Origin of the sequence: uncultured Oscillibacter sp., assembly GCF_947654275.1 — a bacterium.
GTDB lineage: Bacteria > Bacillota > Clostridia > Oscillospirales > Oscillospiraceae > Oscillibacter.
Genome location: NZ_CANTJS010000004.1, coordinates 1 through 104809 on the forward strand (window position 1 = coordinate 1; position 104809 = coordinate 104809).

93 protein-coding genes are annotated in these 104809 nt (G+C 61.1%); 21 read left to right on the forward strand and 72 right to left on the reverse strand.

Annotated features, from left to right (window positions below; all coding sequences use genetic code 11):
• The first annotated feature begins 194 nt into the window (after window positions 1-194).
• A complete protein-coding gene (locus Q0063_RS01785) occupies window positions 195-1121 on the forward strand; it encodes a nucleoside recognition domain-containing protein (protein WP_297870256.1) in 927 nt (308 codons plus the stop codon).
• 275 nt (window positions 1122-1396) lie between these two features.
• Here the strand turns inward: Q0063_RS01785 and Q0063_RS01790 are convergent, their stop codons facing one another.
• From Q0063_RS01790 to deoC, 7 genes are all read right to left on the reverse strand, one after another.
• Window positions 1397-2005, reverse strand: coding sequence for a DUF6273 domain-containing protein (locus Q0063_RS01790; RefSeq protein ID WP_297870257.1), 609 nt, complete (start codon window positions 2003-2005; stop codon window positions 1397-1399).
• Between the two features lie 144 nt (window positions 2006-2149).
• Window positions 2150-3091, reverse strand: a complete 942-nt coding sequence (locus tag Q0063_RS01795) for an ABC transporter permease (RefSeq protein ID WP_297870258.1) — start codon at window positions 3089-3091, stop codon at window positions 2150-2152.
• On the reverse strand, window positions 3088-4203 hold the full coding sequence (locus Q0063_RS01800; protein ID WP_297870259.1) for an ABC transporter permease: 1116 nt from the start codon (window positions 4201-4203) through the stop codon (window positions 3088-3090). Before Q0063_RS01800 ends, Q0063_RS01795 begins: the two co-directional genes overlap by 4 nt.
• On the reverse strand, window positions 4200-5714 hold the full coding sequence (locus Q0063_RS01805) for an ABC transporter ATP-binding protein (RefSeq protein ID WP_297870343.1): 1515 nt from the start codon (window positions 5712-5714) through the stop codon (window positions 4200-4202). The genes Q0063_RS01800 and Q0063_RS01805 overlap by 4 nt, the downstream gene beginning before the upstream one ends.
• A gap of 245 nt (window positions 5715-5959) precedes the next feature.
• Window positions 5960-7144 (reverse strand): BMP family ABC transporter substrate-binding protein, encoded by a 1185-nt coding sequence (locus Q0063_RS01810; RefSeq protein ID WP_297870260.1) that lies wholly within the window; start codon window positions 7142-7144, stop codon window positions 5960-5962.
• 275 nt (window positions 7145-7419) lie between these two features.
• Entirely contained in the window at window positions 7420-8139 is a 720-nt protein-coding gene (gene deoD / locus Q0063_RS01815) for a purine-nucleoside phosphorylase (RefSeq protein ID WP_297870261.1), read from the reverse strand.
• Between the two features lie 3 nt (window positions 8140-8142).
• A complete protein-coding gene (gene deoC, locus Q0063_RS01820) occupies window positions 8143-8799 on the reverse strand; it encodes a deoxyribose-phosphate aldolase (protein WP_297870262.1) in 657 nt (218 codons plus the stop codon).
• Window positions 8800-8978: 179 nt separating this feature from the next.
• On the opposite strand from deoC, the gene Q0063_RS01825 reads away from it, so the two are divergent.
• The 3 genes from Q0063_RS01825 to lexA all read left to right on the forward strand — a co-directional run bounded on the left by Q0063_RS01825 (window position 8979) and on the right by lexA (window position 11685).
• The gene (locus Q0063_RS01825) at window positions 8979-10184 is read left to right on the forward strand and encodes a S1C family serine protease (RefSeq protein ID WP_297870263.1); all 1206 of its coding nucleotides are present in this window, start codon (window positions 8979-8981) and stop codon (window positions 10182-10184) included.
• Window positions 10185-10321: 137 nt separating this feature from the next.
• Window positions 10322-10552 carry a preprotein translocase subunit SecG gene (gene secG, locus Q0063_RS01830; protein WP_367180312.1) on the forward strand — a complete coding sequence of 77 codons (231 nt, stop codon included), beginning with the start codon at window positions 10322-10324 and terminating at the stop codon, window positions 10550-10552.
• Between the two features lie 542 nt (window positions 10553-11094).
• A complete protein-coding gene (gene lexA, locus Q0063_RS01835) occupies window positions 11095-11685 on the forward strand; it encodes a transcriptional repressor LexA (protein ID WP_297870265.1) in 591 nt (196 codons plus the stop codon).
• A 156-nt stretch (window positions 11686-11841) separates the two neighbouring features.
• Here lexA and Q0063_RS01840 read toward each other — a convergent pair whose 3' ends face one another.
• The 12 genes from Q0063_RS01840 to Q0063_RS01895 form a co-directional block, all read right to left on the reverse strand.
• On the reverse strand, window positions 11842-12012 hold the full coding sequence (locus Q0063_RS01840) for a YjfB family protein (RefSeq protein WP_297870344.1): 171 nt from the start codon (window positions 12010-12012) through the stop codon (window positions 11842-11844).
• A gap of 28 nt (window positions 12013-12040) precedes the next feature.
• Entirely contained in the window at window positions 12041-12295 is a 255-nt protein-coding gene (locus Q0063_RS01845; RefSeq protein ID WP_297870266.1) for a carbon storage regulator, read from the reverse strand.
• Window positions 12289-12738 (reverse strand): flagellar assembly protein FliW, encoded by a 450-nt coding sequence (gene fliW, locus Q0063_RS01850; protein ID WP_297870267.1) that lies wholly within the window; start codon window positions 12736-12738, stop codon window positions 12289-12291. Before fliW ends, Q0063_RS01845 begins: the two co-directional genes overlap by 7 nt.
• A 13-nt stretch (window positions 12739-12751) precedes the next feature.
• Entirely contained in the window at window positions 12752-13360 is a 609-nt protein-coding gene (locus Q0063_RS01855) for a DUF6470 family protein (protein ID WP_297870268.1), read from the reverse strand.
• A gap of 72 nt (window positions 13361-13432) precedes the next feature.
• On the reverse strand, window positions 13433-14926 hold the full coding sequence (locus Q0063_RS01860; RefSeq protein WP_297870269.1) for a hypothetical protein: 1494 nt from the start codon (window positions 14924-14926) through the stop codon (window positions 13433-13435).
• 18 nt (window positions 14927-14944) lie between these two features.
• Entirely contained in the window at window positions 14945-17659 is a 2715-nt protein-coding gene (locus tag Q0063_RS01865; protein ID WP_297870270.1) for a FlgK family flagellar hook-associated protein, read from the reverse strand.
• Between the two features lie 39 nt (window positions 17660-17698).
• Complete coding sequence (gene flgN, locus Q0063_RS01870; protein WP_297870271.1) at window positions 17699-18175, reverse strand: flagellar export chaperone FlgN; 477 nt, start codon at window positions 18173-18175, stop codon at window positions 17699-17701.
• Between the two features lie 3 nt (window positions 18176-18178).
• Complete coding sequence (locus tag Q0063_RS01875; protein ID WP_297870272.1) at window positions 18179-18487, reverse strand: hypothetical protein; 309 nt, start codon at window positions 18485-18487, stop codon at window positions 18179-18181.
• 219 nt (window positions 18488-18706) lie between these two features.
• On the reverse strand, window positions 18707-19756 hold the full coding sequence (gene cheB, locus Q0063_RS01880; protein ID WP_297870273.1) for a chemotaxis-specific protein-glutamate methyltransferase CheB: 1050 nt from the start codon (window positions 19754-19756) through the stop codon (window positions 18707-18709).
• A 27-nt stretch (window positions 19757-19783) separates the two neighbouring features.
• Window positions 19784-20620, reverse strand: coding sequence for a protein-glutamate O-methyltransferase CheR (locus Q0063_RS01885; RefSeq protein WP_297870274.1), 837 nt, complete (start codon window positions 20618-20620; stop codon window positions 19784-19786).
• Between the two features lie 25 nt (window positions 20621-20645).
• Window positions 20646-21140: a chemotaxis protein CheW gene (locus Q0063_RS01890; protein WP_297870275.1), complete on the reverse strand. Its 495-nt coding sequence runs from the start codon at window positions 21138-21140 to the stop codon at window positions 20646-20648.
• A gap of 23 nt (window positions 21141-21163) precedes the next feature.
• Complete coding sequence (locus Q0063_RS01895) at window positions 21164-23218, reverse strand: chemotaxis protein CheA (RefSeq protein ID WP_297870345.1); 2055 nt, start codon at window positions 23216-23218, stop codon at window positions 21164-21166.
• Between the two features lie 118 nt (window positions 23219-23336).
• Between Q0063_RS01895 and Q0063_RS01900 the strand changes: the two genes are divergently transcribed.
• The 7 genes from Q0063_RS01900 (at window position 23337) to Q0063_RS01930 (ending at window position 37840) form a co-directional block, all read left to right on the forward strand.
• A complete protein-coding gene (locus tag Q0063_RS01900; protein WP_297870276.1) occupies window positions 23337-24764 on the forward strand; it encodes a hypothetical protein in 1428 nt (475 codons plus the stop codon).
• On the forward strand, window positions 24751-25074 hold the full coding sequence (locus tag Q0063_RS01905) for an EscU/YscU/HrcU family type III secretion system export apparatus switch protein (protein WP_297870277.1): 324 nt from the start codon (window positions 24751-24753) through the stop codon (window positions 25072-25074). Before Q0063_RS01900 ends, Q0063_RS01905 begins: the two co-directional genes overlap by 14 nt.
• A 27-nt stretch (window positions 25075-25101) precedes the next feature.
• Window positions 25102-25734 carry a PilZ domain-containing protein gene (locus Q0063_RS01910; RefSeq protein WP_297870278.1) on the forward strand — a complete coding sequence of 211 codons (633 nt, stop codon included), beginning with the start codon at window positions 25102-25104 and terminating at the stop codon, window positions 25732-25734.
• Window positions 25731-30776: an S-layer homology domain-containing protein gene (locus Q0063_RS01915; RefSeq protein WP_297870279.1), complete on the forward strand. Its 5046-nt coding sequence runs from the start codon at window positions 25731-25733 to the stop codon at window positions 30774-30776. The genes Q0063_RS01910 and Q0063_RS01915 overlap by 4 nt, the downstream gene beginning before the upstream one ends.
• Before the next feature lie 250 nt (window positions 30777-31026).
• Window positions 31027-35334 carry an Ig-like domain-containing protein gene (locus tag Q0063_RS01920; RefSeq protein ID WP_297870280.1) on the forward strand — a complete coding sequence of 1436 codons (4308 nt, stop codon included), beginning with the start codon at window positions 31027-31029 and terminating at the stop codon, window positions 35332-35334.
• A 37-nt stretch (window positions 35335-35371) separates the two neighbouring features.
• Complete coding sequence (locus Q0063_RS01925; protein ID WP_297870281.1) at window positions 35372-36130, forward strand: PilZ domain-containing protein; 759 nt, start codon at window positions 35372-35374, stop codon at window positions 36128-36130.
• Between the two features lie 237 nt (window positions 36131-36367).
• Complete coding sequence (locus Q0063_RS01930) at window positions 36368-37840, forward strand: AAA family ATPase (protein WP_297870282.1); 1473 nt, start codon at window positions 36368-36370, stop codon at window positions 37838-37840.
• Here Q0063_RS01930 and Q0063_RS01935 read toward each other — a convergent pair.
• The 7 genes from Q0063_RS01935 to fliD all read right to left on the reverse strand — a co-directional run bounded on the left by Q0063_RS01935 (window position 37786) and on the right by fliD (window position 47637).
• Entirely contained in the window at window positions 37786-39090 is a 1305-nt protein-coding gene (locus Q0063_RS01935; protein ID WP_297870283.1) for a hypothetical protein, read from the reverse strand. The two genes, Q0063_RS01930 and Q0063_RS01935, sit on opposite strands and share 55 nt — an antisense overlap.
• Before the next feature lie 33 nt (window positions 39091-39123).
• A complete protein-coding gene (locus Q0063_RS01940; protein ID WP_297870284.1) occupies window positions 39124-41025 on the reverse strand; it encodes a cell division protein FtsA in 1902 nt (633 codons plus the stop codon).
• A gap of 354 nt (window positions 41026-41379) precedes the next feature.
• Window positions 41380-43173, reverse strand: coding sequence for a methyl-accepting chemotaxis protein (locus Q0063_RS01945; RefSeq protein ID WP_297870285.1), 1794 nt, complete (start codon window positions 43171-43173; stop codon window positions 41380-41382).
• A gap of 63 nt (window positions 43174-43236) precedes the next feature.
• Window positions 43237-43974: a cell division ATP-binding protein FtsE gene (locus Q0063_RS01950; protein ID WP_297870286.1), complete on the reverse strand. Its 738-nt coding sequence runs from the start codon at window positions 43972-43974 to the stop codon at window positions 43237-43239.
• 49 nt (window positions 43975-44023) lie between these two features.
• A complete protein-coding gene (locus tag Q0063_RS01955) occupies window positions 44024-44392 on the reverse strand; it encodes a hypothetical protein (RefSeq protein ID WP_297870287.1) in 369 nt (122 codons plus the stop codon).
• Window positions 44393-44418: 26 nt separating this feature from the next.
• On the reverse strand, window positions 44419-44796 hold the full coding sequence (gene fliS / locus Q0063_RS01960; RefSeq protein WP_297870288.1) for a flagellar export chaperone FliS: 378 nt from the start codon (window positions 44794-44796) through the stop codon (window positions 44419-44421).
• A 33-nt stretch (window positions 44797-44829) separates the two neighbouring features.
• The gene (gene fliD / locus Q0063_RS01965) at window positions 44830-47637 is read right to left on the reverse strand and encodes a flagellar filament capping protein FliD (protein WP_297870289.1); all 2808 of its coding nucleotides are present in this window, start codon (window positions 47635-47637) and stop codon (window positions 44830-44832) included.
• A gap of 161 nt (window positions 47638-47798) precedes the next feature.
• Between fliD and Q0063_RS01970 the strand changes: the two genes are divergently transcribed.
• Both Q0063_RS01970 and Q0063_RS01975 read left to right on the forward strand, forming a co-directional pair.
• Window positions 47799-48578, forward strand: coding sequence for a ParA family protein (locus Q0063_RS01970; protein ID WP_297870290.1), 780 nt, complete (start codon window positions 47799-47801; stop codon window positions 48576-48578).
• Between the two features lie 33 nt (window positions 48579-48611).
• Window positions 48612-49304 (forward strand): late competence development ComFB family protein, encoded by a 693-nt coding sequence (locus Q0063_RS01975; protein WP_297870291.1) that lies wholly within the window; start codon window positions 48612-48614, stop codon window positions 49302-49304.
• A gap of 384 nt (window positions 49305-49688) precedes the next feature.
• On the opposite strand, the gene Q0063_RS01980 is transcribed toward Q0063_RS01975, so the two are convergent.
• The 31 genes from Q0063_RS01980 to flgB form a co-directional block, all read right to left on the reverse strand.
• A complete protein-coding gene (locus Q0063_RS01980; RefSeq protein ID WP_297870292.1) occupies window positions 49689-50969 on the reverse strand; it encodes an EAL and HDOD domain-containing protein in 1281 nt (426 codons plus the stop codon).
• A 16-nt stretch (window positions 50970-50985) separates the two neighbouring features.
• The gene (locus Q0063_RS01985) at window positions 50986-51912 is read right to left on the reverse strand and encodes a chemotaxis protein (protein WP_297870293.1); all 927 of its coding nucleotides are present in this window, start codon (window positions 51910-51912) and stop codon (window positions 50986-50988) included.
• Between the two features lie 30 nt (window positions 51913-51942).
• The gene (locus Q0063_RS01990; RefSeq protein WP_297870346.1) at window positions 51943-52422 is read right to left on the reverse strand and encodes a chemotaxis protein CheD; all 480 of its coding nucleotides are present in this window, start codon (window positions 52420-52422) and stop codon (window positions 51943-51945) included.
• Window positions 52412-53035, reverse strand: a complete 624-nt coding sequence (locus tag Q0063_RS01995) for a chemotaxis protein CheC (protein ID WP_297870294.1) — start codon at window positions 53033-53035, stop codon at window positions 52412-52414. Before Q0063_RS01995 ends, Q0063_RS01990 begins: the two co-directional genes overlap by 11 nt.
• 20 nt (window positions 53036-53055) lie before the next feature.
• A complete protein-coding gene (locus tag Q0063_RS02000) occupies window positions 53056-53808 on the reverse strand; it encodes a flagellar hook-basal body protein (RefSeq protein WP_297870295.1) in 753 nt (250 codons plus the stop codon).
• Between the two features lie 15 nt (window positions 53809-53823).
• The gene (locus tag Q0063_RS02005; protein WP_297870296.1) at window positions 53824-54576 is read right to left on the reverse strand and encodes a flagellar hook-basal body protein; all 753 of its coding nucleotides are present in this window, start codon (window positions 54574-54576) and stop codon (window positions 53824-53826) included.
• A 4-nt stretch (window positions 54577-54580) separates the two neighbouring features.
• Window positions 54581-55402 carry a sigma-70 family RNA polymerase sigma factor gene (locus Q0063_RS02010; protein WP_297870297.1) on the reverse strand — a complete coding sequence of 274 codons (822 nt, stop codon included), beginning with the start codon at window positions 55400-55402 and terminating at the stop codon, window positions 54581-54583.
• Complete coding sequence (gene flhA, locus Q0063_RS02015; protein ID WP_297870298.1) at window positions 55399-57504, reverse strand: flagellar biosynthesis protein FlhA; 2106 nt, start codon at window positions 57502-57504, stop codon at window positions 55399-55401. The genes Q0063_RS02010 and flhA overlap by 4 nt, the downstream gene beginning before the upstream one ends.
• A 63-nt stretch (window positions 57505-57567) precedes the next feature.
• On the reverse strand, window positions 57568-58650 hold the full coding sequence (gene flhB / locus Q0063_RS02020; protein WP_297870299.1) for a flagellar biosynthesis protein FlhB: 1083 nt from the start codon (window positions 58648-58650) through the stop codon (window positions 57568-57570).
• A 23-nt stretch (window positions 58651-58673) separates the two neighbouring features.
• Entirely contained in the window at window positions 58674-59438 is a 765-nt protein-coding gene (locus Q0063_RS02025; protein ID WP_297870300.1) for a flagellar biosynthetic protein FliR, read from the reverse strand.
• Window positions 59439-59451: 13 nt separating this feature from the next.
• Window positions 59452-59712, reverse strand: coding sequence for a flagellar biosynthetic protein FliQ (locus Q0063_RS02030; RefSeq protein ID WP_297870301.1), 261 nt, complete (start codon window positions 59710-59712; stop codon window positions 59452-59454).
• 11 nt (window positions 59713-59723) lie between these two features.
• The gene (gene fliP, locus Q0063_RS02035; protein ID WP_297870302.1) at window positions 59724-60398 is read right to left on the reverse strand and encodes a flagellar type III secretion system pore protein FliP; all 675 of its coding nucleotides are present in this window, start codon (window positions 60396-60398) and stop codon (window positions 59724-59726) included.
• Window positions 60399-60405: 7 nt separating this feature from the next.
• Entirely contained in the window at window positions 60406-60774 is a 369-nt protein-coding gene (gene fliO / locus Q0063_RS02040) for a flagellar biosynthetic protein FliO (RefSeq protein ID WP_297870303.1), read from the reverse strand.
• Window positions 60775-60778: 4 nt separating this feature from the next.
• Window positions 60779-61147, reverse strand: a complete 369-nt coding sequence (locus Q0063_RS02045; protein ID WP_297870304.1) for a response regulator — start codon at window positions 61145-61147, stop codon at window positions 60779-60781.
• 104 nt (window positions 61148-61251) lie between these two features.
• Entirely contained in the window at window positions 61252-62709 is a 1458-nt protein-coding gene (gene fliN, locus Q0063_RS02050; RefSeq protein WP_297870305.1) for a flagellar motor switch protein FliN, read from the reverse strand.
• A 5-nt stretch (window positions 62710-62714) separates the two neighbouring features.
• Window positions 62715-63713: a flagellar motor switch protein FliM gene (locus Q0063_RS02055; RefSeq protein ID WP_297870306.1), complete on the reverse strand. Its 999-nt coding sequence runs from the start codon at window positions 63711-63713 to the stop codon at window positions 62715-62717.
• Between the two features lie 87 nt (window positions 63714-63800).
• Window positions 63801-64571, reverse strand: coding sequence for a flagellar motor protein MotB (locus Q0063_RS02060; RefSeq protein WP_297870307.1), 771 nt, complete (start codon window positions 64569-64571; stop codon window positions 63801-63803).
• Window positions 64572-64614: 43 nt separating this feature from the next.
• Window positions 64615-65451: a motility protein A gene (locus Q0063_RS02065; protein WP_297870308.1), complete on the reverse strand. Its 837-nt coding sequence runs from the start codon at window positions 65449-65451 to the stop codon at window positions 64615-64617.
• Between the two features lie 63 nt (window positions 65452-65514).
• Complete coding sequence (locus Q0063_RS02070) at window positions 65515-65730, reverse strand: flagellar FlbD family protein (protein WP_297870309.1); 216 nt, start codon at window positions 65728-65730, stop codon at window positions 65515-65517.
• 223 nt (window positions 65731-65953) lie between these two features.
• On the reverse strand, window positions 65954-67258 hold the full coding sequence (locus Q0063_RS02075; RefSeq protein ID WP_297870310.1) for a flagellar hook-basal body complex protein: 1305 nt from the start codon (window positions 67256-67258) through the stop codon (window positions 65954-65956).
• A 97-nt stretch (window positions 67259-67355) separates the two neighbouring features.
• The gene (locus Q0063_RS02080; RefSeq protein ID WP_297870311.1) at window positions 67356-67718 is read right to left on the reverse strand and encodes a TIGR02530 family flagellar biosynthesis protein; all 363 of its coding nucleotides are present in this window, start codon (window positions 67716-67718) and stop codon (window positions 67356-67358) included.
• An 18-nt stretch (window positions 67719-67736) separates the two neighbouring features.
• The gene (locus Q0063_RS02085) at window positions 67737-68414 is read right to left on the reverse strand and encodes a flagellar hook capping FlgD N-terminal domain-containing protein (protein WP_297870312.1); all 678 of its coding nucleotides are present in this window, start codon (window positions 68412-68414) and stop codon (window positions 67737-67739) included.
• A gap of 50 nt (window positions 68415-68464) precedes the next feature.
• Entirely contained in the window at window positions 68465-69559 is a 1095-nt protein-coding gene (locus Q0063_RS02090) for a flagellar hook-length control protein FliK (RefSeq protein WP_297870313.1), read from the reverse strand.
• A gap of 141 nt (window positions 69560-69700) precedes the next feature.
• Window positions 69701-70153, reverse strand: a complete 453-nt coding sequence (gene fliJ, locus Q0063_RS02095; protein WP_297870314.1) for a flagellar export protein FliJ — start codon at window positions 70151-70153, stop codon at window positions 69701-69703.
• Window positions 70154-70165: 12 nt separating this feature from the next.
• Complete coding sequence (gene fliI, locus Q0063_RS02100) at window positions 70166-71467, reverse strand: flagellar protein export ATPase FliI (protein ID WP_297870347.1); 1302 nt, start codon at window positions 71465-71467, stop codon at window positions 70166-70168.
• 34 nt (window positions 71468-71501) lie between these two features.
• On the reverse strand, window positions 71502-72404 hold the full coding sequence (locus Q0063_RS02105; protein ID WP_297870315.1) for a FliH/SctL family protein: 903 nt from the start codon (window positions 72402-72404) through the stop codon (window positions 71502-71504).
• Entirely contained in the window at window positions 72397-73494 is a 1098-nt protein-coding gene (gene fliG, locus Q0063_RS02110; protein ID WP_297870316.1) for a flagellar motor switch protein FliG, read from the reverse strand. The genes Q0063_RS02105 and fliG overlap by 8 nt, the downstream gene beginning before the upstream one ends.
• Window positions 73487-75169, reverse strand: coding sequence for a flagellar basal-body MS-ring/collar protein FliF (fliF, locus tag Q0063_RS02115; protein ID WP_297870317.1), 1683 nt, complete (start codon window positions 75167-75169; stop codon window positions 73487-73489). Before fliF ends, fliG begins: the two co-directional genes overlap by 8 nt.
• Before the next feature lie 184 nt (window positions 75170-75353).
• Complete coding sequence (locus tag Q0063_RS02120; protein ID WP_297870318.1) at window positions 75354-75662, reverse strand: flagellar hook-basal body complex protein FliE; 309 nt, start codon at window positions 75660-75662, stop codon at window positions 75354-75356.
• Between the two features lie 19 nt (window positions 75663-75681).
• Window positions 75682-76146 carry a flagellar basal body rod protein FlgC gene (gene flgC / locus Q0063_RS02125; protein WP_297870319.1) on the reverse strand — a complete coding sequence of 155 codons (465 nt, stop codon included), beginning with the start codon at window positions 76144-76146 and terminating at the stop codon, window positions 75682-75684.
• Between the two features lie 204 nt (window positions 76147-76350).
• A complete protein-coding gene (flgB, locus tag Q0063_RS02130; protein WP_297870320.1) occupies window positions 76351-76737 on the reverse strand; it encodes a flagellar basal body rod protein FlgB in 387 nt (128 codons plus the stop codon).
• A gap of 560 nt (window positions 76738-77297) precedes the next feature.
• Here flgB and Q0063_RS02135 point away from each other — a divergent pair.
• From Q0063_RS02135 to Q0063_RS02165, 7 genes are all read left to right on the forward strand, one after another.
• Window positions 77298-79448 carry a diguanylate cyclase gene (locus tag Q0063_RS02135; RefSeq protein WP_297870321.1) on the forward strand — a complete coding sequence of 717 codons (2151 nt, stop codon included), beginning with the start codon at window positions 77298-77300 and terminating at the stop codon, window positions 79446-79448.
• Window positions 79445-79804 (forward strand): Hpt domain-containing protein, encoded by a 360-nt coding sequence (locus tag Q0063_RS02140; RefSeq protein WP_297870322.1) that lies wholly within the window; start codon window positions 79445-79447, stop codon window positions 79802-79804. Before Q0063_RS02135 ends, Q0063_RS02140 begins: the two co-directional genes overlap by 4 nt.
• Window positions 79801-82359 (forward strand): response regulator, encoded by a 2559-nt coding sequence (locus tag Q0063_RS02145; protein WP_297870323.1) that lies wholly within the window; start codon window positions 79801-79803, stop codon window positions 82357-82359. The genes Q0063_RS02140 and Q0063_RS02145 overlap by 4 nt, the downstream gene beginning before the upstream one ends.
• A 12-nt stretch (window positions 82360-82371) precedes the next feature.
• Window positions 82372-82920, forward strand: a complete 549-nt coding sequence (locus tag Q0063_RS02150; RefSeq protein WP_297870324.1) for a hypothetical protein — start codon at window positions 82372-82374, stop codon at window positions 82918-82920.
• Between the two features lie 499 nt (window positions 82921-83419).
• Window positions 83420-83788, forward strand: a complete 369-nt coding sequence (locus Q0063_RS02155) for a DUF4180 domain-containing protein (protein WP_297870325.1) — start codon at window positions 83420-83422, stop codon at window positions 83786-83788.
• A gap of 253 nt (window positions 83789-84041) precedes the next feature.
• Entirely contained in the window at window positions 84042-85712 is a 1671-nt protein-coding gene (locus tag Q0063_RS02160; protein ID WP_297870326.1) for a formate--tetrahydrofolate ligase, read from the forward strand.
• 339 nt (window positions 85713-86051) lie between these two features.
• Window positions 86052-86933, forward strand: coding sequence for a hypothetical protein (locus tag Q0063_RS02165; protein WP_297870327.1), 882 nt, complete (start codon window positions 86052-86054; stop codon window positions 86931-86933).
• Window positions 86934-87042: 109 nt separating this feature from the next.
• Here the strand turns inward: Q0063_RS02165 and Q0063_RS02170 are convergent, their stop codons facing one another.
• Window positions 87043-87858: a mechanosensitive ion channel family protein gene (locus Q0063_RS02170; protein WP_297870328.1), complete on the reverse strand. Its 816-nt coding sequence runs from the start codon at window positions 87856-87858 to the stop codon at window positions 87043-87045.
• A gap of 57 nt (window positions 87859-87915) precedes the next feature.
• Complete coding sequence (locus tag Q0063_RS02175; protein ID WP_297870329.1) at window positions 87916-89082, reverse strand: phosphoglycerate dehydrogenase; 1167 nt, start codon at window positions 89080-89082, stop codon at window positions 87916-87918.
• Between the two features lie 627 nt (window positions 89083-89709).
• Here Q0063_RS02175 and Q0063_RS02180 point away from each other — a divergent pair.
• Window positions 89710-90090 (forward strand): hypothetical protein, encoded by a 381-nt coding sequence (locus tag Q0063_RS02180; protein WP_297870330.1) that lies wholly within the window; start codon window positions 89710-89712, stop codon window positions 90088-90090.
• A gap of 470 nt (window positions 90091-90560) precedes the next feature.
• On the opposite strand, the gene Q0063_RS02185 is transcribed toward Q0063_RS02180, so the two are convergent.
• From Q0063_RS02185 to Q0063_RS02245, 13 genes are all read right to left on the reverse strand, one after another.
• Window positions 90561-91271: an ABC transporter ATP-binding protein gene (locus tag Q0063_RS02185; protein ID WP_297870331.1), complete on the reverse strand. Its 711-nt coding sequence runs from the start codon at window positions 91269-91271 to the stop codon at window positions 90561-90563.
• The gene (locus tag Q0063_RS02190) at window positions 91264-92106 is read right to left on the reverse strand and encodes an ABC transporter ATP-binding protein (protein ID WP_297870332.1); all 843 of its coding nucleotides are present in this window, start codon (window positions 92104-92106) and stop codon (window positions 91264-91266) included. Before Q0063_RS02190 ends, Q0063_RS02185 begins: the two co-directional genes overlap by 8 nt.
• On the reverse strand, window positions 92103-93248 hold the full coding sequence (locus Q0063_RS02195) for a branched-chain amino acid ABC transporter permease (RefSeq protein WP_297870333.1): 1146 nt from the start codon (window positions 93246-93248) through the stop codon (window positions 92103-92105). The genes Q0063_RS02190 and Q0063_RS02195 overlap by 4 nt, the downstream gene beginning before the upstream one ends.
• A 12-nt stretch (window positions 93249-93260) precedes the next feature.
• Window positions 93261-94160: a branched-chain amino acid ABC transporter permease gene (locus Q0063_RS02200; protein WP_297870334.1), complete on the reverse strand. Its 900-nt coding sequence runs from the start codon at window positions 94158-94160 to the stop codon at window positions 93261-93263.
• A 223-nt stretch (window positions 94161-94383) separates the two neighbouring features.
• Complete coding sequence (locus Q0063_RS02205; RefSeq protein WP_297870335.1) at window positions 94384-95580, reverse strand: ABC transporter substrate-binding protein; 1197 nt, start codon at window positions 95578-95580, stop codon at window positions 94384-94386.
• 436 nt (window positions 95581-96016) lie between these two features.
• A complete protein-coding gene (ftsH, locus tag Q0063_RS02210) occupies window positions 96017-97879 on the reverse strand; it encodes an ATP-dependent zinc metalloprotease FtsH (RefSeq protein WP_297870348.1) in 1863 nt (620 codons plus the stop codon).
• Between the two features lie 220 nt (window positions 97880-98099).
• Window positions 98100-98651: a hypoxanthine phosphoribosyltransferase gene (gene hpt, locus Q0063_RS02215; protein WP_297870336.1), complete on the reverse strand. Its 552-nt coding sequence runs from the start codon at window positions 98649-98651 to the stop codon at window positions 98100-98102.
• Window positions 98641-100050 carry a tRNA lysidine(34) synthetase TilS gene (gene tilS, locus Q0063_RS02220; RefSeq protein ID WP_297870337.1) on the reverse strand — a complete coding sequence of 470 codons (1410 nt, stop codon included), beginning with the start codon at window positions 100048-100050 and terminating at the stop codon, window positions 98641-98643. The genes hpt and tilS overlap by 11 nt, the downstream gene beginning before the upstream one ends.
• On the reverse strand, window positions 100034-101386 hold the full coding sequence (gene dnaB / locus Q0063_RS02225) for a replicative DNA helicase (protein WP_297870338.1): 1353 nt from the start codon (window positions 101384-101386) through the stop codon (window positions 100034-100036). The genes tilS and dnaB overlap by 17 nt, the downstream gene beginning before the upstream one ends.
• Window positions 101387-101490: 104 nt before the next feature.
• Complete coding sequence (rplI, locus tag Q0063_RS02230) at window positions 101491-101940, reverse strand: 50S ribosomal protein L9 (protein WP_297870339.1); 450 nt, start codon at window positions 101938-101940, stop codon at window positions 101491-101493.
• Complete coding sequence (locus tag Q0063_RS02235) at window positions 101937-102221, reverse strand: hypothetical protein (protein ID WP_297870340.1); 285 nt, start codon at window positions 102219-102221, stop codon at window positions 101937-101939. The genes rplI and Q0063_RS02235 overlap by 4 nt, the downstream gene beginning before the upstream one ends.
• A 20-nt stretch (window positions 102222-102241) precedes the next feature.
• Entirely contained in the window at window positions 102242-102460 is a 219-nt protein-coding gene (locus tag Q0063_RS02240) for a hypothetical protein (protein ID WP_297870341.1), read from the reverse strand.
• Between the two features lie 11 nt (window positions 102461-102471).
• Window positions 102472-104466: a DHH family phosphoesterase gene (locus Q0063_RS02245; RefSeq protein WP_297870342.1), complete on the reverse strand. Its 1995-nt coding sequence runs from the start codon at window positions 104464-104466 to the stop codon at window positions 102472-102474.
• Window positions 104467-104809: the final 343 nt, after the last annotated feature.

The following is a 104809-nucleotide window of genomic DNA, read 5'->3' on the forward strand; positions in this document are numbered from 1 at the left end:
TCGCCTGCCGTTCTTCGCCTGCCGTTCTTCGCCTGCCGTTCTTCGCCTGCCGTTCCCTCGCCTGCCGTTCTTCGCCTGCCGTTCCCTCGCCTGCCGTTCTTCCTGCTCCGGGTTTTGCGCGGCGTCCCGGCAAAGGCCGCCGGTGCACGCATGGTTTGTCTCTCCGGCGCATAGAGTCTGTCAGGTGATGTGTTGTGAAGGCTGCAAAAAAACGCCGGCGAACCGACGCCTGTCTGGTTCTCTGCGGTGTACTGATCTGGTTTCTGGCGGACGCGGACCGGGTCCGTAGGGCGGCGGCAGAGGCCCTGATTCTCTGCGGCTCCTCGGTGATACCGGCTCTGTTCCCCTTTCTGGCGGTGTCCGCCCTGCTGATTTCCCTGGGCTTCGGGGACTGGGTCTCTCCCCATCTGGCGGGGCTGATGGCCCTGTTCCGTCTGCCGGGCAGCGCCGGGTCCGCCCTGCTGCTGGGTCTGGTAGGGGGCTATCCCATTGGGGCGAGGACGGCGGCGGACCTCTATGAAAAGGGCCTGCTGACCTCCGGAGAGGCGGAACGGCTGCTGTCCTTCTGCAACAACTCCAACCCGGTGTTCCTGGTCAGCGTCCTGGGGGCCGGGGTCTTCGGCAGCGTCCGCGCCGGGATTTACCTGTGGCTCATTCACATTCTTTCCGCTCTTCTGGCGGGTCTGTTTTTCCGGGGAAAGCGGAAACAGACTGCCCCCCAGCGGGTGACAAGGAGAACCCCCTGCCAGGAGCTCCCTTCCCTCCCGACCGCCCTTGTGAGGGCGGTTCAAGGCAGCGCCCTGTCCATGCTGTCGGTCTGTGCCTTTGTGGTGCTGTTCTATGTGCTGGCCCAGCCTCTCGGCGGGCTGGGCGGAGGTCTGGGCCCGGCCCTGGTGGGTCTGACGGAGCTGTTCTCCCTGACGCCGATGCTGACGCCCTCGTATTCCGGCTTCATTCTGGCCTCCGGCTGTGCCGGCTGGGGCGGACTGTCGGTGCTCTGTCAGACGGCGGCGGTGCTGGACGGCAGCGGTCTCAGACTCCGGAACTGCGTCCTGGGCAAGGCCTTGCAGGGGGCGCTTGCCGCCCTGCTGGCGGCGCTGGTTCAGAGGTTTTTGCTGTGATGGATAGAACAATCTGTTGTTTTTTGGCGAATTGATACGAATTGTATTCGGTTTCTGTTTCAGGCCCAGTCCCGGAACGCGGGGCGGCACAGAGGCCGCCCCCTGCACGTCGCCGCCGGAAAACCGCCCTGTAGGGGCCGGGCTCTGTCCCGGCCCGTTTTTCATTGACAACCTGGCCCCTTTCTCATCGGCGACCCGTTTCCCATTCCCGGTCCAGTCCCGGAACGCGGGGCGGCACAGAGGCCGCCCCCTGCACGTCGCCGCCGGAAAGCCCCTCAGTCTGTTCTGAGCCAGAACGCGGGACGAACACAGCTGTCTGTCTCTTCCACGCCCTGCGCCGCCCGTTCAATGTATCCGTCAAAATTGACACAGCTGATGAAATCGTACGCCCCCTCTTCCCTGTCACGAAAATCCCCATAGTACCGCAGCCACCAGCAGCCCCTGTTCTGCTCCTCGCAGTCCTCGTCCATAAACCACGCCCCCTGGGACCGCGCATAAGCGGTCGTCAGCGCTCCACGCTCTTCATAATCCACATAGTCCTCCGCTTCATCGTCAAATAACGCTTCCACTTCCTCTGTGCTTAACAGAAACATATAATCCTGCGTATTTCCGGCCGGGTTTTCCACCGTGGAAAGGAGAATTTTCTCCCGCTCCTCTGCCGAAAAAGCCTGCATGAGAAAATCATGGTTCAGCCAGCTTCTCAGTGCGCAGTCCCGCCATGTGACCCGTTCGGAACGCGTATGATATGGCTTGCAGTCCAGCAGGTACCTGCTCACGCAGAGGCAGCGGCCCTCTTCCTCCTTCAGAACAATCCACTCCACCGGCTCCTTTTTCATCCCGCTGTTCTGCGGGTATGCGCCTGCCACCACGGTTTTTTGATACATAGCTTCTCCCTTTCTCACCGCAAGCGCCGGCCCTCCCGGTACGGCGGGCGTCACGCGGCGCTTTTTCATCAAAAGAAAGACCCCCGGCACTGGCCGGAGGCCTCTCCATTTTGTATGGTTTTGAATTTTTTCTACAAGATGTATTTACCGCTGTCCCTTGTCGTAGGGAATGCCCTCTGCCTTGGGCGCCCGGGACTTCTGAGAGGTGAAGGCCAGGACCACCAGGGAGATGATATAAGGCAGCATATTGTAGACAGCGGCCGGCAGCTCCAGGCTTTTCAGGAAGTCAAAGCCGGTATACACGTTGCCCAGGGCCCGGCAGAAGCCGAAGAGCAGCGCCGCCAGGGCGATGCGGGTGGGCTTCCACTGGCCGAAAATCATAACCGCCAGGGCCAGGAAGCCGAAGCCCGCCACACCGTTCTCGAATTTCCACTCGCTGACGCCGGCGGTGATGTACACAATGCCGCCCAGGCCCCCCAGCATGCCGGAAATCAGCACGCCGGCATAGCGCATTTTATAGACGTTGATGCCCACGCTGTCCGCCGCCTGGGGATGCTCGCCGCAGGCCATGAGCCGCAGGCCGAAGCGGGTCTTGTACAAGGAGACATAGGAGCCGATGAGGGCCAGCAGGGCCAGCAGCATGAACCAGTTGAACTCGAAGCCCCCCAGGTTCACAATGAAGGCCTTTTTGGCGTTGATATACTGGATGGTAGAGGATACATTGTCCACATTCTCGGCGGTGTTCATGGCCTTGACAAACACTGTGGCCGCCGCGGTGCCCAGCAGGTTCATGGCGGTGCCCACCAGGGTCTGATCCGCCTTGAAGTTCACGGCGGCCACCGCCAGCAGCAGGGAGTACAGCATCCCCAGCAGAACCGCCGCCAGCACCACCAGAACAATCATGACAAAGGCGGAGGTGCTGTCCGGCAGGAACTTCATCATCAGCGCGCCGCCCAGCGCACCCATGACCATGATGCCCTCCAGGCCGATGTTGATGACGCCGGAGTGCTCGGAGAAGCAGCCGCCCAGCGCCACCAGCAGAAGGACGGAGGCGAAAATCAGCATATATTGCAGCAGCAAAATCATTTCCCGCCGCCTCCTTTCTTCTCATCCCGGCGGTTCAGCCACCGGTTCAGAGCCACCTTGAAGAACAGCACGAAGCCGCAGAGATAGATAATCAGGGCGGAGATAAAGTCGGAAATCTGGGCGGAATACATGGTTTTGTCCACATAAGCGCCGCCGTTGGTGATGTGCTGGATAAAGTAGGAGGAGAAGATGGAGCCAATGGGGCTCAGCCCGCCCAGGAAGGCGGCGGCGATGCCGTTGAAGCCCATGGCGGGGACGGCGGACTGGGTGCACTGCCACTGCTCGAACCCGGTGAGGAAGAGCATGGCCGCACCCATGCCGGCCAGCGCCCCGGCGATGGCCATGGTGAGAATCAGGTTTTTCTTCTCCCGCATGCCGCAGTATTTGGCGGCAAACTTGTTGCAGCCGGTGGCCTTCAGCTCATAGCCCAGCTTCGTCTTCTCCAGCAGCACCCAGACCAGAACCGCCGCAATGACGGACAAGGGCACCGCAATGGTCACATACTGGTTTTTGCTGAACAGACCCCCCAGACCCAGAGAGGGCAGGATCGCCTCGGGGCTGGTGCTGGACAGGGTGTAGGTATAGGGGCTGGTCTCCTCCTTGACCTTTGTCAGGAGGGTGTTCACGGAATAGAGGCTGATCCAGTTCAGCATGATGCAGGAGATGACCTCGTTGACGTTGCAGCAGGCCTTCAGCACGCCGGAGACAGCCCCCAGCAGCGCCCCGGCCAGGACGGCCGCCATGAGGCAGAGATACCAGGGCAGATGCAGCCCCAGGGCACAGTAGAGACAGGCTCCGGCCCCCACCACGTACTGCCCCGCCGCGCCGATGTTGAACAGGCCCACCTTATAGGCGAAGAGAATCGACAGGCTGCACATCAGCAGCGGCGCGGTCTTCACCAGGGTGCTGCCCAGATATTTCAGCTGAGCGGTGGTCCGGGAATAGGTCATGAAGTTCTTGACAATGGTCAGAATGGCCTCGCCGGCTCCGGCGGGATTGATAAGCAGCAGGGCAATGTAGCCAAGCAGCAGTCCGATCAGGATGCACAGCAGGGAGGCCAGCAGGGACTGCACCGCGCCGTTGCGCAGCAGAGGCGATTTCTCCTTTTTCATGACGCCGCCCCCTCTCTCTTCGCGCCGGCCATGTACAGGCCCAGCTCCTCCACGGTGACCTTCTTCGGGTCAAACTCACCGACAATCTCCCCCTCGTACATCACGAGGATACGGTCGGACACGTTCATGACCTCGTCCAGCTCCAGGCTCACCAGCAGCACGCCCTTCCCGGCGTCCCGCTGGGCCACAATCTGTTTATGGATGTACTCAATGGCTCCCACGTCCAGACCCCGGGTGGGCTGGACCGCAATCAGCAGCTCCGGGTCCTTGTCAATCTCCCGGGCAATGATGGCCTTCTGCTGGTTGCCGCCGGACATGCTCCGGGCGGGGGTGACGGGGCCCTGGCCGGAACGGACGTCGTACTGCTCAATGAGGCCCACGGCGTACTCCCGAATGGCCCGCCTCTTCAGGAAGCCGGCGGGCGTGACAAAATGATGCTCGAAATAGCGTTGGAGCACCATATTGTCCTCCAGCGTGTAGTCCAGCACCAGACCGTGTTTATGCCGGTCCTCGGGAATGTGGCTCATGCCGGAAACAGCGCGCTTGCGGATGGGGGCATGGGTGATATCCTGGCCGTTCAGGGTCAGGGTCCCCGCCTTCAGGGGCTCCAGGCCGGTGAGGCCGTAGACCAGCTCGGTCTGTCCGTTGCCGTCGATGCCGGCGATGCAGACAATCTCGCCCCGGCGGACCTGGAAGGAGACGCCTTTCACCGCGTTGTTGTTGTGCCGCTTTGAGGCGACGGTCATGCCCTTTACGTCCAGAACGACCTCGCCGGGTCTGGCGGGGGCCTTCTCGACGGCAAAGCTCACGTCCCGGCCCACCATCATGCGGCTCAGCTCCTCCTGGCTGGTCTCCGCAATGCTGACGGTGCCGATGTACTTCCCTTTCCGCAGCACGGAACAGCGGTTGGCCACGGCCATGATCTCGCCCAGCTTGTGGGAGATGAAGAGAATGCTCTTCCCCTCGGCGGAGAGGTTCCGCATAATCTGCATCAGCTCGTCAATCTCCTGGGGAGTCAGCACGGCGGTGGGCTCGTCGAAAATCAGGATCTCGTTCTCCCGGTACAGCATTTTCAGAATCTCCGTGCGCTGCTGCATGCCCACGGTGATGTCCTCCACCAGGGCGTCCGGGTCCACCCTGAGCCCGTACTTCTCCGACAGGGCCAGCACCTTTTCCCGGGCCTCGGCCTTCTGGAGGAAGCCGTGCTTACAGGGCTCCACGCCCATGATGATGTTGTCCAGAACGGTGAAGCACTCCACGAGCTTGAAATGCTGGTGCACCATGCCGATGCCCAGGGCGTTGGCATCGTTGGGGTCCCTGATGGAAACCGGCTGCCCGTTCTTTCTGATGGAGCCCTCCTCCGGCTGGTACAGGCCGAAGAGCACGCTCATCAGCGTGGATTTTCCGGCGCCGTTTTCGCCTAAAAGGGCGTGAATTTCGCCTTTTTTAAGCTGCAATGTGATATTGTCGTTGGCCACGATGCCCGGAAAGCGCTTGGTGATGTTCAGCATCTCGATGGCATAGTTCTCTTCCAATGTCACGACCTCCCCCTTCTTCACAGACACTTCAAACCGTCGTCACAGTTCGTTCATATTGTATTGTACTATATTCCGCCGCATATTTCAAAGGATATTTGCAATTTTCCACAAAATTTCCTGCCGTGCCTTTGCCGGGGCGGAACATTTTGCGGAACCGGGACCGCATAAAGCGCAAAAGAGGACGGGCAAGGCCCGTCCTCTCCGGTGTGCAGGGAAATTTACTTGATATTTCCGTACTCGTTCACAGTGGTGTTGGCCAGGGTGGGCATGGCGGTAATGTCGTCGGAGACGGTGATCTTTCCGTCGAACATATCCTTCACCAGGGCCTTATAGTCGTCCTGAGTGAAGCCGTCGGCCCACTGGGTGGTCTCCATGGGGAGCAGGACATAGTTGGCGTCGGGGTCGTCGCCGGACACCAGGCCCAGGGTCTCGGCCTTGCCGCCGTAGTTGGCGAAGTTGCCGGCGGCCACCTCGTCCAGCATGTGGGTAACGGTGGCCGCCAGGCCCTTCATGGCGGAGGTAACCGTCAGGCCCTCGCCGTAACCGCCGTCGATCTGGGCGGACTGGTCCACGTCCACGCCGATGACCTTGGCGCCGTCAACCTTGGCAGCCGCCTCAGCGGCAGAGGCGTAGATGCCGCCGCCGCAGGCAAAGACGCACTCCACTTTCAGGGTCTGATACCAGTTGTCCATATAAGCGGTAATATCGGGGTCTCCACTGAACTGGTTGCCATAGACATATTCCACAACAGGCTTCACGCCCAGCTCACCGGCGGCGGCGTCCACGCCTTGGAGGAAGCCATAGCCAAAGCGCTGCACGGCGGGAACAGCCATGCCGCCCAGATAGCCCAGGTGGGTATAGCCCAGCTTCACAGCGGCCACGCCGGCCATGTAGCCGGACAGCTCTTCCTGGTACACGGCGCAGTAGGTGTTGGCGGGCACGGTGCCCACGTCGCCCTCGGCCACGTCCAGAGCGATGAAGTTCACATCGGGATAGGTGTCGGCCACCTCGGTGATGGTCTCGGCAAAGGCGAAGCCGGGCATGACGATGGTGTTGTAGCCCTCATCAATAGCGGCCTCCACCATGGCCACGCGCTCGGCGGTGGAGTCACCGACGGGCTTGAAGTAGGTGAAGGGCACACCCTTGGACTCACACCAGGCCTTGCTTGCCTCATAGGTGGTCTGGTTAAAGGACTGGTCGGTGATGTCGCCATAGTCGGTAATCATGGCAACCATCATGTCGCTTTCGCCGCCGCCGGCAGGCTCCTGCTGGGCGTCGCCGGCGGGCTCCTGCTGGGCATCGCCGGCAGGCTCCTGCTGGGTGTCTCCGCCGGAATTGCCGCCGCAGGCGGCCAGGGACAGGCAAAGGACCAATGCCAGCATCATCGCAAGAAACTTCTTCATTGGAATCAACCTTCCTTCTGATTTGACTCTCGCAGGGGCGCGGGGCGCTCCTGCAAGGACGGGCCTATTATATCAACTCTTTCAGGCAATTTCAACCAGATTCACGGATTGTTTTCCCTTTGGCCTCAATTTTGTAAACTTTGCCCAGCCGCCAGACAGGGGGCTTTTCCGCTTCCTCGGCCCCCGGACCGGCTGCGCGCCAGGGGATTCAGGGCGGTCCGGGTGCTTTCCCGGCATCGCGGAGGCAAACCGGAAGCGAAGCGGAAACAAAAAACTCAGCTCCGGCGGGCCATTTCCACGGCGGTCTCCAGGGCAATCTCCATCATCTGGGTGAAGCTGGTCTGCCGGTCCGCCGGGGGCAGGGCCTCGCCGGTGACCAGACTGTCGGAGATGGTGCAGATAGCCAGGGCCCGTTTTCCGGCCTCGGCGGCGTTTAAGTACAGGGCGGCGGACTCCATCTCAATGGCCAGAACGCCCATGTCCCCCCATTTCAGGGTATCCCCGGCCTTGTTGTAGAACACGTCGGAGCTGAGCAGGTTCCCCACCACCGGAGCCGCGCCCAGGCGGCGGGCCGCCTCCACGGCGGTTTCCAGCAGCTCGAAATCCGCGATGGGGGCAAACTGGCCGGAGAGGCCGAACTGATGGGCATAGCGGGAATCGGTGCAGGAGCCCTGACCCATCACCACGTCCCGCAGCTTCAGCCTGGGGGAGATGGCCCCGGCGCTGCCCACCCGGATGATGTTGTCCACATCATAGAAGTGGAACAGCTCGTGTGAGTAGATGCCGATGCTGGGCATTCCCATGCCGGAGGCCATGACGGACACCGGCGTGCCGCGGTAGGTCCCGGTATAGCCCTGGACGCCCCGGACGTTGTTCACCAGCCTGGCGTCTTCCAGAAAGGTCTCCGCGATGAATTTCGCCCGGAGGGGATCGCCGGGCATCAGTACGGTTTTGGCGAAATCGCCCTTGACAGCTTCGTTATGCGGCGTTCCCATGCTTCATCCCTCCATGGCCTTCACGGCCTTGACCACCCGGCTGGTCCCCAATCTGGAGGCCCCCAGGCTGATAAAATCCTCAGCGTCCTTCAAATCGGAAATGCCTCCGGCGGCTTTGATCTTCACGCCGGGGCCCACGTGTTTGGCGAAGAGAGCCACGTCCTCCTGGGTGGCTCCGCCGCCGCCGAAGCCGGTGGAGGTTTTAATGTAGTCCGCCCCGGACTCCGTGACAATTTCACACAGCTTGATTTTTTCCTCATCGGTGAGGAAGCAGGTCTCAATAATCACCTTCAGCAGCTTCCCCTTGCAGGCGGCCTTGACGGCCCTGATCTCCGCCAGGACCTCGTCCCATTTCCGGTCCTTCACCCAGCCCACGTTAATCACCATGTCCACCTCGTCCGCGCCGTTGTCCACGGCGTCGGAAGCCATGAAGCACTTGGCGGCGGCGGTGTCGTAGCCGTTGGGGAAGCCGATGACGGTGCACACGGGCAGACGGCCCCCCAGGTACTCCGCCGCCTGCTTCACAAAGCTGGCGGGGATGCAGACGCTGGCGCAGCCGTATTTGACCCCGTCGTCACAGACGGCCCGGATTTCCTCCCAGGTGGCCGTCTGAGCCAGGAGAGTGTGGTCGCATTTGCCAAGAATTTCCTTCAGTTCCATTTCAGTCTTCTCCTTCATCATCATAGAATCCAATCCTCTGCCGGCGGCATATGCTTCTTTTGTGCATTATAGCAAAGTTTCCCCCGTCTGTCCAGTGGCCCGTCCCCCAAACCTTGCAAAAAAGCCCCGGCGGTGCTAAAATTTTTGAATATCAAAGATTAAATTATGGAGGCTGCCCTATGAAAAGACGTTTCCTCTCTCTCCTCTGCGCCCTGGCCCTGCTGCTGGCGGCGGTCCCCTCCGCCGCCGCGCTGGAGGGCGAGGCCCGGCGGGCTCTGGAGGTTCTGACCGTGCTGAACATCGCCGGGAATCCCCCGGCGGACTCCGCCCTGAAAACCGCCATTCCCCGGGGCGAGGCAGCGGTGCTGCTGCTGCGCTTCTCCGGCTCCGGCGTCTCCCAGCCGGACACCGCCCTCAGCCGCGCCAAGGCCGCGGGCTGGCTGACCCGCACGGTGCCCCAGGAGGGGCCCATCACCGCCGGGGAGTTCTGCGCCGCATTGCTGCGGCTGCTGGGCTATGAGGGCGCATCCGACACCGACGGGACCGTATACGCCCGGCGCATCGGCCTCACCGCCCGGGACTATGAGGGGAACCTGACCTGGGGGGACGCTTTCCAGATTCTCCGGGACGCTCTGACCTTCCCCTATCGGGACGGGCCCGCCGTCATTCAGCAGCTGACCGGCGCCGGCTTCTGCGCCCGCTCCGATGCCGAGGCCCTGGGGCTTTTCGATGAGGAGCTCACCGCCCGGCAGACGGCGGACCGGCACATGTCCGCCGTCTTCTGCATCCGGACCTATGAGACAGATCTGGAATACCGGATGGGCGTTCCCAGCGGCGAGGCCAGCGGCTTTTTCATCACCTCCGACGGTCTGGCGGCCACCAACTACCACACCATTGAGGGGGCCCTCTACGCCACCGCCACCCTGGTCACCGGCGAGGTCTACCCGGTGGAGCGCGTCGTCTACCACGACAAGGGCATGGACATCGCCCTGCTGAAAATCTCCCAAACCTCCACGGACAAGGCCGAGGCCCCGGCCTTCGCCGTCCTGGAGCTGGCGGAGGAGGCGGATCTCCGGCCCGGCGACGTGGTGTATACCCTGGGCAACCCCCTGGGCCTGGGTCTGGCCGTGAGCAGCGGCATCGTCAGCGATGTGGACCGGGTCGTGGACACCTATACCCTGCCCTGCGTCATGAACACCGCCGACATCTCCCAGGGCAGCAGCGGAGGCGCGCTGCTGAACGTTTACGGCCATGTGGTGGCCGTCACCTCCGGCGCTTATACCTACGGCAACAACATGTATCTGGCCGTCCCCATCGCCCCCGTCCTGGAGGCGGACTGGACCGCCCAGGGCCAGACCCTGGCGGAGGTTGCCCGGGCCTCCTGACGCCCCCGGTTCTCCCAATTTCTTTGGGAATTTTGCAAAATGCTCTTGAAAACAGCGGCGGACTGTGGTAGAATTTATGCTTGTCGAAGTGATTAAAAAATTTCAGGCCAGGGCCTGAATGTTGGAGGTTGAACGTTTTGAAGCTTTTCATCACCATTTTGCAGCTCCTCTGCGGTCTGGGAATCATCCTGGCCGTGCTGTTCCAGTCCGGCAAGAGCGCCGGCCTCTCCGGCGCCATCGGCGGCGTGGCGGACTCCTTCCTGGCCAAGAACAAGGCCAAGACCATGGACGCCAAGCTGGCCCGGGCCACCAAGTGGATTGGCGCCGTGTTCCTGATTCTGACCATGGTGCTGCTGATTCTGGGCTGAGAAACCGAAGCAAACGTTGCAAAAAGCGCGAAAAGGCACGAAAAGGCACGAAAAACGTCCGGACAGATGTCCGGACGTTTTTTTGCACTTTTTTGCCCTGTTCCGCCGCCCAGGGCCCGAGGCGGTTCGGGAGTGTCCATTCCCGCATTTTATAACAGGACCATGATGCAGGGGCCGCCGCCCTCGGCGGCCTGCCGATACAAGGGCCTCACATCGGGCCGTCCAAGGGGGCGCTGCAAAATAAAATCTGCCAATCGGACACTCCCGGCGGTTCCGGGCATCCGGGACCCGGACGCCTCCTGAGAAGGTTCCTCCCTTGCGTCCCGTCTCCGTCCCATGCTCCCCCGAATGGGATGCCGCACGGGACGGCCTCGGAAACACATCCCGTCTCTTTCCCTGCGCCGGACGCCGCCCAATCAGGGTAATTTCAATAAAATGCGAAGAATCTGGAACGCCTGTTTGCATTTTTGAAAAAGATGTGTTATAATGGTTCCAAATCGTCTGGGGATGGTTCAAAGCGCCCCAGGATAGGAGGCTTTCCTATGCCGGAGCTCACCCACATGCAGCAGAAAATATACAACTACATTGCCGCCTGCGTACAGCAGCAGGGCTATCCCCCTTCCGTGCGGGAGATTGGCGACGCGGTGGGACTGCGGTCTCCCTCCACCGTCCACTTCCACCTCAAGCACCTGGAGGAAGCCGGGGTCATCACCAAGGGAGCCGGCAAGGGCCGGGCCCTGGCTCTGACGGAGCCCCCCGTCCCCAAAAACCAGGTGCCCATCCTGGGCAATGTGGCCGCCGGCAATCCCATTCTGGCGGAGGAGTGCATTGAGGACTATCTTCCCTTCGACGCCGGCGGACGGGACGAGGAATATTTCGCCCTGCGGGTCCGGGGAGAATCCATGCTCAACGCCGGCATCCTGCCCGGCGATCTGGTGGTGGTCCACCGGCAGTCCAGCGCCCGCCACGGGGATATCGTGGTGGCCCTTCTGGAGGACGAGGCCACGGTAAAACGCCTCTCTCTCCGAAACGGTCAGGTCTGGCTGATGCCGGAAAACGACGACTACTCCCCCATCGACGGCACCTATGCCCGGATTCTGGGGAAGGTGGAGGCAGTGACCCGGTATTACTGAGGCGGCAGGCCCCGCGTCCTCAGCCGCCGGACGGCTTTTGTCTGTCCCCCTCCAGTCCTCTGAAATCAGCTGGAATTCCGGTTCTCTCCCTCCCCCTTCCCGGCAGCAGAAAAGCCCTGGAGATGCTTCATCTCCAGGGCTTTCTTCCCGCGCCTGTCAGGCGTAGGTGTCAATATACTGCCCCTTGGGCAATTCTTCCAGCATCCGCACCATTTCCTGGCCCGCCAGCTCCGCCGTGTCCATGACCTTCTTGGTCACCGCGGTGGAGTACTGCACCTGAAACTGCGCGGCCTTCATGCTCATCGCCATGCTGGCAATGGAATCCATCACAAAGCAACTCTCCTTTCTGCCCGAATCAGGCGTTTCCATCAGGCGGCTTCCGCTCCGGAATGCCGCCCAGCAGCCCCAGCAGCTCCGCCGGGGCCGCTTCCTCCGCTGCGGAATCCCGGTTGGCCGCCGTGGCGTCCAACAGCTCACTCCGCAGAATGGGGATTTCCTGAGGCGCGGAGATGGCCAGACGCACCCGGCCCCCTTCCACGGAAATCACGGAAATGGATATCTCCTCGCCAATCACCACGGACTCGCCGGGCTTTCGCTGCAAAATCAGCAAGGTACGGCCCCCTCCCCGCTGCCAAATTCCGATAGGGGGTGCCGCATTTCGTACTGCTCCATAATGACCTGCCGGGCCACTCGGGTCTCAGGGTGGACAACCAGGGGACAGCGGAGATTGACCGTGCTGTCGGAAACAGGCTTCTTCACCGCGCAGAGCACGTAAAAGCCCAGCTCTCCCGCGTCGGCCACGCCGAACTGCTGAAGCTCCGGCTTGCGGAGCACCGGCGCATAGTCCGGCTTCAGGGCAAAGGGGTCCAGCACGATGAAGGCCAGGGCAGGCGTCGCCGTGCTCTGGAGACAGAGCATGTTTCCGTGGCTCCCGTCAAAGGGCAGAAGGAGAAAGCTGTGTTCCTCCTCGAAGCCGAATATGCCCGCCGGAAAGGCGAGGGTCTCGTCGGCCTCATATTCAATCTCGCCGAAATATTTGGTCTGGAGCTTCAATGGGAACCTCCTGTCACGCCTGCACGTCTACAGGCTCATAGTCGGGATCGGCGGAAGGCGGCACATACAGCGGCCCGCCGATATACTTGATGATAACCTCCGGCTTCTGCTTGACGGAAATCTCAATGTCGCCGGGGGTAAACTCAAACTTGGCCTGGCTGACCCGCCAGTCGAAATTCAGCTTATCCATCTCATAGCGGATGTTCATCTCGCCGGGGTCCCAGGTAATCTCCGGGCCCTCCTTGGGGATGAAGTCCATGGCCGGCTGGCTGAACATCTGCGTGCTGATGGCAGTCTTGGCAAGCTGGGCCTGCACATCCTCGCCTATCTGGGCTTTCAAATAGAGCTCTCCCTCCTGGGCATAAGTGGCAGTGGCCGTGTAGGCGGCCTGCCGGCCTTCCTGTGCGTTCTTCTGGACGCTCTGGGCGGGAGTGGGCATTATGGAGCTGCGCATCTCAAACGTGTCCATATTCAGCTGAATCGGCCGGCTCTTGATGCTCAGTCCGCCCCGGTCCCGGGAAATTTCCAGCTCGGCGGATGCCTGTACGTGCTTCAGCTGCGCACGGGACGTCTTCATTTCAATTTCGATCGGGACTCTCGTAATTTCAATCAGTTGTTCCATAAATCATAGCGCTCTCCTTCCATCTGAATTTCCAATTCGCGGATTCTCTATCTATATCTGTATTCCCGGACCTTACAGGTTCATATAATCCATCAGGCTCTGGGACAAAATACTGTTGCCCACCTTCAGTGCGGTGTCATAGCAGTATTTGGCATACATGTAGTCCTCAATGGCGGCGGCGGGATCAACATCCTCCAGAGCCAGGAACTGCTCGTTCAGGGTCTTGGCATTGTTGGTCAGCAGCTCGCCGTTGTCCCTGAGGAAACCGCTCTGGGCATCCAGCTCGTCATAGCGCTGCTTGGCCAGGCTGGCGCTGTCCTCGAACTGCTGGGCCAGGGCATACGCCCGGGCCTTATCCTCGTCGCTGGCCCAGGCGCCGCTGTCAGGGTCGCAGCGCAGCAGAATCTGTCCGAATTCCTCCATGACGGAAACCACGTTGTTGGGCATATCGTCAAAGGTCCACTCCTTGCCGTCCACCTTGACGGTCTTGGATGTGGTGCCGGTGCCGCCCAGGTAGTAAACCCCCTGAAGGGCCTCGTTGAACACGCTGGACTCCACAATCTCGCCTTCCCGCTCCTGGAAGCCCAGGCCCAGGTCGATGAATTTTTTCTCATCGTTGAGATAGTAGTTCAGCTTTTCATTGTCGTTGGAATCCACCGGGACGCCGCGGTAGCACAGCTTCCGGCCGGCCTCGCTCTCCTCGCTGGTGGGGGTGCCGTCGGCCTTCAGGTATTGCTTGGAGCTGTTTTCATCATAGTCTGGGTTCTCCTGGGGGACCTGCTCCGCCTTGGAGGCCTTGCCGGTGCCGTAGCCGTCGGCCTTCAAATACTGGCCGTAGCGTTTGTCCTGATAGACCGCCACATCCACCGTCGTACCGTTCGCGGCGGCGTCCGCCTCCATCTGCTGGACCTCTTTCATGTATTCCTCGTCATAGTTGGGGTTCTCCTTGGGTCCCAGGGCGGCCAGAGCCGGGTCGTTGGTGAACAGGGCCCCGTTCTGCGCCTCCTGAGAGGCCGGGTCGATCATATACTTGAAAGCGCCCGCGTGTTCGGCATTGGTCGGATCCGCCTTGGCGGGGTCGATATAGTCGGGGTTCTTGGCCGGCTTCCAGGTAAAGGGCACATTCAGGGTATCCGCCCCGGAGAAGACGAAGTTCTCTCCGTACCGGCCGTTCATGCTCTGAATCACGCCGTCCGCCTTGGAGACCAGAGTCTGCCCCAGGGCGTTGCGCCCGGAGGCAATGGGGTCGTTGAGGGCCTCCAGAATGCTGCCGAAGCCGGTGTCGGGCTTCACGGTGTCGATCATCTCGGAAACGCCGTCCAGGGTCTTCCATGCCTGCTGATACTTGCTGTACACAGATTCGTTCAGCGTCAGCTGGCTGCTGGCCCGCAGATAGGACCGGCGAAGCTGGAAGCAGCGGGCGGCAGCGGCGGGGTCCTCGGCAAAGGAATTGAAATTGCGCTGGGTCTCAATCTTGGTCATAGCCTGGCTCATGGTCCAGCCGGAGCGGTTCAAATTATAGCGGTAGTTCTTCAGATTGCCTACCGTTGTCATACGCGGAATCATGGCTGCGTTCCCCCTTTATCAAGTCGTTACGCCGGTGTTGTTGATGAGTTTATCCAGAACGGTGTCTATGGTGGTCATCAAGCGGCAGGCGGCGTTATAGGATTTGGCATACATCATCAGGTTCATGGCCTCGTCGTTGAAGTCCACGGAGGATACACTGGCCCGGTTGGTGTCAATCTGGAGTGTGGACTTGTAAGAGGTGGTAAGAGAATTATTGGTCACATCCTGGTCATTGCCCAGAATTCCGCCCATATTCTCCCACATCTCACTGAAGGTTCCGTTGAACATCGAGTCGCCGGTGGCGTCCCGGGTGGAGAAGAGGTCGCTGGGCACATAGTCCATCTTCGTGTGGAACAGGTTCTGCATGTGGAGAATGTTCTTGCTGTCTCCGGAGGCGGGCTCCGACTCGCCGGGGCCGCACTCAAAGGAGCGGATGATGGAGACCGCGTTCTTGGACCAGCTGTTCGAAATACTGATATTTCCTGCTGTAATATTGGTGGTGTCGTCTCCGTTATTGTGGTTGCTGATCAGGACGCCTCCTTCAAAGATGCCCATTGTGATGGGGTTCCCATCCTCGTCGGTATAGGGCACCTCTTCCATGATCGGATTGCCATTCTGGTCAACCATCGGATTTCCGTCCTGGTCGGTCTTCTGGACCTGGTGGGTCTGAGGCTGGCTGAGATAGGCCTTCACGGCCTCGGTTCCGGTTTTGCCGGTGGCCTCCAGGGCGGTTTTGACCTCCTTGGGAAGTGCGTCCCAGACCTCCGGTTTATCCCACTTGGTATCCTTGTTCAGCTTATATTCGCCCATGACGGCATTTCCGTCGTCGTCCACCATCGGGGCGCCGGTTTCATCAAGCTTCTGGTAGGGAATGCTCACAGGCATGCCGATGACCCGGCCCGTGTCCTCGTCTACCATGGGCTCGCCGTCCTCGCCCATCACCAGGCCGATATAATTCCCCTGGTCGTCGTAGCGGTAGCCCTGGTTGGCCCCGTTGATGGCATTGGCCAGCTGATTGGCCAGCAGGTCCAGGCTCTTCTGGAAATAGGGGATGCCGCGCTTGCTGCGGGCCTTTTCGTCGCAGGAGAGGGCGTCCTCATTTGTTCCGTCAATGATGCTGGTGTCCATGAACTCGCCCTTTTCGGTGAGGAGCTCCCGATCCGCCTGGAGTGCGCCGTGAAGGTCGTTGTCATCCAGGTGGACAGGCGTGGACAGCACCTGCACGTATTCATACTTGGTGTAGATGGGAGCGCCGGTTTCGTCCTTGCCGGACTCCCGGTAGGAGACGATATGCATGTTCCCGGTGTCCGGGTCCCGGTTTTTAATGGTCTTCCCCAGGTTGTCAATGGCCTCCTGATAGGCGGCGGCGTTTCCGTCCTTCCGCAGCTCAATGGGCGTCTGCTTTTCGGTGATGTAGTGAAGATAGCCCTTGCGGTCCCGCAGCTCGGAAACCGTCATATTGAAATTGGGATTGTTGACCAGCTTGGCTTCCGACTCGTCGGCGGTGGGCTGGCCCTTTCCGTTCAGATAGGGCTTGTAGTCCGGGTTGGCCTCATAGCTGATCTGGGAGAGGTTGGGGTCCGTGGTCACAGCCCCGTCCGCATCCAGATACCACTCGTTCCCCACTGCGTTGGGCCGGGTCAGGTCCGCCTTCGGATTCAGCGTCCGGGCGGGAGCGGCCTGGGCCGGGTCGTTGGTGGGTGTGCCGTCCGCCATGAGATAGCGGGGGTTGGTGTCGCTGGGGTCCTGGGCCGCATCAAAGTTCGGGTTGGGAATCCTGGCCTCCGCCGCGTCCTCCGGGAACATGGCGGGCTTGCCGTCGGCCCCCAGATAGGGCCAGGTGGTGGTATCCTTGGGGTCCAGCTCCCGCTTCTGGGCCACCTGGTCAATGGAAATCTGAGCGGCATAGACGCCGTCAATCAGGGTGGCGGTATCCGTCACGGAAGTGGGGTCCGGGTTGGCGTCGTCCAATTTAATGGTGATTTTCTCAACCTCCTGGCCGGGGCAGATCTCCTCCATACTGTAGGTCACGTCGATCTTTATATAGCCGGAGAGCTCGTCAATCAGCACGTTCCGCTGGTCCCGGAGCTCCAGGGCGTTGTCATCGTGGATGTCGCACTTGCGAATCTCCTCGTTCAGCTCCCGGATGCCGGTCAGAAGCCCGTTGACCTTCTCCACCTTCTCCTCCAGGCCTTTCACCGTGTTGTTATACAGCTCTTCAAGCTTTCCGGCGTAGTCGTTGAAGCGCTCCACCACCTTCTGAACGGCGGCCTTGACCTGCCGGTCAAACTCGGCGTGGCCGGTCTCGGTGGTCAGGTTGCCCAGTGCCTTGCGAATCTCCTCCAGACCGGCGCCCAGAATGCCGAAGTCGTCGCCCTCGGTCTGCTCGCCCTTGCCCACCTCGTCCAGAATGCTGGCAATCTGCTGGAGGCCGCTCAGCTTGGCATCCATGTAGCCCACATCGGCGTTGGAGCTGCGGAAGCGGATATCCAGATAGGGGTCCCGCAGCTGGGAGACGCCGGTGCACAGCACGCCCTGTCCGGTGCGGACGTCGGCGGCGTTGGCATAGCGGTCGCTTCCGCCCACGTGGAGGCTGGTCTGATCCAGCCGCTGGCGGGTATAGCCCAGCGTGTTGATGTTGGAAATGTTATTTCCCGTGATGCTCAGGCCGGTCTGGGCGGCGTAAATCGCCAGGCGCGCCTGGGTAAAGGAACCGAAAGTACCAATGGCCATATCAAAAAACTCCTTTTGTCATCTCACCCGGGGCCCAGCTCAGGCCCGGAAATCTGTTCTCATGGACGGGGGCAGCTGTACGCCCGGCCCCCGGTAGCCCGGCCCCTGGGAGGCCGGCCTGACGCCCATGGCGGCAATGGTGCTCTCCACCTCCCGGAGATTCTTCTCCAGAAGCTCCCGCGCCGTCCGGGAATGCTCCTCATAGACGCGGTAGCGCTCCTGAAGGGCGGAGACGGCCTGCCGGATCTCCTCCCGCAGGGCGGGGGGACAGCGGTCCGGCACCCTGGACAGGGGCACGTTCCGGAGCCCCAGGCCGTCCAGCAGCTTTTCTCTGGTCTGTTCCAGACCCCGGAAAAAGAGGGCCTGGGCCTGTTCCTGCCGGAGCACCTCGTCCAGGGCCACCAGATCATCCTGCTCCACGGCGGCCCTTTTCTGGTCCGCCAGGTCCGTCAGCGTCTCCAGGCCCTGACGCAGGTTTCCCAGAAAGGTCAGGTAGGAACGGAATTGTTCATCCATTGTTTAATCCTCCGTCAGAAGCATCATCCGACCGGCTATGGCCATGGGGTCCGGGGCGTACTCCCCGGCGGACACGGCCCGGCGGAGCTCCTGAATGTCGCCGGTGGTGGTGGCGGTCCGCACCTCGTGGGACAGTCGGCTGACCAATTCCATTTGGAAGCCGCTCTTTCCCGCGGGACGCGGAGAAAACGCCGCCGAATCATAGTTGGGTTCCACAGTGGTCCGGGCGGCGGCGCCGCGCTTTTGTGGAGTGTAGTAAGTCTTGGGCCGGGAAACAGAGGAAATGGGCCCGGAACCGGAAGAAGTCAGCATACAATCTCACATCCTTTACCGCAAATATCCGCAGTCAGCTTGAAATCTATTCATTATTCTTATCGGCCACAGGGGGAAAAAGTTAAGAATCCCCGGTGAAAATTCTTCCTGTCCCCGGTCCTCCGCCGCCGGACGCCCCGCAGCCAGGGAAAAAGGCGCAAAAAAAGAGGCGCAAAAAACCCGCTCCGGAGGGAGCGGGCTTCAGGCGTCCGGCAGGCGTTATCCCAGGGTTTTCAGGTGGCGGAGCAGAACGTTGGCCACGTTTTCACAGCTGGCCTGGATACAGACGGCCCCGATATCGTGGGCCACCGCAGGCATGCCGTAAACCACGCTGGATTCCTTATCCTGGCCGATGGTATACGCGCCCTTTTTCCGCATGGCGAGAAGGCCCGCCGCGCCGTCCTGGCCCATGCCGGTCATGATGATGCCCACCATTTTGCAGCGGACCACCTCGGACATGGACTGGAACATGGCGTCCACCGACGGGCGGTGTCCGCTGACCTTCTCCCCCGGCACGCAGGAAACGGTATACCGCTCCCCGATGCGCACCACCCGGCACTGAAGGTCCGCCGGAGCCACCAGGGCCAGCCCGCGGTGGAGCTCGTCGCCGTTTTTGGCCTCCCGGACCTCCATCTTGCACAGGCGGTTCAGCCGCTCGGCATACATCTGGGTGAAGCCCTTGGGCATGTGCTGGACAATCACCATGGCGGGGATATCCGCCGGAAGGCGCTTCATGACCTCCAGGGTCGCCTCCGTTCCTCCGGTGGAGGCCCCCAGGCCCACAATCACATGGTCCAGCGCAGAAGAGGCCCCCAGCGCCGCCGGAGCGGCCAGAGGCTGCCTGGGAGCCTGAACGCCGGGCGCCGCCGCCCGGACCCGGGCCATGGAGGCAATGATGACCTTCTGGCTCAGAGCTGTGACAAAGGCGTCCTTATTGTCCTGGGGCTCCGGCTTGCGGACAAAGTCCACTGCGCCGGCGGACAGCGCATCAAAGATTTTCAGATTCAGCGAGGAGACCAGAATCATCGGAATGGGGTTGGTGGGAATATAGGATTTCAAAAAATCAATGCCGTTTTGGCCCGGCATCTCCACATCCATGGTGACGACATCGGGCTTCAGCGTGGATATCTTCAGTTTTGCATCCAGGGTGTTAATGGCATATCCGACCACCTCGATCCTGGGGTGGGCGGACAGCCCCTTAATGATGAGGCTGCGGGCCAGAGCGGAGTCATCCACCACCAGGACGCGGATCGTCTTTCCAGTTACCACAACAGGAAAGCACCTCCTTTGGACTGGTTATTTTTGGAATGTCGCAGTAGCCAGCCGGCGGTAGGGGGCGTTCTGGCTCAGGTTCTCCGAGGCGCTGATCAGCAGATAACCGCCGGGAACCGTCGCGTCATAGAACCGCCGCACAAGTGCGTCCTTAGTGGGCTGGTCAAAGTAAATCATCACGTTCCGGCAGAAGATGACGTCGAACTTCCGGCGGAAGCGGATGGGGTCCATCAGGTTGAAGGTCTGGAAAATCACATTGTTCCGCACGGCGGGGGTCACGGTGTAGGTGCCGTCCTTGTTGGCGGTGAAGTACTTCCGTTTCCACTCCTGGGGGATGGTATCCGGCAGGGAGTACACCCCCCGCTTGGCGCTGGCCAGGGCCTGGGCGGAGATATCCGAGGCCAGAATGCGGGTGTCCCACTGATTGGCCTGGGCCCCCAGGTAGTCGTAGAGGAACATGGTAATGTTATAGGGCTCCTCCCCGCTGGAGCACCCGGCGCTCCAGATGGAGAGGCATTTGTCCTTCTGATGGCGGCGGACCAGCTCCGGGATGATATTCTGGCAGAAATAATCCAGGTGCTCCTTCTCCCGCATGAAGAAGGTATAGTTGGTGGTCAGCTTGTTCAGGACCAAAATGATATCGTCGTTTTCCTTCTTTTCCAGCACGTGGCTGACAAAGTCGGAAAAATTCCGATAGCCCAGCTTCCGGATGGCCGGGGACAGCCGGCCGGTAATCAGCTGCTTTTTCTGGGTCAGGTCGATGCCGTAGGTGCTCTGTATGAACGACACCAGCCGCTTGAAGTCCGCGTCGGAGATTGTCATGGGGGCGAAGCCGCTCCCGGTCCCTTGTTTGTTTTCCATTGTGTTTGCCTCGTCTCCTGTTTTTTCAGGGCTCCAGCAGCTGTTCACAGTCCAGCACCAGCATGGTGCCGCTGCCGTCGGGCAGGGTGCACATGCCGGAAACCAGCTTCTGAGCGCTCCGGGAGGGAATGGGCACAATGCTGTCCTTGGGAATGTCGATCATCGACTCCACAGAATCCACCAGAATGCCGATCTGAGTCTCGTTGTAGTTCAGAACCACCAGGAGGCTCTCTCCGTCCTCCAGGGGGAACTTGCCCAGGCGCTGCCGGATGTCCATGATGGGGATGATCTGTCCCCGCATGTTGAAGATGCCCCGGATATAGTCCGGCATCATGGGCAGATAGGTCACGGTGTGGTGGTTCAGAATCTCCACCACATATTCCGCGTCCAGGCCCAGTTTCAGGTTATCTGTCACAAAAATGAGATGCTTGCGGCTCTCAATGACCTCTTCCTCCTGAGGTGCGGTCTCGTCGTATTCACTGCTGATCTGAAACAGCGCCTCTTCCTGTACAGCCTTCATCGTTTCATCCTCCCTCCGCGCTCTCAGACGCCGTGGGCCGCCGCGTAGAGGCCGCCCGCGTCCAGAATGATGCTGATATTGCCGTCTCCCAGGATGCTGCATCCTGTAATTCCGTAATTCTTGATGTCAAAATTGTTCACATATGTGGGGAAGGGCTTGACAACGATCTGCTGCTCGCCCAGAAGCTCGTCGACAAACAGGCAGTAGGAGCAGTCCCCGGACTCCAGCCACAGCAGAATGCCGTCCTCAATCTCCTCGGCGCCGCCGGGGAGATTGTAGAACTCCCGGGCCCGGATGACGGGATAGTAATTGTCCATAACCTTGACCATCTCTCCGTTGACCGAGTCGTGGAGAATGTCTTTGGAGGTCATTTTCATGCTGGAGCAGATATTGTTGATGGGGATGGTGAAGATGGAGTCCCCCACAGAGACCTCCATGCCGTCCATGATGGACATGGTCAGGGGAATGCGCATGGTGGTGGTCATGCCCCGGCCCTGCTCGCTGGTGATGCTGACGGTGCCGCCCAGGCTCTCCACGCCGCTCTTCACCACGTCCATGCCCACGCCGCGGCCGGAGAACTCCGTCACTTCCTTGTTGGTGGAAAAGCCCGGGGCCATGAGGAAGTTCAGGATTTCCTTATGAGAATATTCCACATCCGGAGAGGCGATGCCGTTTTTGATGGCCTTTTTCAGTACGGCCTCGTCATTGACGCCGGCTCCGTCGTCGGAAATCTGGATGATGACCTCGCTACCGGTGTCCTGGGCGGAGAGAACCACCTCGCCCACCGGGTCCTTGCCGGCGGCAATCCGCTCCTCCGCCGTCTCCTCGATGCCGTGGTCCATGGCGTTGCGGACCATGTGCATGATGGGGTCCCCGATGGAGTCCACGATGGTTTTGTCCACCTCGGTGTCCTCTCCGATCAGGGTGAGCTTGGCCTGTTTGTTCAGCTTCTTGCACATATCCCGGACGATGCGGTTCATCTTCTGGAAGGTGTTGGACACCGGCACCATCCGCAGGGACATGGACACGTCCTGAAGCTCGTCTGTAAGCTTGCGCAGCTCCCGGGCGGACTTGTGGAAGGCGTCCAGATTCAGACCCTTCAGGTCCGGGGAGGAGGTGACCATGGCCTCGGTAATGACAATCTCGCCCACCACGGCGGAAAGCTGGTCCAGCTTGCTCAGGTTCACGCTGATGAGGCTCTCCTTCTGGTGCTGCTGTCCGCCGCCGGCGGCCTGAACCGCGGGAGCGGGAGGAGCGGCCTTGGGCGCGGGGGCCGCGGCGGCCTCCGGCGCGGGGGCGGGTTCCTCCTCCTCCACAGGGGGGGCGGGCACATAGTCGTGGGGCTGATAGGACCGGACGGAGCCGGCGGAGCGCACCTCGGGAATGGCCTTCTCCCGGTCCGCCGCATTTTTGAACATCAGCAGGAAGCCGTTGTCAATAATGGTCTCGGCCGTGGACGCGTCGCTCTCCACCCCGGCGGGCTCATAGAGGAAATCCGCCTCGGAGCAGAAGGACTGGATGGCGGTCAGCAGCATGTAGGCCCGGAGATTTTCCATGCCGCAGCCGTCGTCAAAGAAGACCCGCAGCTCAAAGGGGAAATCCGCGTTGCCCTCTGTCGACTGGGCAGGCGCGGGGGCCGCCGCCGGAGGCGGCGCGGCGGGCGCCGGAGGCGCGGGAGCGGGCTCTGGTTCCTCCTCGCCCTTAATTTTGGCGATCAGACTATTAATATTTGCAAGGAAACTGTCGACATCCTTATTAAGGGGCTGTTCGGCCTCGACCTTTTCCATCTCCTCCCGGAAGTAGTCGATGGCATGGAACATCAGGTCAAACATGGCGGGGCGGTTCGCCTCGGAAACCACGTCCATTGTATTTTCCCGGACGATGAAGAACATGTCCTCGATCCGGTGGGCCACCGCCGCCAGGGAATCGAACTCCATCATGGCGGAGGATCCCTTGATGGTATGCATAATGCGGAAGATCTCATTCACGTTTTCCTGGGAGAAAGTATTTCCCTTTTCCGCGTCAAGAACAATATTTTCCAGTTGTTCAAGCAACGTGTTGGTCTCGTAAATATACATATCCAGAATATCGTTGCTGCTCACGAAAACACCACCTTATAGCCTTTTTCAATTCTATCGACCTGATACGCTAAAAAAATAAGTAGCCCATACAAGTTTTTTCTGCGAGGTGTCACGAATGCCTGATATTCTCGGCGCAACCAACCCGGTACCCGGGTATGACAACGCAAATGTCAACCGGAATATCCCGGTTTCCCCCAACAACACACAAATTCAGAATGTACCGGACCCCAGCCGGGTCAGCCGGGCCGACGGCCGCACGGAACAGCAGAGCGGCGGCGAGGGAAGCCCTGTCCGGTACGACTCCAATTTCCAGACCTTCCTCCAGCGTCTCCGGGGAACGCCGGGGGCGGCGGAGAGCCTGGCCCGCATCTTCTCAGGCCGGGAGGGCACCGTCGTCCTCTCCGGCATGAGCGCCGGCATCGCCGAGGAGATGTCCCAGATTCTGGAGATGCTGCGGATGGACGAAAGCCAGCTGCTGGAGTTCCTCACGGGGCAGTTCAAGGCGGGGTCCCGCTTCGGCGGGGCGCTGTTCGCTCTGCTGCGCAACGCCTATGCCCGGGCCGGGTCCGACGGCGTCCGGGGGGACATTCTTCAGTTCCTCAAGTCCTATGTGGACTTTGACTCCACCGCCCACCTTGAAAGCAGCATCCTCCGGAATCTGTCTGCCATGGCCGACGCCATGCCCGCCAGCTGGGCGGAAAAGCTCCGGGAGATGATTGCCAGGCTGCAAAACGGCATGGCCGCCGGAAACCGGGCGGGAAACCTCCAGCTGCTCCAGAGGGACATCTTTCCTTATATGTCCTCCTATGTGGAGCGCACCCACGACTTCGGCCTGCCCCGAACCCTTCTGACCATGCTGGCGCTTCACGTGTCCCGGTATGAGAACGGCGGGGAGGAAAAGCTTCTGGAGTCCTTCCACCAGCTCAGCGGCTACGGCACGCTGAAGGGCCAGCTGGGAAGCATTGATGACCAGTCCCTTCTGCTGCTTCTGAAAAGCCGGCAGCTGCCGGGCTCCTCCCCGGCCATTCAGTTCTCGGACCATCTCGCCGCGGCGGCGGCCCGGGCGCTCCGGGGCGAGGGCAGCGCCGAGGTGCAGCAGGCCTTTCAGAACCTGGTTCACGCCATGCTCATCAACGAGAGCGTCTACATGCCGCTGAACCATTACATTCTGCCTCTGGAGTGGAACGGGCGGATGCTGTTCTCCGAGCTGTGGGTGGACCCCAACGCCGAGGACGAGCAGCAGGGCCAGGGGGGCCGGCGGGAGAGCGCCATGAAGTTCCTCTTCAAGATTGATGTGCAGTCCCTGGGCCTGTTCGACGTCATTCTGACGGCCCGGGACAGCGACGTGGATATCCAGATTGCCTGTCCGGACAAGGTCGCCCCCTTCTCCCGGCAGATTGAGGCCGGCATCACCCAGATTCTCGCCAACCATGAGCTCAAGCCCTCCCGGGTGCTTGTGCGGCGGATGGAGCGCCCGGTCGCCCTGACCGACGTGTTCCCCAAAATCTTTGAAGGGATGAACAGTGTAAATGTCAAGGTCTGATGGAACCGCGGCCAGAAACGCCAAAAAGGCGGTGGCCCTTCAGTACGGACCGGGCGACGCCGCGCCGGTCATTGTCGCGTCGGGCATGGGATACCTGGCGGAAAAAATCGTGGAGACCGCCGCCGAAAACGGCGTGCCCATTTATGAGGACAACTCCCTGTCCACCATCCTCACCCAGCTTCAGCTGGGGCAGGAGATCCCCGAAAGCCTGTATCAGGCCATTGTGGAAATTTACGTGTATTTCCTCCGCTTCGACCCCTCGGGGCAGGGACAGAAAAAGCAGAACGGCGTGACGCCGGAACAACCATGATATCATGATATAAGGAGAGGTGACAACATGACGACAGCCAATCAGGACTCCTCCACCTATTTGATACTCGACAGCGCCAACACGCCGCTGGCCCACGGAAAAATGGAGACCCCGCCGGGGAGCAAGCCCATGCGGATGCTGGTGCTGGAGGCCAAGGTGGACGACGTGATGGAGCATGAGGAAGTAAACCTCATCGGCATGGGCAGCAGCGATCTGCCCATGCGCTGCCGGGTCCTCCGCCAGCGGGGGGACAAGGTGCTTCTGGAAAAGCTCGGCACCCTGGACGGCGAGCTCCGGCGGAACCTCCGGGTCCCGGTGCAGTTTGACACCTTCCTCTATCCTCTGGACGACGCCTGGAGGGGCCGGAGAAACGCCCGGTCCCTGGACCTCAGCTGCGGCGGCATCGCCTTTCTGGCGGAGGACGGCCTGGAGCTCCACGACCGGGCGGAAATCGTCGTGGTCCCCACGGAGAATCCGGTGCTTCTGCGCTGCGAGGTTCTGCGCAAGCAGGAGCGGGAGGGCGGCCCCTTCTTTTACGCGACCAAATTTGTAGATATGTGCGAGGACGAGGAGGTCGCCGTGCGGGAGGCGGTTTTCAGCCTTCAGCTCCAGTCCTCTCCCAGGAAACCGTCAGCGAACAGCCAGGAGGTACGAAAATGATGACAAAACCCAACACCGCGCGACTGAACACAAGACCAGGGTTCGCCGCCCTGGTCCTGTGCATGATTCTGCTGGCCCTCTCCGGGGTCCTCTCCCGCCCCGTTCAGGCGGCGGAGTGGATGGAGCCCTACCTGGAACAGGTCTCCGAGTGGGGGGTCATGCGGGGCGACGCCTCGGGCAACATGCACGAGGACCGGCAGATCACCCGTGCCGAGTTCGTCACCCTGGTGAACCGGGCCTTCGGCTATACCGACGCGGGCCCCAACCCCTTTACGGACGTTCTCCCCAGCGACTGGTTCGAGGAGGACATCCGCATCGCCCATCAGGCGGGCTACTTCAACGGCACCAGCGCCACCACCGCCTCCCCCAGGGCGCTGGTGACCCGTGAGCAGGCCGCCGCCTTCCTGGGCCGGTGTCTCCGGCTTCAGGGCACCTCCGGCGCGGGCACCAGCTTCCAGGACGGCTACCAGATCACGCCCCAGTTCCGGGGACTGGTGCAGGAGGCGGCGGAGCTGGGCATCATCCAGGGCTATACCAGCGGCGACTTCCGCCCCAAGGACAACATCACCCGGGGACAGGTGGCCTGCTTCCTGGTCCGCGCCCTGGGCACCCTGGTTCAGGAGCCCGGGGAGAACATCTCCGGCGGCGTCTACGGAAACCTGACCATCAACACCCCCGGCGTGAAGCTGAAGGACACCGTGATTACCGGAAACCTCTACCTCACCGGCGGCGTGGGTCTGGGCAACGTGGAGCTGGAAAATGTCAGCGTCATGGGCAAGATCGTGGTCTGCGGCGGCGGCGAGGCCGAAAAGGGCGCCAACAGCATCGTCCTGCGGAACGTGACGGCGGACAGCCTGGAGGTGGACAGCCTCACGGAACAGTTCCTCTCCATCCGCTCCGAGGGCCTGACCAACATCGGGAACACCACCATCCGCACCTCCGCCTACATAGAGGATGTGACGGACGACGGTCTGGGACTGCGCTTCATCTCTCTGGAGGGCGGAAACGACGCCCTGTTCCAGTTCGCGGGCAACATCAAGGAGGTCGTCAACCGCACCCCCGGTTCCACCTTCCAGATGGCCCAGGGCATGGCCCATGTGGTTACCGTCGACGAAAAGGCCCTGGGCACCACCCTGAGCATTGACAACCGGGCCAGCATCAAAAATCTGAACCTGGACACCGCCGTTCCCGTGACGGGCGCGGGCAGCGTCAGCCAGATGAACGTCAACGCCGCCGGCTCCTCTGCCACCATGCTGCCGGACAACATCACCGTCCGGCCGGGCATCACCTCCAACATCAACGGACAGGTCATGGACAACGTGACGGCGGCGGAGTCCTCCGAGGACCCCCGGCTGCTGACGGGCTTCCCCGTCATGCGGAACGTGGGCCCCACGGCGGCGGACGCGGTTTTTAGCACCAACAAGCGGGGCACCATCTATTGGGCCCTCACCGCCCTCAGCGACGGGTCCGTCAGCGAGGACGACCTGATCCGTCCCCCCACGGGCTCCAACAGAATCATCCGCAGCGGCACCCTCAACGCCACTGCCTCCAACACCGAATTCACCGCCCGTCTCACGGGCCTGGCCCGGGACGGCTCCTATTACGTTTCCGCCATGCTGGTGGACAGCCGGGGCCGGAGAAGCCCCGTAAAGACGGTGGCCTTCACCACGCCGGACGACTCCGTGCCCAATTTCGCCGCCGGCTATCCCTACACCATCCTCACCCTGGACAGCGACAAGGAGCAGGTGGTCCAGGTCATGGCCATGCCCACCAAGAACTGCCAGATGTACTACGTCCTGCTGCCCAACAACGCCGTGGCTCCCACGGCGGCGGACTTCAAGGCCGGTTCCATCCCCGGCAATCTGGGCTTCGGCATCGTGGACGTGACGAAAAACACGCCCTATCTGGTGCCCAAGGTCAACACCTCCTATCTGGCGGAGCAGACCACCTACAGTCTCTATCTCTGGCTCAATGACGCCGACAACGGCCGCAGCTCCGCCGTCCGCCGCCTCCAGGTGACGACGCTGGACCGCACGCCCCCCGTCATTCAGCACCTGACGCCCCAGGACCCCGGCGCCAGAAACGTCCGCCTCTCCTTCTCCCTCAACGAGCCCGGCACGCTGTACTGGGCCGTGGTCCGGCATAACGCCCCCTTCTACGGCGCGGGCATCATCGACCCCAGAACCGAGGGCGCCACGCCGGATCAGTACAAGGGCGCTCAGATTCAGATTCAGAGCGGCACCGGGGCCCTGAGCCGGGGCAGCACCCGGGCAGCCCGGGCCGATACCGACTACACCATCAACGTCACCGGCCTTCAGCCTCAGACGGAATACGACCTCTACTATGTGGCGGTGGACAACGCGGGGAACTACAACGTCTACACCCAGGAGCTGACGCCCCCCATGCTGATTCACACCCTGGACAACGAGCCCCCTACGGTGCATCAGGAGTTCAGCCATCCCGCCAATGAGAGCACCACACAGCCGGAGGTCTACCCCGACACCTCCATCAGCGTGGTCTTCTCCGAGAGCGTCCAGGGCATCAGGCCCAACACGGTTCCCGCCGAGTACAATGTCTTCCGGGAGCTGTACAACAACGTCACCAAGGCTACCCCCGGCTCCGCCGAGCGGGCGGCGGCGGAAAAGGCCCTGGCCGACGCCCTGCGGGAGCACATCAAGCTCTATCAGCGGCCCGCCAACAACGCCACGCCTCAAAACCCGGTGACGGACCGCCACGCGGGCAACGAGGCCTCCATCGGGGACGACTGGGTCATCGACTACCGGAAGGCGGAGATCACCACGGACATGGAAACCGGTGAAATGCTCATCACCTTCCACTACAACGAAAATCCCAGCGAAAGCGCCCTGAACCTCACCAGCGGAGCCAATTACTACATCACCGTGGAAGGCATCTCCGACATGGCGGGCAACACCATGCGGGGCGGCAACCGTGGCGTGATTACCCTGCCGGTGTTCCACACCATCGACGCCCAGGTCCTCCTGGAGCGGACCAAGACCCTCAGCGCCACGGTCAACGGGTCCAACGTGGACTTCGACATGACCTTTGACCTGACGCCGGTGACGGCCAGCAGCGTGGACGCGGACATCAACTGGGATATGCTGATCTGGTACACCGCGCCGGACCCCGCCGCCTCCTCTGTGGAATTTGAGCTGTTCTACACCGACGACGGCGTGAACTGGAAGCAGTGCACCAACACGATTCCCAATCCCTCCACCGAAAGCCCCACCAGGGCCCTGATTCAGACCTTTGACGGGGAGCCCCGGACCGGCATCAGCGTGGGCAAGTGGTTTGCCAACTACGGCTTCGAGCAGCTGAAGACCATGCAGCACCGGGAATACGGCGTGCGCATCACCAAGGTGGGCTCCTCCGACCAGCGGGGCGACTGGAGCGTGCCCATCACCTTCGACATCCGCATTGTGGCGTCGGACCAGAGCTCTCTGCGGGAGCTGGCCACGCCGGACCTCAGCCCCTCTTCCTGGGAGAGCAACCAGGCGGGCGACAACGCGGTGAACGAAATCGGCGTGCCCACGCCCTTCACCGTGACCCATACCTTCTCCGACTCCAGCGCCCCCACCTTCATCCGGGGCTATCCCAACTTCCGGCCCGGCGACGAAACCGCCAACATCACCATTATGCTGAACCGGAACAAGACCACCTGCTACTACGTCATCGCCCCTCTGGGGACCATCCCCACCACCTATGACGGGGAGAATATCGACGATGTGGCCAGCTGGCTCAAGCTGGAAGAAAACGGCACCAACTTCAACGGCACAGGAGACAAGGGTCTTGTCACCGTACCGGTAAGCACCGACATCATGAACCCCCAGTTCCGAAACGAGCAGATCAAGACCGGCAACATCCGCTTCAACTCCGGAGCCACGGACCTGCCCACCATTACGGGCCTGCTGGCGGACACGGAATACATCGCCTACTTCGTGCTCCGGGGCGAGAGTCAGACCTCCTACTCCGGCGTGTACGCCTTCCGCTTCAAGACGGAAAAGGTGGTGCGGCCCATCCTGTCCATCACCCTGGCCTCTCCCAGCGCCACCATCAGCGCCGACCGGGAAGCCGACGGCGGCTATCTGCTGGTCCCCGCCGGACTGGAGCCCTCCCTTCTGCGGACCAAGCTGGACACCACCAACGTGGTCATTCCCGACGACTATCAGAAATACTGGCAGAGCAGCTGGTATGGCATGACCTATCTCCAGGCCATGCAGACCTCGGTGATGGACGGACCCAACTCCATCGGCTCCGTCTTCGACCTGTTCATTCCCAAGACCATTCAGGATGAGGTGGCCTCCATCATCATCTCCGGCAGCGCCGGCGCGGGCCACCCGGGCAGCCTGGTCCTGCGGGAAACCAGCAACATCACCACGGACCTGCGCTTCACCCAGGATTATTCCCGGTGGATGGATCTGGGCGTTCCCTGCTGGCTGATTGCCGTAGCCAGCAGTCCCCAGGGCTCGTCCTATGCCTTCTGCGCCAACTATCCCCTGACCAAGCTGGACACGGAGCACCCCAAGCTCCAGTCCATGGGCACCTCCATGTATACCTCTTCCGGCGCGCTGTGGTTTGAGTCTCCCGCCGAGGCCATGCAGGCCCTGTACTACGGCAGCCTGACCATCCAGTTTGACGAGGACCTGAACTGGAAGACCAGCAGCACTTCCGACACCTGGCTGGAGCTGGTGAACACTTCGAGCACCGTTGTGGGCCCCGGCCAAATCCACGCCAACGCCCTGCTGAGCGCCGGGCAGAACATCAACCTGATCCCTGACAGCCAGGGCAAGAGCAACCCCCTGAACTTCGAGTTCGGCCCCATTGCCTTCGGCAGCACCATCACCCTGCGGACCGCCAACCTCTGCGACAGCGCAGGCAACGCGGGCTTTGCCGACGGCAACCTGATGCTCCAGCTGGAGCTGGTGCAGCACCCTGTGAGCAAGATGTACAGCATGCGCTTCGTGGTGACCAACGCCTCCAAAAACTGGCTGGCCGACGGGTTCAGCTATGACCCCATCACCTGACGGGGAACGCCTCCCGGCGGGGGCCAAAGGGGCCAGCCCCTTTGGTATCCCCGTCAGGGGGGACACCCCCCTGAATCCCCCCAATGACGGGGGTTATTGAAATGAGATACGGACTGCTTTTCCGCCCTTAAAATTCCCCGTCATGGGGGAGTCCAGAGGGGGGTTCCCCGCGAAAGCGCGAAGTATAGAGTCCCCGCCGCTATGGCGGGAATAAGGACCCACCCTTCGGTGGGACACAGGAGGTCTTATTATGAGATTTCGATTTCACCGCCGCCTGCTGGCCCTGCTGCTGGCGGCGGCATTGGTTTGTTCCCTGACGCCTGCCGCGTTTGCTATTAACACTTACGAAATTGATCCGGTACGTCCCAATATAAGCGTTGGCGAAACGATCACCCTGACCGCAGAAACAAATACCACTTATACCTCTATCACCTGGGTAAATGAAAATACAAGTGCCGTAACCCTCTCCGGTTCCGGTGAAACGGTCTCTATTACCGGAATTGCGCAGGGTTCCGCTGTTATAAAAGCAACGTTCAACGACACACCAGATGGTAATATAACATCTCAAGCAACTGTTACCGTCGGAAGCGGTTCTTCCACTCCTACTGTAACCAATGTCACCGTCTCCCCCTCTTCCCGGTCTCTGACGGTGGGACAGACCTTCACCCCCACGGCCACGGTTACCATGTCCGACGGCAGCACGCCGCCTGCCGTCACTTGGAGCACCACCAGCGCCGCCATCGCGTCCGTGGACCCCTCCACCGGGAGGGTCACGGCGGTGGGGCGGGGCATGGCCGACATCATGGCGACAGCGGGCGGAAAAAGCGACATCTGCCAGGTTACGGTCGAGAATGCCGCCACAGTGCCGGTTACCAAAGTGACCGTCAGCGGGCCGTCCCACCAAGTCACCGAGGGGGAAACCCTCCAGCTGACGGCCACTGTGGAGCCCGCCAACGCCACGGACAAAACGGTCACCTGGTCCAGCAGCGACCAGTCCGTGGCGACTGTCAGCCCCAGCGGTCTGGTTACCGGCATCAAAACCGGCGAAAACATCCAAATCGTCGCCACCGCCGGCGGCGTGCGGAGTGAATACTATAATATCACGGTGGTTTCGCCCCCCCGGGACCCGTCTTTGAAGGTGGAGCCCACCACCCTGCTTATGGGCGTGGGGGAGATGGAGACCATCACCGCCGTACTGGAGAACGTCAATACCACCAACCCCAGACTGACCTGGACGGTGAAGGACCCTTCTGTGGCCTATCTGGTCAACGGCAGCTCCGGCGCCCGGGTCAGTCTCCGGGCCAGGGCCGTGGGCAGCACGGAGGTCTCGGTATACAATCCCGCCTCCAACCTCACCGCCGTCTGCAAGGTGCTGGTCACTGCCACGCCTCCCACCGGCGTGGAGATTACCACACCCCCCACCAAGGGCACCTCGATCTACGTGGAGCGCACCGGCTCCCCCAGAGAGCTGAAGGCCCAGGTCTACCCCGACGGCGCAGACCAGACGGTGACCTGGAGCGTGGCGGACACCTCCATTGCCACCATTGACCCCTCCACAGGCGTCATCACCGGCGTGAAGCCCGGCAAAACCGTGGTCACGGCCGCCGCCGCGGCAGACCCGGAGAAAAGCGACCATTCCGACATTGAGGTCTCCGGCATCCTGCTGTCCGAACACGAGCTGAACCTGCTGGTGAACCGGACGGAGAGCCTGTCCTTCCCCACCTACGGCAACGCCCCCACCTCCGTCAAGTGGACCAGCTCCAACCCCTCCATTGCCGACGCCTCGGGGGGCCGCATCACCGGCCACATGCCCGGCACCTGCACCATCACCGCCACGGCGGGGAACTACACGGACACCTGCACCGTCACGGTGGCGGAGGACGTGGCGGAGTCCATCGACCGCACCATTGACGCCGGAGAGACCCTGCCCTTCTCCGATCTGACGTCGGACCTGGACCGCCGCTCCCGGGACAAGGCAGGCAGCTATCTGGACTATATCTACGGTCTCAGAGTCGCCACCGGCGAGGGCACCCTCTTCTATGGCTACGTCTCCCCCGAGACGCCGGGCCACGGCGTGGGGTCTACCGAGCGCTATTACATGAACCCCGGCGTGGACCAGCGGCCCATTCGGGACATCACCTTTGTGCCCAAGGCCGGCTTCTCCGGCACCGCCGTCATCCACTACAACGGAGCGGACAGCAAGGGCATCACCTTTGTGGGCACCATCCGTGTGGAAGTCGGCTCCACCGGCGACGTGACCTACTCCACCGCCATCAATCAGCCTGTAACCTTCTCGGCGTCGGACTTCATCGCCATCTGCCAGACCCGGAACGGGCGGAATCTCCGGTATATCACCTTTGAACAGCCCTCCGCCAGCCGGGGCACGCTGTACTATGATTACAGCGCCAGCCAGTATTCCTCCAAGGTGGACAGCGCCACCCGGTACTATCCCAACAGCAATCCGCCCATTGACAAGGTGACCTTCCTTCCCGCCAAGGACTACACCGGCACCGTGGACGTGACCTATCACTGCACGGACACCTCCGGCATCCCCTATACCGGGTCCGTCCGCATCACGGTCTTCTCCCCCACCGGCGGCTCCGGCAGCGACGTGGAATGCACCACAGCCGTCAACCAGAGCGCGGACCTCAGCGCGTCCAGCTTCAATGACGCCTGCCAGCACGCCACAAATTCCAACCTGAACTACATCCGCTTCGACCGGCTCCCCTCCTCCAGCGTGGGAACCCTCTACTACAACTACACCAGCAGCTCCACCTACGGCAGCCGGGTTTCCACCTCCACCCGCTATTACCGCAATTCCACCCCCCGGATTTCCTATATCACCTTCGTGCCCGCCCGGGGATACAGCGGAACCATTACCGTTCCCTTCACCGGCACCAGCACCTCCGGCCGGACCTTCACCGGCAATCTCATCATTCGGGTGGGAGACGAGTACGGCACCGTGAACTACTCTACGCCGGAAAACGAGCCTGTGACCTTCCGGGCCGAGGACTTTAACAGCGCCTGCCAGCGCAACAACGGCACCACGCTGAACCGAATCAGCTTCTCCCTGCCCGCCGCCAGCACCGGAACGCTCTACTACAACTATGTCAGCTTCTCCGGCACCGGCACCCGGGTTTCCGCCTCCACCAGCTATTACCGCACGGGCACCAATTCCATCTCCAATGTCACCTTTGTCCCCGCCTCGGGATACAATGGTACTGTCTCCATCCCCTTCAGCGGCTATGACGACAGCGGAGCCCGGTTCAGCGGCACGGTGTCCGTCACCGTGGGCCGGGGCAGCGACAGCCGGACCGTCACCTATACCACCGTCACGGACGGAACCGTCCGCTTTGACGCGGCGGACTTCAACAACGTCTGCCGGGACATCACCGGCAGCACCCTGAACTATGTCCGCTTCGACCTGCCGGCCTCCCGCTCCGGGACCCTCTACTACCAGTATGACAGCGCCCGGAAAAGCGGAACCAAGGTCACCAGCTCCACCAGCTATTACCGCACCGGCAGCAGCCGGCTGATTAACGACGTCAGCTTCGTGGCCTCCGGCAGCGCCGGAACCGTCTCCTTCCACTATACCGGCTGGGCCAGCAACGGAGACTCCTTCACAGGTACGGTGGAAATCACCATCAACTCCCCCACCAGCAATCACCTTCGGTATATGGGCAGCTCCACGCCCATCTCCCTGCGGACCTCCGACTTCCAATCGGCCTGTCAGGGCGCTCTGGGCAGCGAGCTTTCCTATATTGAATTCAACAGCCTGCCCGGCTCCGGACACCTCTACCTGGGCTACACCAACCCCCTCCGCACCGGCACGGCCGTCACCACCGGCACCCGCTATTACCCCAACGGCTCCCCGGAAATCGGCCAGATCATCTATCTTGCCAAGGCAGAGCTTCAGGGCCTGGTCAGCGTCTCCTACACGGCTTATTCCGTCAACGGCGGAAGCCACACCAACACCCTGGAATTCACCCTCTCCAACAGCTACTGTACCACCCCCTTCAGCGACGTGGCCAGCGGCTGGGACTGGGCAAAGCCCTCCATTGAATTCCTGCGGTACAGCGGCATTACCACCGGCTACAGCAACAACACCTTCGCCCCCGGGCGGCAGATCAGCCGGGGCGAGTTCACCCTGATGGTCTGCCGGGCCTTTGGCTTCTCCACCGCCGGAGGGGCCTCCGGCTTCCCGGATGTGCCGGCCTCCAGCGTCTATGCCGGGGCCATCGCCACCGCCAGGGACCTGGGCATCGTTCAGGGTGAAAACGGCCTCTTCCGTCCCACCTCTCCCATCACCCGTCAGAGCGCCATGACCATGATCTCCCGGGCCATGACCGCCGCCGGGCAGACGCCCCCCGCCGCATCCACCGCCCTGCTCTCTGCCTATGCCGACGGGGACCAGGTCTCTGCCCATGCCCGGTCCGCCGTGGCGGCGCTGATTCAGATGGGCGCGGTACAGGGCAACGCCAGCAAGCGCCTCAACCCCACGGCGGCGATCAGCCGGGCGGAGATGGCGGTTATCCTTCACCGGGTTCTCGCCCGGTGAAGCCGCCCGGCAGCAATCAGAGAAAGGGGATTCAAAAATGGGTTTACTTGAATGGATTCAGCAGTTTTTTGACCGGGACGACGACTTCCTGGACTTGCCGGAGGAGGATTCCACGGAATCGCCGGAGGAGGATTTTCCACCTCCTCCCTCTGAGGAGGACTCCAAAATCCCGCCGGAGCTCTATTCCGGCATGCGGGTGGAGGTGACCACGCCGGAGAACCATCTTCTGTTTGTGGGCCGCCTGAAAATCTACGGCGCAGGCGTGCTGGAGGTCCGCTGCGAGCCGGAGGGCCAGGCCCCTCAGGCCATGTACAAGCAGGCGGTGAAAATCCGGGGCTTCCAGAAAAACGCGCAGGCCTTTTCCCTGAACGGCACCGTCTGCCGCAGCTGTGAGGACTTCTGGCACATTGAGAACCTGCAATTCCTCCAGAGCAGGGACCACCGGGATTTCTTCCGCCAGCACGCCGAGCTGAAGGGCACGGTCATCCCCAACCAGCGCTATCGGGAACAGGAGCAGCTGCCCTGCGTGGTGCAGGACATCAGCGCCAGCGGCGTCCGCCTGACGGTCAAGAAGGAGTTCGAGGTGGGTTCCGTCTTTCTGATGGACCTGACAGTGGTCTCCGAGGAGGCTCCCTTTGCCTTTACCTGTCAGGTGGAATGGCGCAATCAGCGGCGGCGGGACTTTGAGTATGGCTGCCATTTCCAGAACCTCCCGGAAAAGGAGCAGGAGCGGCTTTTGCAGGCCATCTTTGCCCTCCAGCGCAAAATCCTCCAGTCCAAACGGGACGCCATGTAAACGCATGTGAAGAGCCCCCCGCCCAGATGGGCGGGGGGCTCTTTGCGCCTCTTTTTTCGCGCCTCTTTTTTCGCGCCTCTTCTTTTTGCGCCTCTTTTTTTTCGCCTCTTTTTTTTGCGCCGTTTCCCGGTTTCCTCCGCCGGGCCTTCCCCTCCCGCCGGACTAAACCGCCGCGGTTTGGGAAATACTGGTATTATTGATTTCCGGCGCGGTTTCGCGCCTGTCCGGAGGGTTTTCATGAATCTTAGCTTTTCTCAGTTCTGTTCCGCCGGGCCAGAGGCCTATGCCACGCTGCGCCGCTGCGTCGACGAGAGGAGCCGCCTGGGCGGCGGCTGTGAGTTTCCGGACTGCCGGATGCCCCAGGGCTGCGTGCCTGCTCAGGCCGTCCTGGGCTTCTCCCGGCAGGGAAACGCCTATCTGCTCTACTGGAGGCCGGCAGTGGCTTACCACGGGAGCAGCCGGGTGCTGGCGACGCTGTTCAGCCGGAGCGTCTGGCGGTTTGACAGCTATGAGTCCATGGCGGGGCGGCTGCTGTCCCTGCGGCGGGAGACTGCCGCCCAGCCCTACCACCCCGCTCCACTGACTCAGGAACGTCCTGCTCCTCTGACTCAGGACCGTCCCGCTCCCCTGACTCAGGTCCGCCCGGCCTCCATAACGGCGGAGCCCCGGTCTTCCGTCTGGCCCTCCCTCTTCTGCCGTCTCCGGGACGCCCTGGGGGAAACCGTCCTGGGGCAGGACCAGGCTGTGGAGGCCGCGGCCTACCGGCTATACAGCCACTGCGGCAAAAAGGCCCCCGCCCGGCCCCTGTCCCTGATTTTCTACGGCCCCACCGGTGTGGGAAAGTCCGAGCTGGGGAAGGCCCTGGCCCCCGCTCTGGAGCGCTGCACCGGCAGGCGCTTTCAGCTCGTTTGGACGGAGCTGAACACCTTCACCCAGCCCCATTCCGTCCACCGGCTCACCGGCGCGCCGCCGGGCTATGTGGGCTATGAGGACCAGCCCGTATTCGAGGCGGTGAAGCGCAACCCCTCCACGGTGTTTATGTTCGACGAGCTGGAAAAGGCCCACCCGGAGGTTTTGAAGGTCTTTATGTCCATTCTGGATGAGGGGCGCTGCACCGCCCACCGGGCCGACGAGGACGGGGGGCGGGAGCTGGATTTCCGGCGCTGCGTCTTCGTCTTCACCACCAACCTGGACCTCACAGACTCCGGCGGGCGGCCTGTGGGCTTTTCAGACGGCGGCGAGGCCGTCCTCCAGCCGGAAGGGACCAAGGCGCAAAAAACAGCCGCCTCGCCGGCAGAGCTGGCGGAACGGCTGTTTCAGGAAAACGAGTCAGCCCGGCGGGCCATGGTGCGGCAGGGAGTCCTGCGGGAAATCGCGGGCCGGTTCAGCGGCCTGATTGGCTTCCAGCCCCTGAGTGACGCCGCCCAGGCGACCATCACCCAAAAACAGATTCAGGCCCTGGGCCGGGAATACGGGCTGCACATCACCCAGGTAGACCCGGAAACCGTCCAGGCGCTGACGCCCAAGGGGGCCCTGTCCGCCCGGTCCTCCGTCTGCGTGCTGGAGGGGCTGTTAACCCCCCTGTTCGCCCCGGCGGCGGAAGGGCGGTCTTACCGCCTTTCCGGCCCGCCGGAGGCCCTCCGGCTGCTGCCTGTCTACGGTTCTATCTCCAGCTCCTCCACGGAGTTGCTCTCGGTGTCGTACCGGTAGACATGCTGCCCGTCGGCAGACAGGAAATAGCTGCCGGCAATCTCATTGCTGCCGGTCTGCTGATTCACCGAATAGGCGCTGATTCGGACGCAGGGACTGCCATAGACCATAATCAGGCCGTCCTGTACCAGGACATTATACTCCTCCATGCTGCTGCCCTCCAGACCCAGAACGGCGGGGTTCAGCTGCTTGAAGCCCTCCACCGTCAGTCCGGGGGCCTGAGGCGCAGACGCAGGCGGCTTGGGATCCCGCACCCGGCCCGAGGGCGTATCCACCGTGACGGAACAGGAATCCTCATCCCATTCCAGCAGAAGAGTGTGCACAATCTCGTTGTCAATGTCCCCGTTTCGAGCCAGGGTCACGGTGGTCACAGGCGGCGACGCCGGCGCATCCTCCGTGGCCTCCTTCCCCTCGAAATCCGGAAGGTCCGTCCGGACCATCTCCGCGTCAATGGCGGAAAAGCCAGCATCCTCCTGGGTCATCAGAACGGCGTACGCGGCCATCAGGCCCTTGGGGTCGCTGACGCCCTCATAGGTATAGCGGGTGACGGTAACCTCCTCCGCTTCCTCTGCGCCTTCAGCTTCCTTCGCGCCCTCCGTACCTTCTGCCCCTTCTGCACTTTCCGCATCTTTCGTGCCTTCCGTGCCTTCCGTGCCTTCCGTGTCTTCCGCCTCATCTGCGGCGGGGGCCTGCTCTCTGGGGATTTTTTCCTCGTAGACCACCACGGTGTCCTGCACCGGCAGGGCGGGCACCCCGATCTCCTCGCTGAAGAGGTACACAACCGGCGCGGTAATGGGCTCCAGAGGCTTGTCGGCCTCCTTGCCGCCCTTTCCCTTCAGGAAGAAGAACACACCCGCAGCCACCGCAATGGCCACCAGGGGCAGCAGCAGCAAAATCTTTTTCTTGCCGCCCTTTTTGCCCGCCGCCTGGGCCTCTCCGCCCTCGGCGCCCTTCTCAGGAGCCCGCTTCGCCGCCAGCTTCGCGGCCTTGGCAGATTGGGCGGCGGCCTTTTTTTCCACCTTGGCCACCTTGGCGGCGGCCTTCTTCTCGGCCACAGACACCTTTTTTGAAATTTTTGCCGCCTGCTTCTCCGCCTTGGCCGCCTTTTTCGCGTCTTTCGCCGCGGCGGCAGCCGTTTTCTTTTCGGCGGCTTTTTTAGCCTTGGCTATCTTTTTCGCCGCGTCGCTCTCCGCCTTCGCGGTGATTTTAGCGGTTTGCTGCGCAATCTTTTCAGCTGCATCCTGTTTCAAGGTCTCACTCTCCTAGCTCCTTTTTTCCCCACCTCAGCGGATGGTGACGGAATCCCGATCCTTCAGCACCTGCCGGAACCCGCATTCCACGCCGTTCACCGACAGCTGCACCGGTCTGTCCAGATGCTCCAGGTCCAGACCGGACTTCTCCAGCAGGTCCATCACATAATGGGGCTGGTCGTTTTCCTTCGCCGGCAGAACCAGGGGCCTGCCGTTTAAAACCACCTCCAGAGTCCGCCGGCGGGGGGCCACGCGGGGAGCGGGAGGCGGGGCGGGCTGGGGCTCAGGCCTGGGTTCAGGTTGGGGCTCGGGTTTAAGCTCTGGTTCGGGTTCGGGTTCGAGAACTTTTTTCCTGCTCTCCAGCGTCAGGATGACGTCCCCCTGCCGCAAAGGCGTCTTCATAGGCGCCTCCTGGTTGTTCAGCAGCACCCGGCCGGAGAAATCCGGTCCCAGCAGCTCTCCCAGGGTCTTCGCCGCATCGGCGCCGGGCCGGGCGGGGGTGAACTGAATGCGGTCTCCCGCGTGAATCACCGTGGTAATAGGGGCGTCGGCGTCGTTGACCCGGAGGACCGCCGGGGCGGCGGGTTCCCCCCGGAGAAGCACATGCCGCCCATCCAGGGTAACGCCCAGATTTTTGCCGGAACGGCCCAGCAGGTCGGCGTAGGTGTATCCGTTCATCAGCAGGATATCCCGGAGGGTCAGGACGCCGCTGCGGAAGAGCTTGGCGGCGCCGCCGTTCAGCGTCACCACATAGCTGTCGTTCAGCAGGCCCAGGGCGGCGGACACAGCAATGCCCAGAGGCGTGGCGTACTCCGGATTGTTCAGGTCCAGATCGTCGGAAAAGGCGCTCTTGACGTAATTGCTCCCGGCAATGGCAACCCGGCGCTCGTCCATCTCCAGGCTGGCCGCCACCCGCTCCCGGAGGCCGTCCAGCTTGCTGCCGCCGCCGGCCAGGAACAGCGCCGACGGCGCACCGCCGTTGAGCCCCGTCACCTGCTCGGCAATCGCTGAGGCCAAACGGCCCATGGGCTCCTGGATAATCTCCCCCAGGGCCTCGTGGCTCACCGTATTCTCCAGACCCAGAATATCCGTATAGTGGAGGTCCTCATGGGTGGCCAAATCCCGCTTCAGCTCCTCGGCGGTTTTGAAGTCCACAAGGAAGGCCCGCATAATGGCCTCCGTAATCTCGTCACCGGCAATCGTCGCCATGGTATACCCGGTGACGCTGCCCTCCCGGCAGAGGGCAATATCCGTGGTGCCCGCGCCGATGTCTACCAGGGCCAGATTCAAAAGACGCAGCTCCGCCGGAATGGCGGCGTTCATGGCGGCAATGGGCTCCAGGGTCAGGCTGGCCACCTGGAGACCCGCCGCCCGCATGGCGGCGTACAGGCTTTCCACCACCTCGCCGGGGAGGAACGTAGCCACCACCTCCGCCTCGGCCTTCTGTCCGCTGTGGGCCAGCAGGGAGTTCAGGGGATAGTTGTCCAGCCGGTACTGCGCCACGGTATAGCCCACCATGAAGAACTGACGCCGGCTCTCATCGTCAATCTGCAGGGCCTCCTCCGCTGCGGAGAGGGCCCCGGCCTCCAGGTGGCTGATGATCTCGGCGGTAATGGATTTCTCATCGGTCAGGTCCATGCTGAAGCTGCCCCGCTGGGTCCGCAGGGCCCGTCCCGCAGCGGCTACGCAGACCCGCTCCAGATGGATGCCCAGCCGCTCTTCCAGCCGCTCCGTCACCGTTCTGGCAAGCCCCGCCACCTGCTGGATGTTGTCAATCTGTCCATCCATCATGGAGCGGCTGCCATGCTCCGCCATTTCTATATCCAGGGCCTTGAACCGTCCGTTCATTGGCCGGCCCACCACGCCGATGACGCTGCGGGTGCCTATATCCAGGGCATAGATCAGGTCCTGCTCCTGGGGTCTGTAGTCCGTCATATCCCTGACACTCCTTTTCTGTCATCACAGAGTCTGCTCTCAGGCAGACTCCGGCACTCCCAAAACGGGCGCGTCCCTGCCGGCGCCGCCCCCTGCCGTCAAACCGAAATGTTGCCAGAAGGCGGACCTGCCGCCTTCTGGCAACCATTGCAGGGAACCCGGTGTGCGGAACGGCATTCGCTCTCCGCGCAACCGCTTATCTTCAGAACCCGTGTTCACAGCCGCCGAACACCCTATGAGCGGTTTGCTCCCGCTCCTCGTTCAATTTTCCTGCCCTACGGCAGTATGCCCGCGAAAATGCCCGAATCGGGAGGAACACGCCTTGTTTCGTCCTCCGGCTATGAATGCAGCTTCTCAGTACTTGCTGAAGGGGCTGGAATCTCCGCTGTATCCGGCATAACCGCTGTCCGGCTCCGCCACGCTGTCGTCAGCGGCAGCATAGCTGGGGGCGGGAGCGGGGCTTTCATAGCTGCTGCCGCTGTCATTGCGCAGACGGAACTTGCTCATCAGGCTCTTCATCAGGGAGGCCTGGCTGCTGAGCTCCTCGCTGGCGGCGGCGGATTCCTCGGAGGTGGCGGAGTTGGTCTGCACCACGGAGGAAATCTGGTCGATGCCCTCGGTGACCTGGGCAATGGCCTCGGCCTCCTCCTCCACAGCCTTGGCAATCTCCTGGAGGGCGGACATGGACTCGTCGGTGGCTTCCACGGTCTTGCTCAGGGACAGGGAGACCTTTTTCACAATCTCGCTGCCGTCCTGAACAGAGGCGATGGAGTTGTCAATCAATTCCTTGGTGGCCTTGGCAGCCTGGTCGGACTTGGTGGCCAGATTCCGCACCTCGTCGGCAACCACGGCGAAGCCCTTGCCGGCGCTGCCGGCCCGGGCGGCCTCCACAGCGGCGTTCAGAGCCAGGATGTTGGTCTGGAAGGCAATGTTCTCAATGGTGGCAATGATCTTGCCGATTTCCTCCGAGGAGCTGGAAATCTTCTCCATGGCCTTGACCATCTCGTCCATGTACGCGGCGCTCTCCCGAACACGCTGGTCGGCGTTCCTGGAGTGGTCCATGGCGATTTCGCTGCGCTTGGCATTGCTCTGGGATTTCTCGGAAATATCAGCAATGGTGGCGGACAGCTCTTCCACGGCGCTGGCCTGCTCCGTAGCGCCCTGAGCCAGAGCCTGGGCGCCGGTAGACACCTGCTCGGAGCCGGCGGAAACCTGCTCGCCGCTGAGGGTGATCTGGGCCAGGGTGTCGCTGAGGCTGCTGTTGATCACACGGATGGATTTGAGCATGTTCACCAGCTCGCCTACATACAGCTGTTCAGCATTGGTGCGGCAATTGAAGTTTCCGCTGCCCATCTCCTCCAGGAGACGGCAGGTATCGCTGATAACACCGGAAAGGACACGCTGGCTGGTCCGCAGGGCGTCGCACATCTCGCCCAGCTCGCTCTTGCTCTCATAATTTACGGGGATGTCCAGCTTGCCCTCGCTGAAACCAACCAGGGCCTTGCGAACCTCCTCCACAGGAACTACAATGCTCTTGATGATTGTCAGCGCGATGCGGAGCACTGCCACAGTGGCGATCAACATCGCCACAATAATGGAAATTATTGCTATCGTGGAAATGATATTCTGCCGCGAGATAATGTTGGCCTGCTCAGACTGGAGCCTGGCAGCCAGCGCATCACCAGCGGATGCAGCCTGGTTCAGAGCGGGGGTGCAGGTACTTACGATCATATTGGCCGCCTGCTGCTGATTGGTCCGAACAGTCTGTCCAATTGTGACAGCCTCCTCCTCCCATTCCTCTACCATGTTAACAAAGTTGTTCAGCTCGGTCTTATCCTCAAGGGGATAGATACTGTTCAGAGTAGCTAACTGAGAGGCCAGCTCATTGATTTTGCTGTTGCAGGTATCGACGCTGGACATATTGCCGGACAATACCGCGTCACGCAGGTTACGGGCGGCAATGTTGTAATCAATGCGGCAGTCGGACGCCAACTCATTGGATTCCACATACTTTTCCAGAATGTTAGTATATTGCCTCTTCTGTACTGTCATCAGGATCAGCGCTGCGATGATAATAATTACAGAGACAATGATGGTAATGCCGTACCCCACGACCAGGCTCTTCCTGATCTTCATGTTCTTAATCATTTCTGATTTCCTCCTCTTTATGTTCGGTTCCTGCTTATCTATCAATCATCGGCTCCGTGCTGCTTACATCACGTCGCCGTATCTTCCCTTTTTCACGTCACCGAAAATCTGTCCGTCCACCAGCGTCACCACCCGGCGGCGCATGATGTTCACATATTTGCTGGCGTGGGTGGCCATGATGACCGTGGTTCCCCGGTGATTGACCTCCATTAAAAGCTGGAAGATATCCCAGATATTATCATCGTCCAGATTTGCGGTAATCTCATCCAGCACCAGGATAGGCGGACTGTTAATCAGGGCCCTGGCCAGCTCCACACGGCGGCACTCCCCCACCGACATCTCGGCAGGGTACTTCTTCCCGGCCCCCCGCATGCCGACCAGTCCCAGCACCTTATCCACCCGCTCCTGCAGATGCTTTGCGTTTTCAAAGCGGCGGCGTCCCACCTGAGCCGCAACCCAAAGGTTTTCCTCCACGGTCATTTTCCGGATCAGGCTGTGTTCCTGCTGCACCTTTCCGAAGAGAATGGCCATGCGGTTGTGGCTCCAGGGAATCAGCTTGGTCAGATCCTTCTGGTCCAGACTGACCCGGCCCCGGTCCGGCTTGAGCTTGCCGGAAATCAGATCCAGCAGCGTGCTCTTCCCGGCTCCGCTGCTGCCGATGATGAAGACGAACTCTCCCTGCTTGATGGTCAGGTCGATGTTCTCCACCCCGGTCTCAAAGCGCCGGCCTCCGTTCTCCTTCCGCTGCCGCCGGCTCAGCTTATAGCGCTTTGTTACATTTTCCAGCGTGATCGTGGGCATAGTACCTCCGCGCGTGGATGCCCCCGGCACTGGGCCGGGGGCTCCGGCATTATTGATAAATCGACTTTTCCCGGGTCACCTTTCGGTTTACAATCCGGTCCAGGTCCACCAGCTGCTTCAAAAGCCTCTGATTGATAGCCGCCTGATTGGCCAGGGCCGCCTCCTCCGGCGCCGGCGTACCGGACCCCTTCAGAAGCGCCTCCATGGGGCCCTGCGCCTCCTGGGGAAGCGCCGCCTTCAGCTGGTCCAGAACCTGCTGCCCCCGGCGGAGCTTTTCCACAGGCTCCTGCCGCATGGCCACCAGCATCTGAACCGTCACCTGATCATTGCGGTCCACCGCCTCCGCCAGCTGGCGGGTCAGGTCGTAGGTCTCGTTCAGGGCCGTGTAGATCCGCTTCAGCTGAACATGAATATTCATCAGCGCGGATGCCTCCATCCTCTCACCTACTTCCCGGAATCGCCGCTCTTCTGCGCCTGACGGAAGGCGTCCCGCAGCTCCCCGATCATGGACTTCACATGGGCCAGCAGGTCCTGCCGCCGGCCAATCTTCACCCGGCCCAGCTCATAGGTGAAATACTCATAGAGCTGGGTCAGGTTTTTGCTGATGGGATACTGCCGGTCCAGCGTATCATCCAGATACTGGATGATCTCCACTGCCCGCTGCACCGAGGCCTCAAAAACGGGATAATCCTGCTTCTTCAGCGTGATTTCCGCCTGGGCAAGGCGCTTAAAAAGCTCGTCATACAGCAGAAGAAGCAGCTCGCCCTGGGTCATGGTGTTGACGCTTTGCTCCTTATATTGGTTGAAGCCCTTCATATCCATCGTCTGTGAATCACCGCCTTTTCATGCGCTTCATCAGCCGCCCATCAGCTGGGCGAAGTAAGAGCTCTGGGAATTCATCTGGGCCACCAGCTGCTCCAGCTGAGAGAACTTACTGGTGTAGTAGTCCACCTGGTCGCTCATTTTGTCTTCCCACTTCTCAATTTCCTTGTCAATCTTATCCAGCTCCTGCTGGATGGTGTTGGTATACATGGTGCTGGGGGCCAGGGGGGAACCGGCCTTGCTGACCAGCACGCCCTTGCCGCCCTCGGTCTTGCCGTACAGCTCCAGGGGCTGTTTCAGCGCCTGCATCAGGCCGTTGCTCTTGGCTCCGGAATCCGTGCTGGCGGTAAAAGCGTCCCGCACGGCGTCCGGGTCGTTGTTCAGCGCGTCCCGGAACTTTGTCTCGTTAAACTCCAGGGTGCTCAGGCCGTTGGAATAGTTCACGGTAATGCCCGCCGCCCGGAGGGCCGCGCCGTTCTCGCCGGTCATGGACACAGCGGAGGTCAGGCGGGTGTACAGGCTGCGCAGGTCGTTATCGCCAAAGAGGATGCCGGTCTTGGCCTTTTCCTCCCAGGCCTCAATGGTGCTCTCGGACATGCCCTCCTTGTCCTCGTCGGTCAGGGGCTCATACCGCTGGTTTTTGCTCTGGTTGCGATACAGGGGCAGGGTGGAATAAGCATTCTTGATCTCCGTCACCATGGCGTTGTAGTCCGCCACCATTTCCTTCACCACGTCCACAATTTTGTCCGCGTCGGAGCTGGTTTCAAAGGTGACGGCCTCGGCCTTGTCGTCCCGGACGGCAGTTTTCTCCGTGACAGCGGAAACGTCCATGGCCTGGTCGCTGCCGGCGTCAAAACGCAGGCGGCCCTGGGCGTCCACCCGGGCGTAGACCTCCTCGCCCTTATGGTTCTCAAAGGTCAGCTTCCCGTCCTCGTCCATGGAGCCGTATACGGTCTTGCCGCTCTTTTCGTCCAGGAAGGCCAGTCTGCCGTCGTCCAGCTTTTCCGCGCTGAACTGCTTGCTCTTGCCGTCTCCCTGGTCCACAGAGAAGAGAGGGTTGCCCTTCTCGTCCAGGGACTGGCTGACGTCATATTTGATATTTCCGTCCTCGTCGGTCTCGTAGCCAAAGGTCCCCTTGAGGTTGATGGTCATGCCGTCCAGCTCCACACTGTTGGAGCTGCGGGTAATTTCTCCCAGGGAGGTTCCGTTGATGCTGACCTCCAGAATGGCATCCTGGCCCTTGGTATAAGTTCCATCACCCTTGTCGTCATAGGTGCCGGGCGCGCCGAACAGCTTGGAGGACAGGCCCTCGAACCGGATTTCGCTGGCAGCTCCCGTGTCCTTGGCGGTAAAGGTCAGCTCGTTGGTCAGCTTGGAATAGCCCACCTTGACCCCGGAATCACTGTTGCTGTTCATGGTGTTGATTACCGTACTCAGGGTGGTATTTTCATTAAACCGCCCCACTTCCTTGCCGTTGACCTTAAAGGAATAGAGCTGGTTTCCGTCGGTGTCCGTCACCGGCACCTTTGTGACCTTACCATTGCTGTCCACTTTCAGCTCATAGAGCGCTTCCAGATCCTTAAAGCCGTCCTCGCCCAGCAGCTCGCCCAGCGTCTTGTTAGTATTGAGATAGCTGGTGATCTGATTGCTCTCACCGAAGCCAAGGGTCTCGCCCTTGGTAGACTGGACGGAAAAAGTGGAGCCCTTCTGTCCAGTGGTAAACTGGAGCTGGATGCCCTTTTCGCCGCCGTTTTTGTCGCTCACCGTCAGCTTGCCCTTTCCAAAGGCCTCGTCAATATTTTTCTGGAGGGCTTCGAGATACGCCTGGTCCCGCTCCGCCGGGGTCCGTTTATCGTCCTTGTCCGCCTTGATATCCTTGGCGGTGGGCATTTTCACGGTCTTGGTGACGCCGTCCAGAGTAATCTGAAGGCTGCCGCCCTTGGAAGACAGGTACTCCAGGGTGCTCATGGTCTCCTTCATATTTGCCACGCCTGAGGCGTCCAGGCTCTTGACCTGTTTGCCGTATATACTGCTGAGATCCTGGCCGCCCAGCAGCTGTTTCTTTACGCTGTCACTGGCCGCACTGATATAGACATTGTTATTTTTGGGGTCCGCAAAGGTGATTTTGCCGTCCTTGACCTCGGCCCGAACCAGCTCCTCGGTCAGCTCCTTGCCGGTGTAGCTCTTGCTGCCGATGATCACCGTCTGCTCTTCCAGCTGCCGGTTGATCTCGTCCGCCAGCTCCTGGGCGTTGTCATAGGTCTTGGTCTCGTCAAAGTTGATGGTCAGGTAGCTCAGCGCGTTGGAACCGCCATAGGCCAGGGTCATGCTGCCGGAAAAGGTGCTGACGGTCATATCCTTGTCCAGGTCCATGGACCCGGGGGCGGCCGCAGACACGGTTCCGGAATTGAAGTCGGAGGTCTGTTTGTCCAGGAAGGTTCCGCTCAGCTTATAGGTGGCGGCGGAGGCCAGCTGCCGGACCCGGTCCACCCGGATGTCGCTGTTGGAGCGCCCGGTGGCGGTGACCTTGTCGGCATTGCTGCCCTTGGCCACCGTTTTCACCGCCTGATCGAAAAAGCTGGTGGACATCAGGTTGTTGGAAGAACGGTAAGACGTGTACTTCGCGAGGAAGGACGACATCTTATCGATCATGCTTCTGTAGGACTCCTGCTTCCACTCGGTCTTTGTGCGCTTCTGGCTCAGGGATGTGATCTTGTTTTTGTACGCGGATATCGCGTTTTCGATCATACCCTCCGTATCCAGACCGCTGGCGAGGCCGGAGATGACATTTCTGCTTCCATAAATGCTGCTTGCGCTGCTGACGCTGCTGACAGAGGCCATATACCCCACTCCCTTCATAATATCAGGCGATTCGCCGCCTCACGGAGGCGGTGAATCCTTCCAAGAATTTTTTTGATATTCCTCTATGTTTTTTTATCGACATATAGTATAATAAAAATAAGAGGTCCGCGTTTAGTTTTTACAGTAAGGAGGAAAATCCTTTGACACAGGTTATCACCGTCACAAACCAGAAGGGCGGCGTGGGCAAAACCACCACCGTCTCCGCCCTGGTCTGCGGTCTCACCCAGCGAGGCGCACGGGTTCTGGGCGTCGATCTGGACCCCCAAGGCAACCTGGGCTTCACCCTTGGCCTGGACATCGGAGACGGCTACACGGTCTACGATGTGCTGACCGGAGCACACCCCATTGAGGCATCCATCTCCCACACGGACTACGGAGATATCCTCCCCTCGGACATCATGCTCTCCACCGCCGAGGTGGCCTTTACCGCGCCCCGCCGGGAATTCATGCTCTCCCAGCATCTGGACGCCGTCAAGGACCGGTATGACTTCATCATCATCGACACGCCCCCGGCCCTGAACATCCTGACCATCAACGCTTATGTGGCCTCCACCGGGCTCATCGTCCCCATGGAGGCGGAGGTGCTGAGTCTGGTGGGCGTCTCCCAGATTCAGGACACCATTGAAACCGTCCGCAAATCCTTCAACCCGGATCTGAAGGTCCTGGGCATTCTGCTGAACAAATATAACCAGCGCCTCACCCTCTCACGGGAAATTCTGGACCTCGCTGAGGCGGTGGCTGAGCAGCTGGACAGCCGGGTGTTCCCCACCAGAGTCCGCCGGGGCGTGGACGTGGCCATGGCCCCTGCCCACGGACAGAGCGTGCTGACCTACCAGCCCCGCTGCAAGGCCGCCATGGACCTGCGGAAAATCGTGGACGCCGTGGCCGGTCCCCGGTTCCCCGCTCTTAAAAGACGCTGACAACAGATCAACGACAGTAAAGGAGTTTTTATTATGGCTTCCAGTAACAGCAGCAAAACCGCCCATGTCATGAACCTTCTCAGCAAAAACCGCGGCGGCGCTCCCGCCCCGGAGCCCGAAGCGCCGGCCGAGAAGACCAAACCCGCCGAGCCCGCCGAACAGGTCGAGACCGTTGAAAAGCCCTCCCCCGTGGCCCCTATCATCTCCTCCATCAATGCCGACGCCGCCGTCTCCAACCAGATCAAGGACGCCCTGGAAGCGGAGCTCACCGAGGATTCTCCGGCGCCTCCCCAGACCCCCCAGGAGAAGGCCGCCCCTCCCCGGCCGGCGGAGCCCGCTCCCCCCAGCGCCGAGGAGCTGATGGACCTGCCCCCCATCAGGCCCGCCGAGGAGCCGGCAAAGGCACCGGCAAAAGTACCGGCAGAGACCCCCCCAGAGGCGCCAGCAGAGGAGTGCTATGTCAACGTGATGCAGCTTCTGGTAGAGGAAAAGGCAGAGAAGTACATGCAGATGTTCGGCGTCTGCTGCTGCGAGCGCTGCCAGCTGGACGTCAAGGCCTTTGCTCTGAACCACCTGCCCCCCAAGTATGTCTTCATGGGCCCTGACGAGCGGGTGCCCCGCCTGACGGTGTATGAGGCCCAATACAGCAGCGACATCACCGCTCAGCTGCTCAAGGCCTGCACCATCGTCCACGAAACGCCCCACCACACCCGTCCGTCCCTCTGAGGGCCAGGCACGCCGGTCTGTCCGGAATCCCGCCGCCGCGGAATCCCCGGGGCGGCGGGCAAAGTCCGCCCTGAAAACCATATGCCGGTTTTCCGGCGCGCTGACCTGCCAAAAAAGGTTCGACACGTTTCTGTGCCGAACCTTTTTCTTTCTTTATAGTCACCGCAGTTGAAAAGAAGCATTTGCTTCTTTTCAACAAGTGCGGCGATGATTCGCCGCACAGGCCGCAAAACGGCCTTGCGGTGGACTTCATAGCCGGCACAGGGGCTTTTTACCTAGCCCGTCAGCGGCTCCGCCGCTGGTTGAAAACCGGTATCTGCCGGTTTTCAACTGTGCTGACTATATCAGCCCTTCCGGCAGGGTTCCGCTTCGGAGCCAAGGGGCTTATTCCTTCCCCTCATCCTCCGGCTCCTGGTCCTGATAGGCGTGGGTCAGCTGATCCCAGAGCACGCCCACATTCTCCATGCAGTTGAAGTAGATGGTGGTCAGCAGCTGGTTGGGGATGCCCAGCTCCTCTGCCATGCGGTTAATCCCGTCCCAATCGGCGTTTTCATAGCTCAGCACCAGCTTGTAGAGCATGCCGCAGCGGCCCTCGCCCCGCACCAGGCCGTTTTTCACCTCGTCGGCCACCGGCAGCTCCTCCAGAATCTCCTCCAGCGGCGCATCTACCAGATAGTTCAAGGTGGAGAACATGCCCATCAGATAGGCCTCGGACCGGGAGATGGGCATATTTTCGGCGTGCTTCATCAGCTCACTGCAAAAATGGGCCCGCATAAAGGATTTCTTCAGGAATTCCTCCGTGCCGGGGTCGTCGTTCTCGCCGCTGTTGGCGGCACTGAGGAGGTAAACCCACTGCCGCAGCTGCCCCAGGCCCAGGGTCATGATGGCCTGGTTGATGGTGGTGGCCCGATGCCGCAGGGCGAAGAACACGGAGTTGGCCATTTTCAGCAGGTTATAGCTGAGACTGGCGTCCATGGAAATCAGCTGCTCAATCTCGTCCACATCCGGCTCGTCCCGGGTCAGCGCCACCATCAGGCGGAAAAAGTTGCTCTGGAGATAGGCGCTGCTGTGAACCTTGGTGGTAATCTTCTCGGCCACATAGGGCCCCTCCACCGCGTCGGCGTTGAGAGAAATGGCCTTTTGGTACTGTTCTGCCGTCTCAATATGGGAGATGATGCACTTTTTGTTCATGCTGTGGGCCACTTCCACCGTGTTCCGGATGGTAACGTCCGTGGCGGTTTTTGCATTCAGCTTGATGTACTCAATGCTGTCCAGCAAAGCCAGATACCGGGGGGCGAACTGGAACTCGTTGACGGCAATCTTATACCCCTCCTTGGCATACTGGTCCACGAAGTGCATGGACAGGGGGTGGATAATCACGCTGTCGTCAATTTGAATGACCAGCTCCGACTTGTCAAACAGCCTGGGCGTTTTCTTCATCAGCAGCATGGTGGTGAAGGTCATGAAGTTCAAGGATCCCTTCAGCGTCGTTGTGCTGTTCTGCGTCAAAAAGCTGTAGACCGTATCCGCAGAAGCGAACTCATTGGCCGGGCTGTTGCTGTCCGAGCTGAACGCCTGATTCTCGCCATGGTATACGATCTCATATCCCAGGATTTTTCCAGAGGTATCCTTGATCGGCTGCCTTACAATATATTTGCTGCTCATGGTGTTCCTCCCGCTTTTACTTGCTGTGCTTCTCTTCCAGCAGGTGATCGATCACCTGCACCAGATGTCCGATTTCCGGCTTGCTCATCTGCTCGTCGGCGCCCAGCTCCTTGCCCTTTTGGCGCATCTCCTCCGTAATCAGAGACGAGAAGATAATCAGCGGCAGATGCTTCAGCTCCTTGTCGTCCTTAATCAGCTTCGTCAGCCGGTGTCCGTCCATCTGAGGCATCTCGATATCCGTAATCACCAGGGACACGTAATCTTCCAGATTTTTCTTGCCCCTGACTTCATTCAGGTAGCTCCAGAGCGCCTGACCGTCGGGGAACATCTTGGTATTGACATAGCCGGATTTGTGGAGGGCCTCCTCAATCATCTTGCTGAGCAGCACGGAGTCCTCCGCCACCACAATGGCGGCGTCGCTCCGCTCCCGTTGGCCCAGACGCTCAATCTCAGACATCTGAATGGTGGTCTCCGGGGCAATCTCTGCCACAATCTTCTCAAAGTCCAGAATGGTCACCAGGTCTTCGCCGCACTGGGCAATTCCGGTGGCGATGCCCTCGTTTCCTCCGGCCACGGTCTTGTCGGGCTTCTGGATGCTCTTCCAGGAAATGCGGCTGATGCCAACCACCGTGTGGACACGGAAGGCAATATTCATCTTGTTAAAATTGGTGACGATGAACAGGTCCTTGGGCTTTTTCTCCCCGGGCTCCGACAGCAGATACTGAGGCAGGTCCACCACTGTGATGACCTGATCCCGGGGCTTGAAAATCCCCTCCACCGCCGGATGGGCGTGAGGCATGGGCTTCACCGGCTGGGAAACCAGAATCTCCTTGACCTTCGCCACATTGATTCCATACAGGCTGTCATTGATGGTAAACTCCATGACCTCGATCTCATTCGTACCGGATTCCAGCAGGATGCCCCGCTTGTCCTCTGCCAGCATATTCCGCACTCTCCTTTCAAAGGTTGTCTCTTAAATAATCAGCTCTTTCCTGCCATAACAGCGGACACAGCCCAGGCCGGTGGCCGGGTCGAACAGCAGCGTCCGGGCCACGGAACCGCCCACGTCCTCCTTCAAGAGCTGGATGCCCTCTTTTTTCAGGTTCAAATGCACGCTTTCAATATTGCGCTGTCCGATATTGCCAAGGTTTCCGCCGCTGACCTCGAACATTTTGGCTCCGCCGGCAATTTTGGCGGTAATCCGTGCGCGGGAGGCGCCTTTCGACTCCATCAGGCGCAGCGTTTCGCGGATTCCGGTATCCGCGTATTTAAATGTGTTTTTCCTTCCGGGCTCCATATTCAGCGGCAGCATAATGTGAACCATTGCAGCCAGTTTGATACGCTGATCGTACAGACAAATCCCAATGCAGGAGCCCAGGGCGTAGGTAATCAGCATGCCGCTGTCCTTCGCCATTTTCATGTCCGCAATTCCGATCGTGATTTTATTCTCCACTGTCAACGCCCAGCTTCCTTAGCAAAAAGTTCAATGAACGGATATCCGGCGACAGCAGCAGCCGGCAGGGAATCTGCTTTCCGCTGCACACAAAATCGCCGCCGATGGTCATAATATAGTCGGACTGGCCGCCGTACATCGCCATGGGCACCGCCATAATGGCCCCCTGCATATCCACGGTAAAGGCCGGAACCGTCAGGTCGATGTCGATGCCCGCAAGGCCCGTGAGGGCATTGATGAAGGTGGAAATCATGATGTTGCCCACCTCCGTCAGGGCGGAGCGCTCCATATCCCGAATCTGCTCGTAGCTCTCCACCTGCTCGTTCAGCATGCTTTCCGCCACCAGCTTCACGAAGTCCAGCTGCTGAACGGACAGCATAATGCCGCTGAGCTGATTGCTCATGCCCACCAGCACGCCGGCGGTAATTTCCTCCGGTCCGCCGATCCACTCAATGGCCTCGTTATAGCTCATGATGCGGACCTCCGGCTGCTGGATGCGCACCGGCTTTCCAATCAGGGAGGACAGCGAGGTGGCCGCGTTTCCGGTACCGATGCTGCCAATCTCCTTCAGGGTATCCAGCTCCAGAGAGGACAGCTCATTGTAGTTCTTCATACCCATGACATCCCTCCCTCTTAACTGCGCAGGCTGTTGATGGTGGACTCCACCTCGTCGGAGGTCTGCACCATCTTCAGCGCCAGTCCGTAGGCCCGCTGAGCCTCAATTACCTTGGTATACTCCTCCGCCAGGTCCGCGTTGGACATCTCCAGCAGACCCTGCACCGCCTTGGCGGCGCTGCGGCGCATACCGCCGTTTTTGTCCACGGCGATGAACCGGGTCCCGTCCACGTGCTGCATGCCGCTGTAGTTGATATAGTCGAACACGCCCACCGGCTGAGCCTCTTCCCGCTGGGAGGGGTCCACCTCAATCATGCCGCCGGTCTCACCGAGGACAAAGCGCCCTTCGTTGTCGGAGAGATAATAAATCCGTTCCATCTCCGGCTGCCCGTACTGGTCCACCTGTCCGTTGGGCCGCATCAGCTCCGAGAGGCAGAAGGCGCCGTTCCGGGTCAGGGTCACCTCATTGGTATTCAGGTCCACCAGGGCGAAAAAGCCCTCTCCGTCAATCATGTAGTCCTGACTGCGGCCGGTGTCCGCCACCGGGCCGGCAGAAAAGTCCGTGTCCACCTGCCACAGGGCGGTGCCCACGCCGTAAGGGCGCATCTCAAAGTCCGTGGCCTTGACATCGTCGTACATCAGCGCGGCGAAGCGTCCCTTTTGGGCCTTGTAGCCGTATGTATTGAGGTTTGCTATGTTGTTTCCCTGAACGCCCATGCGTTTTTGCTGCTGGTGGGCGCCGATGGCGCCGATGAAAAAGGATTGATTCATCTTTCAGCCGCCTCCTTACTGCATCCGGCCCACATCTGTGGCAGCCCGCGACATCAGCTGGTCGTACATTTTGGAAATCTGAGCGGCGCTCTGTAACGCCCGCTGGTAGGTAATCATCTCGGTCATCTGCTTCACAACATCGCTGTTGGAGCGCTCCAGATAGCTCCACCAGACTTCACTGTCCTGGCTGAGCTCCGCGTTTTCCCCCTGGAAGAGCCCCCGGTCCGTGTGAACCAGAGCGCCGTTGTCCTCAAAGCTGTAGATTCCCAGCCGGCCGATCAGGCCGCCCTCATTGTAAAAGATCTGCCCCTGCTTGTCGCAGTTGATCTTGTCGGTTCCCAGGTAAATGGGGTTCTGGTCCGGGCCCAGGACCTGGCCGAAGCCCGGCAGGCAGAGATAGCCGTCGTCATCCAGGGTGAAGTTGCCCATTCTCGTATAGTACACCTCGCCGTCGGGATTCTGCACGGCGAAAAAGCCGTCGCCCACGATGCCGAAGTCCAGACTCAGCCCCGTGGGCTCCATGGTGCCCTGGGTATAGTCGGTATAAATTTCGCTGGTGGCCCGGATATAGCTCTGCCGGCCGATTTCCTGGCCCTCGCTGAAATTGGTGCCCACCCGGGCATACATCACATCGTCGAAGGTGGTCGCGGTGTAGCGGTCCTGCTTATAGCCTGCGGTTGAGACGTTCACCAGGTTATTGGCCACCACATTCAGGTTGCTCTGGTGGGTCAGCATGGCAGAGGTCAGATTGTAAAAGCCCTTGAACATATGATTACCCCTTTTTTCTCCTGGTTTGATTTTCCGCGGCCCCGTTGAGATAGGCCTCCATATGAACGCGCAGCTTCTGGAGCGCCCGGGTGTGAATCTGGGAAATACGGGGCTCGCTGAGCTCCATCACCTGCGCGATCTCCTTCAGGTGCAGATTTTTTTCGTAGTAAAGGGAAAGGACGATCTGCTCGTTCTTCCTCAGCTGGGAAATTCCCTGGGCCAGGGCCCGCTGGGTCTCCCGCTCCTGGAGCATCGCCTCCGGCTGGCCCTGGGTGTCCCCCGAGGGGACCTCCAGCTGATAGCCGGTGGTTTCCCGGGTGTCCATCAGCACATCCAGGGAGAGCACATTGCTCAGGGCAATGTTGGCGGCGTCCTTCTGATAGCGCTCCGGCGTCACGCCCAGGCGCTCCGCAATCTCGGCGTCGGTGGGATACCGCCCCAGGGAGGCGGAGAGCTCCGAAACGGCCAGGTCAATCTCCTTGGCCCGCTTCCGGACATTCCGGGGCATCCAGTCCTGCTTCCGGGCCAGGTCGATGACCATTCCCCGGACGCGCTTGGAAACGTAGGTTTCAAACTTCACGCCCTTGTCCGGGTCGAACTTGTCGATGGAGCCCAGCAGGGTCAGGATGCCCTCGTTGATGATGTCGTCAATCTGGGCAAAGCTGCTGTAAACCCCCCGAATCTGCATGGCGGCGCTTTTAATCAGGCCCTCGTACCGGAGGACCAGCGGCCATTTCAGACTCTCGTCCCCCGTCTCCTTATAGAGCCGCAGCAGGTCCTGGGTTTCCATCTCCTCAATTTCCCGCTCGGTATAGGCGGCCGTCATGTGCCCACCGCCCTTCTCTCGGGACGGGCCTCCAGGGTGATGTTGCCGATAGCCTGAATCTGAACGGCGTTGGTAATCTCATTGAAGGAAAGCACATATACGCTGGGGAAGAACTGGGTAATCATCTTGGCGAAGTAGCCCCGGATGACCTGGCTCACCAGAATCACCGGCGTCTGAGAGAGATCGTTGAACTTCTTGATCTGGGCGGAGAGCTGAGAGACAATCTGCTGCATCAGCTCCGGCCCCATGGCCAGGTAAACGCCCTGCTCGTTCCGGGTCAGAGAAGCGATGATCTTCTTCTCCACCTCGGCGTCCAGGGTGACCACCCGCAGCTGACCGTCCTCGCAGAAGCGGCGGGTGATGGTCCGGGCCAGAGCGCCCCGGACCTGCTCCGTAGCGGAATCGACGTCCCGGCCCTGCCCCAGGGCGTCGGCCAGGGTCTCCACGATGGTGGCCAGGTCCTTGATGGGCACGCCCTCCTTCAGTAGGTTCCGCAGAACCTTTTCCAGAACGGAATAGGAAATGATATTGGGAATGGCCTCCTCCACCAGCTCGGGCGCGCTGCGCTTCAGGTTATCCACCAGCTGAATGGTCTCCGTCCGGCCCAGCATCTCATAGGCGTATTTCTTCACCGTCTCAGACAGGTGGGTCAGCATGACGGACAGGGGATCGATGACGTTGTAGCCGTAAATCTCCGCCATTTCCTTGTTCTCCGGCAGAATCCACCGGGAGGGGATGCCGTAGGCGGGCTCGATGGTCTCGATGCCGTCGATTTCCCCCAGGGGATTGGCGGGCTCCAGAGCCAGGTAGTAGTCCACCAGGATCTCGCCCCGGGCCACCTCCTCGCCCCGAATCCGGATGACATACTGGTTGGTCCCCAGAGATGAAGCGTCGTGGAGGCGGATGGAGGGGAAGACGAAGCCCATGTCCTGGGCATACTGCCGCCGGAAAATAACGATGCGGCTGATGAGCTTGCCGCCGTGGCTCTCGTCCACCATGGGAATCAGGCTGTATCCAAATTCCATTTCGATGGGCTCCACCGAAAGGAGATTGTAAACGTTGTTGATATCCTTGTAGTAATCGGTTTCGCTGGGCGCCGCCGTTTCCGCCGCGGCTGCCTGCTGCTCCGTGGCCGCGGCAGCGGCGGCCTCCTCGGCCTTTTCCTGTTCCAGCCGGCGGCTGATGAACCAGCCGCCCCCCAGCAGCACGCCGCCGCCCACAAACAGGGCCAGATGAGGCGTGTTGGGGATCATCGCCAGGAAAATCAGAATCACGCCGGTGGTCATAATGGCCCGGGGCTGTGCCTTGAACTGGGAGACGACGTCCTTGTTCAGGCTGCCCTCGGAGACGGACCGGGTGACAATCATGCCGGTGGCCGTGGAAATCATCAGCGCCGGCAGCTGGGACACCAGGCCGTCACCGATGGTGACGATGGAATAGCGGGAAATCACGTCGGAAAAGGTGCCCCCGTTCATCAGTATGCCGATCAGCACGCCGCCGATAAAATTCAGCATGGTGATGATGAGGGACATCACCGCGTCGCCCTTGACGATTTTGGTGGCGCCGTCCATAGCGCCGTAGAAATCCGCTTCCTTTTGAATCTTGTTCCGCCGGTCCCGGGCTCCCTGCTCGTCGATAAGGCCGGAGGAGAGGTCGGCGTCAATGGCCATCTGCTTGCCGGGCATGGCGTCCAGGGTGAACCGGGCCGCCACCTCGGCCACGCGCTCGGCGCCCTTGGTGATGACGATGAACTGCACCAGCACAATGATCAGGAAAATCAGCACGCCGATGACGATGTTTCCGCTGGTAATCAGGTTTCCGAAATTCTGAATCACCTCGCCGGCATAGCCGTGCTGGAGAATCTGCCGGGTGGTGGATACGTTCAGTCCCAATCGGAACAGCGTGGTAATCAGCAGCAGGGATGGGAAAATGGAGAATTCCAGAGCGTCGGAGATGTTCATGGTAATCATCAGAATCATCACCGACAGTCCGATATTGATGACCAGCAGGAAGTCCAGCATCGCAGGGTGCAGCGGGATGATCAAAAACAGAACGATGACCACGACGCCCAGGGATATTGCGTTGTCCATAATCCGTTTCATCCGTCGCTCACCTCCCGTCCTTCAGTTCCTTTCTGCCCTTTCCCTCCGGGGAAAACGGCTCTCTTATTTGCGCGGCTTTGTAATCTGGTCCTTTCCGTTCAGGCGGAAGATGTAGACCAGCACCTCCGCCACTGCGTTATAGAGGGTGGGCGGAATCTCCTGATCCACCTCCGTCTCCGCATACAGGGCCCGGGCCAGGGGCACGTTTTCAATCACGGCCACCTGATTGGCCTCCGCCACGCTGACAATCCGCAGCGCCAGGGAGTCCTGGCCCTTCGCCAGAACGATGGGGGCGTTATCCTGCTCGGGCTTATAGCGCAAAGCCACGGCAAAATGAGTGGGGTTCCGGATGACCACGTCGGCCTGGGGCACCTGCTGCATCATGCGGCTCTGGGCCCGGCGGCGCTGCATCTCCTTGATTTTCCCCTTGATCTGAGGGTCGCCCTCCATCTGCTTGTATTCTTCTTTAATTTCCTGTTTGCTCATGCGGATCTGCCGCTCGTAATCCCACCACTGGTAGAGAAAATCCGCGGCGGCCAGGGCGATAAAGGCAATGGCGATCCGCACAACCATGCCCATGCTCTCCTCGAAGAGGTGGCCGCAGGCCGCCCTGATATCCACATAGAGATACCGGGCGCTCTCGTGAAACATCCCCATGAGGCTCAGATAGATGATGACCATGAGGACGGTTATTTTCAAAATGCCCTTCAGGGCGTTGATTACGCTTTTGAGGGAAAACAGCCGCTTGAACCCCTCCAGGGGATTGAGCCGGCTGAACTTGGGCCGCAGCAGCTCGCCGCTGACCAGCAGACGGGTCTGGGCGAAGGTGGCCACAATGGCGCACAGCGCCGTAATCACAGTGATGGGCAGCACGGTCTTTCCCATCAGCAGCATTCCCTGAAGCATCAGTTCCCACAGGATGCTGCCGAGGTCACCGGCCGGCGCGGCGGCACACTCCAGAATGCAAAAGCGCATGAAGGCGGTCAGCTCCTCAGCGATGTTCCCCGCCAGCAGCCAGAAGCTCATGAAGGAGCCCAGAAGCGTCGCCACGGCAACGGCGTCCTGACTGAGGAAGACGTTGCCCTTCTTCCGTTCGTCTCTTCGCTTTTTTGGCGTTGCCTTTTCGGTTTTGGAGCCCTCGGCCATGCTTCATCCCCCCTTTCCCGGCCTCAGCCGGTCATAGCCAGGATTGCGGCCATGTCGTTCAGCATCTCCCGCTCCAGAGTCAGCAGGTATTCGCTGAACGGCACAATCAGCGCCAGCAGCAGCGCCAGGCCGATGATGACCTTCAGCTCAATGTTGATGGAGAACACATTGATTTGGGGAATGACCTTCATCAAAACGCCCATGCCCATCTGTCCGATCATCTCCGCCGCCAGAATGGGCATGCAGAGCTTCACCGCCAGCACCGTGCACTCCGCGAACAGCATCAGCATGGCGTCCGCCACATCGGGGCCGAAGGAGACCCCGCCGTAGCCCACCACCTCGCTGGATGTGAGCATCATCCGCAAAAGGGTATGATGTCCGTTGCCCGCGAAGAACAGCAGCGTCATCAGCGTATTCAGCAGCACGCCGGTGACGGACATGTTGGACTGAGAGCCGGAGTCGTAAATCTGGCTCATGGTCATGCCCATCTGGGTGTCGATGGTGTGTCCCGCCAGCTGGGGAATATAAAAGAAAAAACTCACCACCATGCCCAGCACGAAGCCCAGGGCCAGCTCCAGCAGGACGGCGGCCGCGAAGGCCGGCAGTCCCACCGGCTCGGGGACCTCTCCGCCTGTGACGGAGTAGGTAAACGCCGACATCACCAGTATAAAACCGGCCCGGAAGGTCCCCGGAATGTTCTGCCTTCCCAACAGGGGATTGAACAGCACAAATCCGCTGGTGCGGGCTGTGATATAGAGAAACAGCGTCAGCGCGCCCATGTCAATCATATGCCCGCCTCCGCTACACGGTCATCAGCGCGAAAATCTCCCGGGTATACTCCTGAAGCGTATCCAGCATCCAGCCTCCGGCCAGCAGCAGCACCCCCACCACGATGACCACCTTCAGAATAAAGCCGATGGTCTGCTCGTGGATCTGGGTCACCGCCTGGAAAATAGCCACCACCACGCCGGCCAGCATACTCAGCACCAGCATGGGGCCTCCCAGCTTGATCACCACCCCCACGGCCTCCCGCAGGACGTCCGTCACCATCGTCGTATCCATGGCCCGCCCTCCTAGTTAAAGGTCCGCACCAGGGTGGAAAACAGCAGCTCCCAGCCGTTCAGACTCACGAACAGCAGCAGCTTGAAGGGCGCGGAAATCATGGACGGCGGCAGCATAATCATACCCATGGACATCAGGGTGCAGGACACCACAATGTCTATCAGCATAAAGGGAATATACAGCAGCAGTCCGTAGGTGAACGCCGTTTGCAGCTCACAGGTGACAAAGGCCGGCGCCAGCACCCGCAGGGGCACCTGCTCCGCCACCGTGGCGGTGTTCACCGGGTCCGGCATCTCCACCTTCGCCAGGTCGCAGTACATCTCCAGGGTGTTCACCTTGGTGTTGCGGGCCATGAAGTCCTTCAGGGGCACCTCGGCCCGGCGGAAAAACTCCTCCTGGTCAATCTCCTCCGCGATATAGGGGTCATAGGCCTCGGTCTTGATCTGGGAAAACACGGGGGACATGGTGAACAGCGTCAGAAACAGGGCCATTCCCACGAGAACCAGGTTGGGCGGGGTCTGCTGGGTGCCCATGGCCGTGCGGAGAAAGGAAAAGGAAATGATAAACCGGGTGAAGGAGGTCATCATCACCACGAGAGAGGGCAGGAGCGTTATCATCGTGGTGAGGAACAGGATCTCCAGCGCCTGCACGCTCTCGCCGTTTACATTGATTAACGCATCAGGCACCTGGGACTCACCTCCGCCCTTTCTGCTCCAGCATTTTCTGCAGCGCCTCCCGGAAGCCCGGCGTCCCGGTTCCGCCCTTGGTCTCCGGCGCTTCACGCCAGGCGGCGGCCTCCTCCTCTGTGAACTCCGCCAGGGCGGAGATATTCGCTCCGGTCACACCCAGAAGAAACCAGCGCCCTCCGGCCTGAACCAGAATCAGCTTCTGATCCCTGCCCAGGGCCAGCTGGCCCACAATCTTCATGCTTCCTCCGGCCTGAATGGGACCGAATCCGCCCCGGCCCGCCACAAAGCGTGTGAACCAGTAGGCCATTCCAATCACCACCAGGACGCTGACCAGCAGCCACAAAAAGGAGACCACCGTAGTATCCCCCGGCATATTGTCAGGGATTCCCCAGAATCGTGCTGACAGTTTTTAACACGCGGTCCGGCTTGAAGGGCTTGACGATGAAGTCCTTGGCGCCGGAGCGCACCGCGTCCATAACCATGCTCTCCTGGCCCATGGCGGAGCACATGACCACGTTGGCCCCGCTGTCCTTGGCACGGATGGCCTTCAGCGCCTCCAGACCGTCCATGTTGGGCATGGTGATATCCATAATCACCAGGTCCGGCCCGATTTCGCTGAACTTCTCCACAGCGTCCGCGCCGTCCACGGCCTCATAGAGATCGGTGTAACCGTTTTTGCTCAGAGTGTCCTTGATCATTTTGCGCATGAACGCGGCGTCGTCCACCAGCAGGATTTTCTTACCCATAGTTGCATCCTTCCTTCTATCCTAGTCGTTTTCCGGATTTCTTGTTTGTTTAAATCTATTATATGAAAAGCACTGCGTCCTGTTGTTCGCCCAGGACCAGCGGCTTATTTCTTCGAGACAATCTCAATCCCGGGCTTCTGCACAATCTCCGTGATGCGGACGCCGAAGTTGTCGTCAATCACCACCACGTCGCCCCGGGCAATGCACTTGCCGTTGACAAACAGATCCACCTGGTCGCCGGCCAGCTTATCCAGCACCACCAGGGAACCCTTGGAGAATTCCAGAATATCCTGCACCTTTCTCTGGGTCCGGCCGATTTCCACGGTCACCTGGAGGGGAACCTCCATAATCAGATCCAGGTTCTGGGCCTGCTCCTCTCCCAGCGCGTCCAGCCCTTCCATCTCCTTCAGATGCGCGGGCTTGGTGTTGATGACCTTGGGCTGCGGCGGGGCCGCCGGGGCCGGAGCGGGGGCCGGTGCGTTCTGTGCCATGGCTGTGGTCATGGCGGACATCATGGCCGCCATCATGGTCCCCAGGTCCGCCACCGTCGCGGGCTGAGCCGTGCCGGACTGGGGCGCAGGGGCCGGTGCGGGAGCCGGCGCAGGGGTGGGAGCCGGGGCCGGCGTGGGAGCAGGCGCAGGGGCGGGGGCGCTTTCCGTCATGCCGCCCATCAGCCGCTCGATTTCCTCCTGACTCAGCTTGCCGCCGCCGCCATCGGAAGCGGGGGCGGGAGCCGGAGCAGGCGCGCTCTCCGTCATGCCGCCCATCAGCCGTTCGATTTCCTCCTGGCTCAGCTTGCCGCCGCCATCGGAGGCTGGGGCGGGAGCCGGCGCGGGGGCGGGGGCGCTCTCCGTCATGCCGCCCATCAGCCGTTCGATTTCCTCCTGGCTCAGCTTGCCGCCGCCATCAGAGGCAGGGGCGGGCGCGGGTTCGGGGGCCGGGGCGGGCTCGGGGATCATGTCCTCGTCGCTCAGACCCAGTCCCTTCAGCAGCTCCTTGGCCAGGCGGACGCTCATGACGTTCATGAACTCGCTTTCCAGGGCCTCCTCAATCTTCAGGGAGAACTTCACAATTACAATGGTGTCCTCTCCCTGGGGCAGGCGGGTCTGCTTGAAGGTAGCCAGATCCTCCAGCTCGAAGGGCTCCGGCGTGGAGATATCCACCCGATAGCCCAGGAAATCGCTCATGGCAGTGGCCGCGGAGCCCATCATCTGGTTCATGACCTCGCAGGCGGCGCTGATGGTCAGCTCGTTCAGCTCAAATTCCTCGTCAGAGGTCTCCGTTCCCATCAGGATATCCACAATCACCCGGATATCACTGCGCTTGAGCAGCATGATGTTGCTGCCCGAGAGGCCCTCCACGTACCGGATTTCGATGCCCATGGCCGGTTCCAGAGAGCCCAGCACGAAGTCCGCCACATTGATGACCGAGACCTTCGGCGTCGTGATATCCACTCTGTGATCCAGCATGTTGGACACCGCTGTCGCAGAGGAGCCAAGGCTGATATTCATCATTTCCCCGAGGGCGTCAATCTCCATCGGGTTGAATAGTACTTTGTCCATTCTGTCTACTCGCTCCTTTGCTCTAGCTGATAACATACTTCATCTATTTTAACAGCCATATTCTTCTTATGGGTTCCCATGCGGCCCGTAAACCAATGGTAACCGCCGATCTCCAAAAATACGGGGGATTCCTTGGAGTGCCCCAGGTCAATGACGTCTCCCACATTCAGGTGGAACACATCGCTGAGGGAAAGCTGCGTGCTTCCCAGCTCCGCCACAATCTCCAGGCTGGAATCCCGCAGACTGTCGAAAATCTCGTCGGATTTATCCTCCGCAGCCACGCGCCGCAGGGGGCTCTCCCGGCTGATCTCCGTGAAGACGTTGCTCAGCATCTCTCCCGGCAGACAGATGCTCATGCGGCCTGAGAGATTGGTGAACTGCAGCTTCAGGTCCACAATCACCACCGTCTCATCCAGCCCGATGATGGGGTTCAGCGTGGGATTGACCTCCGTCCGGGTGTACTCGAAATGGATGGGCGCGTAGCTCTCCCAGCTGGAGTCCATCACCTTGATGATGTCCTGCACCAGGTTGTCATAGAGCTTGAGCTCCAGGTCCGTATAGCTGTACTCCAGAAGGTTGTCGTCCACAGCGCCCTCGCCGCCCAGCATCCGGTCCATCATGCTCAGGGCTGTGCTGGTGGAGAGATAAATCGCCACAGGCGTGTCGTCTTCCTTCTCCTTGATGTGCACCTGCACCAGCGCCAGCACGTCGCCCTCCATCAGGGCGTTGGAAAACTCAAAGTACCGCTGTTCCTCGATGCTCTCCACCGTAATCTCGCAGTTCGCGCGGAGCCGCGCGTTCAGCCTCGAGCCAATGACACGGGAATAGTTGTCATAAATGCCGTTGAGCATCTTGATTCGGTCTTTGGTAAATTTCCGCGGACTGCTGAAGTCGTATTTCTGATATTTCTTTTCCGGCGCTGCAGATTTGCTCTCCTGGTTTTCCCCGCTTCGAACGGAGTTCAGCAAAGCGTCAATCTGAGCTTGTGATAATACATCTGCCATGAGATCCCCCTAACCCGCCCTGCGGTGAATCTAGAAGCCCTGCCGCGCACGCGGATTTAAATACACGGCAGCCAACTGCGGCCGCTTTTACATACCAATTTCTAAAATGCCGTCCTTGATCTCCTGCTCAATATTCCGGCCGCTGATAATCATTTCCACCCGGCGGTTCTTCGCCCGGTTTTCCGGCGTGTCGTTGGTCGCCACCGGCCGCCACTGGCCGATGCCCTCGCTGACCAGCCGGGCAGGGTCCACGGAGCTGTGCTCCTGAATGAAGATCACCACATTGGTGGCGCGGTTGCTGGCCAGCGTCCTGTCCACCACCACCCGGTTGGGCCGGTTGGCGCTGGCCTGGGCGGTGTGGCCCAGAACCCGCACCTCGTCGATGGAGGCCGACGCCTGGCTGAGCATATCGCTGACGCTTTGCAGCACCGGCTCGCTCTCCGGCTTCAGCACCGCGCTCTCACCGTCAAAAAACACCGTCTGGTTGAAGGAGATGAAGACCTTGCCTCCATCCTTTTCCACAGAGATGGTCTGCTCGGAGTTCTGCTGCTGGACGTATTCCTGGAGCGCCTGAAACAGCATCTCGATATCCTCGTTCACCTGCTCCTGCATCTCCATCATGCCGGCGCTGTCCCCGGGGTCGGAGCTGGGGCCTGTGGTGTTGCCCTCCTTGACCTCCCGGATGGTCTGGTCCGCCAGAGGGTTGAAGCTCATGACGATGGCCTTCCAGTTATCCTCGCTGATGGTGGACATGGAATACAGCAGCACGAAGAAGCACAGCAGCAGCGTCACCATGTCGCCGTATGTATCCATCCAGTTTGCGCCGCCGCCTCCGCTTCTTTTTTTCTTGATGGCCAAAACCGCTCACCGGTCCTTTCTGTCAAAACCCATTGCTTCCCGCTCAGGCGCCTTCGCCGCCCATTTCCCTCTGCTTCTGGGACATGTAGGTCAAAAGACGCTCCCGCAGGGCCTTGGGGTTCTCGCCGGCCTGAATGGCCATGACGCCCTCCACGATGATCTGCTTGCAGAGGACCTCCTCGCTGTCCCGTCCCCGGAGCAGCTGGGCCACAGGGCCGAACACCGCGTGGGCCAGAAGGCAGCCGTACAGGGTGGTAATCAGGGCGGTGCCCATGCTGGTGCCCAGGGAGTCGGCTCCGCCGTCGCCGGAGAGGTTCATGGACTTCAGCATGTTGATGAGGCCCACCAGCGTACCCACCATGCCGAAGGCCGGCGCCACGCTGGAAGCCTTGTCATACAGCGCCGCGGCGTCCTCGTGCCGGGCGGACATGCACTCGATGTCGTTTTCCAGGATGCCCCGGACCTTATCCTGGTCGTTGGCGTCCACAATCAGCATAATCGCCTGCTTGAAGAAGGGGTCGCTCTGCTCGTTGGCCTTTTCTTCCAGGGACAGCAGTCCATTCTTCCGGGCAATCTGGGCCAGCTCCACCAGCTGGTCGATATAGCCGGCGGGGTCAAACAGCTTGTTATTCAGGATGATCTTGAAATGCTTCGGGATCGCCTTCAGCGTAGAGCCGGGAAAGCTGGCCACAACGATGAAGAGCGTACATCCGATGGTGATGAAGATGGACGCCGCATCGAAGAAGTTCCAGAGGTTGGACAGCTGGAACGTAATCGGGGGCTTTCCCGCCGCGCTGGGACCGATGTTGATGCCCATGACGCAGCCCAGGAGGAACACGCCGAACGTGCCGGCAATACCGATGATATAGTTAATATTCATGAAACAGATTTCACTCCTTCAACCGGGCGCTCTCCCCGGCCCGCGCAATTTCTATCTATATGCTCAACGCTTGTCCGATACGACAATCTCACGGTGAATGTCCTGAACCTTGGCGTTGTATTCCGCGATTTTACGAATAATATCCTCCACGCTTTCCCGCACCAGGTAATAGTCGTGGTTCATCATGGTAATTTTAGACTCGGGAATGCACTCAATGTGCTCAATCTGCAGGTGGTTTACCAGAAATTTTTCATGATTCCTCTTTGTCAGCAAAATCATATACAAACCGCCTTTCCATACGTTTCCTGCCCTCGGTACTGCGCCGTACTTGCGTCCGGCGTTCCGCCCCTCCTTCTTCGGTGTGCCGCCGGCCTGTTCCGGCGTTCCGCCGGCTCTTTTCCTCCTGGCTGCCTCAGAGCGGTTTTCTCTCTGTGTCCGGCGCGGTGCGCCGGAGCGGTGTCCGCTCCGGCGGTCCCGCCGCCCTGATTTTCTATTATAGCACTTAACGCTTCATGTTGACAAGCTCTTCCAGCATGGAATCTGTCACAGTGATAATTCTTGTGTTGGCCTGATAGCCTCTCTGGGTGGTAATCAGCTCGGAAATCTCGGTGGCCAGGTCCACGTTGGGAGCCTCCAGGAAGCCGGTCATCAGCTTGGTATCGCCGGCGCTGGTAACCTCGGAGTTGGTGGGAAGCACCGGTCCCTCGTCTCCTCCCTGGTTGTTATTGTCTCCGGTTGTCCGGTACAGGCTTCCGTTAACGTTAAAGATTCCCAGCTGCTGGTTCACGCCGCCCAGCATGGAGATCATCAGATCGCCTGCGCCGGCTCCGGCCTGATAGTAGGAATTTCCCTTGTGGCTGACGCCGTTGGGGTTGGTCACGTTACCGATGGCCAGATAGCCCACGGTGACGGGGATGCCGCCCTCTTTTGTCGTTCCGGTAATCGCGCCGGTGGCCTTGTCAATCTCAATGCTCTCCAGCTGAGCCCAGGACAGGTCCACCGTGGAGGTGGTCTGGTCGGTGTCGTCGGCTCCGGTGGGGGCCTCATAGTTTTTCAGGGGGATGTCGTTGGTCACGGTGTCGGTTCCGCCGGTACCGCCTCCGCCCTGGTTGTTGTCGTCGGCGGGCTTGGTCACGGGGTAGCGGATGGTATATTCAATCTTAAAGCCATCCTTCAGCTTGCCGTCAGCGCCGATAGCCTCGGACTTCTTCACCGGGTCGCCGGTGATTTCGCCCTTCTCATCCACCGCGTAATAGGCCTTTTCCATCAGGGGCAGGCGGATGCCCACCAGCTGGTCGCTGATATCGGGAGAGGTTTTGCCGTCGGGGCCGATAATCGCGCCCTCATTGGTGTTCATGAATCCGTAGACCACGCTGCCCGCGCCGTCCACCAGATAGCCGTCGGGGCCGAAGAAGAAGTCGCCCACCCGGGTGAGGTTCAGGGTCTTGAAGGTCTCGGGGTTCTGGGGGTCGATGTTGTTGGCCATCTCTTTGTCGCCCACCAGGAAGAAACCGTCGCCCGTCAGCGCCACGTCCGTGGGATTGCCGGGATTATAGCTGGAGGTGGACATATCCAGGTCGATGCTGCCGATCACGGAGCCATAGCCGATCTGGGAGGGGTTCATGCCGCCCACAACGTCACTGCCGTTGGATCCGCTGCTGTACATGCTGTATACCGTGTCCCGGAACACCGTGCGGTGGGTTTTATAGCCCGCGGTGTTCACGTTGGCCACGTTGTTTCCGATCACGCTGAGCTTCTGCATATGGGTTTTCAGACCCGCGATAGAAGCGTACATTGCTCCAGTCATAGGATTTTCTTGTCTCCTTTCGATTTTGGCGCCGCCTGGGCCCCGTCAGTCGGGCGGGGCCCAATAGCCTCCGAAAACCGGTCCTGCCATCTGTGTCTCACAGGAATACGGCGCCGTCGATGTTGGTAAATACGCTGTCCTTCATCTCATCCTGAGTAATGGCCGTAATCACTCTGCCATGGGGTACGTTGATGATGAACGCCTTTTCCGTGTCCATCGCCAGAATATTGGTGGCCCCTTTGGCCTGGGCCCGCACCATGCTGCCCTTAATCTGGTCGATCAGGCTGGGCGTAATCTCAATGCCCCGTTCCTCGGCCCGGGTGATGGCATGCTTGGAAAACTGAACGCCTTCCTGGCTCAGCTCCTGCTGGAGTATGGCGCCGAAGCCGGCTCCCTGAACCGCCCCTCGCGCCGCCGCGGTCTGCTGGACCGCCGCCTGTCTGGATACGCGTTCGATCATCGTCTCTTCATCCCCCTCTCAGGCCTCAGGGTCTGTGGGAGCGCCGTTCTCGCCGTTGTAGTCCCCGTTCTCCGTGCCGCCGCCAGCGGGCGGTTCCGTGTTCTCAGGGGGGTCCACCGGGTCCGTGCCGCCGGGCTTTTCTACGTCCTCGGTTCCGTCTCCCTCTCCGGGGCCTTCCACGTCACCGGTTCCGTCGCCCTCTCCGGGCTTCTCCACGCCATCGGTCTTGTCGTCCTCGTCGGGCTTCTCGGTCTCCTCAGGCTTCGCCGGCAGACGGCCCACGGCCATGATTTCGTTCATGTAGTAGTACTCGTCATTGACAAATACCACCTGCTCGCCGTTCTTGGTTCCGGTGCCCTGCACAACGCCCACCAGCTCCTGAAGATTGCCCTCGCTGTCATACTTGCCCACGGTAATCTCCTTGCCCACCAGAGACGCGGCATAGGACATGATGGAGGCGTCGGTCATGTTGGCCAGGGCTTCCACCATCTGCATCTGAATCATCTGGTTCAGCATGTCGGAGGTGTCCACGGACTGGTCAATGCCCTGATTGGTCAGCTCCGTAATCATCAGCGTCAGGAAATCGGTCATGTCCAGGTCCATGTTGGACCCCTTCTTTTCAACCTTGATGCCCTTGGGAACGGATCCCGAAACACCGCCCAGTACCTTGTCGAGGTCAGCCATGTAATCGCTCATTGTCTCACTTCCTTCTGTCTAAAATTCTGCTGCTCCTGTTTCTCTGAGCCTCAGTCCTCCTCGCCGGGAATCAGGCCCAGTCTGAGCTGCTGGAGGAAATCCTCCCCGCTGTTGGCCTGCCGGCCCTGACGGCGCTCCTGCTGGCGCTGCCCGTCATGTCCCTGACGGCCGTCGTAGAAATTCTGCTGCTGGCTCTCCTGCTGTCTGGGAACCTCCACGCGGACCTCCTGCTGGTTCTCCCGGCTCAGCAGCGCCTCCAGTCCGGACACGCTCTTTTCCAGAAGGCCCTGGGTCCGGTGATTCTCAGCGTGCAGCTGCACCACCAGGCCGCCGTCCTCCTTCCAGGTCATCTCCACGGTCACCTTGCCCAGATTCTCCGGGGTCAGGGTCACCTCCACGCGGGTCTCACCCTTCTGAAGCGCCTCCGTCAGCTTCGGAGCAATCTGCTCCTCCACCGGCATCTCCGGCTTTTCCGCCTTGGGGGCCTCGCCCACCTTCACGGGGGCCGCTTCCACCTCGCCGAACACAGTGGTCTCTGCCGGGGCTTCCTCAGGCGTCTCGGAATCGGTCTCATTCTGAGGCGTGCCGGTCTCCACCGTCTTCGCCTTCAGCTCCACAACGGGGGCCTCGGGGGCTTCTTCTGCCGTTACCAGAACCTCATCTGTCTTGGTCTCCTGCTCCTCAGCCAGCTGGGGCGCCATGGCGCCAAGCTCCTCCGGGTTCTGCACGGTCTCCGCGTCCGCCTGCATCAGGGTCACACCCTGCTGAGGTCCCTCCCGGTTATCCGGGCAGACCACAGGCGCCAGACCCTCCACAGAGGAATCTGCCGGCATCTGAGGCATCTCCTGGGCGGTGTCGTCCACAATCGGGTTCTGCAGCATGGCCGCCATCGCCGCCAGACTCATGCGCTTCTCCAGCTCCTTGAGGTCCTCCTGGGTGACAGCGGTCTCGGTCTCCTGGGGCTGCTGCACGGCGTTTTCCGTGCTCTCCGCAGTCTCCTGCTGGGCAGCGGCGGGGTCCTTGGCATTCTGCTTCTGGTCCATCAGCTTCTGAAACGGGTCCCCTTCTCCGCTCTTGGACGGCGTGCCGGTCCGCTCCGCGGAGGTCTTCACAGACGCCATCAGCGCGTTATAAATCAAATCCATCCTTCTATTCACCTCCTTTTCTTATGAAATCATCTATTTCCAAACGGCAGTTTGACCCGCCGGATTGGACTTTTTTGTTTCCCGCAGGCCCTGGGGAGGGCGCTTCTTTGGGAAATCCCTGGAAAAACCGGCGCAAGGGTCTCACGCGCCCACGGCGGCGTTGACCCGGGCTGCGCTGATGAACTCGTCGATAAACTGTTCCTCGCTCTTGGCCTCCGCCTTGTGATAGGCGTCCAGCCGCTTTTCCCGAAGCTTCTCGATGGAAGAGGTCTCTTTTTTGGCCTCCACCACCTCTTCCCGCTTCTTTTCCGCCTGAATCCGCAGGCGCTCCAGCCGCTGGGTCTCCCGCTGAATCTCCATCTCCGCGGCCCGGAGGCCGTTTTGATACATCAGCGCGTCGGTCAGGGGCAGCCCCTCCCGGGCCCGCTCCTGGTACTCGTCGTTATACGCCCGGTACTGGGCCCAGAGGCCTTCCAGCAGCTCTTCCTGATTCCGGACCCGGGCCAGAATCTCCGCGTGTTCCCCCTGGAGGGCGTCCAGCACCTGCTGTTTATAGGACAGCACCGTGTCCAGGGCAAATTTAAACTTCTTCAACCGGCCTACACCTCACTGTAAAATGCTTCGCATCATGCCGACGCACTGGTCGTAACTGAAGGACTCCTTCACGTCCTGGGTCAAAAATCCGTTGACCGCGTCAATCTTTGACAGGGCGTAGTCCAGGTTCCGGTTGGTCCCCGGCTTGTAAGCGCCGATGGACACCAGATCCGCGTTTTTCTCATAAACGCTCAGGATATCCCGGATGCGGGAGGACAGCTGTCTGTGCTCCTGGGAGACAATCTCCGTCATCAGACGGGAAATGCTGGCGGATACGTCAATGGCCGGGTAGTGGTTGCTGTTGGCCAGAGCCCGGGAGAGGACGATGTGCCCGTCCAGAATGCCCCGGACGGTGTCGGCAATGGGCTCGTTGGTATCGTCGCCCTCCACCAGCACCGTGTAGACGCCGGTGATGGACCCTTTATCAAAGTTGCCGCTGCGCTCCAAGAGCTTGGGCATCTCCGCGTACATGGAAGGGGTATATCCCCGGCTCACCGGCGGCTCACCGATGGCCAAACCGATTTCCCGCTGGGCCATGGCGAAGCGGGTCAGGGAATCCATCATCAGCAGAACATCATATCCCTGGTCCCGGAAATACTCCGCGATGCCCGTGGCCACGCTGGGACACTTCATCCGCAGCATGGCGGGCTGGTCGCTGGTGGCCACCACCAGAATGGAGCGGCGCATTCCCTCCTCGCCCAGATCCTTCTGGACGAACTCCAGAACCTCCCGGCCCCGTTCGCCCACCAGGGCGATGACGTTGATATCCGCTTTGACATTCTTGGCAATCATGCCCATCAGCGTGGACTTGCCCACGCCGGAGCCTGCGAAAATCCCGATACGCTGGCCCTTGCCTATGGTAATCATGCTGTCTATGGCTTTGACTCCGAACTCCATCCGCTCCCGGATGGGGGGGCGCTGGAGAGGATTGACATAAGAACCGCTTACGCAGTAGGGCGTCCCGCCCTCAAAGGCCGGACCGCCGTCAATGGGCTGGCCCATGGCGTTGATGATGCGGCCCCGAAGGAACTCGCCCACCCGCAGCGTCAGCTGCCGGCCGGTGTTGCGGACAAAATTTCCGGCGGAAATGCCGTTCATATTGGAGTAGGGCATCAGGAGGATGTGGTCGTTCTTGAAGCCCACCACCTCCGCCGTCACCTGTCCGCCGGAATCGCCGTTGTAGATGCGGCAGATGTCGCCCACCGCCGCCCGGCCGCCGGAGGCCTCAATGGACATGCCGACGATATTCTCGATTTTTCCCGTCAGGCTGTAGGTCTCCGCGTTGTAGACCTGACGGGTCATCTGCCGAAACATGCCCATACGTTCTCCTCACTGCGCCGTGCGCGGGTCAGCTGCCGCCGATACCCCTTCCAAAGTTCAGGCTGCCGTCGAAGCCGGCGGAAGGGGCGTCGGCCAGCAGAGTCCGGATATTCTCAATCTGTGTGGCGGCGCTGGCGTCCACAATCTCGTCGGGCATCTCAATGATGCACGTGCCCGCCTCGTCGTCCGCCATGGGGATGATGCGCACCCGGTCGCTGAGGGCGGACAGGGCCGCCGTCAGGGCCTGGGGGATCTTGGTCAGGTGTTTCGCGTCGCACTCTGCAATATAGATATGCACCCATTCCCGGTGCTTTCTCTTGTCAATGGCCGTCTGAATCATCCGGCAGATGACCTCGGAGCTGCTTTTCAGACTGACGCAGACCACCTTTTCCGCAATGGCCAGGGCCAGGTCCCGCAGCTCTTCCACGTTGTCCTCCAGCTGCCGGTCCAGGGCGGCGGAGGCCCGTTCCAGGAAGTCCGCCACCTGAGCCTCCAGGGCGGCTGCCTGCCGCTCCTGGGTCTGATGGCCCTCCTCCATAGCCTGGGCCACGCCCTGAATGACGCCCTCGGCCCTTCCGGCCTCCTGGCCGGACTGACGGGCATTCTCATAGATTTCCTCTGCCCGGGCCATGGCCTCCGCCTGAGCCTTTTCCAGGATTTCCTCCGCCTGGCGCCGGGCGTCCGCCACAATCTCCTCCGCCTGAATCCGGGCGAATTCGATGGGGTCCGGCTCCGGCTCCGGTTCGGGCTCAGGGGGCTGGGGCTCCGGAGCCTCCCTGGCCAGGTCGCGCATCTCCTGTTCCAGGGCCTCCGCCTCCGCCCCAAGGGGCTCGAAGCTGTCGTCCCGCCCCTCCTCCGGCAGCCCGGAGGCCTCGGGGAACTGATAGAGCTCGGCCTTGGGGCGGGAGAACGCTTTCCAGATACTAGGCAATGATATCGTCCTTTCCGCCCTTCAGGATGATGATTTCACCCTTCTCCTCCAGACCGCGGATGATGCCCACAATGCGCTGCTGGGCCTCTTCCACGTCCTTCATGCGGACATTGGAGGTGATTTCCAGGTCGTCCTTGATGGTCTGGGCCATACGGCTGGACATATTGGAGAACAATTTGTTTGCCACCTCCGCGTTGGCCACCTTGAGGGACAGCACCAGGTCTCTGGGGTCGCAGTCCCGGACGAAGCGCTGAACAGAGCGGTCGTCCATGGTGATGATGTCCTCGAAGACAAACATCCGCTTGCGGATCTCGTCCGCCAGCTCCTGGTCCCGGTCGGCCAGACCGTCGAAGATGTTTTTCTCGCTGGTCCGGTCCAGGTTGTTCATCACGTCGGCCACATAGTCTATGCCGCCCACCTTGACATTGCTGCTTGTAATAATATTGGAGAACTTGTTCCGCATTTCCGCCTCCACGATTTTGATGGCCGTGGGGGAGACGCTTTCGATTTTGGCGATGCTCTCCACCACCTGAATCTGCTTCTTTTCCTCCAGCTGGGCAATCACGCCGGCAGCTTTGTCCGCGTCCACATAGCTGAGGACCACGGCAATGGTCTGGGGCCGCTCGTTGCACAGGGCGGAGAACAGGGATTTGATATCCGCCTTGTCCATAAAGGAGAATTCCCGGTTCTTCAGGGACTTGGTCACCTTGCCCAGCATGTCTGCCGCCGCCTGTTCGCCATAGGCCTTTTCCAGAACGGTTCTGGCGTACTCCAGACCGCCCTCGGTGACGGCCTTCTGGGTCAGGCAGCTCTGGTGGAACTCGATGAGGATTTCCTCGGTGACGCTGGAGTCCAGGAAGCCCAGCTTCGCCACCTCCAGGGTGAGCTGCTCCACATCGTCGTCCTCCATGTACTTATAGAGGAGGGAGGCCTTCTCCGCTCCCAGGGCGACGATGACTGCCGCCGCCTTCTGGGAGCCGCTGAGGGATTCCACGCCCGGGCCCTTCTTTTTGCCCTTGGCGTCCTTTGCCGGGGCCTTGGGGGCCGGCGCCGCCTTCTGGGCGGTTTCCGCCGCTGCGGTCTCAGGCATTGTCGTCCCCTCCCTTCAGCCAGGCCTTGATGATCTGCGCGGCAACCTCCGGGTTGTCGCTGGCGAACTGCCGGATTTCCTTGCGCAGCTCCATGCTCTTCTCGGTCTGGAGCGTCATCACGTCGGCGCCGGTCTGGGCGTCGCCCTCGCCCAGACCCGCCGCGGCCAGCAGAGCTTCCACGTCGTTCTCCTGGGCCGCCAGCTCCGCCTCCTGCTTCTTCCGCCGTTTGCGGCGCAGCAGCAGAATCACAACCAGCAGAATGATGAACAGCAGCAGGCCTGCGCCAGCGGCAATCCACACCCACATGAAGTTGTCGTCATCCTCGATGGGCACGCCGCCGGGTCCGACCACGGTGGGATCGTAGAACTCCATGGCCACAACCGAAATCTTCTGGCCCAGAAGCTCCTCACCGGTGTCCTCGTCCAGCTCGCCGGTGATGCCGGCCGCCCGGGCCACCAGCGTGCGGATCTCCTCCACGTCCAGAGGCCCGGACAGCACTCTGGAGTTGATGGTCACGCCTACGGAGCAGTCCGTAATCCTGCCCGCATCGTTGTAAATCTGTTTGTCGCTGTGGGACGTGAGATAATCCTTCTGTCCGCCGGCATTGAACAGGTTATCCCCGTCCTGGGCGTTCATCTCCGGCTCCACGTACTCCGGCAGGTCGCTGTTGGTCTCGGAGCCCACCAGGCCGCCCACCGGGTTGTCTCCCGGCCGGCCGATGTAGACGTCTCCCTGCTCGGTGCCGATGATGCCCCGGCCGCCGGTGGACCCGTCCTCAGCGAAGGGCGGCAGCCAGTAGTCGGTCCGGTTCTCGGTGACATTGCCCACTTCCACGTCGCAGTTCACGCCCACCCGGACGTTGTCCTCCCCGAACAGGGGGGACAGCAGGTGCATGACCTCCCGGCGGATGCGGTTCTCCCATTCGGTCTCCAGCCGGAGCTTCAGGTCCGAAGCGTCGTTTCCGCCGGCGCCGAAGTCCGGATAGCTGTTGCCCAGACTGTCCAGAACCTCCACAGAGTCAATCACCAGACCCTGCACAGCCCGGGAGACCAGGGTGCGGATAGCGGAGGCAATCTCCGGCGTCAGCTCCTGTTCGCCCGACATGGTCACCTTGACGGAGGCGGTGGCCTCCACCAGGTTGTTGGTGTCCAGGATATAGCTCCTGTCCTCTCCGGGATTGATGAACACCACCGCGTCCCGCACGCCGGCAAAGGTCCGGATGGTGGCCGCCAGGCGGTCCTGGAGGTCCATCAGGGCCACCTGGTTCCGCTCCGCGTTGGTGGAGAGGCTGTTGATGTGATCGAAATATGTATTATAGAAGTAGCCGGTCTTGGTGACCTCCTCCGTCAGGAGCCGGACCTTGAGGATATCCTCCTGGCCCTTGGGCACCAGGACGGTGCCCTCGCTCTCCAGCCGGTAGCCGGTGACGCTCTGCTCATCCAGCCATTTCATCACCGTGGCGGCCTCGTTGTCGCTGACGCCGGAAACCAGCACGGCGTATTCCCGGTGGTTCAGGCTCAGCGCCAGGGCCACGGCGGCAATGACCAGGACCAGCACCACCGCCGCGATAATGATGAGGATTTTCTTCGGCAGGGACTTGACCTTGTCCCAGCCCTTTTTCCCAAAGCCCTTCACCCGGTCAAGGACTTTGACCTTTTCAGCTTTCTCGTCCACCTGCCGTCACCTCCTCTCCCGCGTTTTTAAGCTTTCCAGCCGGTTCTGTCCATCTGCTCATATCGTCTTGCTTTCCCATTCTGCACAGCTCTTCTCCCTGGTTTTCCGCGCCTGCCTCCCCCATCGCAAAGTCCCGATGCAGGCGCAAAGAGGCGGGGCACTTCATTTCGTCCCGCCGCTTTGCTTACAGGCTGATCCGCGTCAGCTCGGAATAGGCGTCCAGCGCCTTGTTCCTCAGCTGAATCAGCAAATCCACCGCGATTTGATTCTTGCTGATCGCGGTCATCAGGGCGGCGGGGTTATCCAGCTGGCCCGTTGCCAGCAGATACTGCGCTTCGACCTTGTCCGCGTCTGTTTCCTTTACGTTGTTAATGGCGCCCTGGAAAATGGCGCCGAACACGCCTTCCTCCTGCACATAACCGTCTGCTTTCTTTTCCTCGCCCCGCAGCGGCGTCAGCCGGCTCAGCGGCGTCAGCTGGTTGATCTCAGCCATATGGGTTCCCTCCTGTCAGTTACTTCCCGATCTGAAGTCCCTCACTGATGACGGTCTTCATGGTGTTCATCATGGTCACGTTGGCGGAATAGGCCTGGGTGGCCGCCATGGCGTCTGTCATTTCCTTGACCATGTCCACATTCGGCATTTCCACATAGCCGTCCTCGTTGGCGTCGGGATGGGTGGGGTCATAAACCAGCTTCAGCGGGGAGGGGTCCTCCACAATCTGGGTGACCTTCACGCCGCCGATGGTGGACTGTCCTGCTCCGGGAGCCAGTCCGTCCGCCGCCCGGGCCATGGCCCGGCGGAAGCCGTCCCGCCCCGTCTCGGACTCAAAGACCACCATCTTGCGGCGGTACGCGCCGCCGTCATTTTCCGTGCGGGTGGTGGTGGAGTTGGTCACGTTCTCCGCCACGATGTCCAGGCGCAGCTGCTGGGCCGTCAGGCCCGAGGCCACGATGGACATGGAACTTAAAAATGCCATCGTTCATTCTCCATTTCTCTCCGCCTGTCCGGCGGGCCTCAGAGGCGCAAAGCCGGAAAGAGAGGCGGCGCCTCTCCCTCTCAACCGCCTGTTTCGGGTTCCTTCCCTTTGTCCCGGAGCACGTTCCCGCTCATAAGCCGGACCGCCTCCGTTCCTTCACTTTATCAATGCAGACCAAAAGAGTATATAAGCGCGAATATCCCCTTACTGTCCGCGGACCGCAGAGCGGAGGATGGACAGGTCGCTGTTGATGGCGCTCATGACATAGCGCATCTGATAGGCGTTCCGGATGGCCTCGGCGCTCTGGGCCGTGACGTTCACTCCGTTGTCATCCATCCGGGTCTGAACCGTCTGTTCCTCCACGGCGAAGGGGGTCGCCTGAATCACCTGCCGCATCTGCTTCACCGGCGTCCTTCCCGCGGAGGCCCGCTGAAGCTTGCCCTTCAGGCTTTCCTCAAAGGTGACGACCTTTTCCTTGTAGCCCGGCGTTTCGGCGTTGGTGATATTGTCCGCGATGGCCGCCTGCTTGGTCCACAAAAAGCCCAGAGACTTTTCCAGCATCAAAAAGGAGTTGCTCGACAGAATATCCACTTCTTCCCACCCTTTCCAGCGTGAAAATACTCTCTCTTGAATTCCGCATAAAACTGCCGCAGTGCGCCGGCGGCGGCCAAAACGACCGCTTCCCGGCTTGCCATGGCGTACACAGCCCGTTTCATCCCCGGGCTTGGGCACGCCGGAGAAGCCCCGCAGGAAGGACTTTCATCCCTCCGGGTACTCTCTGCTGACAGGTTTATTATGACTCACCGCCTATTATGCACCATCCCCCTGGAAAAAGCAAGCCCTTTTTTGAGAACCCTTCCTGCCAAGTTTTTCTTTCACGCCAAGGCTTTCAGCACTATTTACAATTTATTTTCCGTTTCCGTCAGTCCAGCCGGATTTTTTCAAAATAACTTTGGTGATTTTAACAATTTTCGTTTTTTGCTCAGAAATATCTCTTCTTCCGACTCTTCTCAATCTCTTGCTATTCAAACAGCTTTATGTTAAGATAATCGGTAACATGGGCCGCGAACCCGAAAAGCGCCCGCCGGAAACCGCCCAGCGGCGGCCTTTCGCCTCCTCCGGCCCGCACCGCCCATACCGTCCCCCGGAGAATGAACCTAGACAAGGATGTGATTCCCCTGAACAACCAGAAGAAGAAAAAGGAAACCATTTTAATTGTAGATGATTCGGACCTCAACCGGGCAATCCTGTCCGACATGCTGGCCCAGGACTACAATGTTCTCGAAGCAGAAAACGGCCAGGAGGGTGTGGACATCCTTGAGGAGCTGAGCAAGGATCACCCCGATCTCTCGTCGGTTCTCTCGCTGATCCTGCTGGATATCGTGATGCCGGTGATGAACGGCTTTCAGATGCTGGAGATCATGCGGGAACGGCTGTGGATTGAGGACGTCCCTGTCATCATGATTTCCGCCGAAAAGGACTCCGCCAACATCGAGCGGGCCTATGACCTGGGTGTGACGGACTTCATCGCCCGCCCCTTTGACGCCCTCATTGTCCACCATCGTGTCATCAACACCATTCTGCTGGACGCCAAGCAGAAAAAGCTGGCGAGCATGGTGGCGGACCAGATCTATGAGAAGGAACAGCGCAGCAGCCTGATGATTGATATTCTCAGCCACATCGTGGAATTCCGCAACGGCGAAAGCGGCCTCCATGTGCTCCATGTCCGCACCATCACGGAAATGCTGCTGGACCGTCTGGCCCAGAAGACCAGCCGGTACAACCTGACTCCCTCCGTCATCTCCCTGATCGGCACCGCCTCCGCCCTCCACGACATCGGAAAGATTTCCGTGGACGAGAAAATCCTCAACAAGCCCGGCAGGCTCACCGATGAGGAATTTGCCATTATGAAGTCCCACGCCAAAATCGGCGCGGACATGCTGGAGGGCCTGTCCATCCATCAGAACGAGCCCCTGGTGAAGGTGGCCTATGAAATCTGCCGCTGGCACCACGAGCGCTATGACGGCCGCGGCTATCCCGACGGTCTCAAGGGCGACGAGATTCCCATTTCCGCCCAGATGGTGGCTCTGGCCGACGTGTATGACGCCCTGACCTCCAAGCGGGTTTACAAGCCCCCCTTCTCCCACGAGCAGGCGGTGCAGATGATTGCGGAAGGCCAGTGCGGAGCCTTCAACCCCCTGGTTCTGGAGTGTCTGACGGAGATATCCGAAAGCATCCGGGACGAGATGGGAAGCGTGGACCCCACCCGTCAGAACCGCCGCGAGATGCAGACCGTCCTTCAGGAAATGGGCCGCCACGAGGAGCTTACCGCCTCCGAGCGCACCCTTCAGCTCCTGGAGCACGAGCGTATGAAATACAGCTATTTCGCCGCCATGTCCAAGGAAATCCAGTTTGAATTCACCACCTCCCCCGCCATGGTCTCCCTCTCCACCTGGGGCGCGAAGCATCTGGGCCTGGACGAGATTATCATGGACCCGCTCCACAGCAGCAAGGTCTTTTCCGTCCTGGACGCCGACGCCTGCCGGAGCCTTTCCAACACCCTGCGCAGCACCAGCCCCGACCAGCCGGACATCAGCTTTGACTGCCAGCTGAACTATCAGGGCGACCTGCGCTGGACCCGCATCGTGGCCCGGGCCGTCTGGTCCAGCGACGAGCCCCCCCGCTACACCGGCGCCCTGGGCAAGGCCATCGACATCCATGACTCCCGCATGCGGCTGGACAATCTGGAGCGCCTGGCCTCTCACGACACGCTGACGGGCCTTCTGAACCACGCCTACGCCAAAAAACGCATTCTGGAGCGGATAACCAGCCGTCCCGGCTCCTCCTATGCCATGGTGATCTTTGACCTGGACCATTTCAAAAGCGCCAACGACAACTACGGGCATTCCTTTGGCGACCAGGTTCTGATTTATCTTGCTGACCTGCTCCGCCAGAGCATCCGGGGCGGCGACATCGCCGCCCGGGCCGGCGGGGACGAGTTCGTGATTTTCCTGGAGTACAAAGAGGAGATTGAAACCATTATCGACCGGATTTTCCACTCGCTGTGCGGCCAGTATAAGGATTTCCCCATCTCCATCAGCATGGGCGTCGCCCTCTCGCCGGCGCTCCCCCGGGACTATGATTCCCTGTTCCACGCCGCCGATCAGGCGCTGTACACCGCCAAGCGCAGCGGCCGGGGCCGGTACTGCTTCTATGACGACACCATGAGCAACACCTTCTGCGCCACCGTCCGCCACGATGCGCCGGACGCCGCGGAACATCAAAAGGAGGAACGGACATGACGCTTCAAGAGTGCTATGCCGCCATGGGCGGCGACTACAACGACGCCATCGGACGCCTGCGCAGCGAACGGCTGGTGCAGAAATTTGTGCTGAAATTCGCTGAGGACGGAAGCTATTCCCTGCTGCAAAGCTCCCTGGCGGACTCCAACTATGACGAGGCCTTCCGGGCCGCCCACACCATCAAGGGCGTCTGCCAGAACCTGAGCCTGACCCGGCTGGCAGACTCCAGCAGCGCCCTTTGCGAGTCCCTCCGGGGCGGAACGCCTCCCGCCTCCGGCCTGGCCGAGCAGGTCAGCACGGATTATCAGGAGACCATCTCCGCCATCCAGACATTCCGGGAGGGGATCTCCGGATGAAAGAACAGCAGAGGCACTCCAAACGCTTTCTCACCTGGAGTCTGATTGCGGTGCTGGCTCTCTGCGCCCTTGTCTTCTCTTTCCTGATTTTCTTCATGACTCAGAAAAGCACCGACACCATCAGCCAGGTGGGCGGTATCTACATGAACGGCATGAGCGAGAAGATTTCCCAGCATTTCAAGACGACCATTGAACTGCGCCTCAGCCAGGTGGAGGCTCTGGTAGAGACCATCCCCCCGGGCAGCGCCGACCCCGCCACGCTGAGGGAGGAACTGACCTACAGCGCCCAGGCCCGGGGCTTCGAGTCCCTGGCCTTCTATTCCAGAGACGGCCGGCTTGACATGATTTACGGCGAGGAATCCGCCATCACGGACCCGGCGCCCTTTCTGGAGTCCCTGAACCACGGCGAGCAGAAGGTGGCGGTGGGCCTCTCCTCCCGGGGGGAAAAGGTCATTCTCCTGGGCGTGTCCACCGACTATACCCTCCCCGGCGATTTTGAGTGCACCGCCCTGGTGGGCACGCTGACCGCCGATTACATTGCCGAGACCCTCTCCCTCTACTCGGACGAGAGCCTGGTCTACTCCCACATCATCCGCCGGGACGGCAGCTTTGTCATCCGCAGCGGAGACGCCTTCCGGGACAACTATTTCGACCGCATCCTGTCCCTCTTTGAGGGGGAGAACGACGCGGACGGCCAACGGTACACGGAGGAGCTCCGGGACGCCATGAACGAAGAGCGGGATTACTCCACCGTGCTCCAGTTCGGAAACGAGCGGCGGCACCTGTACTGCACCCAGCTGGCTTATTCCGAGTGGTATCTGGTAACCGTCCTGCCCTACGGTGAGCTGGACGTAGCCGTCAACGACCTCAGCAGCACCTGGATTGCAATGGCTCTGGCCGGCTTCACCGTGATCTTCCTGGCCATGCTTCTGGTCTTCGCGGCCTATTCCCGGCTGCTCAACCAGCAGATGGAGGAGCTGGAGGCCGCCCGTCAGGAGGCCATCCACGCCAACCGGGCCAAGAGCGAATTCCTCTCCAACATGTCCCATGACATCCGCACACCCATGAACGCCATTGTGGGCATGACGGCCATCGCCACAGCCAACATCGGCAACACCCAGCAGGTCCAGAACTGCCTGAAAAAGATCACCCTCTCCAGCCGGCACCTGCTGGGCCTCATCAACGATGTTCTGGACATGAGCAAAATCGAAAGCGGCAAGCTGACACTGAATACAGACCAGATCTCCCTGCGGGAGGTGATGGACAGCATCGTCAGCATCGTTCAGCCCCAGGTCCGGGCCAAGCACCAGCACTTTGACGTGTTCATCCATGACATCTCCACGGAAAATGTCTGCTGCGACAGCGTCCGGCTGAATCAGGTTCTCATCAATATTCTGGGCAACGCCATCAAGTTCACCCCTGACGGAGGCTCGATTCAGGTCTGCCTGTACGAGGAGCCCTCCCAGCTGGGAGAGAACTATGTCCGCACCCACATCATTATAAAGGACAACGGCATCGGCATGACGCCGGACTTCCAGGCCAAAATCTTCGAGTCCTTTGTCCGGGAGGACAGCGCCCGGGTGCGCCGGACCGAGGGCTCCGGCCTGGGCATGGCCATCACCAAATACATTGTGGACGCCATGGGCGGCGCCATCACCCTCAAGAGCGCCCTGGGAGAGGGCAGCGAATTCCATGTCACCCTGGACCTGGAACGGGCCTCCGTTCTGGAGGAGGACATGATCCTGCCGGAGTGGAATCTCCTGGTGGTGGACGACGACCAGCAGCTCTGCGAGAGCGCCGCCGCCTCCTTGAAGTCCATCGGCATCAAGGCGGACTGCGCGCTGGACGCCGAGAGCGCCATCGAGATGATTATCCGCCGCCGGGATCAGCGGGACAACTACCACGTCATTCTCCTGGACTGGAAGCTGCCGGGTATGGACGGCATCACCGCCGCCAAGGAAATCCGCCGCCGCTTCGGCAGCGACACGCCCATCCTCCTGATTTCCGCCTACGACTGGAGTGAAATCGAGTCGGAGGCCAAAGAGGCGGGCATCTCCGGCTTCATCTCCAAGCCCCTGTTCAAGTCCACCCTGTTCTATGGGCTGAAGCCCCTGATTGAGACCCAGATTCCCGCGAAGGAGCAGGCCCCGAAGACCCCCAGCAGCCTCAGCGGCCGGAAGATCCTGCTGGCGGAGGACAACGACCTGAACTGGGAAATCGCCCAGGAGCTCCTTACCGAGGAGCTGGGCCTGGACCTGGAGTGGGCAGAGAACGGCGAGATCTGCGTCGACAAGTTCCTGGCCTCGCCGGTGGGCTTCTACGAGGCCATTCTCATGGACCTCCGGATGCCTGTGATGACGGGCTACGAGGCCACCGCCGCCATCCGCAGCCTGGACCGCCCCGACGCCGACATCCCCATCATCGCCATGACCGCCGACGCCTTCTCGGAGGACATCCAGCGCTGTCTGGACTGCGGCATGAACGCCCATGTGGCCAAGCCCATCGACGTCCGGGAGATTTCCCGGCTGCTGGAAAAATTCATCAGGCTTTCATAAAGGAGGGCCCCTATGGGATGGATACACAAGCAGGAGGAATTCTGGGACAGCTATTCCCAAAGTCTCCGCTGCCCCCTCTGGGGCGCGGAGGCCGGGCTTTCCCTCCACTACACCAACAACGGCCAGGACTGCGGAAAACAGCTGGAGCGTCTTGCCGGGGCCGCAGACCGCTGCCTGAACTGGCTGGAGGCCCATCAGGCGGACATCTTCTCCGCCATTGAGGCAGGCGGCCTTTATGATGCCGCCGCGGAAGCTGTGGAGGACCTGGCGGACGATGAGGAATATGCCGAGATTCTGGAAGAGGACGGCGCGGCCTGGCTCCTGCTGGATGGGGTCGAACGCATTCCCCTCCCCTATCGAAAAGAGGACTTTTTCCGGAGCCTGTTTGTGGAGGACCTGTCCATCTCAGCGGATTTCAAGTCGTCAAGATTCATCGCGGACCTCTTCCTCGGCATGTCCCCCAACGTCTTTGGCGATCACAGCATCGAAATTTTCCTGAAGGGCGATTTCGCCCGGGACCAGCCGGCTTACAGGGTCACGGTCAACGGCCTTGCCGGATAAACAGAAGCAAGGGGCGGAGGGGAGCCATCCCCTCCGCCCTGTTTCCTCTTTCGGAATCACCCGGCCCCTGCGGAGTCAGGACCCGCCGGCTGTACAAAAATCGTTTTCTGGCCCTCTTCCCCTGAAAAGGATGGCCCGGTCAGGGGACCGGGCCCCACACTTCTTCTACCGGCAGAACACCCTGTGGGGCCTGGTCCCCTGACCAGGCCATTTTTCCGCCGGAGCCCCAAAAGACGGGGCACAGCACCCGCAGGGGGCCGCCCCGTCCCCCGAAGGCATGGAGAGCCCGAAAGAACGGGAGGGGACAGAGCCCCTCCCCTACAGGACCGACCCGATGTGAGGCCCTTGTACCGGCGGGCCGCCGAGGGCGGCGGCCCCTACATCATGGATGAGCGGACACGCCCTCCGGAGCCGCGGGGCTTGACAGCCCGGCGGCTTTCCTGTATACTGTGGCACTAACTGGAACTTGTACCGCGATATTGAAAAAGGAGGAACCAGCATGAAAATCGAATCTATCTGTGAAAACGGTGTGTCTCTCGCGGTCATTTCCAGCGATGAGCCTGTCATCATCGACGGCCCTTCCGCCCTGGACCTGGCCATGACGGTCAAATATCAGACCGGCGCGTCCGCCCTCGTTCTGGACAAAGAGGCGGTCTGCGAGGATTTCTTCATCCTCAGCAGCGGACTGGCGGGGGACGTTCTTCAAAAATACATCAACTACCACATCCGGGCTGCCATTTACGGGGATTACACCCGTTACACCAGCAAGCCCCTCAGGGACTTCATCTATGAGTCCAATCACGGGAAGGACTTCTTCTTTACGGCGACGAAAGAGGAGGCCATCCAAAAACTGACCCAGCCGCGGTAGCGGCAGCGCACAGGTTCCGGTGCCCCGGGGCCGTCCATGGCGGACGGCTCCTTTTTTCTGCCAGGACAACGGCATATGTATTAAAAATAATCCGGTTTCTTCTCGGTCTTCCCGGATTCTCAAACTCCACATTTTAAATGTTGCCCTGTTTTTTCTGCCCATCCCTCTTTTCTTTCCTGCAAAAGTGTGATATAGTCATCCCATCAAAAGTCATACCTTTCCCGCCCCACAACACAAAGGAGGAGGATGCACGATGCACGTTCCGTCCGATATTGAAATCGCTCAGTCCTGCCCCATGCGCCCCATCACGGAGATCGCCGCCGCCGCGGGGGTCGGCCCCCAGTATCTGGAGCTCTACGGCAATCACAAGGCCAAGGTGGATTACCGCCTGCTCCGGGAGAGCCGTCCCAACGGAAAGCTGATTTTGGTCACCGCCATCAACCCCACCCCTGCCGGCGAGGGCAAAACCACCACCACCGTAGGCCTGGCCGACGCACTGCGCCGCCTGGGGAAACACGCGCTGGTTGCCCTGCGGGAGCCCTCTCTGGGGCCGGTCTTCGGCGTGAAGGGCGGCGCCGCCGGCGGCGGATACGCCCAGGTGGTGCCCATGGAGGACATCAATCTCCACTTTACCGGGGACTTCCACGCCATCGGCGCGGCCAACAATCTGCTGGCCGCCATGCTGGACAACCACATCCAGCAGGGAAACGCCCTGGGGATTGACGTGAAAAAAATCACCTGGAAGCGCTGCGTGGACATGAACGACCGCCAGCTCCGCCATATTGTGGACGGTCTGGGCGGGCGGATGCAGGGCGTCCCCCGGGAGGACGGATTTGACATCACCGTGGCCAGCGAAATCATGGCGGTGCTCTGCCTCTCCAACGACATTCTGGACCTGAAAACCCGGCTGGGCCGGATGGTGGTGGGCTACACCTATGAGGGAACCCCTGTCACCGCCCATGACCTGAAGGCCGAGGGGGCTATGGCGGCGCTGCTGAAGGACGCCCTGAAGCCCAATCTGGTTCAGACTCTGGAGGGAACCCCCGCCTTTATCCACGGCGGCCCCTTTGCCAACATTGCCCACGGCTGCAACTCCGTCACCGTCACCCGCATGGCCCTGGCCCTGGGAGACTACGCCATCACCGAAGCGGGCTTTGGCGCGGACCTGGGCGCGGAAAAATTCCTGGACATCAAGTGCCGCATGGCCGGCCTGCGGCCCGACGCGGTGGTGGTGGTGGCCACGGTCCGGGCCCTGAAGCACCACGGCGGCGTGCCCAGGGCGGAGCTGAACACCGAGAATCTGGAGGCCCTGGAGCGGGGCCTGCCCAACCTCCTGCGCCATGTGGACAACATCAAAAACGTCTACGGCCTGCCCTGCGTGGTGGCCGTCAACGCCTTCCCCACCGACACCGCCGCCGAACTGAAGCTGGTGGAGGACAAATGCCGGGCCCTGGGCGTCGGCGCGGCCCTCAGCGAGGTTTGGGCCAAAGGCGGCGCAGGCGGCGAGACCCTGGCGAAGGAGGTGCTCCGCCTCTGCGAGGAACCCAGCGATTTCCGCTTCGCCTATGACGCGGACGCCTCCATCCCGGACAAAATCAACGCCATTGCCCAGAGGGTCTACCGTGCCGCCGGGGCCGTCCTGACCCCCGCCGCCGGAAAGCAGGCGGAGGAGCTGGAGACTCTGGGCTTCGGCGGTCTGCCGGTGTGCATGGCCAAAACCCAATACAGCTTTTCCGACGACCCCGGCCTTCTGGGGGCCCCGGAGGGCTTCACCGTCACCGTGCGCAGCCTGAAGGTCTCCGCCGGCGCGGGCTTCATCGTGGCCCTGACGGGGGACATCATGACCATGCCGGGTCTGCCCAGGGTCCCCGCCGCCGAGAAAATCGACGTGGACGAGGACGGGAGAATCACCGGTCTCTTCTGACCCCCCCCCTCTCCCCTGAGAGGCTTCCGGACGGGCTTCCCGTTCCGGGCGTCTCTCAGGGTTTTTTGCCGCGTCCTGTCCGGAGCCTTTATGCAGGTATGCAGGGGGCTCTGTCCGCCTCCCAAAAACCGGGCTTTGTCCCGTCTCCTGAAAGCACGGAGAGCCTGGAAAAACGGGAGGGGACAGAGCCCCTCCCCTACAGGGCATTTCTGCTGTAAAATGCGCAGATGGATACGGCCCCCTGCCGGTTTCCGTAGACAAAGGCGGGAACATGTGCTATACTGAGTTTTGCGCAAATGACGGCGGGGCCGTCTGTCCACACGAAAGGAAGTTTTCAATATGAACAAGCAATATGCCCTCCCCCTGGCGGCGGTGCTGGGCGGCGCGGCAGCCTTCGTGCTGCGGCTTTTGCAGAATCAAACCGGATTTGAGCCGGAGACCGGCCTGCCCATTCCCGGCAATCTGGCGGGAATGTCCCTGGTGGTGCTGCTGGCCGCCGCAGCCGGGATCATGATTCTGCTGGCCCGGCAGCTGCCGGCGGAGGAGGAGCCTGTATTCCCGGCGGAATTCGCCGTGGAGAGCGCCGGACTGCTGACGCTGCCCGTGTGCGGCGTGTTCCTCATCGCCCTCAGCGGCGCGGCGGACCTGGCGGAGGCCATGGGGGTTCTGCCGGAGCTTCCCCAGATTACCCGCCACAGCCTCTACAACATCCTGCGGGCGGGGGGCATGGGCTTCTCCCCCAAGGGCCAGGGGCTTCTGGGACTGCTGTCCCTGCTGTCCGCCGGAGGGCTGTTCCTGGCGGCGGCGGCCTGCCGCAAGCGGCCCGGCACTCCCCCCAGGGCCCTGCCCTCCTGGGCTCTGCTGATGCCGGTGGGCGCTCTGGTGGTGCGGCTGGTGCTGACCTATCGGGTGGACTCGGTGAACCCCTCTCTTGAAATGTACTATATCGAGCTTCTGGCCCTGGTGTTCATGACCCTGGGATTCTACCGGCTGTCCTCCTTCGCCTTCGAGGCGGGGCGGAGCTGGCTCTTCGGCTTCTATACCGGGGCCGCGGTGCTGCTGTGCACCGCCTCCCTGGCGGACGGAAGCGCCTATCTCTCTTCCCTGCTGCTCCAGGCAGGGGGAGCGGTGACCCTGATGGGCTTTCTGCTGCTGCGGATTGCCGCCGGCCTCGCCTCGGAGGAGGACGACGGCACCATCGTGGGACCGGCGGAATCATAGAACAGCGGAATCACAGAAAAACGGCTGGCGGTTTTTTCCGCCAGCCGTTTCTGTCTATATAGGGGGCAGACTTCGGATGGACTCCCGGGCGGACCTCCGCTCCGGCCGTTCATTCCCCGCCCTTCACAATCTTCACGTCCAGCTTGTTATAGGGAATCTCAACTCCCGCGGCGGCGAACTCCCTCCGGAGATTCTCCGCCAGGGCAAACTGGGTGGGCCACCAGTCGTCCGTCACCGTCCAGCAGTAAACCGTGTAGTCGATGCCGCTCTCACCGAAGCCGGTGAGGAAGATCGTGGGCTCCGGGTCCTCCAAAATGTTGGGCGTCGCCTCCACCGCCCGGCGGCAGGCCTGTTTCACCGTCTCCGTAGGCGCGTCGTAGGAGGCGCTCATTTTCCAGACAATCCGCCGCCGTCCCAGCACGGTATAATTGATGACCTTGGAGGCCGCCAGCTCCTTGTTGGGCAGCAGGGCGGTGTAACCGTCCGGGGTCAGCAGCATGGTGTGATTCAGATTGATTTCCCCCACCGTGCCGGACACGCCTCCGGACTCGATGAAGTCCCCGATGGAAAAGGGGTGGGAGGATAAAATCACCAGTCCACCGGCCACATTGCCCAGGATGTCCTCCGCCGCCAGGGTGATGCCCAGGCCGCCCACGGACAGCAGGGCCACCAGGGAATTCATGTTGATGCCCAGGCTGCCGGCGGTGAAAATCACCGTCAGGGTGTACAGCAGCAGCTTCGCGGCGGTGAGGACATAGCGCCGCACCCGCTCCTCCAGCCTGGACCGGCTCAGAAGACGCCGGAGCACCTTCATCAGCAGCCGCACCGCCAGCAGACAGACCAGCAGCGTCAGCAAAGAGGACAGCAGGCTTTCCAGGGAGAATCTCCCCGCCGCCTGGGAGAGTATCGCGTTCAAATCCGGCATGTCAGCGCCTCCTTTTCACCGGGGTTACCCCGATCATACCCGAGGCCGGCGAAAAAGTCAAGCCAGGCAGCGGACCCGGATCACATTGGGCAGGGCCCGCAGGTCCTCCACCGCGTTCTCCCCCACTGCGGAACTCAGGTCCACCAGGGTATAGGCATAGTCCCCCTTGCTCTTGTTGCTGAGGTTTTCCACATTCACCCCGTCCCGGCCCAGCAGAGCCGTGATGCTTGCCAGCATGGCGGGGACGTTTTTGTGCACGATGCACAGCCGCATCACGCCGCTGCGCTCCAGGGACACGTCGGGGAGATTGACGGAATTCCGGATGTTTCCGTTTTCCAGATAGTCCCGCAGCTCCTCCGCCGCCATGACGGCGCAGTTCTGCTCGCTCTCCGGGGTGGAGGCCCCCAGATGGGGCAGGGCAATCACATGGGGGTGCGCGGTCAGAGCGTTGGTGGGGAAGTCGGTGACATAGGCCGTCACCTGCCCCGCGTCCAGAGCCGCCAGCAGGGCTTCGTCATCCACCACGCCGCCCCGGGCCAGGTTCACCAGCCGGACGCCGGGCTTCATGGCGGCGAAGGCTCTGGCGTCAATCATGTGGCGGGTTTTCTCATTGTAGTGGATATGGGGAGTAATATAGTCCGCCCGGCGGTAGAGCTCATTGACGTCCTTGACCACGTGGACGTGGCGGTCCAGCCGCAGGGCGGCGTCCACGGAGAGGAACGGGTCGTATCCGTAGACGTCCATGCCCAGAGAAAGGGCGATGTTGGCCACCAGGGCGCCAATGGCTCCCAGGCCGATGACGCCCAGGGTCTTGCGGTACAGCTCCGGCCCCACGAAGGCGGCCTTCCCCTTTTCTACCACCGAGGCCACATCCACGCCGGCCTCCACCTGGTTCCGCACCCAGCGGATGGCCCCGGGCACATCCCGGGAGGAAATCAGCATGGCGCAGAGCACCAGTTCCTTCACGGCGTTGGCATTGGCGCCGGGGGTGGAGAAGACGGCGATGCCCTTCTGAGAGCAGCGGTCCAGAGGAATATTATTCACCCCGGCCCCGGCCCGGGCAATGGCCAGCAGGCTGTCCGGGAACTGATAGCCCAGCAGGTCGGCGGATCGGACCAGGATGCCGTCCTCCCCGGCCACATCGCTTCCCACCGTATAGCGCTCCGGGTCCAGGCGCTCCAGTCCGGCGGGGGCAATCTTGTTGAATGTCTTGATCTGGTACATAAGGCAAACCTCCCAAAGAGCGTGAACCGGTTAAACAGCTTCCTCGAAACCGCCGCCGGAATGGGGCGGGCCGTATACCGGGTATGATGTTTGCTATAGTATAGTCCGCTTTTCCGCCGGAAACAAGGTGCATTTCCACTGTATTTTCAGGGAATTGTTGCTTATGCCATGGCGGTTTTGGAGAAAACGGCGTACCATGACAGTGCCGCGGCAGAATCTGCCGCCTAGAGTCTGTTTTAAAACCAGCGGAATGCCGGATTGGGGCAGATTTTTTACCCGATGGGCATGTGATATCCGTAAGGCGGCTGAGCCGCCAACGGCTATCCAATCGTCAGGCAAGGCGATTGGACGCGGGAATCCTGACGGATTTCAAGTCCAATCAACGCAGTCCTGACGGAAAAGGATGCCCTGAGACGGCGTTTTGACGGTTTTAAATCAGACTCTAAGAACCTGTATTCATAGCCGTGGGATGCTGGATGGGCGGGAATTTTTCTTGTCAGACAAGGAGATTTTCCGCAGCAATCCTGACGGATTGCAAGGGAAATCGACGCGGTATGACGGGAAAAAGGCCGTTCAGACAGCGTTCAGCGGTTGTGAATACAGGTTCTAAGATGAAAGGAGGTCCCTATGCCGCTCTTTGCTTTGAAAAGCCAGTCCCGGCGCTGCGCGCTGGAGGACGCCGGCACGGATTTTCAGGCCGCCCGCCGGTCGGCTCAGTTCCGAGTCGGCGCGGAAGCCATTTACTTCCCCGCCTTCCCCGGCACCCGCTACCTGCCCTATCAGGCCGTCACCCGGGCCGTCACCCGGAATACCAGCCTGCCCCTCACCGGCAGCTGCGGCAAGGCTCTGCCCATGACCCTGCTCCGGCTGTACTACGACGGCGGAGAGGTCTACCAGGATTTTCTCTTTGAGAAGCGCGATGAGGCCAACCGGGCCCTGGACGCCCTGCTGGCCGCCCGGCCCGACATTCCCGCGGAGCGGGAGACCCGCCCCCAGAGCGCCCTTTAATACTCATTTCAAATAAAACGATTTCGTTTTATTTGAAACAGAACCGCATTCTGCGTTTCCGTTTTGTGCCGGAATGGCGCAAAACACGTCTCATAAGAATCCAGCGCGCTTTCAGCGCTATCAAAAGCTTTTGAAAGCTTTTGAATGGATTCTAGTATAAGCGCCGCAGTCCACATGAAAAGCGGAGGCCCCAGGGGCCTCCGCTTGAGACTGTCAAAAAAACGGATTGTTTTCAGTTTTCGGAAAGGAAAATAGTATGAAAGACAGCGCAGCCCTTGGCGGCTCTGCCGCTTAGGGATGCGGCGTGCCCTTTACGGGTAAACCCATCAGGGGTGTCTTTCATGTTCAATCAATAAGTTTACAAAACTTTTTTGAAGTTTTGTAAACTTGCTCAGTCTGTCGAAAAGACTTTTTCGACAGGCTGAAGCGGAGGCCCCAGGGGCCTCCGCTTTTGCTCTTCTCATGAAGCCTCATCCGTTTTTTCCCAGATAGGCCTCCCGGACCTTCTCGTTGGCCAGCAGCTCCGCGCCGGTGCCGGACATGGTGATGTTGCCGGTCTCCAGCACATAGGCCAGGTCCGCAATCTTCAGGGCCATATTGGCGTTCTGCTCAATCAGCAGAACCGTCACGCCCTGGCGGTTGATCTCCCTGATGATGGAAAATATATCCTGCACCACCAGAGGGGCCAGACCCAGAGAGGGTTCGTCCAGCATCATCAGCCTGGGGCGGGACATCAGCGCCCGGCCCACCGCCAGCATCTGCTGTTCGCCGCCGGAGAGAGTGCCGGCCAGCTGCCAGCTCCGCTCCTCCAGCCGGGGGAAGAGGCTGTAAACCCACTGGATGTCCTCCTCAATGCCCGCCTTGTCCTTCCGGAGGTAGGCCCCGATGCGGAGGTTCTCCAGCACCGACATATCGGCAAAGACCCGCCGGCCCTCGGGGCTCATGGCGATGCCGGCAGAGATAATTTTGTCGATGGACTTCCCCAGCAGCTCTTCCCCGTTCCACCGGATGGAGCCGGAGCCGGCCTTCACCAGACCGGTGATGGTCCGGAGGGTGGTGGACTTGCCTGCGCCGTTGGCCCCGATCAGGGTGACAATCTTTCCGTCGGGCACCTCCAGAGAGATGCCCCGGAGGGCCTGGATGCCGCCGTAGCTGACGTGGAGGTTTTCAATTTTAAGCATCCTCGCTCACCCCCAGATAGGCGTCAATCACCCGTTTGTTGTTCTGAATCTCCGCCGGGGTCCCATGGGCAATGAGCCTGCCGAAATCCAGCACATAGATGCGCTGGGAAATATTCATCACCAGGTTCATGTGGTGCTCAATCAGGAACACCGTCAGCTGAAACCGGTCTCGGATCTCACCGATGAACGCGGTGAGCTCCTCGGTCTCCTGGGGGTTCATGCCCGCCGCCGGCTCATCCAGAAGCAGCAGCTTCGGTTCCGCTGCCAGAGCCCGGGCAATCTCCAGCCGCCTCTGCTTGCCGTAGGGCAGGGAGGTGGCCAGCTCGTTTTTCACGTCCGCCAGCCCCACCGTCTCCAGCAGCTCTTCCACGTTCTCCCGCTGCCGGGTCTCCTCCTTCCGGTTCAGCCGGAAAGAGGCGGAAAACACGTTGCTGGTGCTCCGGCAGTGCTTGGCGATCAGCACGTTGTCAAACACCGTCTGGGATTTCCACAGCCGGATATTCTGAAAGGTCCGGGCCATGCCCAGCCGGGTCACACGGTCGGGGGTGGGGGCCAGCACAGCGGTATACTCCCCGGCGTGCTCCCCCTTGTACAGGGCTTTCATTTTGCCCTGGGGATGGTTCTCCACAATCTTCTCACCCTGGAACCAGACGGCGCCGTTGGTGGGCTGGTAGACCCCGGTAATCACGTTGAAGGCCGTGGTCTTTCCCGCGCCGTTGGGGCCGATCAGGGCCACGATCTCCCCCCGGTTGACCTCCAGGTTCAAATTGTCCACCGCCACCACGCCGCCGAACTGCATGGTGATGTTTTCAACCTTTAAAACCGTTTCGCTCATTTCCCCGCCGCCTCCTTCCTTCGGGTTTTTCCGGACAGTCCCGCCAGAAGATCCGGCAGCTCCCGGTCTCCCATGATGCCCCTCCGGAAGAACAGCACCACAATCATGATGATGACGGAAAATACCACCATCCGGAAGCCGTTGCGCAGCAGGGGCACCTTGAATCCGCCGATATAGGTCTCGGTGTCCAGGAACCGCAGCCACCATTCACTGGCGGCCACGTACAGGAAGGCCGCGATGCAGCTGCCGGAGACGGAGCCGATGCCGCCGATGACCACAATCAGCAGAATTTCATAGGTCATGGCGGTGGTGAAGGTCTTGGCCTGGGCCTGGTTCACCAGCATGGCGAAGAGGCCTCCGCCCACCCCGGCGAAAAAGGAGCTGATGCAGAAGGACAGCCGCTTGTGCCGGGCCAGATTGATGCCCATGGCCTCCGCCGCCACCTCGTCGTCCCGGATGGCCTTGAAGGCCCGGCCGTAGGTGGAGTTAATCAGCAGCAGAATCACGGCGATGCAGATTCCCGCCAGCAGGAAGGCCACGCAGGTGGACAGCCGCAGGCCTCCCTGGATGTTGAAGCTGGAGAAGGTGGGGAAGTTCTTCAGGGCGTTGGCGCCGTTGGTCACGGGGCCCAGTTTGTCCCACTGGAAGACAGCCCGGATGATTTCACCGAAACCCAGGGTGGCGATAGCCAGATAGTCGCTTTTCAGCCGCAGCACGGGAAGGCCGATGAGCCACGCCACCGCCGCCGCCACGCAGCCCCCCAGAACCAGGGCCAGGAGCACCCCCAGCACCAGCCCCACGGGGCCGCCGCCCAGGAGCTCCGGCAGGGAGAAGTTGATGGCGGAACCGTTGTAAATATAGTAAACGGCGTCCCGCTGGTCGGCGGGAATGGTCAAAATGGCGTAGGTGTACGCCCCCAGCAGCATGAATCCCGCCTGTCCCAGGGAGAACAGGCCCGTGAAGCCGTTGAGGAGGTTCATGGACACCGCCACCAGGGCGTAAACCGCGCCCTTTTTCAGAGAGATGAACAGCATGACGTTTTTGCTGGGGTCCAGCACGTTTTCCAGCAGCGTCACCAGAATCAGAAGAGCCCCGGCACACAGGAGGGTGATCCACAGGCGCTTTTTGTTTGTCTTTTCCATTGCCGCCCCTCCTTACACTTTGTCGGTGACTTTCTCACCGAAGAGGCCCGTGGGCTTCGCCACCAGAATCACAATCAGCAGGGCAAAGGTGAAGGCGTCGGAAAAAATGCTCCAGCTGGAGCCCTTGATGACGCTCTCGGAGATGCCGATGATGAAGGCCCCCACAACGGCCCCGGGAATGGAGCCGATGCCGCCGAACACCGCCGCCACAAAGGCCCGCAGGCCCGGCAGAGAGCCGGAGAGAGGCACGATGGAGGGGTAGTTGGTGAAATACAGAACGGAGCCCACCGCCGCCAGGAAGGAGCCGATGACAAAGGTCGCGGAGATGACGGCGTTGATGCGGATGCCCATGAGCTGGGCGGTCTCAAAGTCCTTGGCCGCCGCCCGCATGGCCATGCCGACCTTGGTATGGTTAATCAGCTGGGTCAGGGCCGCCACCAGCACCACCACCAGGATGGGCGTCACCACGGTGACCACCTTGGTGGGCACGCCTAAAATCGTGACGGTGGAGGAGATGCCGGGAACCTCCGGATACATCTGGGGCAGGCCGCCGGTGGCGTAGGTGGCCAGATTCTGGAGCAGATAGCTCACGCCGATGGCGGAGATCATGACGCTCATGCGGGGCGCGGTGCGCAGGGGCTTATACGCCGCCCGCTCGATGACAAAGCCCAGGACCACCGTCAGCACCACGGCCAGCAGCAGTCCCGCGGGAATCACCGCCGCCGGCGGCAGAATGCCTCCCAGGAAGCTGGTGAGATAGACCATCAGCAGGCCCGCCACCATAAACACGTCGCCGTGAGCGAAGTTAATCAGGCGCAGGATGCCGTAGACCAGGGTATAGCCAATGGCAATCAGGGCGTACTGCCCCCCCAGGGAGATGCCGGAGAGCAGAATGGATATGGCATATTGCACGCGGAGACCCTCCTTTTGAATTCGGAATGAGGAATTAGGAATTAGGAATTTTCACCTGTTTGTCCCGCCGTCTTTGACTCTGACGCAATTCCGAATTCCTAACGCTTCATTTTTGGGAACTTCAAACCGGGCGGTTCCATTCAGGAAACGGACTGCCGGAGCCTGCCGGAGGAGCTTTTCCCTCCCCCGGCAGGCATATCGAACATGTTCGGGAATGGCCCGCTTACTTTGCCGTCTGGACGGTTTCCAGGGTCCAGGCGCCGGCGGCATTGTCCGCCGTCTTGATATAGGCGGTATCCCGGATGGCGTCACCCACATCGTCAAAGGCGATGGCTCCGGACACGCCGGTATAGCTCAGGCTGGGCAGAGCGGCCTTGACGGCGGCCTTGTCGGGAGAACCGGCGGCCTTCAGAGCCTCCAGGGCCACATAATAGGCGTCATAGCCCATGGCGGTAACGGCGGCAATGGTGTCGTCTCCGCCATTGTTGGTCATGGCGGTGGAATCCTCGTTCAGCCAGGCTTTAATGCCGTCGTCGAACTCAGGGGAGCCGCCCTCCTGATAGAAGGTGGAGACATAGATCTGGACATTGGAGCCCTGTGCGGCGGAAAGAACCTTATTGCTGTCCAGGGTGTCGGAGCCCAGAATGGGCAGTTCCAGATTCATGGAGGCCGCCAGCTTCACAATCTGGGTGGAGTAGGCGATGGACACGGGGCAGAAGATGACCTCGCAGCCCTCCGCCACGGCCTTGTTCAGGTAGGTGGAGAAGTCGGAGGTGTTGGTGGGGAAGGAGTCCTTCACGCAGGTGCCGTCGAAGGCCTGCTCAAAGTAGTTCAGAAGGCCCTGGTCGTAGTCGTTGCCCAGCTCGCCCAGCAGGTAGGCCTTCTTGGCGGAGAACTTCTCCTGGGCGAAGTTGGCCAGAACGGTGCCCTGGAAGGGGTCCAGGAAGCAGATGCGGAAATAGTAGTCGTTTCCGGCAGTGACGCCGGGGTTGGTGCAGGTGACGCCGATGGCGGCCAGGCCCGCCTCACCGAACACGGGGCCGCCGGCAATGGCGCAGCCGGAGCCGTAGGTACCCAGCACCAGGCTCACGTCCTTGCCCACCAGCTCCGCCGCGGCCGTGGGGGCCTTGTCGGCGGAAGAGGCGTTGTCGGCGTAGACCAGTTCCACGTTATAGGTCTCCCCGCCGATCTCCACGGTGGGAGTCTCCTTGTTGGCGTACTGCATACCCAGCATCTCCTGCTTGCCGCCGGCGCCGGAGTCGCCGGTGGAGGGCTCGAACACGCCGATGCGGACGGTCTTTCCGCCGGAGCTGCCGGAGCCGCTGACGGCATCGCCGGAGCCGCTGCCGGAGCCGCCGCCGCAGGCGGCCAGGCTCAGGACCATGACCAGAGCCAGCATCATCGAAAACAGTTTCTTCATTCTTTTCATCCTCCTGTTTGACGGGACCTGAGATCCCTGTTTCGCACCGCCGGCCCGCCTGAAACGGGGCAGAGCGCCTCTGTTTCCGGCCCTTGATACATGCCGGCGGCATAAAAGCATTTTACGTTGTTTTCCCCGACTTTGCAAGGTCAATTCTACACAGAAAGATTTCCCGCTTTTCTCCCTCTCCTCCAAAGAACTGCTTCAAAGAAGCGGGCTTTTGTCTCCCGCAGGCGGACGTTTCCGTGCAGGCGGAAATTTTTGCCGTCCTGCCGTCCGCCAGCGGCGGACAGCCGTTTTCGTGATTTTGCTGAAAGCCCGCCGGAGGCCTCCGGGTTTTTCCTTGCAGTTCAGACAAAAGGCCGGCCCGGCGGAGGCCTGCGGCCTGTTCTCCGGGGGAAAACGGCGAAAAGGGGCCCCAGAGGGCCCCTCGTTTTCACCGGTATTCCCCGGGGCGGGATGACTGGGCCTTCTCCCCCGGCTTCTCACCGAAGACGGCCAAAAAGTCCTCCCGCTCCATGGTCTCGTGCTCCAGAAGGTAGTTCGCCACGGCGTCCAGCTGCTCCCGCCGGGCGGTGAGGATGTCCTCGCAGCGGCGGTAGGCCTCACCGATGACCCGGCGGACCTCCTCGTCAATCTGGGCGGCCACCGCCTCGGAGTAGCTCCGCCCCTGGCTCATGGTCCGTCCGATGAACACCTCGTCATGGCCCCCCGCAAAGGACACCGTGCCGATTCGCTCGCTCATGCCGTAGACCGTCACCATCTTCCGGGCAATGGCGGTGGCCCGCTGGATGTCGTTGCTGGCCCCGGTGGACACGTCCCCCAGACACAGCTGTTCCGACACCCGTCCCCCCAGCAGGGCCACGATCTGGTCCTCCATATAGCGCTTGGAGAGGTAGGACCGGTCCTCCTCCGGCAGGGCGATGGTCATGCCTCCCGCCTGCCCTCTGGGGACAATGGTAATCTGATTCACCGGGTCGTGGTCCGGCAGGGCGTGCATCACCACGGCGTGGCCCGCCTCGTGCCAGGCGGTTAGCTCCCGTTCGTGGGGCGGAATCACCCGGCTCCGCTTCTCCGGGCCGGCGATGACCTTGATCTCCGCCTGCCGCAGGTCCTCCATCGAGATAAAGGGCTTATTCCGCCGGGCGGCCAGCAAAGCCCCCTCGTTGACCAGATTCTCCAGGTCCGCGCCGGTAAAGCCGGCGGTGCCCCGGGCCAGCTTCCGCAGATCCACGTCCTCCGCCAGGGGCTTTTCCTTTACATGGACCTTCAGAATTTCCTCCCGGCCCTTGATATCGGGGAGACCCACGTAAATCTGCCGGTCGAACCGTCCAGGCCGCAGCAGCGCCGGATCCAGCACGTCGGCGCGGTTGGTGGCCGCCAGGACCACCACGCCCTCGTTGGCGGCAAAGCCGTCCATCTCCACAAGGAGCTGGTTCAGGGTCTGCTCCCGCTCGTCGTGGCCGCCGCCCACGCCGGTGCCCCGCTGGCGGCCCACGGCGTCAATCTCGTCAATGAAGACAATGGCGGGTGCGGTTTTCTTGGCCTGGTCGAAGAGGTCCCGGACCCGGCTGGCGCCCACGCCTACATAGAGCTCCACAAAGTCGGACCCGGAGATGGACAGGAAGCCCACCCCCGCCTCCCCGGCCACGGCCTTGGCCAGCAGGGTCTTGCCGGTGCCCGGAGGGCCCACCAGCAGCACGCCCTTGGGGATGCGGGCCCCCAGATTCATAAAGCGCCTGGGGTCCCGGAGAAACTCCACAATCTCCTGAAGCTCCTCCTTCTCCTCGTCGGCCCCGGCCACGTCCAGGAAGGTGACCTTCTTGTCCTTGTCCGAGAGGGTCCGGGTCCTGGCGGAGCCGAATTTCGCCATCCGGTCCCCGCCCATGCCGCCGCCCTGGCCCCGGAGGAAAAACACATACCACATGCCTGCCAGCAAAATGGCGGTCAGCACCCAGGGCAGCAGGATTTCCAGCCAGTTGGTGGAGTGGTCCTGCTGGTAGTCATAGGACGTGAGCACGCCCTTGGCGGCCTGGGCCTCCACCAGCTCCCCCAGGGTATCATAAAATAGGTCGAAGTCGTAGAGCTCATACCGGGCCGAGTCGGCGCCGTTCAGCGGCTCCCGCAGCTTCATCACCAGGGTGTTGTCCCGAATCACAAAGGACTCCACCTTCTCCTGCCGGAACAGCCGCTCCACCTGGGAGAACTCCAGACGGCCCTCCTGGCTGTTCAGCTGCCAGGTCCAGCTGACACACAGCAGGATCACCAGCCCCAGCAGGAGAAAGGTGAGATTGGACATTCGATTCTGTCTTGACAAGGGATCGCCTCCTTATATAGCCGGCACGCTTGAAAACCGGTCTCAGCCGGTTTTCAGGCAGCGGCGGGCTGTCCGGATTTCCCTGTGAGCCGGCTGTGCAGGCTGCCGCAGGCTCTTTCCGGGGTCCGCTCCGGCATATTCATGCCGCCGGGCTGAAAAGAAGCATTTGCTGCTCCCCAGCTGCGGCCGCCACAAAAACCGGTCAGCCGGAATAGACCTCCGGCTTCAAAACGCCGATATAAGGCAGATTCCGGTACTGCTGGCGGTAGTCCAGCCCATAGCCCACCACAAACTCGTCCGGCACCGTGAAGCCCGACAGGTCCGCCTCCACGGCCTTGGCCCGGCGGGCGGGCTTATCCAGCAGCGTCACGATGGTGATGGTGGCCGCGCCCTTGGTCATAAAGTAATCCTTCAAAAAGGCCAGGGTGTTGCCGGAGTCCAGAATGTCCTCCACGATAATCAGGTCCCGGCCCGTGATGTCCTGCTGGAGATCACGGGTGATCTGCACCTTGCCGGAGGAAACCGTGGCGTTCTGATAGGAGCTGACGGCGATAAACTCGATGTCGCTCCTCAGCTGGCAGGCGCGGACCAGGTCCGTCATAAACATGAAGCAGCCCTTCAAAACCCCCAGAAACAGGGGATTCTTCCCCTCGAACCGCTCATACAGGGCATTCCCCAGCTCCGCCACACGGGCTTTCAGTTCCTCCTCTGTCACCAGGACCTTTAAAATATCCTGCTCCAACTCACTGCGCATCGTGTCCGTCCTCCTTGTTGTCTCTCTCAATTTTAATAAACCGGATGGCCGCCTCCGGCGCTTCCTCCGTTCTCTCCTCCGGCCCGGAGCGGGGCAAAAAAGCCTCGTCCACCCCCAGCCGCCACACGGCGGCCAATCTGCCCTCCACATACACGGCGGGCAGGCGGTCCCGCTCCGCCAGGGAAATACGCCGGTCCAGGCAGAGCCGCTTTATGCTGCGGCTTCCCCGGGCCCCCGGCAGGGTCAGCCGGTCCCCCGGCACGCAGGGCCCCACGGATACCGCCCAGCTCTCCGAGGGCGTCCGGGGCCGCAGGGCCAGGCCCTCCCCCTCCGGCCGGTCCAGGAGGGTCAGACGGTAGTCCCCCCAGATCAGGGGCCGTCCCGGCATCAATTGGACCTCCGTCAGGGTCTGGGGCCGGGTCTCCAGAATCAGCCACCGCCGGCAGTACCGGGCGGTGACGCCGTGGGGCAGGCTCAGGCGGCTCTCCCGGCTCTGGTCCGTATGGCGGGCCATACTCAGAATGGCGTTCAGATGGACCGCGCCGATGTCCCTCCGGCCCACGCCCAGCCGGTCGAACAAAATCAGCAGCATCCGGGGCCGCACCGCCTCCGGGGCGGCAAACAGCAAATCAATATTCAGGGTCACCCGTCCCTCCCGGACCTCCACGCGGGCGGTGCGCTCCGCCGCGTCCCGCTCCAGGGCGCGGTCCGCCTCCCGGACATACCGGGCCGTCTGGTTGATATGCTCCACGGCCTTCGGGTTCAGCTCCTTCAGCAGGGGCATGACGTTCAGCCGCAGAAAATTCCGGCTGGCGGCGGCGGGGTCGGCGTTGGTCTCGTCCTCCACATGGGGGATACCGTACGCGGCGGCACAGGTCTCCAGCTCCTCCCGGGTTACGCCCAGCAGAGGGCGGCAGACGTCATCCCGCCGGTACTCCATGCCCGCCAGGCCCCGGAGCCCGGTCCCCCGAATGAGGTTCAACAGGACGGTTTCGGCGTTGTCGCCGGCGTGGTGGGCGGTGTAAAGGCGTTTGCATCCACGCTCCGCCGCCGTCTGGCGGAGGAAGGCGTAGCGCAGCGTCCGGGCGGCCTCCTCCAGAGAAAGCCCCTCCCGGGCGGCAAGGGCCCGGACATCCCCCCGGCCCACGGTCAGGGGAGTCCCCCAATCCCCGCAGGCCTTCCGGACAAAGGCCTCGTCCCGGAGGGCCGTTCCGTCCCGGAGCTGGTGGTTGAAGTGGGCGGCAATCACCTGCCCCTCCCGCTCCCTGCACCAGGCGTCCAGCATGAACAGCAGGCACATAGAGTCCAGACCCCCGGAGACGGCGCAGAGGACCGTCTCCCCCCGCTCCGGCAGGACCGCGTAAGGGGCCCGCTCCAGCAGCTCAGTCCTCGTCATCATAGCGGCTGTCCAGGGTAGAGAACTGGGTGTACTCCGGCATCCACCGGAGGTCCACCCGGCCGGTCTCCCCGTGGCGGTTCTTGGCCACGATGCACTCGGCAATGTTGTGCTTTTCCGAGTCCTCATTATAATAGTCGTCCCGGTACAAAAAGAGAACAATGTCCGCGTCCTGCTCGATGGCTCCGGACTCCCGGAGGTCCGACAGCATGGGCCGTTTGTCCTCCCGCTTCTCATTGGCGCGGCTGAGCTGGCTCAGGCAGATCACCGGCACGTTCAGCTCCTTTGCCATCAGCTTCAGCATCCGGGACATGTCGGACACCACCTGCTGCCGGCTGTCCCCCCGCTGGGGGCCGCCGGAGGCGGAGGTCATCAGCTGGAGGTAGTCCACCACCACCAGGCACAGATTTTCCAGCCGGCGGCACTTGGCGTTCATGTCCGCCACGGAGAGCATGGGATTGTCGTCGATGCGGATGTCCAGCTGGGTCATCACCGCCGTGGCCCCGGCAATCTTCTCCCAGTCCGTCTCCCGCAAACTGCCGGTCCGCAGACGGGTGTTCTCCACCAGAGCCTCGGCGGAGAGGATGCGGGTCACCAGCTGCTCCCGGTTCATCTCCAGAGAGAACACGGCCACGGTCTTTTTCGTGTTCTTGGCTACGCTCAGGGCCATGTTCAGAGCCAGAGAGGTCTTGCCCATGCCGGGCCGGGCCGCCAGAAGAATCAGGTCCGACTTGTTCAGGCCCGTGATTTTCCGGTCGATGGCGGAGAGGCCCGTGGAGAGGCCCGGCAGGTGGTTTTCGCTCTCGCTCATCTCTCCCAGGCGGTCCAGCACATCGGGCAGGACCTCCTTCATCCGGACCATCTGCTGAGCCCCCTGGCCCCGGCGGATGGAGAAAATTTTCTGCTCTGCAATCTCCAGGATGTTCCCGGCGTTTCCCAGCCCCTCCCGGGCCAGGGAAGCAATCTCCGCGGACGCCTGAACCAGAGCCCGCAGCAGCGCCTTGTTCCGGACAATCTCCACGTAATCCTCCACGTTCTGGCTGGTGGGGGTGATGTCCATCAGCTGGGCCAGATAGGACCGGGTGGTCTGCTCATCATAGACCCCGTTCTGCTGCATTTCCTCGCAGACGGTGATTCCGTCGATGTGCCGGGCGTTGGTGAACATGCTGAGAATGGTCTCGAAAATCTCCCGGTTCTGCTTCAGATAAAAGTCCTCGGGACGGAGCTTGCCCATCACCTTGTTCACGCAGTCCGGGTCAATCAGGATGGAGCCCAGGACCGCCTGCTCCCCCTTCAGGCTGTGGGGCATCTGACGCAGCAGAAGGTCTTCGTTTGCCATAATTGCCATCCCCTTTTAATTAGGAATGAGGAATTAGGAATTAGGAATTGTTGCGTTATTTCAGTCATTCCTAATTCCTAACTCCTAATTCCTAATTGATACGGTTATTTTTCCTCGAAAACCGACACGTAAACGGTGGCCGTCACCTCGAAGCCCAGACGGGCCTTGACCTGATAGCTGCCGAAGGCCTTGATGGGCTCCTCCAGCACCAGCTTCTGCTTGGGAATGTCAATTTCATACTGCTTCATCAGCCCCTCGGAAATCTCCTTTGTGGTGACGGCGCCGAAGAGCTTGCCGTTACCCCCCGCCCGGGCGGTGAGCTTCACCTGGCATTCCTTGAGCTTCTCGGCGGTCTCCTCCGCCAGGGCCTTTTGCCGGGCCTCCTCGGCCTTTTTGGCCTTCTCCTTGAGGTTCATGGTGTTGATGGCGTCCGCTGTAGCGGGAACAGCCATTTTCCGGGGCAGGAGGAAGTTCCGGGCGTAGCCCTCGGAGACCTCCACCATCTGGCCCTTCTTGCCCTGACCCTTCACGTCCTGCTGCAAAATCACTTTCATCGGTCATTCTCCTTATGATCTGAATCTGAATTTTCTGAATCCTTTGAATCTTCTGAATCTTCTAAAAACTCCGGGGCTTCCAATGCCCGGACCCGCTTCTCCAGCGCTTCGATCCGCTCCTCCTGAGCCAGCCACACCGTGATGAGAACCGCCGGCACAAAGGCGACGGCCGCGAAGGCGCGGAAGGGGTGCCGCTGAAAATCAAACAGCATGTATCCGCCTAAGAACAGAAACGCCTCTGAAACCACCAGACACGCTCCGTAGGTCTTCAAAAATTTCATGGCTCCGGCCTCCTTATTTCTCAAACCCCAGGTCCGCCCTCAGACCCGGGGCCTTTTCTCCTCCGCGCCGTCCAGGCCCAGGTAAACACCGCCGGCAGAACCGCGGCCAGCGTCCAGAAGAGGACCGGACGCTGCCAGAGCGCCAGCAGCGGCGTCCCCAGAGGGCTGGCCATGCACAGGACCGCCAGCAGCCCCAGCGCAAACAGGCACATGGCATAGACTTGCAAAAACCCTTTCATGATGGTCCTCCTCACTTCTCAAAATAGGCGTCGATGGCATGGACCAGCCTGCTCCGGACATCCAGCAGGTCCCCGTTCTCCACCCGTCCCCCCGCCGTAGCGGAGTTGCCGCCGCCTCCCAGGGCCTCCAGAATCACCTGGACGTTGATCTCCCCCAGGGACCGGCCGCTCATCAGAATGGCCGTCCCGCTGCGGTACACCACGAAGGAGGCCTTCACCCCCTTGAGCGTGAGCAGCTCGTCGGCGGCCTGGGCGGCGGCCACCCGGTCCACGCCGTCCTGACCCACCACCGCCAGGGCGATGTCGGGCCGGTAGAGCTCCGCCTGCCGGATGATGTCGTACTTGGAGACCATGCCGCTGAGGTCCCCCTGGAACAGCCGCTGGACCTCCGCCGTGTCGGCTCCCGCCCGGCGGAGGAAGGCCGCCGCCTCAAAGGTCCGGCCCCCGGTGCGGAGGGTGAAGTGCTTGGTGTCCAGCACGATGCCGGCCAGCAGGGCTTCCGCCTCCTCCCGGAGGAGGTCGGCGGGCTCAATCAGGTATTGCAGCAGCTCCGTCACCAGCTCCGACGCCGAAGAGGCATAGGGCTCGTGGAAGCTGAAGGCGGCGTTTTCGATATAGCTGGCGGCCCGGCGGTGGTGGTCGATCACCGCCACCCGGTTGCAGGACTCCAGCAGCTGGGGGCTCTCCACCAGGTCGGGCCGGTTGGTGTCCACCACGATCAGCAGCGCCCCGGGGCGCATTTTGATGAAGGCCTCCGCCGGCGGGGTGAACACGCCCCCGTAGGCCTCCAGCCCCCGCAGGCGCTCCAGCACCGCCTGGGCGGCGTTCTTCTCCAGGTCAATGACAATCTGGGCCTTCCGCCCCAGCTTCCGGGCGGCACAGCACACGCCGGCGGCGGCGCCTACGGCGTCCATGTCCGCGAAGCTGTGGCCCATGATATAAATCTCCGCCGCGTCGCCCATCAGCTCGCCCAGGGCGTTGGCCATGACCCGGGACTTGACCTTGGTCCGCTTTTCGGTGGTCTTGGCCCGGCCCCCGTAGAACTCAAAGTCCGTCCGTCCCCGGACCACCGCCTGATCGCCGCCCCGGCTCAGGGCCATTTCCAGAGAGAGGCTGGCGTTCTTCCGGAGCTCCGGAATGCTGGGGGCGTCCCGGCCAATGCCGATGGACAAAGTGGGGTGCCCGCCGTCCCCCACCCGGATGCTCCGGATGTCGTCCAGAATGGAGAACTTTTCCTCTACAAAGTGCTGGTAATACTGCTCTTCAAAGATGAACAGGTAGTGGTCCCGTTCCGTCTTCATCAAAAGGCCGTTGGCGGCGGACCCCCAGCTTGTGAGCTTTTCGTCAATCTGGGCCAGGACGGCGCTGCGCTGGGTATCCGCGCAGCCGTTCATCAGGTCGTCGTAATTGTCCACCATCAGAATCGCCACCACCAGACGTGTGGCGTCGTAGACCTCCCGGATGCGGTCCCCCTCGGTGGTGTCCACCCAGTAGGTCGTAGCCACCAGGTTCTGTTCCCCGCTCCGGCCCCTGGCCCGGACCAGACTGCCGTAGACCCGGAAACGGCGGCTGTTCATGCTCACACGCTCCGGGCACTCCTGTTTCCCCTCCAGCAGCCACTGCACGGGGAACTCCGGCGCCGCGTCCTCCACCTTCATCTCAAAGAGATGTTCCCGCACCCCCGCCAGCTGGAGGAAATTCTCATTGCTCCAGATGACCTCGCCGGTGTCGGGCCGGAAGACCATGATGGGCAGAGGGGAGTTGATCAGTGTGGATTTGCTGGCGGTGTCCACGTTTCCGGTCACATTGTCGATATACTGCAAAACGCTCTGGCGGCGCTTTTTGCCGCTGCTTCTGAAATAGGCGTACAGCGCCACCGTGGCCCCGCCCTCCGCCAGTGCCAGCAGGGGGCTGACGGTGACGGCGGCCAGGGTGAAGGCCAGCAGGCACAGGAAATACAGCTGTAAGTTCGGCTCCAGCAGGCGGGAGAGCTTTTTGTTATTCATGGCGTCCCCTTCTCCTAGAGTCTGTTTTAAAACCATCAAAACGCCGTCTTGGGGTATCTTTTTCCGCCAGGACTGCGTTGATTGGACTTGAAATCCGTCAGGATTCCCGCGTCCAATCGCCTTGTCTGACGAAAAAATCTGCCCCCATCCGGCATTCCGCTAATTTTAAAACAGCCTCTAGGAAATCTTTTCGTTTTTCTCTCATAAAACGGCTGCGCGCCGTTCCCTTTTTGCCTAAGTTGTTAGTATATCATTTTTCCCCGAAAGAAGCAAGCCCCGCTTGCCAACGGGCAGGGAAATCAATTTTCAAGAATAGTACAAATATCCGAGGGATTCAGGAGAC

Bases quoted from the DNA above. Each gene is read 5' to 3' on its own strand.
- lexA (WP_297870265.1), top strand. From the start codon at position 11,095: ATGCCGGAGCTCACCCACATGCAGCAGAAAATATACAACTACATTGCC.
- Q0063_RS01900 (WP_297870276.1), top strand. From the start codon at position 23,337: ATGCCTGATATTCTCGGCGCAACCAACCCGGTACCCGGGTATGACAAC.
- ftsH (WP_297870348.1), bottom strand. From the start codon at position 97,879: ATGTCCAATCTCACCTTTCTCCTGCTGGGGCTGGTGATCCTGCTGTGT.
- Q0063_RS01885 (WP_297870274.1), bottom strand. From the start codon at position 20,620: ATGGAAAACAAACAAGGGACCGGGAGCGGCTTCGCCCCCATGACAATC.
- flhB (WP_297870299.1), bottom strand. From the start codon at position 58,650: ATGGCCGAGGGCTCCAAAACCGAAAAGGCAACGCCAAAAAAGCGAAGA.
- fliO (WP_297870303.1), bottom strand. From the start codon at position 60,774: ATGCCGGGGGATACTACGGTGGTCTCCTTTTTGTGGCTGCTGGTCAGC.
- dnaB (WP_297870338.1), bottom strand. From the start codon at position 101,386: ATGGCAAACGAAGACCTTCTGCTGCGTCAGATGCCCCACAGCCTGAAG.
- Q0063_RS02145 (WP_297870323.1), top strand. From the start codon at position 79,801: ATGAAAGAACAGCAGAGGCACTCCAAACGCTTTCTCACCTGGAGTCTG.
- Q0063_RS02180 (WP_297870330.1), top strand. From the start codon at position 89,710: ATGCCGCTCTTTGCTTTGAAAAGCCAGTCCCGGCGCTGCGCGCTGGAG.
- Q0063_RS01855 (WP_297870268.1), bottom strand. From the start codon at position 13,360: ATGGAACAACTGATTGAAATTACGAGAGTCCCGATCGAAATTGAAATG.
- hpt (WP_297870336.1), bottom strand. From the start codon at position 98,651: ATGCGCAGTGAGTTGGAGCAGGATATTTTAAAGGTCCTGGTGACAGAG.
- Q0063_RS01890 (WP_297870275.1), bottom strand. From the start codon at position 21,140: ATGAAGGCTGTACAGGAAGAGGCGCTGTTTCAGATCAGCAGTGAATAC.
- Q0063_RS01805 (WP_297870343.1), bottom strand. From the start codon at position 5,714: ATGCTGAACATCACCAAGCGCTTTCCGGGCATCGTGGCCAACGACAAT.
- tilS (WP_297870337.1), bottom strand. From the start codon at position 100,050: ATGATGACGAGGACTGAGCTGCTGGAGCGGGCCCCTTACGCGGTCCTG.
- Q0063_RS01925 (WP_297870281.1), top strand. From the start codon at position 35,372: ATGGGTTTACTTGAATGGATTCAGCAGTTTTTTGACCGGGACGACGAC.
- Q0063_RS02070 (WP_297870309.1), bottom strand. From the start codon at position 65,730: ATGATTTTGCTGACAAAGAGGAATCATGAAAAATTTCTGGTAAACCAC.
- Q0063_RS01955 (WP_297870287.1), bottom strand. From the start codon at position 44,392: ATGAATATTCATGTTCAGCTGAAGCGGATCTACACGGCCCTGAACGAG.
- Q0063_RS02055 (WP_297870306.1), bottom strand. From the start codon at position 63,713: ATGGCAGATGTATTATCACAAGCTCAGATTGACGCTTTGCTGAACTCC.
- fliD (WP_297870289.1), bottom strand. From the start codon at position 47,637: ATGGCCTCTGTCAGCAGCGTCAGCAGCGCAAGCAGCATTTATGGAAGC.
- Q0063_RS02195 (WP_297870333.1), bottom strand. From the start codon at position 93,248: ATGGAAAAGACAAACAAAAAGCGCCTGTGGATCACCCTCCTGTGTGCC.
- Q0063_RS01840 (WP_297870344.1), bottom strand. From the start codon at position 12,012: ATGGATTCCATTGCCAGCATGGCGATGAGCATGAAGGCCGCGCAGTTT.
- Q0063_RS01825 (WP_297870263.1), top strand. From the start codon at position 8,979: ATGAAAAGACGTTTCCTCTCTCTCCTCTGCGCCCTGGCCCTGCTGCTG.
- Q0063_RS01810 (WP_297870260.1), bottom strand. From the start codon at position 7,144: ATGAAGAAGTTTCTTGCGATGATGCTGGCATTGGTCCTTTGCCTGTCC.
- Q0063_RS01795 (WP_297870258.1), bottom strand. From the start codon at position 3,091: ATGATTTTGCTGCTGCAATATATGCTGATTTTCGCCTCCGTCCTTCTG.
- Q0063_RS01865 (WP_297870270.1), bottom strand. From the start codon at position 17,659: ATGGCCATTGGTACTTTCGGTTCCTTTACCCAGGCGCGCCTGGCGATT.
- Q0063_RS01915 (WP_297870279.1), top strand. From the start codon at position 25,731: ATGATGACAAAACCCAACACCGCGCGACTGAACACAAGACCAGGGTTC.
- flgC (WP_297870319.1), bottom strand. From the start codon at position 76,146: ATGGCATTTTTAAGTTCCATGTCCATCGTGGCCTCGGGCCTGACGGCC.
- Q0063_RS02085 (WP_297870312.1), bottom strand. From the start codon at position 68,414: ATGAGCGATTACATGGCTGACCTCGACAAGGTACTGGGCGGTGTTTCG.
- fliG (WP_297870316.1), bottom strand. From the start codon at position 73,494: ATGCCTGAGACCGCAGCGGCGGAAACCGCCCAGAAGGCGGCGCCGGCC.
- fliN (WP_297870305.1), bottom strand. From the start codon at position 62,709: ATGGACAAAGTACTATTCAACCCGATGGAGATTGACGCCCTCGGGGAA.
- Q0063_RS01790 (WP_297870257.1), bottom strand. From the start codon at position 2,005: ATGTATCAAAAAACCGTGGTGGCAGGCGCATACCCGCAGAACAGCGGG.
- Q0063_RS02075 (WP_297870310.1), bottom strand. From the start codon at position 67,258: ATGACTGGAGCAATGTACGCTTCTATCGCGGGTCTGAAAACCCATATG.
- Q0063_RS02165 (WP_297870327.1), top strand. From the start codon at position 86,052: ATGAACAAGCAATATGCCCTCCCCCTGGCGGCGGTGCTGGGCGGCGCG.
- Q0063_RS02160 (WP_297870326.1), top strand. From the start codon at position 84,042: ATGCACGTTCCGTCCGATATTGAAATCGCTCAGTCCTGCCCCATGCGC.
- fliS (WP_297870288.1), bottom strand. From the start codon at position 44,796: ATGGATATGAAGGGCTTCAACCAATATAAGGAGCAAAGCGTCAACACC.
- Q0063_RS02010 (WP_297870297.1), bottom strand. From the start codon at position 55,402: ATGACGGCCGCCTATACCGAGCGGGAAATTGAGGAGATGGAAACCCAG.
- Q0063_RS02150 (WP_297870324.1), top strand. From the start codon at position 82,372: ATGGGATGGATACACAAGCAGGAGGAATTCTGGGACAGCTATTCCCAA.
- Q0063_RS02025 (WP_297870300.1), bottom strand. From the start codon at position 59,438: ATGATTGACATGGGCGCGCTGACGCTGTTTCTCTATATCACAGCCCGC.
- Q0063_RS02080 (WP_297870311.1), bottom strand. From the start codon at position 67,718: ATGATCGAACGCGTATCCAGACAGGCGGCGGTCCAGCAGACCGCGGCG.
- Q0063_RS02155 (WP_297870325.1), top strand. From the start codon at position 83,420: ATGAAAATCGAATCTATCTGTGAAAACGGTGTGTCTCTCGCGGTCATT.
- flhA (WP_297870298.1), bottom strand. From the start codon at position 57,504: ATGAAACGGATTATGGACAACGCAATATCCCTGGGCGTCGTGGTCATC.
- Q0063_RS02140 (WP_297870322.1), top strand. From the start codon at position 79,445: ATGACGCTTCAAGAGTGCTATGCCGCCATGGGCGGCGACTACAACGAC.
- flgN (WP_297870271.1), bottom strand. From the start codon at position 18,175: ATGGATGAACAATTCCGTTCCTACCTGACCTTTCTGGGAAACCTGCGT.
- Q0063_RS01975 (WP_297870291.1), top strand. From the start codon at position 48,612: ATGGCTTCCAGTAACAGCAGCAAAACCGCCCATGTCATGAACCTTCTC.
- Q0063_RS01980 (WP_297870292.1), bottom strand. From the start codon at position 50,969: ATGAGCAGCAAATATATTGTAAGGCAGCCGATCAAGGATACCTCTGGA.
- Q0063_RS02245 (WP_297870342.1), bottom strand. From the start codon at position 104,466: ATGAATAACAAAAAGCTCTCCCGCCTGCTGGAGCCGAACTTACAGCTG.
- Q0063_RS02240 (WP_297870341.1), bottom strand. From the start codon at position 102,460: ATGAAAGGGTTTTTGCAAGTCTATGCCATGTGCCTGTTTGCGCTGGGG.
- fliI (WP_297870347.1), bottom strand. From the start codon at position 71,467: ATGTTTCGGCAGATGACCCGTCAGGTCTACAACGCGGAGACCTACAGC.
- Q0063_RS01950 (WP_297870286.1), bottom strand. From the start codon at position 43,974: ATGCCCACGATCACGCTGGAAAATGTAACAAAGCGCTATAAGCTGAGC.
- Q0063_RS02135 (WP_297870321.1), top strand. From the start codon at position 77,298: ATGAACCTAGACAAGGATGTGATTCCCCTGAACAACCAGAAGAAGAAA.
- Q0063_RS02175 (WP_297870329.1), bottom strand. From the start codon at position 89,082: ATGTACCAGATCAAGACATTCAACAAGATTGCCCCCGCCGGACTGGAG.
- Q0063_RS02065 (WP_297870308.1), bottom strand. From the start codon at position 65,451: ATGAATATTAACTATATCATCGGTATTGCCGGCACGTTCGGCGTGTTC.
- Q0063_RS02190 (WP_297870332.1), bottom strand. From the start codon at position 92,106: ATGAGCGAAACGGTTTTAAAGGTTGAAAACATCACCATGCAGTTCGGC.
- rplI (WP_297870339.1), bottom strand. From the start codon at position 101,940: ATGAAAGTGATTTTGCAGCAGGACGTGAAGGGTCAGGGCAAGAAGGGC.
- deoC (WP_297870262.1), bottom strand. From the start codon at position 8,799: ATGGAACTGAAGGAAATTCTTGGCAAATGCGACCACACTCTCCTGGCT.
- Q0063_RS01800 (WP_297870259.1), bottom strand. From the start codon at position 4,203: ATGAAAAAGGAGAAATCGCCTCTGCTGCGCAACGGCGCGGTGCAGTCC.
- Q0063_RS02000 (WP_297870295.1), bottom strand. From the start codon at position 53,808: ATGAATCAATCCTTTTTCATCGGCGCCATCGGCGCCCACCAGCAGCAA.
- Q0063_RS01930 (WP_297870282.1), top strand. From the start codon at position 36,368: ATGAATCTTAGCTTTTCTCAGTTCTGTTCCGCCGGGCCAGAGGCCTAT.
- deoD (WP_297870261.1), bottom strand. From the start codon at position 8,139: ATGGGAACGCCGCATAACGAAGCTGTCAAGGGCGATTTCGCCAAAACC.
- Q0063_RS02090 (WP_297870313.1), bottom strand. From the start codon at position 69,559: ATGGATTTGATTTATAACGCGCTGATGGCGTCTGTGAAGACCTCCGCG.
- Q0063_RS02005 (WP_297870296.1), bottom strand. From the start codon at position 54,576: ATGTTCAAGGGCTTTTACAATCTGACCTCTGCCATGCTGACCCACCAG.
- Q0063_RS02120 (WP_297870318.1), bottom strand. From the start codon at position 75,662: ATGGCTGAGATCAACCAGCTGACGCCGCTGAGCCGGCTGACGCCGCTG.
- Q0063_RS01875 (WP_297870272.1), bottom strand. From the start codon at position 18,487: ATGCTGACTTCTTCCGGTTCCGGGCCCATTTCCTCTGTTTCCCGGCCC.
- Q0063_RS02045 (WP_297870304.1), bottom strand. From the start codon at position 61,147: ATGGGTAAGAAAATCCTGCTGGTGGACGACGCCGCGTTCATGCGCAAA.
- Q0063_RS01985 (WP_297870293.1), bottom strand. From the start codon at position 51,912: ATGCTGGCAGAGGACAAGCGGGGCATCCTGCTGGAATCCGGTACGAAT.
- Q0063_RS01940 (WP_297870284.1), bottom strand. From the start codon at position 41,025: ATGACGGACTACAGACCCCAGGAGCAGGACCTGATCTATGCCCTGGAT.
- Q0063_RS01945 (WP_297870285.1), bottom strand. From the start codon at position 43,173: ATGATTAAGAACATGAAGATCAGGAAGAGCCTGGTCGTGGGGTACGGC.
- Q0063_RS01895 (WP_297870345.1), bottom strand. From the start codon at position 23,218: ATGTATATTTACGAGACCAACACGTTGCTTGAACAACTGGAAAATATT.
- Q0063_RS02170 (WP_297870328.1), bottom strand. From the start codon at position 87,858: ATGCCGGATTTGAACGCGATACTCTCCCAGGCGGCGGGGAGATTCTCC.
- Q0063_RS01905 (WP_297870277.1), top strand. From the start codon at position 24,751: ATGTCAAGGTCTGATGGAACCGCGGCCAGAAACGCCAAAAAGGCGGTG.
- Q0063_RS02235 (WP_297870340.1), bottom strand. From the start codon at position 102,221: ATGAAATTTTTGAAGACCTACGGAGCGTGTCTGGTGGTTTCAGAGGCG.
- Q0063_RS02205 (WP_297870335.1), bottom strand. From the start codon at position 95,580: ATGAAGAAACTGTTTTCGATGATGCTGGCTCTGGTCATGGTCCTGAGC.
- Q0063_RS01920 (WP_297870280.1), top strand. From the start codon at position 31,027: ATGAGATTTCGATTTCACCGCCGCCTGCTGGCCCTGCTGCTGGCGGCG.
- Q0063_RS01995 (WP_297870294.1), bottom strand. From the start codon at position 53,035: ATGAAGAACTACAATGAGCTGTCCTCTCTGGAGCTGGATACCCTGAAG.
- Q0063_RS02030 (WP_297870301.1), bottom strand. From the start codon at position 59,712: ATGGATACGACGATGGTGACGGACGTCCTGCGGGAGGCCGTGGGGGTG.
- Q0063_RS01860 (WP_297870269.1), bottom strand. From the start codon at position 14,926: ATGATTCCGCGTATGACAACGGTAGGCAATCTGAAGAACTACCGCTAT.
- Q0063_RS02185 (WP_297870331.1), bottom strand. From the start codon at position 91,271: ATGCTTAAAATTGAAAACCTCCACGTCAGCTACGGCGGCATCCAGGCC.
- Q0063_RS01910 (WP_297870278.1), top strand. From the start codon at position 25,102: ATGACGACAGCCAATCAGGACTCCTCCACCTATTTGATACTCGACAGC.